The organism is Chryseobacterium herbae (genome assembly GCF_025154075.1).
GTDB lineage: Bacteria > Bacteroidota > Bacteroidia > Flavobacteriales > Weeksellaceae > Chryseobacterium > Chryseobacterium herbae.
The window spans coordinates 229,387-342,932 of sequence record NZ_JAOAMU010000006.1 but is presented as its reverse complement, the minus strand read 5'-3'; the positions used below and the strand labels follow the sequence as shown (position 1 = coordinate 342,932).

Below are 113,546 nucleotides of genomic sequence, written 5' to 3'. Positions count from 1 at the left end.
CCATACCCCGAACGAAGAAAATTTGGAGGAAGAATATAACGCTTTGAAAGAAGAATTATTTAAGAAAGGATGGAAAGGAAAAATTTTGAAACTGGCCGAATCCACCGGGATAAAAGACAAAGGTGATTTCAACAGGTTTAATAATTGGATGCTGACCAAAAGCGTGTTTAAGAAGCATTTAAATGCACATTCCATTGAAGAATTGAAATATGTTCATAAACAGTTGCAGGGAGTTAAGTATAATAACGCTCAAAGTGCAAAAAAGCCAATGAATAAAGCGTGGTGGAAAAAAGGTGATGAACTTGTGAATTTAAATTAAATCATATGGAAACTAAAGCCCTTTTAAAAAGCTTTATAAGTACTGTAATTTCCGCTTTCGGGGTTTCGATGGATGATATACGGTCTAAATGCAGAAAAGCGGAATTATGCGATATAAGAATGATTTTGATTTATGAAATGAGACAAGGCGGTTATACCTACGCTCGTATTGGTGAAGTACTCCACCGGGATTATTCAACTATCATGTGGAATTTCAACAATTATGAAGCACGCTTTCTGTATGATGAAAACTTCAAGAAAAAAGTTTTAGTAGTAAAAAAATTAAAAGACAATGAGATGAATATACTTCTGAATTTAGATAATAGCAAATTGTTAGTTTTAAACAATAGCATGTTGGCCTTAGACACTATAAACCTACAAAGCCAACCAAGACAGCTAAAAAGCAGTATTTCGATATGCACAGAGCTTAGAACAGAGCTATTACAGAGAGCAATCAAAAGAAGGCAGAAAGATAAGGCCTTTACTCTGAAAATGAGTTACTATAAAGCAGATGCCCTTTGGCAATTTCTGACAGAATACGAAATCTATTTTCCTGATGATTTCGGAAGCTACGAAAAAAACGCTGTTTTAATAATGAAGAATGAACTACACAAGCAATTATTATGAGAACATTTATAGCAAAGAATCAAAAAACGGGGCTTAAAATGACATTTAAATATGATTTAAACGGTGTTTTAAAAATATTGGAGTTTGATGGTGACTGGAATGTTGAGCGGATAGAAAAGGTAAAAACAATTTTCCCTGCCAGTACTGAAAAAATGTTGTTTGAAATCGAAAATCAAAAACTAACCAGCCCTTGGATATTTGCCGAACTCACGGACATTTCTTTTGAGGCGTTTTATAAACGTTATCCAAGAAAAGTAGGAAGAAAGGAAGAAACACAGAAGGCCTTTGAAAAATTAGGTGAAGTGGATAAAATGGAAGCGATTCTTTATATCGAAGGATTGATCAAACTTAAAAGTGACGGAACAGCATTCCCATACCCTGCAACATACTTAAATAAAAAGCACTGGAAATAATGGAAAAAAAATTAGTAGTTGGGTTAGCTGGTTTCAGCTCTTTACAAGAAAAGGAAAATAATGTTTTAGATCAGCGAAAACAATTGACGTATGAAGACCTGCTTCAATTACACGAATTTGTTAGAACTATTCCTGAGCCAATCAAAGAAGCGAGAGAAGAATTCGAAAGACTGGCAACTGCAATGACAGCTTTAAGTGCAGGCAGACATAAAGTTATTATTAATGAAATACATTCGGTTAATCCCAACGAACGACATTTTAAAAATAAAAGGAAATGGTAAAAATAAACTGCCACTGGTACACCAGCGAAGAAATAAAGGAAGCCCTTGAAAAAAAAGGATATTCTGTTGTTACTTTAGAGATAAGTACAGAGAAACGAGATTTCCCATTATACGAGACGTACGCTCTTAAGAATGGTGAAGAGGCCACTGTTTTAAATACTGCCAAAAGCATTGCTTTAAAAGAGTTTAATAAAAAGCCTCCATTAATATAATGGTTACGGATACCCGTAGCCTTTTTTTATTTACAAACCATAAATTTGACAATTAAACACACAACATGAACGAATACAGATATACCGCGAACAACACAGACATCAATCGGATAAAATATGCACTTAAAACGTGTGTTATGGGTGAAGGACTTTCTTTTTTATTTGATATTATAGTCATAAGAAAAGATGAAAACTACTCTACAATTGTTTTTAAAAACAAAAGTGAAAAACCTATTAATCCAATGGAATTTTTTAGTTTTGGTATTATCATAGGGCGAGACTATCAGGATATGAACAAAGAAAGGTCAAAGAGAAAAATAAATATAGAACTTACTTTTGAAAATGATAAATTTCCTACTACCAAAGACACAAAGGAACTTGAATACAGCCTGCTTTCTACTCTTAAAGATGCTTTAAATGAAGATAGGCTAATTGTACAGGATGTGAAAATAAAAAGTCATTTGGAAATAGATTTTGAAACTATTATTATCACTTAAAATTATATCATGAAAAAAATATTATTATTCATCTTGCTTTCAGTTTTTACATTTGGTCAGGAAATTTCACCTTACCATCCAGCAAAACAAGATAACGCTTGGCGAGGTTATGAGCCTACACAATTAACTTTTTATGATGCAATGTTTGTTGCCGGAGCTTTGCAAAACTTTGTAACAGATCGTATGGCAATGGTGGTGACTGGATCAGACGCTTCAACATATCATTTTCAAGACAAGTTTTCCACCGGTAAATTAAATATTGCTTTAAAGCAGGAAAAGATCAAATCAAATGTTGCGGTTCCGGAGATTGTAATCAGTATTAAAATTTCAGGTGACAAAGACAAAGTATATACATTCTTCGTTGAATATTGGGGAACAACAATTGATTGGGGTGCTAAAAAAGCAGATGTTGAAAGAACACACATGCAAGATGTCATAAGACTTCATTTTAATGGAGGGAAACCTTATATTACCATAACAAATGGTACTTACAAAAGCACTTCTGACTTTGAAAACTTTTTCAATACTTTACTGGAAAAGCCATAAGGATAAACGCCAGCTTGTATAATAAAAATCTGTTCTGTATTTTTGTGCTATGTCTAAGCCGAATAACAGATTTTTGGAACGAAATATAGCTGTAAGAAGCTTTTTTTCACAATTGGAAAGTAAAAATCCCAATTGGAGAATTGAAGCACTCGAAAGGGAGACAGCAGACAGGTTTTTCATAAGCGAGCGAACGGTGCGGGCTATTGTAAAACAGGAAGGAATATATTTAGAATTAAAAAGCGTTTAAATCACATTTAAACGCTTTTTTTTTGCATATTAAAAATATTTGTATATTTGCATTGTCAGGCTTGCGAGTCGGGCAACCCTTGAGGGATAAATTTTTAAAGAAGTTTATCCCTCATTGTATTTTTAGGGGTATTTAAAAAGATCACCATCATTGAAGAAATAAATTTCATCAGATGAATAGTTTTCTTTATTCTTTTCATTTAAAATTGCCTCTGCCCTTTTTGTCATAATTTCTTTATTCATTTTTTTATCAAGTTGGGAATCTGAAATTACAGCAACTGCACTTTGCTTTGATGCTTGATTTGCGTTTCCTGTGATGTTTTTTATTGCTTTTGGACGCTTAACGTCCATATAAACACCATCAACTTTTAAATCAGGATTAGAGCTTTTATGGTCTAATTTAGACAATATTTTTTTTCTTGCATTGGGTTCTGAAATATGGATTTCAGGTAATATTTCAACTTTTTTACCCTGCTTTGCAAAAGCGTTAGATACATTAAGAATGTCATTATAATCTTCTGCATTTGTATTTACTAAAAGATGTTTTTGCACTGAACCACCACCCTTAAATTCTTTTACGATCTCAAACTGCTTATCTACAGGAAGTTCATATATCTTTTGTTTGGCAAACTGCTGTAAGGAACTGTCTGAATTATGAGCAAGTAATTTTAGTGATTTTATTGACGTTCGGTCCTTTTCCAAATTAGTAAAATCAACGCTGTAAGCTTCGGAAGTAAATACTTTTCCTGTTTTAAGAGGATTGTTTTTAAACTCTTCTTTTACGATGTCATCTGCAGGCAAACCTTCTGTCGGCTCTTCGTCAGTTTGTTCCAGATCACATCTGCACCCCCAATCCAGTGGTGGCATGTGTGTGTTCCAAAAGGCATCATTAACAGGTTTGATAATTCCGTCAAATGCTTTATGTTCCGGACGTACCCTGGCATCATTTATAGTAACAAATTTTAAGTTGGGATATAAGTCTGTGTTTTTTTGAAAATCTGCAAATTTATTAGCCATATTCACTGTGGCAATAGTTTGATTAAATTCAGTTTCTAACCAACGATTATTATATTCACTATCCAATAAATAGGCATCCAATTCAAAGTCTTTCCAAGATTGTAAATGGCCATTTTTAAACAAAAGGCTTTTTAGGTTTCTGTTAAAAGATTCTTCCTTAAAAGCAGAAAATTCTGCAAGATTTGTTTTTAATTTTTGGACCAGCTCTTTATCTGAAAATTCAAAATTATCCGGTACGGCTTTATCTACACCGGATGAAAGCTTTTTGAAATATTGATTCCAAAGGCTGGTTCTGAGTTCTTCTGAAACATTTCTTTCCTCAAAAGCTTCCCGGATGTATTTTTTAATAAGCCCGCTTAAAGTAAAATCAGCAACCAGTTTTTTTGGTTCATGATCACAACATTTTGAGCGGTAGAATAATCTAAGCGGGCCTATTCCTTTCCCGGATCTTCATTTTTGATGATTGCTGGTAATTGGTTTCCACTTGGCATGGTTTCAATTTCAACACCATATACTTGTTCTATGTAGTCTTTTTTAAGAATATAACCGGAACCTAAAAGAACACCGTCAATTTTAATTTGTTCACCTGCATCTTTTGTTTGTTCAATAATGATTCTCGCATTTTCGGGTATGTTGTAGCCAATATTTCTCATTGCCGGAACTAACACATCATTAAGCCAACTCAGCATCTTTTTTTCATCTGCCTGAACTAATGCCAATAAAGTGTTTTCGTGTACATTTCCCTGCGCTTTTGATGCTCCGTTGTCCGTTGTCATGGTTTGGTGTACAACCAGTTTTGACATTTCAGCATCTAAAGCTTTGATCTTTTGAAAAAATACATTGAAGGCATCACCTTTTGTGTTTTCTTTTATCTCAATTTCTGTTCCTGTTGGAAATACTCCATAAGCAGCAGATCCCATTTCCTGCAACCATCCAGCAACCTCATTTTTAACAGCATCACTTTGTGAAGCTACTTTTGCAATCCTGATAGGAATTCCAAATAATTCCTCAAATTCATCCCATGAACCCCATGAGTGACGTTTTAGACAAGTATATGGAAATGCTTTTTCCAATATGCCAATATGGTCATATAGTTGTGTGTGCAAGAGGATATCTTCAAATTTTGTGATGTCCAGCCCCATACTGGTGAAATCATTAATTATCTGCTTTTTTTCCGGCACATATAAGCCATATGGAATAGGCTCAATATTTAATATCTCACCTTTGTGAAAGTCATTAATAAATAAACAGATTCCACCCCTATAGGTTGAAGTATGAGCTTCTTCAATAGCCTTTTCAAACCACTGTTTATTTCTTATAAAGTTTGTTAATTTATCATCCCTTTTATCATCAATGGCAAAAACATAGGTTTTTAGAGTTGATCTTAAAGTCCTGTTTCCGGTGACAGCTGTCAAGTGTCCGTCCATCATAGCATCGTCATACACTTCCTGCAAATAAAAATTGCTAGGATTATCAATACTATACCTGCGATTTCTTGCAGCCTGCCAGTCATTTAATTCCTTACGCCAAATCTTTTTTTGTCGTCGTAGAACATCCACCATTGTTTTGGTGACTGATTCAATATTATTAGGTGTTACTTTTGAAAGTTTTACTTCTTTATTAAAAGCGTTACCGCCAATGGTGGCGGTTGATGTTTGATGAAATTTCATAATTGTATTTTTTAGCCCCTCATTATTCGGTCCATTTCTCTTGTTACTTTGTCTTGGATTTTTCTGTCAAGATATTGGGACTTTCCAAAAAATTGACGCTTTGGTAGGTTTCCAGATCCTTCATTATGATCACTGGCATAATCCTTATAAGTATAAAAAACTACTCTTTGCCTTGATCTTCTAGCTCTGAAAGAATTTATTAATTTGTTTCCACCAGTTCTGTGACCTACCAAGATTGCCCGGCCTTGTTCTCTTTGTCCAAACTTTGTGAGTTCGCCACGTGATCCCACTCTGTTGGTCCTATATCTTGTTTTATCTCTTCCACGTGTATCATCTTTTTTTCTATCCTGCCACTTTGTAAAACTTGTATCTGTATAGCCCTGTTTTCTAAAGTTCATTTTTATGAAATTCAGACCTTCAACTTCTATGATCCGGGGGAGCTTCTCAGGGAGTGCCTGGCTTGCTCTGTCGAGTATTCTTTGTAAATCTCCTAAATCAGACATTACCAATGATTTTTATATGATTTTTTACTACCCAATTTTAAAAAAGGTATTTCATCAGGTATTCCATCCCCGTCAAGATCTTCTTTTTTCCTTGGGAGATTTGCTTTCCATTCTCCTGAAGCAATTTTTTCAAGCCAGTTCATTGCTTCTTGGTAGTCAGCATCAGCATCAGCCGGAACTGGTTTTTTTCTTCTTTTTGGCAAATCATGGGAAATGATTGCTTTTAGATACTTAACTACTGTTCTATTTCTATCATCTCCAGTTTTAGAAAATACTTCGTTCATGTCATAATAACTGCCAAGGTATGTTTCCATAAGGCTGATATCCTCTTTAATGATTTCGCCAACTATATCATCATCTTTGTTAGTAATGAGGTCAATTATTTCTATAGTGGTTATTGTTTTAAGTTCTTCTTTTGTAAGGAAAGCCATCAGATTGATATTTTTTTAGATTGATACTTTGGAGCAAGTGTTCTGTAGATTTTAGTTTTGAAACTTTGACGGTAGCTCATGATTGCTTCCATTGTTGCTTCTTCTGTTTCGTCATCAGTTTGCTGTAATGGTTTAAACTGTTCACCACATAGAAATTGAAGTTTTTCCGCAATCGCGTCGAGCAAATCAATTTCCATTAAGCCTTCTTCCGGATCACTTGTGTTATTGTGCTGAGACATCCATCCGTCTTTACAGTATAAGATCACATCCAGTGTACAAGTTCCTTCTTGATTCTGCTCAGTCATTGTTTCATAAGTGATTTTGTGAATACGGATTAAAACAGCGGTCCAGTAAGACGGAAAACCATCTTCAGTTTCTCTGAACTGGTCCCGGAATAGGTCTATATATTCAAGTTGCTGGATTTCTTTAAGCTTGTTTTTTATTACAATGAAGAGTTCCTTTCGTGGTGTCATAATCTGCGTTTTTTATTTTTGCCTATAACGGGTCTTGTATTGCTGTCTTCCTTTTGGGAGTAACCAAATAACAAGCGCCCTTTTCTGACACATTGTTCAAGAACGTCTAATACATCATCAGGACTGGTAGTACCTTTTTCAAATGCTGTAATGTGTTCAAAGGTATTATCCATATCAATCGTGCCCTTTAATCTTTCATCAAATGTTATTAAACCTTTCATAAAAGTTCCTGTTAATGTTGCATCAATCTTATCATGTTTGTCCCCTGATGCATGATCACATATCGGAATGTCTGCTGCGTTGTTATCTTCACAGGCAATTAACCATTCAGGCTCATATACAATTTTTTGTGAAGCTGTGGCATCATAATAGGAAATTATGGACATGCCTAAGCTGTTGTATCTTTTTTGCCACTCATAATGCTTATCCATAGCATCAGACCGTTCACATTGTCTGTTAAATAATTCTAAAACATGTGCCCTTCCATTTGCCATTGATATTATTCCACCTGCTTTAAAATTTCCATTTTTGGTGTATGATAAATCCCAAAACTCAATTAACCCCGAAAAAATTTTATTTGGATTTGTTGATTTATATTTTATCCATTCAGCCTTAATTCTTTTTCCTTTTTCAATAGGATTGTTGTAGTCCTCACGTTGAGAGGTGTGATAGTCAGTCTTTGACTTGATATCTTTAATGTCTTTTTTAGTGTAGCGTTGATGCCAGGAAGGGTTGTCTTTTTCATCTGCAATATTCACTATATGTTCATCAAAATGTTTTGATTTTTTATAAGCTTCTTTTATCCCATCAAGAATTCCTTTTTTTACTATGTAATTGTTTGGTACAATCATACGTCCTCTTCTAAGATGAAACGCTTTTCCTAAGTCACCAGTGATTTTTTCTACATTTTCTTGTACTAAGATTTGATTTTTTGCTTGTTTTCTATCTTCACAGTCGTCTATTGATGCAAAATCAATTCTGTTTGCTCCTAATCTTAAACCCCTAAAAGGTTGGTTTAATCCAAGTGCTTTGAAAATTCTCCCATCATTTGTTTGAAATTCACCATCAGCCCAATTTCCATAATTCATCTGAATTCCAAAATCTTTAATGTATCTCTCATTAAATTGCAAGTGAGTTTGTAAGTCAGATAATAATAAGTTTGAAAAATCTTGATTTCTGCCAATAAGTAACCCGAAAAATATCTCATTGTTTTCTTTTAAATGACAGATATTTCCAACATTTGTATGAATAGATTTTGCCGAACCACGAAACCATTTTCTCATTTGAATTATAAAAGGATCATCAAACACTTTTTCATAAGAGCTTTGATGAAAATCAGCACATGGAGCATCTGCCAGTGACAGTGATACACCTACACCAAAATAATAATCAAAAAATTTGGTATAATTCTCCGGCTTCAATAGGTCATTAATTCTTTTCTCTTGGTCCTCTGTTGTTTCTTTAACAATAGAATTATAAGTAAGTTCCTTAATGATCTTTGATTTGAGCCTGAATTTATCTAGGGCTGTTTTGTAATCTGTTGCTGTCATTAAATTAAGGTTTCAATGTAATTCTCCTGTAGAGTTCGTATTTTCTTAAGAAGCAAAAGGTTGTCTTCACGCTTTTTCCCACTTGATTTTGCCGTTATGTCAGTGAACCAATCTATGAGAGCATCAAAGGATTCCATTGAATAAACAGCCTTCTTTTTTATATCATCCATTTTATCCCATGCAGATGCAAGCTTAGAAATGTCATCAGGTTTGTAAGGCATCTGTTTTCCTGACTTTATAGAAGCAATATTTGATCTGATCATTGCTTTTATTTCATTAGGTGAAATGTTATGAAGTTGCTTTTCATCATCCCAATTATGTCTTTTTTTCCAGTCAGTAAGAGTTTTAACACCCACCTTGATGGTTTCCATTTCTGAAATGGACTGCAAAGTGTACCCACGAATATATAAGCCTAAAGCGTCTTTCATTTTCTTATCACGTTCTGCATTTCGCATCCGGCCTTGTTGCTTCACCTCTTCTGTGTCGGTGGTTTCAATTTTTTTAACTCTTTTATTCATGATTGCTTGTATTTACCGTCAATTACCAGTTTGTCATTATCTGCGAAATAGATGTTGTTAATAGTCATTCCATCATATTCGAGCATTTTTTTAGCTTCAATCATAACCGGGATAAAGCTGTCTTCATTCAAAATCTGTTCGATTCCAACACCTATTTCAGGTGTTTTTTTAAATTCTCCTTTGAAGGCCTGTAAAATGTGTTTTTGATGCTGATTGTCACTTTCTCCAATCACAAAATCACCATTGCTGATTTGTAAGTCATCGTTAAATAAAAAGTCTTTCATGAAGGCAAATTTCATCTATATAATACATGCACGAAATTCTATAATCAACCATTGCCAAAACGTCGGCAATCATTGCCAAAATACTGGCAACCATTGTTCTGTAACTTTTTTTTAGATCGTAAAGCCCCCAATTTTGCCTTGTTGATTTACAAAAACAATGGCAGAATATAAATTCATAGTAAATACGGAAAATGTAAACTCTTACGGGTATAGGATTCTCACAGAAGGCATTGACACAGATCAGTACGAAAGAAACCCGGTTGTATTGTTTATGCATGATCGTGGAGATTATAAACCGTCCGGCGACGAGGTAATTGGAAAAGCGAGACTAGCAAAAGAAAATGATATTCTTTTAGCTTACATAACCTTTGATTCTGAGAACGAATTTGCTTCCAAAATAGAAAAAAAGGTCGCTGGCGGTTTTATAAATATGTGTTCAATGTGGGCTGATCCAATCACCACAACATTAGATCCAAAACTTGCGCTTCCGGGACAGCAGTACGAAACTGTAACAAAATGTAAACTGATAGAAATTTCTATTGTTGACATTGGCGGGAATGATGATGCTTTACGCCTTTCCGGTGGGAAATCTAAACATAAACTACAATTATTAAATCAAAATACAATGTCAGAATTAAAAGTGATTGCGCTTGCATTAGGTAAAGACGCAAACAGCACAGAAAGCACAATTCTATCGGCAGTTACTGAAATGAAGCTGTCTTTGGAAACCGAAAAAGGTAAAACCGAGGAATGGAAAAATAAATATATCCAGCTACAAAAAGCGGAAGCGACAGCTTTAGTTGATAAAGCCGTAAAGCTTGGATTGTTCCCGGAAGACTTGAAAGATGGTCAGATTTCTTTATTTGAAACTGATTTTGATAACCAGCATCAGAAATTAAGCAAACTGATAGAAAATAAAGAAACCGAACACGAAAAGAACGGCAAAAAAGAGGTTGTGGAAGGAGTGATCCAGTTAAACAAGAAAACAAGCTCTGAAAATTCTGCTGATGAATCATTTGACTACCTACAAAAACATGATCCTGCCAAGCTTGCTTTGATCAGGGAAAATGAACCTGAACAGTACCGAAAATTAAGTTTGGCTTACTCAAACGGTGTGAGACACAAAACGAACTAAAAAATTTAATCTAAATAAAATTATGAAAAGAAGACTTTCATTAACAGCATTAGCCATCAACTTTATTTTAGCTTTTGCATTCTCATTTGTAGCGTCTCCGATGCTTGGTGTTAACCCTTTTTTGCTGACCGCTGGTATTGTCATTACACATGCCGTTGTCACTTATTTCAAGCCAATGCAAGTAGGAATTTTACAAGAGGGTTTGCAAAAAGAAGTTTGGATTGCAGATATTAAAGAGAATCCAATACCGGATATGAGCTTTATTAATCAGTCCGTCGATATGTCAGCATTTGTGGAAAATGACGCTCTAAATCTTGCTGAAGCGGGTGTTGAGCCGGATGTCCATGAAGATTATTTTGCAACCAATAGCGGTGAATTACCGATTCAGGCAATTGATGACATTCCTCACAGAGTTTTGTTAAAGGATTATTCAACTAATCAAACAAGACACTCAAAATTAGCTGACATGGAACTGGCATACAATAAAAGAGCATCTGTAATTAACAGACACCGTAATGCTATTGCCAAGAATATGGCACAAAGAACAGCCCACGGCTGGGGCGCTTCGACAAATGATGCATTTAATAAAATTTTAAATCTTGGACCAACAGATTCTGTAATTGATGGTCTGATTGATATGCAAAGGTTTTTCCGTGATTTGGACCTTGACATGAGTAAAATGAATATCGTTTTAAACTCTGATCATGGTTCAAGAATAGAAAAAGAGAATAAAAAACTGTACAAAGAAATCACCGCTGAAAAGGGTGCTGAATTGTACGATTTCAAAATTTTCTTCTATTCTAAAACCCCATTCTATACAGATGCCGGAGTTAAGAAGCCTTGGGGCTCTACTATCGCGGGTACTGACAAAAAATCTTCTATCATTTGGAATTCAGATGAGGTGTTCAGATGCTTTGGTTCTACAGATATGTTTGCAACTCTTGGTCATTCAGGTTGGCAAGCTGATTTGATTTCTTTTGCTCAGAGAGCTTTAACCGGGAAGATTCGCGCAAACAATCCAAAGTACCTGGGAACTATTCTTTAACCATTAATTTTTTTTAAAATGTCTACAATAAATAAAAATGCATTAGATTTTTTCAAGACAAACCCCAATGTAAATGAGGTTTTCGCTACTACAGACGGATATGTTTTTGTAAAAAAACTTGATGCGACAAATCACGCAAAAACTTTAAATCCGGATAGTCCAGAGGTTGAACCTATCAAAAATGAAGAACAGCCAGTGGAGGACAAAAAAGAAGGTACTGTAAAACTTAGCGTGGCAGAGCTTAAAGCTTTAAAAGATAAAGCTACACAGGAATATACCGAATTATTTGGTTCTGCTCCTGACAGTAAGCTTTCAGGTGCTAAAATTCAGGAATTGAATGACGCTAAAAAGACTGAATTAGCAAATGAAAATCCCGACGATGAGGAAAATTAATTACATAGCCGTGCATTGCACTGCAACACCTCAGACGACATCTATTGATTCAATAAGAAATTACTGGAAAACAAATCTGAAATGGAAAATGCCCGGCTATCATTTTATAATAAAACCTGACGGAGAGATTGTCCAGCTTTTGGATATTAGCAAAGTTTCAAATGGTGTTTTTGGCCATAATCACGAGATTATCAATATTTCCTACATAGGTGGTGTTGACAAAAACAACAAAGCCATTGATAACAGGACTGATTCACAAAAAGCAACAATGCTGACAAAGCTTAAAGAGCTTAAAAAGCAATTCCCGAATGCAATTATTCAAGGACACCGGGATTTCAAAGGTGTTAAGAAAGATTGCCCGTCTTTCAACGCCAAAAAAGAGTATGAAAATATTTAAAACCTTGCTTCTCGTCTCTAGTGTTTTTCTTGTTTTGGAATCCTGCCGAACAGTTCGGCAGGTTTCACAAACAAAGGAGACTTTAAGCGAAAGCAGCACCATAAAGAAAACGTCTTACAAAGACACAGTTTTTTACACAGAAAAAGCAACCGCAACTCTCAGAATTCCAATCAAAGATTTTGACTTTCCGGACACTCGTTTAAACAGTGTTTCAACAACGTTGAAATCTAATTTAAAGCCTATTATTTACGAGAAAAAGACGGGTAATGCTACAGTCAAGGTTGTACATGACAGCTTATATTTTTATGCTACTGCTGAATGTGACAGCCTCGCTTTAAAGGCTAAAATCCGGCAAGAGTTTGAAAGTTATTATAAAAATATTGCTACAGCCGAAAGTAAAGAAGAAAAGGAAAAGCAAAAAGCTAATTATTGGATGTGGGGATCACTGATTGTAATTGCTTTTATCGCTGGTTTTATAACCTCAAAAATCTATTAAAAATGTTACCTAATATTAAATTTAACATCTCAACAACTGGTTTAGGTAGATTACCTGCTGATATCCAAAAAATCCCAGGGCTGGTTATTACCGGAAAGAGTGTTGTCAATAAAGTTACAATTGGCAAATCCTATCAGCTGTTTTCGTTGGATGAAGCCGAAAGTCTTGGAATTGATGAAACGCAAAATCCTTTTGCCTACAAACATATCAAACACTTTTATGATTATTCCGGTGAGCGTGCCGAATTATGGATCATGCTGGTATCTGATGCCACAACTATGGCGCAGATGGTCGATAAAACAGGCGTTATTGCAACAAAATTAATTCAGGATGCAGGCGGTAAAATCAGAGTGCTTGGAGTGATCAGGGAATCAGCCGGAACTGAAACATCAGCAAACGGACTTGATGCAGATGTTGACACAACCGTGATTGCTTCACAGGCTTTAGCAGATTATTTTGCAGAAAAGTATTATCCATTCAGGGTAATTATTTCGGGGAACAATTTTTCCGGATCTGCAACTGAACTTAAAGATTATTCAACTGCTAACTATAACCGTGTTTCTGTTTTTCTTGCCAATACAGACGGAAGCAAAGAAGCTTCAATTGGTTTAGCCTTAGCAAGGCTGGCGCTTATTCCAGTACAAAGAAATATTGGAAGAGTGAAGGACGGACCTGTAGAAGAGGTTCAAGCTTTCTTTACCAATGGGGTCAAAGTTGAAAGTAGCTCCACCGCTTGGGAAACTATGCACAGTAAAGGCTTCATTATTTTAAGAAATTATGTTGGCCGTGTAGGATTTTTCTTTTCAGATGATCCAACGCTGACAAAGGTGGAAGATGACTTTAAGTCATTAGCTAATGGTTTTGTCATGGACAAAGCGATTCTAATTGCTTATAACACTTTAGTCAATGAGTTACTTGATGAGGTTCCGGTTACTAAGACAGGAACAATACACCCGGCAATTATTAAAAATTGGCAGGCAAATGTGGAAAGTCAATTAACAGGGCTCATGGTTTCCACAGGAGAATTAAACGGATGTCAGGTTTTTATTGATGAAAATCAAAACATCCTTACAACCGGGATTCTTAATATAAGAATTGCATTACAACCTGTAGGATATGCAAAGTATATCATTGTTAACATAGGTTTCACAACAAATATTGAATAAAATGGCAGAAAACACAAAATTTGACAGTGCCCAGTATTCATGGGCTGATGTTTCAGTTTCGATGGGAGGCCGAATTGTCACAGGACTTACCAGTGTTTCATACACAGTAAAACAGGCCAAAAGTGTTTTAAAAGGCAGAGGCAACAAAGGACATAAAATCTTACGTGGTGATAAGGAATTTGAAGGATCAATCAAAATATGGCAATCTGAACTGCAAGCAATGATAAAATCTGCACCGGGTAAAGATGTTTTAAGCCTCAATTTTGATCTGGTTGTTGCTTATACTCCAGCTGATGGAGGACAGAACACCACAGACATATTGGTTAGCTGTGAATTTACTGAGTATAAAAAGGAAATGAATCAAGGCGATACCAATATGGAAATTGAATGTCCTATCATCTTTTTAGACCTTAAAGAGGATCAATAAATTTTTACATATCAATTTTTTTTTAAAACCCACTCTGATTGGGTGGGTTTTTTCTAACAATTAAAAACAACAAAACAATGTCAGTTACACAAGAGCAAATTAACGAATGGAAGGAAAAACATGGTGGAGTTTACGCCCTTCCGGTTGAAGATAAAACAGGATATCTACGTGAACCAAACATGAACGATTATAAAAGAGCTTTTTCTGCCATGCAAAAAAATGGTGATATTGCTTTTGGTGAAGAACTTTTGTCTGCACTTTGGCTGGGCGGTGATGAAGCCATAAAAACGCAGGATGAATACTTTTTAACTGCTAAGAAGGTTCTGATCGACTTTTTCAATTATCCTGATGCTATCATCAACAATATAGCAAAAGGAAAAACTGAAATCCTTATTGGGGATGAAAGATGTGTGATCCGTGTTATTACACGTGAAGATCTGAAACTTTCAGAAAAAAGAAACCCTACCGGTAAACCTTTTGTAACTCAAGAAGCACTGTTTAATATGGTTTGCGAGGATAAAACAGAAGGGTTTGAGGATGTGAAAAGAGCCGAAATAAGATTTCCTCTATATCAGGCAATCGAAAGCCTGCAAAACAAGAAAATTGGTCAGCTAAAAAAGCTTTAAACGGGGCAATTGTTGACAAAACAATTACCTCGGCCAAAGATCTTGCTGATGATTTGGTACTTCTCCAAGATTCTTATGTCCTTCAAACTGCAATAAGAATATACAACGCTTTACTAACCTATTACATGCATATTCCTGAACCGGGCGTGCTGTCTGATGAAGATTGGGCAGAAAAGCTACAGGATTTACACTTTATACGTCAGAAGGAAAAAGAAGCTTCTGAATCCAGCTAATGAATGTTTATCAATACATAGTACGAATTAATAATCACGCCAGTTCTGCACTGCAAAGTATTGCAAGTAGTGCCGGGGTGGCAAATAACCGGATTCGTAGTGTGATATCATCCATGCAGAACATGAATCAGCAATCAAATGCTGTGACAGGTTCGCTGGGTAAACTTAAAACTATGCTTGCAGGTGCTTTTGCATTTGCAAGTATTATGAGTTTTACCAATAAGGTGATTGAAGCCCGGCAGGAATATGAAAAATTTGACGCTGTACTTACTAACACTTTTCAGAACAAAGCCATAGGTCAAGGCGCAATGGCCTTACTAACTGAATTTGCACAGAAAACCCCTTACCAGCTTAATGAGCTGACAGGCGGTTTCATTAAACTGGTAAACCGTGGTGTCTATCCTACCTATCAGGAACTAACAAAACTCGGTGACTTAGCTTCTTCACAAGGGAAATCATTTGACCAGTTGGTTGAAGGTATTTTGGATGCTCAAAGTGGTGAATTTGAAAGAATGAAAGAATTTGGTATTAAAGCCCAAAAGGAGGGTGATAAAGTCAAACTTTCCTTCAAAGGAATTACCAAAGAAGTAAAAAACAATGAGACTGCAATCCGGGATGCTATCCTTGAATTTGGAGGTATGAAAGGTGTGGCTGGATCAATGGAGGTAGTTGCTGAAACATTGGGCGGTAAAATTTCAAATCTTGAAGACCAGTTTTGGGGATTCTTGGTTGCTGTTGGTAGTTTCGGTGGCGGGATCTTTGGGCAGGTGCTGGGAGGAATGGCAGACGGCTTGGAATTCCTTCAACAATATCTTCCACAAATTGCCCATTGGTTTGATATCGTGTGGCAGAATTTACAACCTGTAGCATTAGCCTTATGGGATCTGATAAAAGCAATTATTGGTATAAAAGGATCAGGGGACGCGCTCCAAACATTTAGCAACGTTATGATCAGTGTTTTACTTGTGATAAATTGGTTTAAAGAAGGAATGCTTTGGCTGATAAGTATTATAAAGCCTTTTGCTCCATTAATCCGTGATGCTGCAATTGCCTGGGGAATTTTCAATCTAGTAATGGCAATGACACCAGTTGGATGGATTGTAGTCGGAATTGTCACATTAATAACCCTGATTGGAATACTGATAAAATACAGTGATGGTTGGTCTGAAAGCTGGATGAATATGAAAATACTCTTTGAAGCTATATGGAACCAAATAAAAGGCACACTCAATATAGGTGTGGAAGCATTTAAGTTCGGTTTTAATCTGATTTTCCTTTACGCTAAAGATTCTGCCCAAAATATTGTTGGGGTGTTCTCAAAAGTTGGGGACGCAATAAAACTGGCTATGCAAGGAGATTTTTCAGGTGCATTTTCTAAGATCACGGAAAAAGTCAAAACAGAGGCAGAAGGTGAAATTGCAAAGCTAAATAGTGACTTTGCCAAAAAGCTAGCAGATCACGGAAAACAAACAAGAGAAAATTTAAAAGCTGGTCAAAATGCTGCTAAAGGTATCGGGATTACGTTTGACACAGATGGCATCCAAAAAGACTTTAGCAAGCTTAAAGATTCTTTCAAAGGTTTACAGGGGGAAAAGCAAGGTAATAAAAACGATTATCTAAATGCCATCCCCGGATTGAAAGGCGGGGCAAAAAAGGAGGACGGCAAAGATGAAAAAGATAAAAAGAAGAAGAAAGCAGGAGACGGCATCACCGGGGGTGGTTCCCGCTTAACCAACATCACCATCAACATAAATAAGTTGCAAGATCAGACCGTCATTAATGTCAGCAAAACAGAGCAAGGATTAAGCGGTTTAGGTGATCAGGTTCAGGAAATCTTATTAAGAGCTGTTAACAGCGCAAACCAAATGCAAACAAACTAATGAGCTATACTTTTGATTTAAAAGAATTGGTTGCCAGGGCACACTTTGACTATATCGGTCCTGTTTTTCCAAACTGGTGGGCAAAGAATAAACAAAAACACACTTTACCCTCTTTAAATGGTTCTGTTTCCGGTGTTTCATTGGGACAAAAATATTTCCTAACACTTAAGGTGATGGACAAAGAAGGAAACGAATATACATTTCCGAATGAACCACTAATTTCTGTAAGCTTGGCGAAAACGATTGTTGAAACAGCAACTGTGGGTAAAGAAAGGAAAGGAACTGTAAAAGAATATATCTGTACGGAAGATTATCAAATTTCTATAAAAGGAGTCTGTATGATCCCTGACAATTTGGACGAATATCCGACAGAGCAAGTCCGGGAACTACACAGTATGTTTGAAATAAATGATTCTCTTGAAGTTTATGCCAATCCTTTCCTTGAACTTTTTGGAATTAGAAACATTGTAATGAAAGACATCCAGTTTGATGAAATGGCAGGTGAACAGGGATTGCAAAAGTACTCAATTACGGCTGTATCTGATCAGGATTTTTACGCTGATTTGAAAGAAAAAGAGAAGACAAATAAACTCTTAAACACATTAGGCTAATGTACATTTTATCTGCAAAAATTGAGATAGGCAACTATATTTTCAATTCAATAAACGAAGTCGAAATTACAAAGACAGTCGAAGAACTGGTTGACACAGCAATTATTAAAATGCCATTGCGGTTTAAAGTACGGGACAATAATGAACAAAAATTTACGGAAGAGGTAATAAAAGTTGGTGATCCTGTTAAAATTACATTGGCATACGAGGGAAAATATGAGGGAGTTGAATTTGAAGGCTATGTGGCCCGTGTAAAAACTAAAATTCCTTTAGAAATTCATTGTGAAGACGCTATGTGGATTTTACGCAGAAAAAACATCACTAAAGCTTTCGGAAAAACAACCATGAAAGAAATATTGGAAGAGGTTGTAAAAGACACTCCAATAAAACTGTCAAAGAGAATCCCAAGCGTTGCACTGGAGAAGTACATAATAAAAGATGCAAACGGGACACAGGTATTACAGGGATTGAAGGAAAATTTGGCAATGACAGTTTTTCTGGAAGATGACGGAAGCTTGTATTGTGGTCTTCAACAGGCAACTAATATCGGGCAAATAGTGATCTACGATCTCAATTATAATTTGGTAGAAAATAACTTAGAATTTAAAACTTCTGAGGACAAAAGAATAAAGGTAAAATACACCTACATAGATAATAAAAATCAGCGTAAAAGCTACGAGTTTGGAGATAAAGACGGAGAATTGAGAACCTATCACACCTCTGTAGTTTCTGACGAAAAAAAACTTGAAGAGATGGCAAAAGCTGAAATCAAAAAACTAAAGTATGATGGTTTTGAAGGCGATGTAACCAGTTTTTTAATTCCATATGTTACGCGAGGGATGGCAGCAGAAATCCGGGATATTGAACATAAAAACCGCGAAGGAAATTATTTTATTAAATCAGTCATCACGACTTTTGGAACCAATGGAGCCAGAAGGAAGGCAACATTAAGTAACAAACTATGACGAAGGATTTACAAACTGCTTTTGCAAAGCTGGGAAAAAGGAGTGTTGACACTTTTCCGGCAGAAGTGGTTTCCGTGGATAAAGTAAACGGTGTTTGCAAAGTTTCAGACGGTCAACTGGAATATGATGAGGTTCAATTATCAGCGACGGTTGAAGAAAATGGAAAAAGGTTTTACCTGTTTCCTAAAATTGGAAGTTATGTTTTAGTCTCTCCAATTAATGAAGATCTGCACAGACTATACGTTGAATTTTTCAGTGAAATCGAAGATTTTGATTTGAAAATTGGTGTTACAGAATTGCAGATAGATAGTGAAGGTTTTCTTCTTAAGAAAGAAAACGAAACATTGAAAGAATTAATGTCAGACCTGATCAAAGCCTGTAAAAATTTAAAGTTTCAAACTAATACAGGTGTCACAATTAAGTTATTGAATTTACAGGACTTTATTATTGTAGAAAACAGATTTAATCAATTTTTAAAATAAGTTTAAATGCCAATTACAGAAGCACAAGCCAAGGCAAAATTAAAATTAAAACTGAAAACAGTTCGTGACAATGTAACTGATCCGGATGAAGCACTGGATGGTTTGGTTGACGCTCTTTATGAGATTGTCAAAATGTTACAAACGGATGCGACTGTTATCGGTGTTTGTCCTTCAGGAGGAGGTCCACTAACGCTAGGAAAAATCACATAATGAAAAATAAGGTATTGCACAATCAAACACTTTTAGATATTTCTATACAAAATACAGGAAGTGTCCAAAACTGTTTTCAAATAGCTTTAGCAAATGGCATTTCGGTGACTGATGCGTTAACAACCGGATCTAACTTGGAAGGCGCAAAAATAGCTGTTGTTGATGAGGATATCCAATTTTATTTCAAGGCAAAAAAAATACAACCTGCTACAGGCATAACAGAAAATTTGATTGAAATAAAACCTTTAGGAGGAGTAAATTATTGGGCTATAGAAGAAACTTTTGAAATACAATAAAATGAGATCTGTAGAAGAAATTTATAATAGTTTGGTAGAAAGAAAAGGAACTTACACAGCTTTGGATGAGCTTACTTCCACTTCTAAAACGGCAATATGGGTCAATCTACTTTGGGTATTTGCTTTTGTGACTTGGATTCATGAGAATATTTTTGAGGAACACAAAAAGGAACTATCTAAGATGATTGACGAAGAAAAATCACATACATCAAGATGGTACAGGAAAAAAGCAATGGCTTTTCAATATGGTTTCTCATTGATGACGGATTCAGACCAATTTAACAATATTGGGATGGAAGATAAAGTTGAAAGCTCAAAAATAATTAAGTATTGTGCTGTAACTGAATCTTTAATAGAAAGCCGTCTAATTATCAAAATTGCAACTGAAACGGATGGAGTTTTACAACCCATTACGAATGAGCAGAAGGCATCATTTGAATACTATATTTCAGAAGTGAGGGATGCCGGAGTACAGACGACAGTTGTTAATTATTTACCAGATAAGCTACAGCTATTTATTAAAATAAAACGTGATCCGAATGTTATCGACTCAAATGGTGTTTCAATTTTGTACGGAAACGAGCCAGTTAAAGATGCCTTATTAAAATTTAGGAAAGAACTTCCATTTAATGGTGAACTGATCCTAAACAAACTGGTGGACAAATTACAGGAAATTGATGGAGTAATAAATCCTCATCTTATAAATGCGAAAACCTCATGGATAGATCCTGTTATTGGAGATTATGGAGTTTTTGAAAATGTAGAAATTTCAAAAATTCCAATCAGTGGGTATTTTACAATAGATTTTGAAAATAGTGAGTTTACATATGTGGTATAAATTAGACGCTCAACGATTGATATTACAAGCTTGGCCTTCAATATTAAGGACACCTGTTATTAGTTCATTTTTATCACTTGTCTCAGATGAAATTTCAGACCTAAACAATATGTTTACTGTCAATAGATCATCGAACATCACAAAAATAAAACATAACTCACAGACTTGTTTTCTGCGAAAGATTTTGAATGATACATTTGATTACCAACGTAGAATAAAGATTGTAGAAGGTATTTTAAAAAAACCGAAATATATCTATACTGACGGGGAACAGCGACCTAAATGGTTAGGAGAAATGATTATTTATTCCAAAGAGGAGACGGAAGGAAATGGTGTTGATTTTACGGTTGTAGTTCCGGGGGAACTTAAAAATTATCAGATTGAACTGAAAGCATTAATAGACTTTTACAAATTAGCGGGGAAACGCTACAAAATTGTTATAGATGAAAACATTTAATTTTAACCAAACGGGAGGTTTTAAGCTTATTACAGAGGTCCTTTCAGGACTTCAGGACGCATATTCCATATTTTCAGGTGTTGCTAAAATGGCCGGCGAAAAAGCGATCGTTTCGGGTTGTGAAGATCTTGGCGTTACTGTTGGAGACGGTCTTGTCGTCATCGGTGGTGAAACCCTAGAGTTTAAAGGAGGTGTAAAGCAAAACACTGTCATTATAAAAGAGGAAAATACAGGTGCCACGTTTGAAGATGGCAGCATAAAGCCTTTTGAAAAATATCGCTATGCAACGTTTGGTTACTCTGGAACTGCTTTTAATTGGGCAGATTTTAAAAGGGTCACACCTCTTAATGCTCTAGAAGATCGAATTACAGCTTTGGAAAAAATGACTGCTCCAATTCGATCCGGAGGCGGTCGAATGTTGTGGTGTAAACCTGCAAACTTAATCCCTCCAGGTTGGGTTGCTGATGATGGATGGGAAAAATTAGCACCTGTTGGTTTAGATCCATTAAATCCTGCATTTGATGAAGTAGGAAAAATAGGGGGAGAGGAAAAACACACTTTGACTATCGGTGAATTACCTCAGCATAGATTTAAGCTTTTCGGGTATGGAGGAATTAATTCTCCGCGATTGATTGACAACCCGAACGGTGTTGCGTCTGTTGTAGGAGATTCCCCAATAGATAATGAAGACTGGAATTATTCAATTACTTCCGCTTCAGGGGATGCAGGCATAGGAAATACAAACGAATTAGGGGCTGGCATGCCACATAACAACATGTCGCCTTACAGAATTGTAATTTACATTAAGTACGTAGGATAATGGCAAAAATATCAAAATTAAATCTAAGACAATTATTTGCTAGGGGGTTAAAACCAGCCCAAGAAGCTTTTTATAATTTTTTTGACAGCTTCTGGCATAAAGATGAGCTGATTGAAATTGCATCGGTAAAAAATTTGCAGTCCGAACTTTCAAACAAATTAGATACAGGTGCAAAGGATACATTAATTGCTGCTTTTGATCAAGCCGTGGAGAATATGACCGAACTCGCCCAAAGTGCCTATAAAGGAATTGCGGAAGCTTCCACAACACCTCCGGCAATAGGTGTATTCTGGTACCGTGTAGAAGATGGAAATTCTACGACTTTTACACACTTTCTGAACTCTTCAGGCGTGGCAATTCAGACGGTTGCCACAGACTTTAAGGATGTAAATGATAATTATTATGATGTCAGCTTGGAGATTAATGACAATATAGCAAAGAAGGTTAAAAAACTACGGCCAGCAGTTGGGTTTTCGGAAAATGAGTTTAATAGCCTGGCTGAAGATTTGGGGGAAATTAAAGTTTCGTTAATTTCTAAAAACTTGGCTGATGTAAATTTACCCAGTTCTGTGGCTTCAGGCATTGGAACATCAATATTTACAATGCAATTAAACTCACCACAAAAAATAAGGTTATTAAGAATTAAAGTTGCTACTACTGGTCTAGGAAAATTCACATGCCGCAGAGGTACTTCCACATTAACAATAAAATCCGATGTGCCTTTAAATGCAGGATGGAATAATGTAACTGTTGATTTTGAAGCATTAAGTTCTGATTATATCGGCTACTCCACACTAAATTCAACATCCGATCTTACATATACAGACGCCGGAAATGGTACCTACTACACAGTAAATGGATCTAATCAAATTGTAGAGCATCCGGGGAATATTGGATTAGAAGTGTTTAACGGTATCTATGATGGAAATAAATTTAAAGATATTATAGGAATAAAGCCTGTAGGAACAAATGATTTTAATCGACTAAAGCGTTTATCAAAACCTGTCTTACAGGAAAGTGACCATGGTGTTGTATCAGTTTTTAATTTACCCGCTACAGAAGATTTGATGAGTAATAATAAAATTAATGTGAATGGTTCTGTTTCTGGTAATTTTTCAATTAATGAAGGATATAATTTCTCATTAGGTTTTATTGTAAGGTTCCCCAATAAATACACTTCAAATAAGAATATATCAATCATTAATTGTGGATCATTTGCACTTACGATCTATGCTGGGACATCCGGGATAGGGGTTTTTAAAGATGGTGAATCAAATGGTATTGCTTATGACTATGGTAATAAAGATGTGTATTTTGTAGTGAAGGGTAACGCTTATTTTATTGCTATTTGGGTAGATGGAAGGGAAATTGGATTTTTTAATAAAGGCAAGAAGGTTTCGAGTATTAATTGTAATTTTCCTGTACCTGATAATCAAGTGTTAAAAAATATTACACTATGGGATAGAGAAATATCTAAAGAAAGGTTAACAGATTGGATGGCTTCTTTAAATCCCTTTAAATTGTCTTCACCTCAAGATAAATTTTTTCCGGCACAAGGTATACAGATGAGTAATCACCTACTTGAAGGAAATACTAAATTTTTCATTCCCGGAGAACAAACAGTTGTTAAATTCAAAGGAAAATATTTCATGTACTTCACAGCAGCAAATGGGACCCCAGATGTATTTATTGAAGCAGGTATCGCTGTTGCTATATCAGGGCGGCCTGATGGAGGCTTTATGATGCACTCTAACTATGTTGTTATTGGCGGTCTGGAACATGCAGAACATAATACAGCAGGAGTCCCCAGTGCGATGGCTGCCTGGGCTGGCGTTGTTAATGATTATGTATACGTATTCGCTGCTATGGATTACAATTCTCCAAGTGAGGGCGGGAAAATTTTTAAATCTTCCGATGGCGTTAACTTTACATTTGTAAGAAATATTACAACGGAGGAAGGAGATATTCCTTATTTGGCGAATGTAGGAATGTGTACTACTAAAGTTGATGGATTTTATTACGGAATAATTGAAGGAAAGCTATCAGGTAGTGCTCCATGGAGTTTATTTTTAGTCAAGTCAGAAAATTTTGAAGGCCCTTATACAGTTGTACAGAACCTTCCAAGTTTAAACATATTCGGTTCAAGTGGCGGACCTGATCTGATGAGATCAGTCAATGATGACAGATGGATCTGTGTTTATCATGCATGTCATAATACATCAGGGACCGCTTTTGCTCCGACTGATATTTTCTATGCTGAATGTAAAGATCTAGAACCAATAAACTGGATTAAAAAAGGACGTGTTTTGGCTATCAATGATGAGCTGGAGTATTATAACGCATTCAACTGCGATCAGGTTGCAACTCCTGGCATTATTGAAGAAAATGGTGTCACATATATGAACTATGTGTTGGCTCAAAATAGTCCAACGTTGCACTGCCAGATTAGGTCTGTGAAATTTAATGGAACCAAAGAAGAGTTATTTGGTTTGGTTCCGGATTAATATATAATTGATTATAAAATGACTACTAATATAATTTCCTTATTTAAAGGCATTATCCTTCTAATATTATCATATATAGGAATAATTATCACTTATTCGGAGGGGCTTAATATTCACATTCGTGAAGGCTCACCCGGTTGGTTTTTAATCATAATTTTATGCTTTATTCTTACATTGAAAGGAATACATCAAATATACACTTTCATCCGTAGAAAACTGCGTTGCTTTCATTTAAACCTATTAAGACAAAAACGAAAAAACCAACGATATGCAGCAAAACAAAATAATCGTAGAAATTGATGGCCTCTTTGACTGGCCATATAGCGCACATGATTGGATTATTATTGTTTTAGCACTTGCAGGGTATATTTACCGAATGTATCTCTGGCATAAAACGCCTGATGTAAAGAGCCCGGAGGTTAAAGATTGGATTGGTATGGCTGTTCTGGTGATGATCTGCACAATCGGCCTTTATGAGCTTGCAATTTACAAACAGTGGCCAATGAAAATTTTCTTTCTACCGTTTGCTGTAGCAATTGTACTTTCAAAAGATCTTACAGATTGGATGTTTCTGAGTAAAGAAGGCAAAAAGTTTGTAATTAATGCGTTCAAAGAAATGATATCTGGCATCATCGAAAAATTTGGATACATAAAAAAATAATTTCAAAGCCGATTTTATTACATTTGTACATGCATTTTTCCCACATCAATAGTTTACGTGGTATAGCTATTTTAATGGTTGTACTGGTTCATACTTCACAATTATTTACATTTAATACAAGAGTAGAAGAAGTAATATTTGACTATGGAAAAATGGGTGTGCAATTGTTTTTTATAGCATCGGCATATACATTGTGTCTCTCAGAAGATAGTCGCAAAAAGGAGGGACAACATTTAATAAAGTTCTATATCCGTCGGTTTTTCAGGATATTTCCTATATACTATTTGGGGATTATTCTATATTTTATCCTGAATTATTACTCTGGAACCTATGGTGCATATACATTTAAGAATGTACTATCAAATTTGTTTTTCATTCATGGGCTTATTCCATCAGCTAATAACAGCATTGTGCCCGGTGGGTGGTCGATTGGAACAGAAATGCTGTTTTATTTAATTTTTCCTTTCTTATTCCGGTTTTTAAAGTCCGGAAATTCATTTATTAAAGGGGCGATAATAATTTTTGTTGCTGAATTAGTGATCTTTTATTTCCAAAGGAAACCAAGTTTTAATTATGAATTTTTTTATTTCAATATACTGAATCAAATCTCTGTCTTTGTGATTGGGATCTTTTTCTTTTTGCATAAAAAGTACTTAACAAATGAAAGGAACGCTATTATCATTTTTGTTATTTTTACTGCTATTGCGCTTTTTGTTTCCGGAAATCAAGATCTTTTTAAAATTAAAGGCTACAGGTATGCATTTCGAATCTTACCAATTATTTCAGCAATTTCATTTTGCAGCCTTTTTGTTATTGCAGAAAGTTTTAATATTGTAAATAATATAGTTTTCCAGAAAATTGGAATAAATTCTTATTCAATCTACATAATTCATTTTGTATTGCCATTTTTCATACTTCCCAAGATGGAAGGTTATGTCAATTTTATAATGGCTTACGTGATTATTGTTACGTCATCTTACGTGATCTCAAAGCTTCTGAATACGTATGTAGAAAAACCTTTTATTAGTTTAGGTAATAGAATTATTAAGAGTATCAAAGATTAACTGTTTAAAGAGCTTTTAAACACTGTTTAAATTAAATAAGTTTTACTTTTTTTGGGCATTTGGTTTTAAATCTTTGGGCATTTGATTTTCGCGATTATACATGGTCTTTTTATGAAAATAAATTTTCCCCCGGAATTTTAATTTCTTACTGATTCCTTGAATTATTGCTTATTTCTTTTAAAAAATAAAATGAAATTAGATCACCAATTATGCATTCTGCTTCTTTAAAAATCAATTGCTGGAAAAATTCATCCATGCCCTATTTGCTCTTTCTAAATTGTATTTTTATCAAAAAATGTTATTTATTTTTTGTATATTTACGGAAATGTCTATTAATACTTTATAAAATAAGTTGTAAACATTCATAATTTTTAAATAATATAAAATGAATAATGTTTACCCAAACGATAGCAATGGCCATAGTATCGGTAATATTCCGGTGAAATCTGTCAATATTGCGTACCTGATCCTGGTACATCGTTTACCCGATCAATTCAAAAGACTTTTCGAAGCCATCTACGATCCTTCCAATTTTTATCTTATTCATATCGATAAAAAAGCCCATCAGGAAATTGGTGAAGAGGTAGGTGTCTTTTTGCAGAAATATCCGAATGTGCATATTCTTAAGAGTAAAAATGTCGTTTGGGGAGGTTACAGCATGGTGCAGGCTGAACTGGATGGAATGAAATATCTTCTGGAGATGAAGATGAAATGGGACTACTTCATCAATTTAAGTGGTCAGGATTATCCTTTAAAATCACAGGAAATCATTAAAGACTTTCTTTCAAAGAACAATGGGAAGAGCTACATAAAAATTGCTGATCAGGAAAAAAGCAGACCTGAAACCATGAACAGGATCGAAAACTACTTTGAAGAATCTGAAGATAAGATTTCCGAGAAAACGCATGCAAGAGGTTTTATGAAAGATGTCATTCCTTATATAGGCGGACAGTGGATGATCCTTACCAGAAATTGCTGTGAATTTATCTGCAACAGTACCGAAGTGAAAAAGTTTGAAGATTATTATCTGAATACCTTAATTGCGGATGAGTCTTTCTTCCAGACGGTTTTAATGAATACTTCTTTCGACGGTATTCTGGTAGATGACGACAAAAGAGCCATCATCTGGATTCCTGATGGTGATATTAAATTACGTCCAAAAACATTCACGGAAACGGATCTGGATTTTCTGCAAACCGGAAACCATCTTTTTGCACGGAAATTTGATGACAATGTGGATAATCAAATTATTGATTCGATTAAAATTCAATACGACGAACCTTTTAAAACATTAATAAAAATAAATGATATAAAAGATATCAGCAAAAATTTCAACCATTTAAACTAAAATTCTTCATTAGAAACGCTTCATAGGTCAATCAACACCGTTTGGTTTTTACTCTGAAGCGGTAGCCACTTCCGAAAGGTCAGTATTCCTGTACATATAATCTACAGGGGTACTTTCTTCTTTGGACGAATTGTTTCCGGGTACTTCCATCCCTTTTATGAATCCATCTTTTATACTTGTAAAATTAATCAGGGTTTCAGAAAGATCACCGCCTCTTGAAAAGGAATATTGATACTCGAGAACTCCCCCATTGTTGATGAAAACTGCATAATAAGCATCCCAGTTATTTCCGCCTTCACGCCCCTCTATAGAAAAAGGCATCATGGCATCATCTAAATGATCATCATTTAAATCTCCGATAAGAATAGGCCGCTCCAGATCAAAAATAGATCCGTCCAGCTTATTTTTATAATTGAAATCCAATTCTTTGCTGAAGACATCTGTTCTAATGGCTTTATTAAAAGCGACCAATACGGCATCAGCATCAATAATAGACTCCTTCTTATCTATTACAGGAGTCTCCTTCTCTTTTTTTTCGGCGATATGATGGGTATGAACGGTATCGTTGATCTTCTTATTTTTTAGAGTTGTCTTTTCATTAGGGCTGCAGCTTATGCCTATTGTAGCAAGCAGTAATGGAAAATATATTTTATTTAAATACATCAGTTAAAAGTTTAGTATTTGTATCAATTCTTCAATTATTTTTTCTCATCTTCCCGGTCCAGTTCTTCCTGAATTTCAATTAAAGCTTTGGCTTGGGGAGATTTTAAACTTCCATTTTTTTCTCCCTCATCCCAGGTTTTAAAGGCTTTTTCTTTCAGACCTAATGTATAATAATAACTGCCTAATACCGTATATCCCTCAGGTTCTCCAAGTTCTATAATTCTTTGGGACAGCAAAATTAATTCAGGATGGGGTTTCAGTTTCTTCGAAGCAATTTTTCCGGGATCAGTCAGAAGATCCGGCGTATATTCCATCATCTTCAATCCAAAAAGATTCATACAGGCCTTAGCTAAACCTTTTCCACAAAGGTTTTCATTAATATCATTGATTTTACCGGAAACCAAAGCATCTAAGTTAAGGCCGGATTTGGATGATGTTTTTGTCTGATCATAATATTCGGCTAAAAGTTCAGCCTTTTTTTTAGCCTTAATCGAATCGTAGAATTTTCCTATCTCCGGTGCATCTTTTTGATGAGTCCAGCTTCCTTTTTCTACCCAATTTGAAAGACCGATGAGTTTATCATTTTTAATTTTGAAAATAAAAATACTTTTATCCGGGTAAACAATCAGGCTGTCATTTCTGGTAAAATAGTCACCATAATTCATGTCCGCTATTAAAACTTTTCCATTTCCTTCGAAGCTAAAGCCATCATAAAGGGTTTCAGCATTATCGGATTTGTAATAGCCATGAAAAGAATTGTCTGCTTCCTGTGCTGACAAGATGCAACCTGATACCATCAATAATAATCGAAATAATTTGTTTTTCATCATGTATGAAATTCTTTTGAGTGCAGAATCTTTTTTCCTTTTGTTTCTGCAAAACTATTAAATAAGAACGAATAGCTACTTGATAAATGTCAAGACTTTTATTTATTAACATGAGAACGATTAAAATGCAGAAGTGTTGAAAATATAGAGTAAAACGTATGATAAATTTATGTAGATTCGTTTGCTATATACAGCTTAGAGAGTGTGATGGGTTTATTGAGAAGCTCTGTTAATCAATACTAAAATAATTGAAAAGTAAAAAATATTTCCAATGAGCTTAGATTTTACCAGACTTTTTATGATGGTTTCTTTATTATTAAGTGTAATATTCTTTTTTGTGAGTTTGACAGGATTTACAAACCCCCAGATGTTTAAAAGAAAAACTTCCCTGAAAATTCCGAACAGGTTCCTTCTATTATTCATTTTTCTGATTATTTCAATAGGTTTTCTTCTGGCGGCAGTGGGGCTTTTTGCAACCCTTCTCCATAAACGTCCTTAATAAAATCCCTTTTATCTGGGCCATCTTGTTTTATAAAACTGGGTGACTAAAGTGGCTCAGAGTCTTCCTAATTTTGTGCTCAGAAAAACAAGATTTATGGAAGATTCATTGAAGATCCCGCAGTTACTTTTAAGATATGCATTAGGGATTACGTTCTTAACACCTGTTGCAGACCGCCTGGGAATACTGGGAGCTCCCGGAACCGGAAATATTGAATGGGGAAACTGGAATAACTTTATAGATTATACCACGACCTTAATGCCAATATTTGAAAGACCCATGGTCAATGTCATGGGAAGTATCGCGACAGTCGCTGAATTATTGGTAGGTATTTGCCTTATCATAGGGTTTAAAACCAAATATGCTGCAATCGGCGCCTCACTGATCACCCTTACCTTTATTGTATTTATGACCCTTTCGGTAGGAATTCAAAAACCAATCAATTACGGTGTATTTACAGCTTCAGCTGCAGGTTTCCTGCTCTCCTTTATTCCTTCTTATAAATGGAGCATCGACAATTTTTTAAATAATAAGACAAAGTAATTATTTCTCAAAACAAACACATCATACAATGACAACAAGAATTAAAATGGATCAGGCAGAACCCAATGGTTATAAAGCGATCCTCAGCCTTGAAAGATTCATAGAAAGCACACCGCTTACCAGAATACACAAAGACCTGATCAAGATCAGAGCATCACAAATCAATGGCTGTGCATTCTGTATTGATATGCACACGAAGGAAGCCCGAAAAGCCGGTGAAACAGAACAGCGGATCTACGCACTGAATGCATGGAGAGACACTCCTTTTTTCACAGAAGAAGAACGCGCTGTTTTAGCCCTCACAGAAGAAGTAACGCTGATCAGCAATCATGTCAAGGATGAAACCTATGCCGCTGCAGAAAGGCTGTTGGGAGAAACCTATTTAGCCCAGGTTATTATGGCTATCATCACGATCAACGCATGGAACAGAATCGGGATTACGACGATGTTGGTTCCCGCACAGGATCAATAACAAGGTTATCAGAGCTGGAAGCTGGAAGAGGGAGGCTGGAAGTTACTATTGGACATCATTTTTAATAGTTATTATAAAATTTAATGAAGTAATAATAAAACTACATTACAGTCCTGTTTTTGATCTTTAAGAACTTCCCTCCTCCAGCCTCAGGCTTCCTTCCTGTTTTTTCAGGACCCCCTCTTGATTGTTATTTAATTTTGTTATAGATTTAATGAAACGCATGTACATTAAAATACACAATCCGGAATGCTGCCTTACAAATCACTAATACAATTGAACAGAGACTCGAGTGTTGCGCTGTATGTTCAGCTCTGTAACAGTTTTATCACTCTCATCACGAATGGAACGCTTCAGCCGTCGGATGTGCTTCCCAGTACCCGTTTGCTGTCAGAATTGACGGGCCTTAACCGCAATACCATAAAGCTTGCCTATGAAGAACTGATCAGTCAGGGCTGGGCTGAGTCTGTAGAAAGAAAAGGCATCTTTGTTTTGTCTAAACTTCCAACTTTTTCCGAAAAGAAAAAAACAGATTCTGAGCAAAAAATAAATATGCTTGAAGAAGCATTTTCATGGACCAATCCCTTTACAGAAATACAAATCGATGAAAACTACCAGCAGTCTGTCCTTGCTATTGATGACGGTTTTCCGGATGTCCGCTTAACGCCGGTTGATCTTCTGATGAGAGAATACCGCAGCATTTCAAAAAAATTCTACGGAAAAAATTTTCTTAAGTATGGATTTCCAAAAGGTTCAGAAAACCTCCGTTCAGCACTGTCCCGTTATTTATCCAATACCCGCGGACTGGCTGTAAATCCGGAAAATCTGCTTATTACAAAAGGAAGTCAGATGGGGATCTATCTTGCTGCACAGCTTTTACTCACCCAATCCGACAATATTGCGGTAGGCGTCTCCAATTACCGTTCTGCCGATGAAATATTCAGATATGTTGGAGCTCATCTGTTGCGTATTCCGGTAGATGAACATGGAATGGATATTGATTTTTTGGAGGATACGTTAAAGAAACAGTCCATCAAAGCAGTGTATATCATCCCGCACCATCATTTTCCTACTACGGTAACCATGAGTATGGAGCGCAGATTAAAGCTGTTAAATCTCGCTAAGGAATACCGTTTTGCCATTATTGAAGACGATTATGACTTTGATTTCCATTACAATGCTAAGCCCTATATTCCTCTTGCCAGTATTGATCATAACCGGAATGTGATTTATATAGGATCCATTACCAAGACCTTTGCTCCTGCTTTACGCATAGGATTCATGATTGCCCAGCCTGAATTTGTGCGGGCATCAGCTTCGTTACGTCAGCTGATAGATAAGCAGGGAGATTCACTTCTGGAGGAAGCTTTCTCTTCTCTGTTTGACAATGGAGAAATGGAAAGACATTTTAGAAAATCCCTGAAAATATATAAAAATCGCAGAGACCTGTTTTGTGAAATCCTCCAAAGCAATTTCAGTGACGTGATTGATTTTAAAATTCCCGAAGGCGGAATGGCAGTCTGGTCAGTTTTTGATCAATCAATAAGCCTCCCAAAACTTTCTTTAGATGCAGAAAAAAAAGGACTTAAGATTGCGGACGGATCTTTTTACAATAACGAAGTTTTTGTCCCGAATGGTCTCAGGCTGGGTTTTGCTTCACTCAATGAAACGGAGATCATGAAATCACTTGAAATATTAAGAACAGTAATTTAACAGTTCCTTTTTGTCGGATTGAAATATTTTTTATTTGCTAACTTTGTCGTTTCTAAATAATTATTTAACCGTAAATAAAAGACTATGTCTATAACCAATGAACAGGAATTGGCAGGAATGCAAAAAGCGAGTGAAGCCGTTGCCCATACTTTAAAAGAGATGATTCAGTATGCTAAACCCGGCATGACCACGAAAGATCTTGATGAATATGGAGCAAAGATCCTCTCCGACTTTGGGGCGAAATCTGCGCCGCATCTGACGTATGGATTTCCCGGCTGGACCTGTATCAGTGTAGACAATGAGTTCTGTCACGGTATTCCTACTGATAAAAGAGTTTTGAAGGAAGGAGATCTCATCAACATAGACGTTTCAGCCGAACTCGACGGATACTGGTCTGATAATGGCGGTTCTTTTGTGATCGGAAAAGACATTCATCAGCATCAGAAACTCGTGAATGCTTCCAAAGAAATTTTACAGAAAGCCATCAGCAATATAAAAGGCGGTGTCAAAATAGCAGACATCGGATTTCTCATGGAAACCGAAGCTAAAAAAAGAGGTTTTAAAGTCATCAGAAACCTTGCCGGACATGGCATCGGAAGAAGCCTGCATGAGCAGCCGGATGAGCTCATGAATTACAGAAACCGTTATGATTCCAGAAGGTTTAAAAAAAATTCTGTAGTCGCTATTGAAACATTTATTTCCACATCCTCCAATATTGCCGTAGAACTGAATGACGGATGGACGATGGTAGGCAACAAAGGCGGCTATATGGCACAGCACGAACATACCATTGTAGTAATCGATGGAAAACCCATCATTTTAACTGAAATGAATGAGATATTGAATTAGAGATTGGAAGTTCTTATTGAATCTTTTATTAATTCACTTCTTTTTTACTATAAAACAAAAGCATCTGTAAAATTTACAGATGCTTTTTTATGCTTGGATAATTCAGTCTATTTGCTTTCTAATTCAACAGTGTATTCCTTTGGAGAATACTTAGTCAGAGAACCTGTTGCAGCATCAATTCCTACACCGATGGCTCCTCCAAGGAGAATATTCAGCAAGGTTACTGCATTAAAGTTTTTCACCAGCTTCACCTCCTTTGTATTGTATCCTTCTTTTTCAAAGGTAACGGTCTGTTTGCTCAGTGACCTTGAGATATCAGCAGTACACGGTGTAGTACATTTTTCCACACCCTTATGGAAGACTTTGGCCCCTTCAGGCGATGATGTAAATGATATTGAATCTTTAGTTCCCGTAAAAATACTTGCGCATGAAGTTGTTGAAAGGATAACACCAAAAGACAATACAGTCAATAATTTTTTTCTCATAGATTTTAACGTTAAATGACGGTGAACAGGCACTCTTTTGCTCTATTTTACCGCGGCGCGAACTTACAAAAAATAGTATTACAGAAAAAGAGAATTGATAAATGGCTTAATTTTAGATTATAAATAACTAATTATCATTGTCAATATTCATCAAAATTATGGATTTATGGAAAAATTTAAAAAAATAATTTTGAAAATTCTAAAATGGACAGGAATTTCAATAGCAGCTATCTTATTTTTAATGTTTATCATTCCCATATTCTTTCCGGGAACGATTTCTCAGCAGGTAAAAATATTTGCGAATCAACACCTTGCAGGAAAACTCGACTATAAAAAACGCATCTTACGTTCTTCCGGCACTTCCCTTCTCTTACGGTTTCTGTGGACAACCTGGTTTTACAGGGTTCAAAACCTTTTCAGAACGATACTTTACTGATAACAGCGAAAAGAAAAAGAAGCCCAGGAAGAATGGGCTAAAAATGTGGAAAAGCAGATCAACAAAGATCTTAAGGAAAAATAAAAAGAAAGACTGTCGTTCGTGGCAGTCTTTTCTATTGGAACTTCTGTCTCGGCAGCCCGATCTCGTGCGCCTGTGGATAAGGCTTTCTAGAGGTCATACTCACATCTTCTTTGATCTGCCTGTGGATATCATACTGTTTATCTTTATCGTACGCATACCTCGGATCAGGGATCATCTGCATTTTTGCCATCTTATGAATGGTGACGGTCGGAAAATGATAATCCACTTCCACGGTTCCCAGCAGCAGATAGCATCCGCCACCCTGAAACGGATATTCATTCAGGCTGTCCGGAAAATGAGCGGTGTCAAAATAATCTCCGTTCACATCTATCCAGGTTCCGAAATACATGGTTCCCTTTTTGGTCGGGACATGCTTTCTGGAGATCAGATAGGCCAGCATTTTCACCTGTTTCTTATGGTATATGATAAGATCTTTTACAAAAACGGACCCTCTGTATCGGGTTTTCAGCAGGTCAAACGGACTGCATGATACCGGAAATCCTATGATCTCGATTTCATCAAAAGCATCCTCAAAATGTTCCCGTTTCAGCTGTGGCAGCTTGTATTCCTGAACAGGTTCCTCAATCAGCATCAGTCCTCTGTTTTCAGGCTTAAAATTGATCAGCAGCAATCGGGCTTCCACCAAAAGTTCATTCTTCGGCTTTCCTGTAAAACGGAATGCTCCGATAAAAATAAGGGTCTGTATGGTTTCAATACCCAGGGGAATGCGGCGGATAAAATCCTCCAACGATTTATAGTGTCCGTTTTTCTCCCTTTCTTCAGCAATTCCGTGGGCTAATCTGGTTTCAAGGCCCTGCAAAAGCATAAAACCAAGGTAAATGTCCTTTCCTCTCAATACGGTCTGAAACCCACTGGTATTAACGCAGGGAGTCTGAACAGCTGCCCCGGACATTCTGGCCTCATGAATATATACCTCAGTCCGGTAGAATCCCCCTTGATTATTAATAACCGAAACCATGAATTCCAGCGGATAATAAACTTTCAGATAAAGGCTCTGATAGCTTTCCACGGCATATGAAGCTGAGTGGGCCTTACAGAAAGAATAACCTGCAAATGACTCGATCTGCCGGTAAACTTCAGCAGATAGCTCTTCCGGATGTCCCAGGCCCCTGCAGGAATTGAAAAAGTTGGTTCTTACTTCCTGAAGTTTAGACAGCGAACGTCCTTTTCCGCTCATAGCACGCCGTAAAATATCTCCATCAGCCAGTGACAGCCCGCCAAAATACTGTGCAATTTTGATCACATCTTCCTGATACACCATAATACCGTAAGTCTCTCCCAAATGTTCTTTAAAAATATCATGGAAATACTCAAACCTGTCCGGATGATTATGCCGGAAAATATATTCACGCATCATTCCGCTTTGCGCTACTCCGGGCCTGATGATGGATGACGCGGCGACCAGTGTTCTGTAATCGCCGCATTTTAATCGCCTTAAAAGTCCGCGCATTGCAGGAGATTCGATATAAAAACAGCCTATCGTTTTTCCCTGAGCCAGATGTTCATTGGAAACAGGTTCATCTTTAGAAATGCTTGTATCCCGGATATCCACGGTAATACCTCTGGTTTCCTTGATTAATTTTACGGTATCATTAATGGTCCCGAGGCCTCTCTGGGAAAGAATATCGAATTTTTCCAGTCCTATATCTTCCGCGGTATACATATCAAATTGTACAATAGGAAATCCTTTCGGGGGCATTTCCAGTGCTGTAAAGTGAGTGATCGGCTCTTCAGAGACCAGAATCCCGCAGGAATGCATACTTCTCTGATTCGGAAATTTTTCCAGCAGTTTACCATATTTGGCAACCATATCCACTACCTTATTCCGGTCATGGGTTTCCACAGATTGTGTGGCAAGGCTGTCCAGCTCTTCCTTAGGCAGTCCAAAAGCTTTTCCCACTTCCCGGAATATCGATCTGTATTTGAATTCTACATTGGTTCCACAGAAAGCCACATGCTCTTTGCCATAACGGTCAAAGATGTATTGAATCATTGTATCTCTTTCCTGCCAGCTCCAGTCGACATCAAAATCAGGAGGTCTGAGGCGGTTAAGATTCAGAAAACGTTCAAAATAAAGATCCAGTTCCAGCGGACAGATATCCGTAATTCCCAGGCAGTAGCTTACCATACTGTTGGCCCCGCTTCCCCGTCCTACATGCATAAATCCCATCCTGTTGCTGTATCGCACAATATCCCAAGTGATCAGAAAGTAAGAACAGAAATTAAGTTCATCAATCACTTTCAGCTCCTTCTCTACCCTTTTATTGGCTTCCTCATGATCCAGGCCATATCGTTTTTTCAGTCCTAAATAAGCAAGTCTGCTCAGAAATTTCAGATCGCTTTCTTTAGATTTTGTAAAATGCAGTTTATTTCTGACCTTTTTAAAATCAAATTCAAAACTGCAGCTGCTGAAAATGTTTTTTGTATTCCGAATGATCTCTGGATATCTCTGAAATGCGTCAAGAATATTTTGTTCAGCTCTCAAATATTCAGATTTTCTACATATATCGGTTTCTTCAAGCTTGCTGAGCAGGGTATTGTTATCGATAGCTCTGAGAATTCGGTGAAGATGATATTCCTGTTTGGTGCTGAAGGTGACAGGCTGAAGAACAACCATTTTGGGGATCATTTTCTGAAGTTCAGGCCGGATAAGAAGCGTAAGTTCCTCTTCCCGGATGCCAATAAACTCATGGTCTTTCAGTATTTCCGGTATATTTTCCAACGGATAAATCACGAATACATTCTCGAATTCCGGAGCTGTTTCAGACAACTCCTTACCGTCACAATGATGCTCTGTGATCATTTTGTTCACCTCTCCTATGCCACTGAATTCTTTTGCCACAGCAATATAAAGAAGTCTGCCTTCTTTCCTGATCTCAACACCGGCAACAGGCTGGATCCCCTGATCCTCGCATTCTTTTTTAAACTCATAAATACCGGTAACCGTATTGATATCCGTAAGCACGAGTTTCCTGATCCCCAGTGCGTGGGCCTGGGTCACCAGTTCTTTCACGGATAAAGTTCCGTAACGGAGGCTGTGATAGGAATGACAGTTGAGAAACATAATCTGAGTTTTATTGATTTTTATTTTCCGAAATCGAACCCGGAAGCCCTGCCTACCGCATCGGATCCAAAGCGGTTTTTGAGATCATCCATGGCCTGATAAAGACTCATCTGTTCTTCGGTATCTTCAAAAAGATTCATCTGATGGCTGCCATGAACCAGCCCGGTAAAACGTAATCCTACCAGACGGAGCCTCATTCTTCTGGTATATGCTTTATTAAACAGATCCAAAGCAACCCGTGATAAAGTGTGATCTGCAGAAGTATATGCCACTCTGGACTGTTTGGTTTCCGTATCAAAATTAGCATAGCGGATCTTCACGGCCACGGTAGATGTCAGCCATTTTTCTTTTCTCAGTTGATAGGCCAGCTGCTCAGCCATTCCGGAGATCAGCCGCCTGAGTTCCGGAATATCCATAGTATCTGAACTGAAGGTCCTTTCTGTAGATATTGATTTTCTTTCAGAATAAGGAATCACGGGATTTTCATCGATTCCGTTCGCTTTTTTCCACAGTTCACTCCCGTTTTGTCCAATCATCTGCTGAAGAACTAATACCGGCATTTCAGATAAGGTCTGGATGGTACGGATTCCTACCCGAGAAAGCAGCTGAAAGGTTTTATCTCCTACCATCGGGATTTTTTTTATGGACAGAGGATCCAGAAAAGGTTTGACTTCCTGAAGTTTGATTTCCATTTTTCCGGGTTTGGCTTCCCCTGTTCCGATTTTAGAGACTGTTTTATTCGTAGACAGGGCAAAACTTATCGGAAGTCCTGTTTCTTTTTTTATAGCAAAAGCAATTTCCTCAGTCCACTTATAGCATCCGAAAAATTTATCCATTCCGGAGAGGTCCAGATAAAACTCATCGATACTTGCTTTTTCCATTAAAGGTACCTTCTGCTGAATAATATCGGTGACCGTATGTGAAAGTCTGGAGTACATTTCATGGTCTCCACGAACGACTTTTGCATCCGGACAAAGTCTGAGTGCCATCCTGATTGGCATGGCAGAACGCACTCCGAAATGACGTGCTTCATAGGAACATGAGGCCACAACGCCCCTGTCTCCACCTCCGATGATCAGGGGGATTCCGTTAAATTTAGAATTGATAAGACGCTCACAGGATACAAAGAATGTATCCAGGTCCATATGTACAATCGCACGTTCCATGATACAAAATTAGATATGTTTTGAATCAAACTTTGCATTTTAAATGATATATTTTGTATCAATATTTATTTTTTGAGGGATCATAGGGGTTTCCTTCCTTTGAAAAAGAGGATCAGATAAGTTCCAAAGAAATCTGCGAAATCTGTCAGAAATCAATTAATGAAAAATCAAAAAATCACATTAAAATGATGGGATGAATGATCCTAAGATTTTTGTGATGGAATTATTCTAAAAATACATTTCCGGAAGTATTTAATTTTCAGGATTAACCGTGGAATAGCTGAGTTTATTTGATGAATAGGGGAATGTTTTGAATCAAAATTTGTACTTTTGTTGATATATTTTGTATCAATGTCAATTTTTTCAAATAATATTCGTTTTCTGAGAGGCAAGAGAAGCCTTTCCCAACAGGCTGTAGCCACTGAACTGGTGATTTCACGCGTACGCTATTCCAAATATGAGAACGGAGTATCTGAACCACCTATCGAGCTGCTTGTCAAGATGTCCAAATATTTTCACGTCAGCATCGATCTGCTGGTCTCTGTAGATATCCGCAAATACCCGATGGAAGAAATGCTGAAACTTCCGGACAACAGAATTGTCCTGCCGGTAGCTGTAGATCATCTTGGCAATGATACCATTGAGATCATTCCGCAGAAAGCATCCATGGGATACCTTGAAGGGTACAGCGACATCGGCTATATCGAAAGCCTGCAGAGAATTGCCCTTCCCTTCCTTACGAACGGCAAATATAGGGCTTTTCCGGCAGATGGAGACTCTATGCCGCCATTCAGAAACGGGTCGTATATCGTAGGAAAATATGTAGAAGGAATCAGTGAGCTGAAACCGGGGAAAACGTATGTCTTTATCACGTTAAATGATGGAATTACCTACAAACGTTTTAAAGAAACAAAAGGAAATACAGTTTGTGTAAGTGCTGATAATTCGTTTTATGAGCCGTATGACATTCCGTTTAACGAGATTGTAGAAATCTGGCAATATGCTTCAGGAATTTTCCCGGAAGACTTTGAACCGGGGGATTACGAAAGCTATAATTTTAAAGAAATGTTCCGTGAACTGAAACAGGATATTAAAGATCTGGACCGTAAGGTTTCAGGGCGTAGAAAGTCTTCATAACTCTAATATACAGCATGTCATGGATCAGCTGAGTTTATTTGATTCAGAAGAATTTTTCCGGTTTCCGAAAGAGCTGCTGGAATATACAGAACATTTTTTGCCGGACAATGAAGCTTCTCAGCTTGAGGAGCTTCTGATTCGTACTGCTCCCTGGAAACAGAGAACCCAGAAAATGTATGATAAAATGGTTCTTACGCCGCGACTGACAGCCTGGTACGGAGACGAAAGCAAAACCTACAAACTGGGTGGAAATGATTTTAATGTTAATCCCTGGTTGCCTGAACTCCTTTCTTTAAAACAGAAAATAGAAAAATCATCGGGATATAAGTTTAATTCTGTGTTGCTGAATCTATACCGTGACGGGAATGATTCGGTTGCCTGGCATCGGGATAAAGACAGTGAACTGGGAAAACGCCCGGTCATTGCTTCCGTGAGTCTCGGACAGGTCAGGAATTTTGATTTTCGGAAAGCAGATGACCACCGGAATAAATACAGTTTACCGCTTCAGCACGGTTCTCTACTGATTATGAAAGGAGATCTTCAGCTGAATTGGGAACACCGCATTGCAAAGTCTGTACAGCCTATGAAACCGCGGATCAATCTTACGTTCAGGCTTGTTCATGAAATATCGTGATTCACCTGATCCTGAAATTATTTTATTTTTCCAACTGAATCCATACCGGTGCATGATCACTGCTTTTCGTCCATCCCCGGACATGACGGTCTACCCCACCCGACTTTAAGCTTGAACGCAGATAAGGACTCAGCAGGATATGATCCAGTCTTATCCCTGCATTTCGGTCGTAGGCTTTGTAAAGATAATCCCAGAAGGTGTAAATCATTTCATCGGGATAGAGCGTACGGATAGAATCCAGCCAGCCTTTATTCTTCAGTTCCCGGAAAGCCTTTCTGACTTCTGTTCTGTATAATGCGTCATTTTCCCAGTGTTCAGGCTTGTGGACGTCTATCGGTTCCGGAATAATGTTGAAATCACCGATGAGTATGGCGGGAAGTTTCATTTTGATCAATTCATTGGTCCGTTTTTTTAAACGTTTGAGCCAGTCTAATTTATAGTCAAATTTTGGACCCGGATAAGGGTTTCCATTGGGAAGATACATGCAGCATATCACTATCTGATCAATAATAGCTTCAATATAACGGCTCTGCAGATCTTCCGGATCTCCGGGCAAAGTATCCTGAACTTCGGTCATTTCGAGGTCTTTTGTAAGTATGGCTACTCCATTCCAGCTTTTCTGCCCCTTCCATAAAGCCTGGTATCCCGCAGCATTGATCTCCTGAAGAGGAAAACGTTCCTGGGGTGCTTTTAATTCCTGAAGACAGACAATATCCGGACTGGCTTCTTTCAGCCACTGCAGGAGTACCGGAAGACGGGCATTGATCCCGTTCACATTATAGGTTGCTATTTTCATATTTGAGGTGATTAAAAGACTGATGATTCCTTTCAAACGGCAATAATTATTCCATCCCCTTGAGAAACAGCAAGGTATTTTTTAAGGAACTTATTCTTCGTTCAGCGAAGGGCCAGACCCATGTTGGCATAGTTTATTCATTAGCTTAAAAAATAAAACATTATCCCATGTTAAGTAAAAATTTCACAAAAACAGAATTCGTATTGAATAATGACAATCAATATCAGCTGGAATACAGCATTGAAGAAATCGGTCAGGGATCAAATTTAACCGTTGAAAGAAAAAAAGAAAATGGAGAATTCGAAACCATACAGGCCATGATCACCAGACTGAATGACCAGATTTTTATAAAATGGAGCGAACCATTTGACGGCAGACTTATTTTTGAAAATTAAAAAATATCTTATGAAATACAGCGAAGCCTTAACCTATAAAAAAGAAGCTTTGAAAAAGGCAGATGAATCTGTACTGAAAAGCTATCACATTATTATTGTCCCTGCTGATACAGAAGAAAGTGCGCAATACATTGAAGCTTTTTCTAAAAATCCCGATGATTTTAATGACAACAGCTGCAAAAAATACTGCTCAAATGACGAGTACGAGGTCGTTAGCTTCAGTAAGGAGGACGAAAGCTAATAGTCTACGCATTCATATTTTAAAAATTATATAATTTACCTGTCGTTCAAAACAACAGTACACCGGATACCACATCAATACCCGGAAATAAAGGGTGGTCTTATAATTGTACACATTAAGTATTAATCACTAAATTATAATTATTATGGCAACTAAAACAACAGCAAAAAAGACGACGTCGAAAACTGTGGCGAAAAAAGCAGGGAAAACTCCGGCTAAAAAAGATGCTGCCAAACAGCTGAAAGATTTGTTTGAGGATTCACTGAAAGATATTTACTGGGCAGAAAAAGCTCTTGTAAAAGCGCTTCCGAAAATGCATAAAAATGCTACAGATAAAAAACTGAAAACGGCTATTGAAAAACATTTTAATGAAACTCAGATTCATGTAAAAAGACTGGAAGAGTGTTTTACTGCCCTTGGAAAAAAAGCTCAGGCTAAAAAATGTGATGCCATGCAGGGACTATTAGATGAAGGAAAAAGCATTATGGAGGAAACCGAACCGGGAGCTGTAAGAGATGCGGGTATCATTGCTGCGGCTCAGAAGGTAGAACATTACGAAATTGCCACCTACGGATCACTGGCTGCTTATGCCAAAGTCCTGAAAGAAAAAGATTGTCTTAATAATCTTTTAGCTACCCTTTCCGAAGAGAAAAAATGTGATGCATTGCTGACAAAAATAGCAGATACTGCTATTAACAGTAAAGCAAAATAACATCATCATTTTATACATATAAAAGAGGTCTGGAAACGGGCCTCTTTTTTTACACTTTTTATCCTATCTATCGGTTATTCTAGTACATAAATAAAATTTCATCAGCAAGTGAAAAAATATTATATTTACCCGTCTATGTACAGCGGAATCCGAAAAGCTCATGAGTAGGAAATTAATAACAAATAATTATGAAACATTTAAAAAAAATTTCAAGAGAAGATTTAAAATCTGTTAATGGTGGAAAAAGACCGGCAGTAGGTATCGGTAACTGTGGTAATGCATGCTCTTCCGGTGATGGTTTTTGTGAACAATTTGGGCTTTCTTGTTATATCCATGTTATCGAAAGCGGTGATAATGGTCAAATAACAAGTACTTGCTGGAAATGCTCATAAGTAGGCAATAAATAAATCAAGTCAAATCTTTTTGCAATACGAAAGATTTGACTTTTTACATTATAAACGATCGGAAATTATTTCTTTTAATTAATTTTTTATAGCAATGCGGTTATTATTTACTTTTTGGGCGGTTCTGCAGATGAACTTTATATGTTGTCAGAATATGACTTTTTTATATGAAGTATCCTATAAATCCAGTCCCAATGAATCTATTTCAAAAACGGAGAATTATTATTTGGACCTATTTGGTTCAGAATCCGTTTTCCGATCAGAGAATGACAGACAAACAGATTCTATAGTTTACAATAATGGACGCGCTTTTGCCAATTATATTGACTTCAATCAGCTGTATTGCAGGAAAAATATAAATACAAAGAAGGTCTACAAAACGGTAACAACTCCTCTTTACAATGATGTTTTTGATATCCTGGCAGAAGATATTAATTGGAAAGTATTACCAGAAACAATGATGATTGCAGATATGAACTGTCAGAAAGCAGTATTGGAATATGGCGGTAGAAATTGGGAAGCATGGTTTACGGTCAGGATACCTATTCAGGAAGGACCTTATGTATTTTATGGACTCCCTGGATTAATTGTGAAAATTTCTGATGAGAAAAAAAATTATAGTTTCAGCCTTGTTGAATCTCATAAATCTGAACAAAGCAATCTTTTTAGAATAAGAAAAGGAAAATTGATAGACTGGGCTATGTTCGAAAAGATACAGCGAAATTTTTATTCAGAGCCATTCGCTGAGCTGAAAGCGAGAAATACGAAAATGATTGTAACTGATGACAAAGGCAATAAACTGGACAGAAATTATGATGATATGTCAGAGAAAATGAGAATAACCCTGCGGGCGAGAAATAACCCTGTGGAGCTAAACCATAAAATTGATTATAAATAAAAAACAGGTTAAGTTCACTTTTTATTGATTCAAACTATCTATTTCCCTATTGATTTTAATCCAGTTGATGCTGTCTGCGATCTGGAGTTCATGGTCAAATTGCTTTTTCCAGTTTTTGCCCAATTTTTTCTCAAGGCTTTTAAAATACATCGTATTGGAACTGTCGTATTGTTTCTGTAATTGGGTAATACTGTCGGTGACTTCACATCCGGTTTCTATCCGTTCATAACATAAATTCCATTTTTTCACCAGACTGTCGATGCCATCATAGGCTCCTTCCGGAGGAAGTTCGCCGACCCGGATATCTTTCCAGCAAAGAGGTTCTGTTTTTTGTGTAGCTTTTTTTGCACCATCCGGAGTACAGGAAGTGATAGCAAAAGTTATTGTTAATAATACCGCAGGAATACATTTCAAAAAATTAACCCGGGTTTTCAATCTTTTTCTATAGTTGCTTGTTGTTGAAATATTGAATTTTTCCATAACAGAAATTTAGATCATTATACATTATTGATCAGTTTATAAAATCGAGCAGGCGTTTTTTTGTAATAACCTGATTCCCCTGGAAAAACACTTCATCATCCAATCGTGCCAGTGATGCTGTAGATTGTGCGGAAAGCCACGAAACAAATAAATCCCGCGTTTCAAAAATTCTCGGAGGATCAAAATCCCCGTCATATACTTCTCCGTATATAAACTTCTGATCTTCATTCACTTTCATACCCATTCCGCAATAATCCCGGTGACCGTAGGCCAGAATCTCCCCGATCTGTAGTTTATCAGCGACAAGATTGGCGAGCCTGTCTCCAAAAGGACTGGTGTCCGGTTCCGGTGTGTCTGAAAAATGATAATTGCCCATAAGTTCAAATTATTTTTAAATATCAATAAGGTATCTAAGATAAATCATTCGGGCTTGAAATTGATAATTTTAGCTAAAAGTTTTTGTGCCATTCTATTTTTAAATGATCTGCAAAAACCTGAGCCCTCTGTAGGACATTAAATACTTTGATAATAGGTTTCAGATGTTTATTTTTGTTTAAGTTTAAAACTATGGATTTGAAGCTGCCTCTTTCCTATTACCTGAATCAGGATGTTATTTTTCTGGCCAAAGATCTTTTGGGAAAAGTACTTTTTACGGAAATAAATGGTGACATTACCGCAGGTGTCATTATAGAAACTGAAGCCTATTTCGGTGTAGTAGATAAAGCTTCTCATGCTTATGGAGGTCGCCGAACGCAACGTACTGAGACATTATACAGTCAAGGTGGTGTTTCTTATGTCTATCTGTGTTACGGAATTCATCATCTCTTTAATATTGTAACTTCTGTTGAAGGTGAACCTCATGCTGTCCTAGTACGTGCTGTAGAGCCTTTAATCGGTCACGACATCATGGAGCTCAGAAGAAATATGCCGGCTGATAAAGCTGCTATTTCGTCCGGTCCCGGTTCAGCGGCTAAGGCTTTGGGTATCGACCGTTCTTTTAACAAAAAAGATCTGACTGAAAACGAAATTTGGATTGAAGATCACGGAATCAGGTATGCTCCCGAAGACATTATTGCAGGGCCGCGCATTGGAGTTGCTTATGCCCAGGAAGATGCATTACTGCCATGGCGGTTTTATGTCAAAGGAAATAAATACGTAAGCAAACCCAAATCTTAACTCCTTCCTTACACAAAACCCATATTTTAGATGTTCAACGCGTATCCCGTAACTTCCGCTCTCCTAAAATAACCGAAATTCAGATTACACAATCTACACCTGCGCGGCTTTCAACATCAGATAATGCAAATCCGTATTTTTGATAAACGCCGGCAAAAGCTCTCTTCCCGGCCCATACACCGCAACTTCAACATAATCTCCCGAATGATCCATACTGATCCAGCCGATAGAATTATGTTTCTTCTGAATATCTGAATAGGCCTTGAATGGCAGTTTTTTATAATTGTAAAGTCCCGCTTCCTGCTTTTCCAGCCCTGAATAAAAGCTCAGCAAATGTTTGGCTTCATCATCGGTAAGACTTATTGTATTGGTTTCGTAGATCCAGTCTTTCATTTTCTGAAGATTAAAATCCGGATGAATGGCATTCAGAATATATTCATTGGTGTATTGATAATTCGAAATGCTGTTAAAATTTTTCGTTGCATCAGCACCATAAATAGTTCCCGGATTGGCATTTCCATGGTCTGTAGTGATAATGACCAGGGTATTTCCATCTTTCTCTGCGAAGTCAATGGCTGTTTTTACGGCTTCGTCAAAAGCAAGCTGATCATGAATCAAAGCGGCAATATCATTGGCATGAGCGGCCCAGTCTACTTTTCCGCCTTCAATTTGTAGAACGAAACCGTCCTTATGATCTTTCATCTGATCGATGGCTGTCTGCGCCATTTCAGCCAGAGAAGGTGTAACCTGCAGTTCGGAAATATGAGCTCTGTCGATGGAATAGGGCAAAGCTCCGGAATTGAAGACCCCTAAAATCTTCTTCCCTTTTTCTGTGTTTTTAAGATCCGTTTTGTTTTTCAGAACCTGATATCCTTTCTGTTTGTACAGAGCATACACATCTTTTTTGTCTTCTCTTTTTAAAGAATTAAAAAATTCATCACCGCCACCCATCATCACGTCAAAACCTATTTCTGCATACATTTCCGCAATTTCACTTTCTGCATTTCTGCTGTCTGAATTCACACAAAAACCTGCCGGAGTTGCATGCGTAATCGTTACCGTTGTTACGCAGCCTGTCTTTTTTCCTGCCTTTTTGAATTTTTGCCAGATGGGAACATATTTTTCACCGTTGACTCCCACATTCAAGACACCATTTTTCACCCTAAACCCTCCTCCGAAAGAAGAGCTTGCCGCTGCCGAATCCGTAACGATAGAACTGGCTGAAGCTGTATCCATAAGCGCCCGTGAAACTTTATTTTCATGATACAGATTCATCCAGTTTCCGTTTTTACCCAAAATATTCTGAGAATACAGATTGGCCATGGCTAACGTTCCTGAACTCATCCCGTCACTGACCATAAAAATAATATTCTTTGCCTTTTTGTTAGCACCCGGAATATCTTTCCCATTGTTGGCAAAGAAATCAATCGGATTTAAAGTGAGCAGGCCTGACAGTAATGCTGAGCCTTTTAAAAATTTACGTCTGTTCATGATCATGCAATTTCGTAGAGTAAGTTAGGGAGTAATTTCATTTATTGAAATATTGTTGCGTTAATTATTTGTGAATTTTAAAATGAGGGCTGGAAGAGGGAGGATGGAAGTTACTGTTGGGCAATAATTTTGAATAATTTCCGGTAATTATAACGCTTCAATAACTTCCTGCCGTTCACAATCAGTGTTTATGGTTTTTAAAATTGATGATATGTCCTATAATTAATCCTGCTGCCCCTGCATAAATCAAAGGAATATGAACTTCAAAGATAAAATCTGCTAAAACGGAAACGGAGATCAGGAAAATGGAAGCCCAGAACAACAGCTTCAGCCACCGGTTGGTCATGGGTTTGGTTACTCTGTAAACCACTATAGAACCAATAACAAGGAAAGCCAGATCAATATAAGGATTGTGCGATATTCCCAGGGGAATGATCATTAACAAAGGAAAAGCAATACAATGAATAAGACACAGAACTGCCGCAGAAATTCCAACTGCATCAAGAATTTTCGATTTCATAAAATAAAGGGATTTAAATTTCTTATTGTAATTCTATGGCAAAAGTAGAGATAAAAACTAAATAACGCAACTTTGTTGCAATTAATAATCAAAACAAATTAGCCTTATTTGGTTGAAACACTGCTTTAATCTAACCCTTAGTCTTGTTTGAACCCAATAAAAATGCTAATTTTATTTTCACAAAAGAAAACACCCAATATGCCCACCGAAGCTTCCCATAAGCTGATTCCGATGACGGATTTTGTTATCGAGTATTACTCCAACGAAGGATACGCCGATCTTCAGACCTTGAGCCTGATGAAAAACTATGCCCAATTTCTTAGAAAACCTTTAACTCTTGGCATGTTTGTTCCCATAGATGCACAAGGAAACGCACTAAAAGAACCGAAAAATTATACCGCTTGGAAATCTCTTGCACATAATGACGGAAAAAGAAATAATGCCCCCGGATTTGAAGAGAATATCCAATACCAGAAAGCAGAGCAAAACTGCATGTTTGATGGCTTTATCGTAGCCTACAACGGATATTCTGTGGTGAGGATTGAAGCTTCCTATAATCAAAGTATTGAACTGTCTTTCAATAAAAGCGATCTGATATCACCTGCTTTTCCCGATGTGGAATCACTTACTGTCTTTGATGCTATTTTGCTGACGGCTAAAGCTTTAAAAACGATCGGGATTAAAAAATAAAAATCTTACTCCTTTTCCTTCAGTATTTTTTCCAGCTCTGTAATAAAGGCAGCTTGTGCTATATTGATCCTTTTTTGCGCTTCTTCCGACTCGAACCATTCCCATTGATCTACTTCAGTAATTTCGATCATTGTAGAGGATCTTGGAGGCCATTCTATTTCTACGGTATTGCTATAAAGTCCGGAGGTTTCAATATCTCTTTCCAAGGCCCAGGCATAAACTGTTTTTCCTCCTCGCTGCTTAACAGGCTGTAATGGGATAAACTCCCCTTCCACTGCCTGACCGGTTTCTTCCTGAAACTCGATAAGCGCACGTTCGAGTGGATCTTCACCAAGTGAGATCTCCCCTTTTGGAACAGACCAGGCGCCTTCATCTTTATGCTTCCAAAAAGGCCCTCCCGGATGCACCAGAAAATAATATAAATGAGTCTGATCTCTTTTAAAAAGCAAAATACCAGCACTTGTTTTCATTGTTTTAAGATACACTATTTTAAAAGACTTATCAATGATCAGACCGTTTTTCATTGTTACAGAATGGGAAGACAACCGCTATGCTCTGGATCAAAAGAACTAATTTGAAAAAAAGGCAGATATTCATTTCTGTCCCTTTAAGTTTTTTAATTAACCAACCATAATAAGCTGCTCATTACTGTTTTAATGATTTATTAAAAAAGAAAATCATCTGTTTAATTTTAATCAATAAAATATTATAAGTACCACATTTTAATCTTTTCATCTATAAAGGCATAGAATGTGTATTAAATTAAGCAAATAACATTAAAAATTTAAAGTCATGAGAAATGTATTATGGTTAGTCGCTGTCATTTGTATTGTCGTTTGGCTTCTTGGAATGTTAAATATCGTGCCGGGAATCAGTACCGGATATTTAGTTCACGTTTTATTGGTTATTGCCATTATTGTCGTTCTTTACAATATTATTTCGGGTAAAAAACCACTTTAATCTATTATTTTAATCCTTAAAAATAGCAGTAAAGAGCTGGAAATAGCTTTTAGCCGGAACATTTGGAAACTGGAAATTATATCATTACGTTTTATAAACTCATAGATTCCCACTTGCTTCTGGTAATTTCAAAAATGAAATTAATCTGGGGACTTTCTCCAAAATAGGCTATTTCCTGCTCTGCTGTTTTCTCCCCGCCAATGCGGCCTACCGCTATCTGAGAGCGTATATTATGGGCGCCTACATGGAACCCCACCTTTGAGACAAATTGTAAAATATAATTCATCATCAATGATTTTACAGAAGGATTGATCCCTGTTCCCCAATACTCTCTTGTGAAAAAAGTATAGCCGATGAATATAATTCCTTCCTCTTCATTATAATCATAAAAACGGGTACTTCCGATGATATGGCTGGTCTCTTTATCAATAATTTTAAAAGCACCTTTACTTACCATAGCTCCTTCAAAGAACTTGTTGAATTCTTCTTTCTTCCAGCGATTTTTCTGCGGATGCTGCTCCCATATTTTGGGATCTGAAGCTAAGGAATACAATACTTCGAAATCTTCTTGTTCCAACGGCAAAAGACGTACTTTTTCATTCTCTAAAATAGGTTGAATATTAAAATTGATCATAACTAATGTTGTTTAACTTATACAAAATTAAACCTGCATTGGATATCCAAAATAAGCCATTATGAATAAAACAGGTAGACCAATTTTATTTTACAAGACTTCCTTCAAAATAGCCACGCTTTTTTCCAGTTCTTCAAGAGAAGGTGATGCAAACCCCAATCTTAAGGCATTTTCATCAAACTGAGGATAGCGGTGAGCTTTTCCGTCCGAAACATATAAGCCTTTTGCCAGAGCTTTTTTTGCTAACTTTTCAAGATCAATAGACCTGTCGAATTTTGTCCAGACAGACATTCCTCCGGCAGGTGCTGTAAATTCCACAACATCTTTCAGTTTATCGCTTAATTGTTGACAGAAAAAATTTCTTCTTTCTTCATAGACTACTAAAGTTTTTCTGAGGTATCGCTGTATCGTTCCGTCATTCAAAATTTCGCCCATTGCATTATCAAGAATGTGATCTCCCTGGCGGTCCAGCAGAAGGCGTATTTTAGAAAGATATTCAATCACATTTTCAGAAGCTACGAGATAACCCATTCTGAAAGCAGGAGAAAGGGTTTTGCTGAATGAGCCACAGTAAATCACCATTCCATTTTCATCTGCACTTGCTAATGGAAGCAATGGGCGGTGACTGTAATGAAAATCAAAATCGTAATCATCCTCAAATATGATGAATTCATATTCCTTAGCCAATCTCAATAACTCAAGTCTTCTGTCGATCCGGAGCGGAACCGTCGTTGGAAAATGATGATGTGGTGTTACATAAACCATTCTCACCCGTTGTTTTTCGCATACTTTTTTCAGCTCATCTACGACGAGGCCATCTTCATCTACAGGAATCATAATGTGATTGGCTTTGGCGTGGGCGAAATTTGCTTCAGCCCTTGCCCATCCCGGATAACCGGAAACAATAATGTCTCCAGGTTCTATAAGTCCATTACAGACGGTGTTTAGGCCCATTAATGTACCCCGGACAGAAAGAATATTTTGTAAAGTGGTTTTCAGCCCTCTGGTTTCATTCAGATATTTTGAAATGGCTTCTCTGTAATAAACGGAACCATCCGGATAGCTGTAGCTCCCAAATTTGTCATACAACCCGCTTCTGGTCAGTTGATTTCTGTAAGCTCGGTATAATTCATGAAGCGGAGCCAGTTTAGGATCGGGAAATCCATCGTCCAGATGAAGTTTTGCCGTGACCGGAGAGAAAGATACAAGATAATCTTTTGAATCAATCTTAAATCCTGCCTGTTTTTGTGAAATAAACTGATGTGAGTCCTGAAGGGATTCGGGTTTGTATTCAGGAAGATAGGAGGAAATAAATGTTCCCTTTCCGACAAAGCTTTCCAGCCAGCCCTGGGTTTGTAATTCTTCATACGCTTTGGAAACGGTAATCCTGTTAATCGTTAATATGTCAGCCAGTTGTCTTGAACTCGGCAGCTTCTGTCCGGTCTGAATTTTTCCGGTTTTGATCAGAGAAAGAATACGATCTGCGAGCTGCAGGTAAACAGGATTTTCTAAACTGCGGTTCAGTTCAAAATCATTCAGAATCTGCTTAAATATTGGACTATCCATTTTGTAATTATTGAATAATAAATATAAACCAATATTGCTGGAATATTTTCGTGAATCCATAAAAATCAAACAAAAAGTATAAACACATATTCTTTCCTGAATAGAAAAGAGCGGTACAATGACCGCTCTGTGATGATATAAATTTTATAAGATATCAGGGTATTACTAATAAAGGCGACCTAGGAAACTGTAGCGTTAAGAAAATGAATTCTATGAACGTTAAAAAAACTCTTATGTCTGAGTGCGGGACAAAAATAGATTCTTAACATAGATTGTTGCCGCACGAGTTTTAGAGTTTTTAGTGAACAGGTTTCATTTTTAGCGAAAGTTTCCAGTCTTGAACTTTTGGTTCATTTTGCTTCAAGGCAAAAGAACATATTTATTTTTTCTGATTAAAAAAAATTCTAATAAACTCCTCCAGCTCCTTCCCATGAAGATTTTTAGCAATAATTTTCCCTTCGCCATCAATAATAACATTAAAAGGAAGCTCCTCAATAGTATATGCTTTAGCTACCGGGCTTTTCCAGAATTTCAAATCACTCACCTGAATCCAGTTGATCCCGAAACGGTCTATGGCTTTTTGCCAGCTCTCTTTATTTTTATCTAAAGAAACACCCAATATTTCAAATTGCTGCCCTTTAACCTGATCTAAGAAAGTATTGTATAAAGTTTTCAGTTCCGGCTGCTCACCAACACACGGAGCACACCAGGTAGCCCAGAAATCGATAAGAACTGCTTTTCCCTTTAATGATGAAAGAGAAAACGAACTGCCATCTGGTTTTGATAAGGTAATTTCAGGAGCCTGCTGGCCAATCTCTATTTTAGCCTGCTGTGCAGCGGTATATCCTGTAAGAATGAGGACAGAAAACAAAGTAAGAAAACCTTTCATATTAATCATTTGTAGGATAATCTTTGTCCAACCAGTCTACTTTGATGTTTTTTGGTAGGTTTAAAAGTTTGGCATTTTTGAATCCCAATTCCTGTAGTAATTTAAATGCAGGACGGATGTTTGGGCATTTCACAAAAGGACAGCATCCGCAGTAAATCACTACTTCTTTTCCCTTAGGAATGTTTTTAAGATAATTTCTTAATTTTTCGAGATTTTCAGGTTCATGAGTTGGGCCAATATCTACAGATCCTTTGATAATAGCTTCCGGGCCTACAGAGATGATCACGACATCTTTTGTTTTGTTTTCTGTGATTCTTGCGGCTAAAAGTGCCGGATCCATCAGTTGGCTTTCATTCCACGGATCCTGTTTCTGCTGTGCGGAAAACTGGCTGAACATGGAACAGACCATGAATGCCATGATAAACAAATATTTCATTCTTCTATTTTTAACAAAGATATGAAATTAGCCGGCAGCTCTATGACAAGCATAACTATGTTTGATCTGTTTTAATCGATCTGAGCGTAAAAATTTTATATATTTATTGTAGGATATATCATGAAAGAACAAACAAAACCCAATCGATACCATGGAAGAAAAATTCCAGCCTGATGTTATTATTATAGGAACCGGATTAGCAGGGCTTACTGCTGCTATGGAAATTACCAATGTCGGAAAAAAAGTACTTCTTCTGGATCAGGAAACGGAACAGAACATCGGTGGACAGGCATTCTGGTCATTCGGAGGACTGTTTCTGATCAATTCACCCCAACAGCGCAGGGTGGGAATTAAAGATTCTTATGAACTGGCACTTCAGGACTGGAAAGGCACTGCCGGTTTTGACCGTGAAGAAGATTATTGGCCCCGAAAATGGGCAGAAGCTTATTTGAAATTCGCAGCCAATGAGAAGTACGCTTATATTTCTAAACTGGGGATCAAGCTTATGTTTATGGTAGGCTGGGCAGAACGTGGTGACGGATCAGCAACCGGCCATGGCAATTCTGTACCCCGGTTTCATGTCAGTTGGGGAACCGGAACAGGCGTTATAAAACCATTCGTAGATAAAGCTTACGAGGCTAAAGAAAAAGGTCTTTTACAAATGAAATTCAGACACAGAGTGACTGAACTGATCATGGAAGATAATAAAATTAAAGGCCTTAAAGGTGATATCCTTGAAAATGATGACAAAGAAAGAGGCGTTGCGACCAACAGAAATGTGATCGCTCCATTTGAATACTATGCTCCTCACGTCATTGTTGCATCCGGAGGAATAGGTGCCAATCATGAGCTGGTAAGGAAAAACTGGCCGGAAAGATTAGGAAAAGCTCCTGAAAATATGGTTTGTGGTGTTCCTGCATATGTGGATGGCAAAATGATCGGGATTACAGAAAATTCCGGAGCGCATATTATCAATCCCGACAGAATGTGGCATTATACGGAAGGCATACAGAACTGGAACCCGATATGGCCCAAACACGGCATAAGAATATTGCCCGGCCCGTCTTCATTATGGTTTGATGCTAAAGGAAACCGTCTCCCTGCCCCTTTTCTGCCCGGATTTGATACGTTGGGAACATTAAAACATATACAGGATACAGGGTTTTCATATTCCTGGTTTATTCTGACACAAAAGATCATCAAGAAAGAATTTGCCCTTTCCGGATCAGAGCAGAACCCGGATATTACGAATAAAGATTACGGACTTTTCCTAAAAAGGATCTTTGGAAAAAAAGCACCCGGACCCGTGGAAGCCTTTAAGGAACACGGAAAAGATTTTATTGTCTCCAATGACCTGAAAGATCTTGTAGAAAGGATGAACGAGCTGTCCGGTGAGCATCTTTTAAACTATGAAAAAATTAAAGAACAGATCGAAGCCAGAGACCGTGAACTGGATAATAAGTATTCGAAAGACACTCAGGTTAATTATATCAGAAATACAAGAAATTATTTAGGTGATAAATTAGGCCGTGTAGCCGCTCCACATAAAATATTAGCCCCTGAAAACGGCCCACTCATCGCTGTTCGCCTCAATATTCTGACCCGGAAAACACTGGGCGGAATTAAGACGAATTTAAACGGACAGGTCTTAAGGGAAGACGATAGTGCTATTGAAGGGCTTTATGCAGCAGGAGAAGCGGCAGGCTTTGGCGGTGGCGGAATGCATGGTTACAGAGCACTGGAAGGAACATTTCTGGGCGGATGTATCTTCTCGGGGATGACAGCCGGGAAATATATTGCAGGACTGTAAAGAATGTCAATTGTGAATAGTGAATAGTGAATTTTGCTTTGCAAGTGAAGGGTGAATGATAGATTTAAGAAATAAGAGCCAAGAAACAAGATTTAAGATACCAATACAATGAGCAGATATTTTGATCATAAAGTGATATGGGTTACGGGAGCTTCATCGGGAATTGGAGAAGCGCTGGTGAATGAACTGGCTGCCAAAAGCAGTGCGAAAATTATTCTTTCTTCAAGAAATAAGGAGCAATTGCATGCCGTTGCGAAAAAGGCCGGATTGGATGCTTCCCGTTTTGCTGTACTGCCATTGGATCTGGAAGACTATAAAAAGATGCCGGATCTCGTGGCAGAAGCCATAGAAAAATTTGGAAAAATTGATATCCTGATCAATAATGCAGGACTGTCACAGCGATCTCTTGCTATGGAAACGGATATTGAAGTAGACAAACGTCTCATGGATGTTGATTTTTTAGGCACTGTAGCCCTTACCAAAGCGGTTCTTCCCTATATGATAAGGGATGGTGGTGGTCAGATTGCTGTCGTGACCAGTCTTATGGGCATTTTTGGAGCTCCGATGAGAAGCAGCTATGCCGCCGCAAAACATGCCCTTCACGGCTTTTTTGATGCGTTGCGTGCGGAATTATACACAAAGAAAATTCTGGTGACACTGATCTGCCCCGGTTTTATACAGACCAATATTTCTATTAACGCAGTCACTGGTGACGGCTCTCTGCAGGGAACAATGGATGATGCTACAGGAAAAGGAATGCCTGCTGATGTTTTTGCGAAAAAAATGCTTGCTGCGATAGAAAAAAAGAAAAATCAGGCTGCTATTGGAGGTCAGGAAGTGATGGGAACTTATCTGAAGAGATTTTTTCCTGCTCTGCTTGCCAGGATTGTGCGTAAGGCTAAAGTGGTTTGATCCGAGTTTTTATTTTTAAGTTTGAAATAAAAAAATTCCCTCAAATTAATCAAGAGAATTTAAGAAAATAAATTGTTGAAAATTAAAAATCATTATACAGGGCAAATGCCTGGAATGAAGTAGCCGGAAGACTTCCCCCCTGAATGCATTGATTGGCTGCGGTAAAATCAAAACATGTTCCCAAAACCTCAATACTGTGTGTTCCTGCAGCCAGTAAGGTTATGTAACTGCCTGTGTTATAAAAAATCCCGGTTAAATTAGTTCCTGTAGCGATACTGTTAGTGTAGGCATTAGAGGAGCGCACAACGTTTGTTCCATTGACACTTAAGTGGGTTCTCAGTAATTTCATTCTACCATCTGAAGCACCTGCAGCTAATGTGATAGGCACTGAGTAGGTGATTAAGATAAAGGCAGGCTTTGTTAAAGTTATAGATTGATTGCTGATACTTACCGGTACAACAGTTCCACTTCCTCCAGCGTTTACAGAAGGTAAAATAGTAAGGTTAAATAATTGAACCATCTGCTGATTAAGCGTATTTTTTTTAACATAATCAACGTTCCCGTTATTATCTGCAATTAAAACATTAGTATACCCAGTATTCGCTGATTGATCGGTTTGTGTTCTGACTCTTAAAGTTCCATTAAGGTCTAAAGTCCTTGAAGGAGCCGTGGTATTAATCCCAACTTGGCCCTTGATAAATGTAAGTGCCCCAAAAAGTAAAGTGAAGTAAATTGTTTTCATATGTGATTTTTTTTGATTTGTATAGTAATATTACAATTTTTCACGCAGTTTCGATCTATCTTAAAAATTAAATTATATGCATTAAATAGTTAATACAGGTGATTAATTTTGTTCGTATTCAATATTATATATAAGATAATTAAGTGAAGGAAAATGATTGACCCTTATTGCAAGGGCAGTCTATGAAAATAAAAAGACGGAAAAGCAATCAAAAAATGCTCTGTCCGTCTAGGGTAATTGTAAGATTGTACCAAGAAATGTAGATTATAAACAAGATGTAAACATCGTGCAGGATTTTATAATTAAAACCAAAACGAATCAGGAATATTCTTTTAAACAGATAGGTTAAATCGCTGTCTTACAGATTTTTTAACCTATCCATTAAATTAATTAGTTGAGCAATTGAAATTCAAAAGCCTTGATAATTACAGTTCAACAACTGTCAAAACATTGTACCCTCCCGTATTCAAAAGAGGCCGCTTATCCGGATCCCAGGATACATTGATCCATACGAAAGGTCTTAGTTTATCGCCCGCATTCAGATATAAACTTGCGGTACTTGCCGATCCTACAATCACAGCATTGGGAGCATTTCCTGTATCCTGTGGGTAACCGTTGTTGGTTTTAATCCTCTGTATAACGGCATTTGAAGGATTTCTTACTTCCCAGATCGCTTCGGTTTGGTTTTGTCCGAAACTGGTGTTCACCTGGCTTGGTGCAAGAGCGAAAGTAAAAGTCACAAAATAAACTCCTGCTCTCGGAGCGATAAATTCTCCAGTAGAAGGATTAAAATTCGTTCTTGGTTGCCCTGAATCCGAATCCAGCTTTTCCGTCCATGACGTAAGGTAAGCAGAAGATCTTCCGGCAATTCCATCTGTATAATCACCTATCGGCCAGAGGCCGGTTTCAAAAACGGTGGAATTATTATTTGTTTTCTCTGCCATCACCACGATTCTCGGTTTTCCGTATGGAAGAATAGGAACCCAAACCGTTCCGTCAGAATACTCTATATATCCCTGCACACCGATGGCTGGGTTCGGATTGTAACGTACAGCGCCGGCGCCGGCTTCAGCAGCGGTTTGATTGGTCATTCCTATGGCCATAGAACCATTAACTCCATTTCTAAGATCAATAGCCGTTTTGGGAGCAGCTACTCCTGCTCCTATTTTTCCGGTTTTGTCAATAACTACTTTTTCAGTCGCATTGATCTCAATAGCATTGGCTGAGCTTGGATTATTAATACCGATACCTATCTGTGCTGATACTGCATTGGAAAGGACTACAAGGCCCACGAACAGCATCATTTTTTTATTTAATTTCATCATCCTTTGTTTATAGTTCGTAAATGCTGATACTGTTATTGGTACCACTGTTGGCTGTGTTTATACTTCTGTTGCCTCCGAAATTGTGAAACACTTTAAATTGAATCGTATTGCCTGTTGACAAATTAAAAATAGCGGTACAGTTACCACCTACAATATTGCTGACTGTAGAAACATCCCAGGCCGGATAGGAGTTGACGCTTCTGTAGGTCTGGATATTATTCGTGGCCGTATTGCTTTCAATAATGGTCTCTATCCTCGAGTTTTGTCCAATATTGGCATCAGCCAGTGTAACATTAAAAGAAACGATATAAAATCCATTTCTCGGTGCCGTAAAAGTTCCTGAGCTGGCCGTGAAATTAGACTGGGCATCGGTAAGTACAGACCATCCATCCACTTGTGTTATCGCGTTATTTGTAAAAGTAAGGGCGCTGCTTTTATTGGCCAGCACCAATGCTTTTGGGGGTAATGTCATGGGAAGATTATGCCAGGCCACACCGTCGGAGTACTGGATAATATTTCCTGTATTGTATCGTATAGCTCCACCACCGGCAACGGCAGCAGTCTGTGTACTGGTCCCCAATCCGATGATGCCTTTCTGATCCGCAGAGCGGACATCTACTTTTGTTTTGGGATTTAACAGTCCCACGCCCAACTTGCCTTCGGACGTCACCACCACATCATTTAATATCTGAGTTGCCGAAGGGGGTACGCTACTATTGTCTTTAGCTGCATCTACATGAAAGGTCTGCATGGGGTCTTTCGTGAATACCCCGGTTTGTGCCTGTATAAAGAAGGGAAGAAAAAAGATCAATACTTTATGGAAAGTCTTCATTTTCATTTTTGTGTTTTTTAGTGTTCAATAATTGTCAGATTGTTAAAGCCGGCATCCGGATTAGACCAGTCCGCATTTACCCTTAAAGCTCTCGCTGCTGATCCTGTAATATTTTGATTAAGCTGTGGGCGTACCGTCTGATTGGCCGTTAAGCTTACCGTAATCGCAGCAGAACCGCCGACCTGGGCATCTTCATTGGCACGGGCAAATGCCTTGTAGGAACGTGCAAGAATAGAACTTGTAGTGGGGCTGTAAAACTGACTTGTCACTTCAGAAGAATTGGCCACCGAGCCGGAAACAAAATTATACGTCATCAGAAATGTATAAACTCCTGCTCTTGGTGCAGTGAAAATTCCTGTGAGAGGATCAAAACTGTTGGACAGATCTCTCACTTCGTCCCATCCGGTAATATTGACATCGGAATTGTAGGCTACTGAGAACGCGCTTGTCATTCTGGCAACGACTACAGCTTTGGTAGGTAGGATCAATGTGGTTTCCCACACACTTCCGTCAGAGACCTGAATTTTGGACTGGGTCGGTTCATATCTTACGGCACCGGCACCGGCAGCATTGGCTGTCATGGTCGTGGAGCCCAGTCCTACTGCATTCTGCAGGCCTGCAGATCTCATATCAAGTTTTACAACAGGATTGGAAACACCCGCTCCTATAAAGCCTGTGTTGGTAATGATAAGGTCGTTGCTGATCTGTGCGGGAGTCGCTGAAGCTGTATTGTCTTTTGCACCGTCTATGTGCAGATTTCCCAGCGGGTAACTGGTATTAATTCCTATCTGTGCGCTCATAAGACATGACGTCACCAGAGCCAGTGATAGCAGATTTTTTTTCATTGTGTTGTGTTTTTTAATGGTTCTTATTTTAATGAAATCTAAATTATTTTTAGATAATTCATTAATTGTTGAATTCCAGACTGCAAAGTAAAGTATTCTTTTTGAAATTATTTTTAAAATTGAAAACTAATATTATAGCATGAATACAAAATTTGACAAATTATTTCATAACTGGAAATATCAGATGTGATATTTTCAGAAAAAACCACACTGAAAAAGAATTTTAATCTTCTGTTTTTAAATCTTTTACAGGAATTTCTTCTTCCATTTTGCAATGGTATTTCTGCTCAGTTTAAAATGCTCACTCAGTTGGGAATTGTTCCAACTGTGTTTCTTCTGATAATCCAGTATTTCAAGGATCGACTGTTGATCGAAAGAGCGGTGTTTCTGATTAAAAGTAAAAGTGCTCTTATCTTCTCTGTTCTCAAGAATACTGTTACACTCTATTACATCGAGTACGGAGAAATTCTTTTTGGAAAGTACCATTTTAAAGGCCTCTTTTTTCTCAGGGTACCTTTCATTGATCAGATCTGTGTAAATCTTTTTGTAATCTGGGATATTTTTCATCGTGTGTGGTCTATTTTGAGTTTTTATTTTTCTATCAGATTGTATTTATGGAGCCATTTGTAGAGGGTACTTTTTGGAATTTTATATTCAGTGATCACTTTTGATTTGGTCATCTCCCCTTTTCTGATCTTGTCCAGTATAAATTCTATGATTTCCTTATTATAAAGACTTTTGCGGAAAGCAGGAAGTGAAGCCGGTAATTTCTTTTTCTGTACATAATCCATGGAAGATTGGGGAGAATAAAGAATCAGATGCTGGGAATAAAGCCTGAAGAAGTCGTATTCCAGCAGTTTGGCCCATCGCAGAAGCAATTCCGTATCCACAGATGAAGACTGGTACATGTTTAGGACTTCATTTTCGGACGTGTTTAAAAATTTACAGATACGCTTCATTTCAATGTCGTTTTCAGCAACTCTGTCTTTGATCATTGATCCAATATTGAGATTTTTCAGATCCATATTTTTTTTACTATTTGTGTTTAAATATCTTAGGATTAAATTTTTATTCTTTAAGTTGAATAAAATGAAGGCTGAATAAAGGAAAAGCAATAGGACAAAATCCCTAATTGAGGAGATTAGAAATCCTGACCGTATTATTGCTTTTCATAATTGTGTTTTAGAATGTTCAGCCTGATTTTGGGAACAAGGTTAAAAGTTTATCCCGTGCATTACTGTTGAATAGCGATGCATTGGTTACTTTCGAACCGGTGTCAAACATTTTGAAACCTCACGAAGGAGGAAATACTTTTCATCATTTGTGTTTTTATTTATACTAATTTCTTTTTGTTTAAACAGAAAAGCAATAGTTTTTCATCATTTGTGTCTTGTTTAAACTAATGCCTTTCCGTTTAAAAGAGTAGCAATATTAAGTCTTTGAACAGGTATCAAAAAGAATAAGATGACATGATTTCTGAAATAAGTGGACTTTTCAGGAAGTTTTCAGTACGTACGCTTTCCGACTGGAAATTTGAATTTAAATAATTTACAATCAATGTGTTAATAATTTTAATGAATACTGTTAATTCGGAAAATATTACACGTATATTAGGTTATAATAATTAATATTGTACTTAATTTGCTCCTTCAAAAAGCACATAATGAAAAACACCATTTTACTTCTCTTCTGTTTGGTCTCCGGATTCTTTCAGGCTCAATTCAATTCTGAATTTCCTACAAACGCCCAAGTTGACATAGAAATTACCCGCGCTGAAGAGTTGTCTAAAAGTAATCCTGCCCAATCCATAGAACTGGCGAACGAGATCTATGGTATTTCCAAAAAAACAGGCTATAAAAAAGGAATGCTGGAAACCATCACCATCCTTATGGCCCGGTATTTTGATGCAGGAAATCACAAAAAAGTAATCGATCTGAGTACAGAAGCAGAAAAACAGGCGCTGGAAGCAAAAGATGATGCAAAACTGGCCAATATTTACCGGTTAAAGGCTTCCTCCTACACAGAATTAGGGTTTAATAATGAAAGCATCGCAGAATTTAGAAACGCATTGGAAATAGCAGAAAAAGTATTGTCCGAAGACAAAAAGAATTATTTAAAATCTCTAATCTATACCGGAATTGGATTGCATGCGGCGCATGTGAATGCCCCGCTGGATTCAGTGATTTATTATCAGAAAAAAGCTTTGGAAAGTGCTGTTCATATAGAAAACACTAAGGATTTTATGGCCAGGAAATATCATCTCCTGGCCTTGTCTAATATGAATCTGGGAATGACCAGTGTGGCTTCCAACCGGATAAAAGATGCTGAAAATTATTTTGGAAAAGCTTTAGAAATAGCTCAGAATAAAACATATCCCGTCTCTAAAAACCTCGAAGTCACCATCCTGAACGAATATGCCTGGTTATATCATGATCAGAAAAAATACAGTCAGGCTGTTTATTATGCAAAAAAGGCCGAGCAGCTGGAGAAAGCCATAAAGATTCCTTATATCCGCAGAGATATTTATGAAGTGTATTTCAAATCCTATGTGGAACTGGGAGAAAAAGAGGCTTCAAAAAAATATATGAACCTGTATACCAAGCTTAATGACAGCCTCGTTAACGAAGAAAAAAAAACGATCAATACACCTGTCAAAAAGATCATGGATGAACAGGGGAAAACCCATTCCGGGAATATTCAGAAAATCCTAATGCTCAGCTTTGGATGCATTATAATTCTGCTCGTGGGTGGATTGCTTTTATGGAAGAGAAATCAGAAAAATCTGCATGACAGATACGCTGCCGTTATTCAAAACCTGAAAAATGTTCATCAACAAGCTCCTTTGGAAAATATACCGCAGGAAATACCTTCAGAGAAAAGCATTAATATCACTGATGAAACTGTTAAAATGATTCTGGCTAAGCTTGAAAAGTTTGAAAAATCTCAAAAATTCATTAAAAAAGATCTGAGTCTCACGTCTTTGGCCAATGATCTGAATACCAATACCAGATACCTTTCTGAAATCATTAAGCTGTATAAAGAAAACAATTATAACAATTACATCAATGGTCTCCGGATCAATTATATCACCAATAAACTGTATGAAAACCCAATTTACAGAGAATACAAAATCAGCTATCTGGCAGAAGCCTGTGGGTTTTCATCAAGGGAAGTTTTTGCGGTGATCTTTAAGAAAGAAACCGGAGTAAGTCCCTCCTATTTCATTAATAACCTGAGAAAAGACAGTCTGGAATCGGCATCTTAATGTCTTGTGATTTTAACTGATTCAAAACTTGTTAAAAATTAAGAAGAAAAAATTAAAATTCAGTAATAATCTGTTTAATAGTTAATTAAATAGTTGAATCACTGTTTTAAGCCTGTTTTATCCAAATTTTTTATAAAGATATTTCATAAATTTACAGAACCATTACGGTTTTAAAATTGGTTCCCAGGTGAAAATTCACAATAAAAAAAAGTATTTAAGCTTTCTAAAATTTAAACGAGACTTTCAGAAGTACGGACTGGAAAAGGCGCGCAGCTATGAGCTTATCTTGCATTGGCTGAATAACAGACTTAGCAGGAATCAGTTTCTGGTGCTTTCGGGAATCCTTGTGGGCTGTACTGCAGGTTTGGCCGGAGTGATCCTGAAAACGCTTGTTCATACCATTCACAATTTTATTACTCACATCCATTTTGAATATCAGATCCTGTTTTATATTGTCTTTCCTTTTTTGGGAATTATATTGACAACCGCGATCGTGATTACTCTATTTAAAGGTCAGGATAGAAAAGGAATTGGTGCTATTTTGTATGAAATTGCTCAAAATTCAAGTATTGTGGCTTCTGTAAAAATGTATTCACAGGTCATTCAGAGTGCGGTGACCGTTGGGCTCGGAGGTTCTGCGGGATTAGAGAGTCCTATTGCAGTTACGGGCGCGGCTATCGGTTCCAATTATGCACAAACTTACCGACTCAGTTATAAAGAAAGGACACTTTTATTGGCAGCGGGCGCTACGGCTGGAATTGCTTCAGCATTCAATGCTCCTATTGCGGGAATAATGTTTGCTTTTGAAATTCTTCTGACGGGTGTGGTTTTTACAGACTTTATTCCGCTGGTTGTGGCGGCGGTTTGTGGAAGTCTTTTATCGCGGGTTTTGCTTCAGGAAGATATCCTTTTTAGATTTTATGCGAGAGAGGCTTTTAATTATAAAAATGTTCCTTATTACCTTATTCTAGGAATTGTAACCGGACTGTATGCACGTTATTTTGTGGTAATTTCTCAGAAAGTCGAGCATTTTATCAAAGGTCTAAAGCTTTCGAGGATGAGAAAGGCGATGTTTGGAGGTTTGGTGCTGTCGCTGTTGTGTGTTCTTTTTCCACCATTATTCGGGGAAGGATATGAAACGGTAAAAGCATTTACCAACGGAAGTACCCACTCTATTATCAGAAACAGTTTTTTCAGATATTTTGAGATCGGCGACTGGACCATTATTATATTTTTGGTGCTGGTGTGTCTTTTGAAGGCTTTTGCAACATCTTTTACGATTTTCAGCGGAGGAAACGGAGGAAACTTTGCTCCGTCACTTTTTGCGGGCGGTACCGTGGGATATTTATTTGCATTGGTTTGTCAGCACATCGGGTTTACGGAAGTTCCTGTAACGAATCTTGTTCTGGTAGGAATGGCCGGAGCCATGAGCGGCGTATTGTATGCTCCTCTCACAGCCATATTCCTGATCGCCGAATCCAGTTTCGGGTATGATCTTTTTATTCCGTTAATGATTGTTTCTATTATTTCTTACCTTATCGCCAAATGGTTCTCCCCTATTTCTCCGGAATTAAAATCTCTGGCCGACCAGGGGAAAATTTTCACCAACAAGCATGATAAAAACCTTCTTTTTGCTTTAAGAACGGAAGATTTTATCGATAAATATTCAGAGACGATCAATGAAAATGCTTCAGTTAATGATTTATTTGAATTGGTGAAAAACGGAAACAAAAATATTTTCGCAGCCACGGATGAAGCTGGAAAACTGAAAGGAATTCTTACTTTGGATGATATCAGGCCGTATCTATTTAACAAAGAAATAGACAATTTGCAAACCGTAGCTCAGATTATGAAAGCTCCACCGGCAGTCATTTACCGTGAAAACCAGCCTTTGGAAATCCTTCAGATTTTTGATGATACGGCTGTATGGAATCTTCCCGTAACCAGTGAAAATAATGATTTTATCGGATTTATCTCAAAATCTTCTATCCTGATGAGCTACAGACAGCTTTTAAAAGAATATTCTGATTGATTTTTTAACCACAAAAAGATCATTAAAAATAGCAAAAGCGGCCTCAAAAAGGCCGCTTTTTATTATCAATTACATTGTAAAAATTAAGGACATGGTGTCTGAGTATACCCATTACCACTACTGTTGGGCTTTACATTAATCTTTTTAAAGTTACCATTGGCATCCATTTTTGTTAAAGCAATCCCCGTATTGTATTTATCCAGAACATAAGCCATTCCTGTTTCTCTGTTTGAAATATCTGCATAATCTGCAAACATATCTCCGGAAAAATTAGGGGCATTACCAGGAATTTGAAACGGTGGAACATTGGCAACGAATGACGCAAATAAATTAGAATTTGTAATGACCAGTGCGTATACAGTACCGTTTGGAGTGACTACATACCTTGTATTAAAACTTGGGTGGCTGTTGTAATATTGGATCATACTGTAGACATCTCCTGCAGAGGGTGGTGTATTTCCTGGATGATTATGGATATCAGCTTCAGGATAATTGTAAGGATTACTAACACTTCCGTTGCTGGCATTTAATTCCTGAACTCCGGTTGCCTTGAGCTCGCCGTTCGGAGTATCTCGTCCCATACCTACTCCGTTTTCTTTTCCGTTTTGGTTGAAATTGTTAAGAATTCCCTGCTTGGCGTCATTAAATTTCTGTGTTTTAGAATTATCCGTAGCTTTTTGTGAACCTGCCTGAGCCTTTGTACACGGATCATTCGGATTATTGGTAGGCGGAATGATAACGATGGGAGGAATTGGCGGACCTGTCGGGGGCTGTGGATTGGTTGGCGGATTTGGGACTGTGATCACGACCTCTTCAATGGAACCATGGCATTTTTTACCACAGGAATCCATATCTCCATCGCCTGAAAATTTCGAGGAAATATCTGAAATAATTTTTCCATCAACCACCTGGATCTGGTATCTCATAGAGCCTTCCAATGCGATATAGGTAACATTTCCCGTCATCTTTTTCATGATCTCGTGAGCTCCGAGTCTGTGATCCTCGGCAGAAAAATTTCCTGTGGCTTCAAATTTCCACAAATGCCCGGAAACCTTGTCGCCATCAATCCTGAAAGTAAGTTCCTCAATCAGTTTTTCACTTTCATTTTTTACCGGAACTGAGATCAGAATAACATTGTTCTCATGTTTGAAAGTTCTGGCATTTTCCCATTCGATCTGCTTTCCCGAAATAACAGCCATATCCTTTACATAGTTTTTTCTGATGTAAGAGAGTGGATTTTCCTGAAGCTGTACAGTTTCAGTTTCCCCCTCCATGGCATCATGAACACACCCTTGCAGTGAGAATAAGGCCAGCATGCTTCCCAACAGGATAAGCGGCAGCAGTTTTTTCTTCATAGTTTTTAGTATTTAAAGGGCGCAAATATATTAATAAATCCAATTAATGAGAAATAAAAAATAATTAATTTTTCCAGATTTAACAGTGCATTCATGCAATATTCATAGATGCAGTCAGTTTTATTTTTGTCATGATATCTCCACAAATAAAAGATCCGCTCAGTACCTACCGAACGGATCTTTTTATGGAGTTAAAATAAAGTTCCTGAGTTGAAGCTAGTTACTCGCCTGATGAAGCAGTTCAATATCTTCCTGATCAAGAATAAGTTTCGGTGCCTTGAATAAAGTATCAAGCTGAGATGCGCTCGTGGCACTTACAATCGGTGCTGTAATCAATGGATTAGCCAAAAGCCATGCTAAAGCAGTGGTTCCTTGCGTCGTCTGATGCTTTTCACTCACCTGATCCAAAGCTTTTAATACTTCAAGACCTTTATCATTAAGATATTTTCTCACGCCTTCACCTCGCTGGCTTTTTCCCAGATCAGCTTCTGTACGGTATTTTCCGGTAAGGAAACCTGCAGCCAACGACCAATAAGGAAATACGCTTAAATCAAATTCTTCCACCAGCGGAGCATAATTCTTTTCAAAACCTTCTCTTTCCATTAAATTATAATGAGGCTGCAATGCCACATATCTAGGAAGATTATTTTTTTCTGCCGCTTCAAATGATGCTTTCAGACGCTCGGGAGAAAGATTGGATGCTGCAATATAACGTACTTTTCCAGCTTTAATGATTTCATCGTACGCCGAAAGTGTTTCTTCCACAGGCGTCGTATGATCATCAAAATGCGTGTAATAAAGATCAATATGATCGGTCCGAAGTCTCTGTAACGATTCATCTACTGATTTCAGAATATGTTTTTTGCTGATATCAAAACCATGTTCTTTAGTCTCTGATCCCACTTTTGTAGCCAATACAATATCCTGACGGTTACCACGGCTTTTCATCCACTTTCCGATGATTTCCTCAGACTGGCCTCCTTTTCCGTTCACCCACCATGAATAGGTGTCAGCAGTGTCTATAAAGTTGAATCCGGCCTCTGTGAATTGATCCAATATATCAAAAGACTGTTTCTCATCAAGCGTCCATCCGAAAACATTTCCTCCAAAATTAACAGGTGCTACTGAGAGATCAGTGTTTTTTATGTTTCTTTTTTCCATAAAAATGAATTGTAATTAAAAATTTAAGAAGGATCTAAGGTAAGGAATATCAGAGAGGATTTCAGATTCAAAATAAACATACCGTTTATAGTTAGTATAAATGGAAAAGCTGATTATTTCTACTTTTTTATCGCTAATAAAGAGGTTTTACAGCATCAAAATCAGCCAAAAAAAACAGCTTCCACGATGAAAGCTGTTTGATCTATCAATTAAAAAAAATACTGTTACTTTTCAACCTGAGGAACCTCAATGGCTGTCAGCATCAGTTTGTATTCCTGCAGCTGCAGGTCTATGGTTTTCAACCCGCTTTTAAAGAAAGTTGATGTATGAAACAGTTGATGGTAATATTCAATACCTTCCAGCACATTTTTCTGGAACGCATTCCATTTTTTGGTTTGGGAATGGGTAATTTGTGCTGAAGAATTCGAGATTTCTTTTCTAAGATAATCAACGTACATTTTCAGTTCATTGATGAACATATTCGGGCGCTGGTTATCCGGAAGAATGTTGGTGTTTCCATAAATATGCTGCACCATTTCTGAAAGCGAAACTTCCTTATCAAAGAAAGCAAGATTAGGTCCCGGACATATCACTACGCCTTGTTTCTCTCCTTTAATTTCCAGATCCTGTTCCATGTAGGCAGCATTCACCAAACCTACACACAGACAGGCTTTATCTGTGATTTCGGTTTTCATTTTGTTAAACTCTTCAGTTGTTAATTCGCAATCAGACTCAAGTTCTTTTAACTTGATATCCTGATACTTTTTAGAAGCAGTACATGTTCCCTGAGGTGAAAATTCTTTGCTTAATGCCAGTAGTTTTTTCGGACACGAGCTTCCGTATTTTCCGGCGGCTTCCTTTTTTTCTTTCAGCAGCTCATTGGAGGTTCCTTTAACCGTATTGAAAGGAACGCCCAGAGGTGAAATATTACTCAGATAAAAGTCCTCTTCTTTTGATTTTACAAGCAGGTTTCTGGTTTCAGTATCTACAGAAGTGGCTTCAGGAACCAATAAAAACGGTGATCCCCATCCTACGCTGTCTACCTGATAATTTTCAAGCAGGAACTCATGTTCTTCGGAAGTTCCCACCCCGCCCTGAACGGTAATTTTCATTTCCAGCGGCTTAGAAACGGTATGTTTTTCTTTCTGTTCCAATGCAGCGGTCATTAATGAATGGGCAGACTGGATCAGATCATTCTTTTTCTGCTTGAATTCTTCCATGATAGGTCCCAGCAGCATCCCTTCCGTAGCAAATGCATGACCTCCGCAGTTCAGTCCGGATTCTATTCTGTATTCTGAGATCCACAGACCTTTTTTAGCCAGAAAATTTCCTTGAATCATCGCTGAGCGGAAATCGCTTACCTTAAGAATGATCTTCTTTTTCAAAACCCCATTCTGATCAGGAAAGAAATCATCAAACTCTTCAATATAACTGTACAGACGCGGATTCATCCCTGCAGAAAGCACCATGGAAGAAGATAATTTACTTTGAGCAAAACCACGAAGTGAAGCATGCGCATCATTGAACATGACAGGAAGCTGCTCGTCTTTTTTATAGTTGTCTTTGTCAACTTTCGTCATGATATTGACATCGATACTTCCCGGTTTTAAATTGGATTCAATGAAATTTTTAATGCTTGATCCTAAATTGTCCTTTTGGCTGACCAAATTCTGAAGCCCGCTTTTCAGATCTGAAGTATTGGGCAGTATGGCCATGAAATTCTTTAATGCTTCCCTGTTTTTAGTGATCTCCTGTTTGAAAGATTCAAATTTTTCATTCACGATATCATCTACCATATCCAGATAAGCTGTGATTCTTTTCGCCCTGTAATCTTCTGTTTTTGTTGAAATTCCTAAATAATCCAGATTGAATTTCCTGTTATAAAAGCCTTTCATTTTTTCCAGGATCTCATCATCGATAATGGAAATAACGGAAGAAATTCCATATTGGGCTACACGGATCGGGCTGTCTATGGTATACGCCAGACCCATCACCGGAATATGGAAATTGTGTAACGGTTTATGTGTCATTTTATGTTGATAAAAGTTCTTTCTTTAAGAATGGATTAAACCCTCGGACTCCCTCATTTCTATTGAACTGAGCACCTTAATCCGGGCTTTATTTACCTAAATTTATCATTTTAATATTAGCTATGCATTAAATAACACTTATAATATCCGAAATATGTTAAATATCATTATTTTTTAGCTTCTATTTTTCTCTGTCAGAATTTTTTCATGTATATTTTTCTGATTTCAAAAGCGGGATTACCCTGTATATAGTTTGAAATTTGCAAACTGATTTCAGAATTTCCTACCATATAAACAATTGTATTTTCAGTACTCGCAGGGAATTTTTTCTTTATAATTTGCCCAATTTTTTCCGGTTTTAATGGATTAATGACATGCGATATTAAAGGAAAACTGTGATCAAGATCGGGAAACACCTCTTCGTTTCGTTCAGCATAAATGAGACTGTCCACTTTTTTACTTACGGCTAAAGCTCTGTTGATTTCATACAAATAAGCCAGTGCTTTAACATCTCCGATCAGGAAATAATGACTTCCCGAATCATCCAAAGTAAGTTCATCAGAAAGTTTCCTGAAAAATATACTGTCGCCTTCCTGAACAGTTTCTATCCATGCTACAGCCTGATCCATCGGATCTGTATGGATCGCAAAATCAGCGGTATGAAAAACCGGTTCGTAATTCCAGAACGCATACTCACGGATTTCGCTGTCCGGATTGTAATGAGGATCAGAAAGGAAAATTTCTGCCGTATATCCTGCTGCATATTGAATCTGTGAGAAATCCCTGCTCTGAATCCTGATGTGAAAAGTATTTTCAGCAATTTTATTTTTTGAAAGGATGATGGCTGAAAAAAAATCAGAAGATTGGGTCTGGCTATTCATAAGATGCTAGAAATTAGAGGTTAGAAGTTAGACGGAGAAAGTGACAGGATTACAAAATCAGAGTTTTGATTTTAATCTGCTTAATGTTTCCTGGGAAATATTGAGGTAAGAAGCCACCATTTTGTTGGAAAGCCTGCGTACAATAATCGGGTTTTCATCCAGTAATTGTCGGTACTTTTCAAGGGCGTCCTGTACCAGAAAAGACATGAGTCTGCGCGTATTGTTGACATAAGCTCCTTCAAGGTAGATTCTGTAAAATTTTTCCCACTGCGGAATCTGTTCCAGCAGATGATAAAAGCTGCCGTGGGTGATATAATATATTTCTGAATCTTCCACAGCCTGAATAAATTCATCTGACGGTTCCGAGGTGATAAAACTGACCAAAGCAGTTGCAAACTGATTTTCAAAAGCAAAGTACCGGGTAGAGTCCTGCCCTTCCTCATTGATAAAGAAGATTCGGAGACAGCCTTTCACCACAAAAAATGTTCTCTGGCTGGATTGTCCGTTGGCGAGCAGCAGCTCATTCTTTTTCAGTTTCATAGGTTTGAAATGCGAAAGAATAATGTCCAGCTCTTCATCCGTTACCGATATTTTGCTTTTGATATATGAAGCTAATAGTTCTTCCATTGATGTAAAATCAGTCGTCAGCAAATGTAGCAATAAATGCTCAATCTCTCTGATTCTGCCTGTCTCTGGATGTTTCGTCTTCCGATTGACCTGCTCTCCAATAAGAAACGGCATGGATTCCGTGTGAATCCCAGTTTAATTCTGTTTTGAAATAATTGCGGATTTCTTTTGCTGTTGTATATTCGGTAGCGGCATAAACATATTCTTTCAGTATTCCTTTTGGAAAGACAAAACTTTTGACAAGATCTGCCAGTCGGCTTCCCTGTTCCGGATGTGGGTTATAAAGCCATTCCACGGATATATCTGCAGCTGAACATAACATCATTTCGTCTTCTTTTCCAAATACCTCTAAAAACACTTTTGCCGTAACAAAAGAAGGCAGCTGTTCTACAATCGCGGTGACAACGGGTAACGCTGTAGCATCGCCTACGAGTAAATAAAAATCTGCATCCGGAACCAATGGCCGTGTGCTTTCCTTCATGCTTATTTCAAGCGGATCACCTGGCTTTGCATTCACTGCCCATGCCGATGCCGGACTGCTTTCCCCATGAGCAACAAAATCAATGGTCAGTTCACGGTTTTCCAGATCGATCTTACGGTTGGTATAGGTCCTGGTTATTATTATCGGTTCCGAACTTTGATCTTCTGTATGAACAGGAATAAATATTTTGTTATTGGATCCGGATTGAACATTGGTTAACCATTCAATTTGATCTTCATTAATTTTAAATACAACCCGGATAAGATGCGGCGTAAGGTATTTTTTATCTTTAACGGTAAATACAGAGCGTATTTTTCGCGTTGTTGTTAGACTTGTTGTCATTGTTTTAAAGAATTATTTTTTGTTGAATAACAGAATAATCATAGAAAGAACACAGCTAATGGCTCCGAAAAGATACACCGCCTGATAATTAAACCATCCCGCAGCAAGGCCTGCAGCCGGACCAGCCAACCCCAACGAAAGATCTACAAAAGCGACATAGGCTCCTAAAGCCGTTCCTCTCATCTGTGGTTTTACTTTCTGAATGGCCAGTACGCCAAGGGCTGGGAAAATAAGGGAAAAACCTACTCCCGTCAGTCCGCATCCGATAATGGCCACTGCTTTTGAGGCCGAATTCCAGATCATAATCTGTCCGGCTGCTTCAATGATCAGCGAGATAAAAGCGACTTTGAAACCTCCAAATTTGTCCGGAAAAGAGGCAAAGAAGATTCTGGTCAAAACATAACATGCCCCGAAAGTCATAAAAGCCAGCGATGCATCGCCCCAGTTTTTCTCCATAAAGAAAAGCCCGACAAAAGAAGCAATACATCCGAATGCGATAGAGGAAAATGCAAGGCTTAATCCTTGTCCTGCTACTGTTTTGATCACCTTGTAAAAAGGAGTTCTGATGTGGTCTTTATCCACCGGAATTGCCGGAAGCTTTGCTGTAGAAATCCAGCTAATAAGCGGCAACAGCATGATGAGCATAAATGCAGGAAGGTTTCCAAAGCCTTTACTCAGCCAAATGCTTAACGGAGCTCCGATGGCAATCCCCGCATACATGGCGATACCATTCCAGGTCATTACTTTTCCTGATTTTTCGTGGCCTACAAGCCCTATTCCCCAGGTTAAAGCTCCCGTAACCAGAAAACTTTCACCTACTCCATGAATAATTCGCGCTAACAGCAGAAAAACAAGAGCAAGTAAGGGCGTTGACTGGCAGGATACCGCAAGAATATAGGCCACTCCGGCAATGACAGATAATATAATTCCTGATATTTTGCTTTTTTTAGCCCCTTTCGTATCTGTTATTTTTCCGGAATAAGCCCGGGTTACAAGGGTGGCCAGCGACTGGAGTCCAATCACCAGTCCGATGATAAGGCTGTTAAATCCTAAATTGTTCTGGACAAATTTAGGAAGCACCCCTAAGGCAATTCCTATCGTCAGGTATATGGCAAAAACCGACAGGATAATAGGCATGGTTGCCTGATAGAAATTAATAGTCTGTCCCTTTGCTAATGTTGCACTCATAATTTTTGTTTAAATATTCGGTGCAAATGTCATGGTACGACAGAAAAAAAACTTTGACTTAGGTCAAAAAAGGAAAAAAAGGAACTCCTTTATTTAAAATCCAGAAAACCGTCAGAAAGTTTTTTCCACTGAATCTTGGAAATGCCTACCATTCCCCCAGCGGCTACCATAAGATTTCTAACAATATCGATAAATCCTGCGTTGAAATTGGGAGTCTCATTCCGTCCGTAGACTGCTGCCTTTAAGTGAGTGGGTGTTCTGGAAATCATAAACGTGGATGTGGCTTTAGAACTGTAAAAATGGGCAATATGATTGCTTTGTGAATGCTTTGGATCTCTGGATGGCGTACATGTGATCATAATACTTTCCGAGATATTATCCTCCTGAAAACAGATATCAGTTATTTCTACCCAATCATAGCCTTTCGCCTCCTGTTCTCCCGGACCGGGAATATCAATTCTCATGAAATCTCCCATCTGAGGAGTTCTTACCACTCCATTTCCTCCGGAATCATAAAGTCTAAAGTTTGCAAACCCTTCTCCACAGTAGCTTTTCCATTTATCTACAGCAAAAAATTTTTCTTTCAACAGGTCAAACTTTACCGGAAGAAGTACCGGCTCAAACTGTTTTTCGCTTTCTGTATCGTGAAATCCACCGGATATCTGTTGGGGAACTCTTGGAATCTGCTTTGGTTTCATGAGATGGAATTTCTACTAAGGTATACAAAACTGGAGGATTTCTTTATGAGCAGAATCACATCATCAGATTGGTGCAGATAAACACGTTTATTTAATAATGGAAATATAAAAACCTCTCAAGTGAGAGGCCAATGTTAAAACGTAATGTATTAAGATATATGGAATTTTATAATGCAAGCCAAAAATATAAAGAATGGGTGATGCATTTTATGATTGGAGTCATGTTGCGATAATTTCATTGTGAATTTGTTAAAGTTTGCTTATTCTATGCGCTTTTTGTAAACTAATATTTATTTTTGGGTGAAAATTTAAAAACAACAGACCTGATATTGACCTGAATAATTCAATCTCACAGTCTGTATGTCCAATATGCCTATGATAATCGATGAAGAACTTTTATTGTCCTCAGGAGCCGAACTGGTCCGTTATGTGGTGAACGATGTTATTTTTAAAGAAGGTGATGTACCGAAGTATTATTTCCAGATCAAAACCGGAACTGTAAAGATCAATAATTACCATGAAGACGGGCGGGAAGTCATTCACAGCATCCCTTTTGACGGGCATTGCCTTGTAGAGAGCTCTCTGTTCATTGATAAAGCCTACCCTGTTAATGCCATGGCGATGACCGCCTGCGAGATTATCAGACTGGACAAAGTTAAATTTTTAGCGCTTATGGGCAGCTCGCCTGATCTTCTTGCAAAATTGTATAGCTATACAGCGGAAAGGATGTATTTCAGACATGTAATGCTGAATAATATTTCGGCACCCGATCCGGGAACCAAAGTAAAACGGGTGATGGAATGCCTGAAATCTTATAATCAGTACACCGACAAATATTCCTATCAGTTTCCGTTTACACGCCAGCAACTGGCTTCCCTTACCGGTTTATGTGTAGAAACTGTTATCCGGGTCGTTAAAAAAATGGAAAGAGAAGAAATGGTTAAAATAGAAAACGGTAAAATATTTTACTGATCAGAATTTTTTTTCAACTGACTCGGGCCCATTCCGAATTTCTTTTTGAAAGCTGTAGAAAAGTGGCGTGGATTTTTTCAGCAGTACCCAATTGACTGATTTCAGAATTTACATGAGTATTCTGCCTGCTCTGCCTTTTGTTTTCATGGCGATGGTTTGGTTTCCTTCTGTAGATTATGCAAAACCGGCTACGGTGATCAGTATCTTAAGACAGGTTATTTTCTATATTCCCGCACTCTTAATTATTCCTATGATTTACGGAATAAGTGGCATATATACCGCGAGTGCTGTCATTGACTGGATTATTTTTGGACTGGTCATCTATGCAGTAGGAAAGAATTGCAAAAAACTGAAAGAAAGAGCTCATTAAAAGCATAGGCTATTTTTAACTAGAATTCATAATTTTTTAACATTTATGCTAATATGATGTTTTTCATAATGTAAATTTTGTTTATATTTGAGCTTCGAAATAATTTTTTTTCATCATTTGTGTTTTTTTAAGGTCTCCTGATTTAGGAGACCTTTTTCATTATATGCATGCGTAATTGTTTATATGATGTGTATGTGGAAATTAAAAATGATGAATATGCAGGTTAGGTGTAAATACGGAATGATGAATTTGGTACTTTATACGCTGACATATATCCCTTTAAAGTGACAACTTTGTAATGTTAAACAACTTAAAACATTACACCATGTCAAAATTCAAAATCAACATCGTTGCTGGTCCGCTTTGGAGCAATGACGAAGCACAAAAAATCGGAGGTCGTATTGCTGCGGCCCATTTAGGAAAATTCACTGGACAATGGAGCACTATTGTCGAAGGTCAGATGAGCGTTATCGAAGTTGAATACGATACAGAACCATCTGGAAGCACGGAATATAAATTGAATGTCCTTGCCGGACCTATCTGGAGCAATGAAGATGCAAAGGAAGTATGTCCTGCAATATGCGCTTCTTACGGAGGTACATGGACAGGAGCCTGGTCAACAGTTGTTGAAGGTAAAATGAGCGTTTGCGAATGCTTATTTAAATTTTAGGAACTATTTAAATTCATAATAGATTAATCTCCGGGGCAGCCTGGAGATTTTTTTGTTTTTATGACCAATTATTGAGTTGTTTTGATAAAATCAGTCGGTTTAGACTGCATCACAGACTGGAAACTTCTGGTAAAAGCCTGCACACTCTTGTACCCTACCCGATACGCCGTTTCCGATATGGTAAGATCACCGGAGCTCAGCAGTTCCAGACTTTTAATGATCCTCAATATCTGTTGGTATTTGCTCAGAGTCATTCCTGTTTCTTTCTTAAAAATACGTTCCAGCGTTCGTAAGGAAAGCAGGGAAAGTTCACTCAGATCTTCTATTCTGATATCTTCCTGATAATGATGGTGCAGGTATTCAATAGGCTTAGACAGACGTTTATCTTCAGGGAGACTGATGTACAGCTTCAGGGAATGTTCCACAAAACGGGGAAGCTCATTGAAAAGTGCCTTTAAGAAAAACATCTCATCCGGATCTTTTAAGGTGTTTTTTGACCATCTTTCCGAATACTTTATCATTTCCTTTAAGACGGGAGGAACAGAAAATACATTGATTTCGTGATGAAAGGAAATATCCGGATCTACATCAGCAAACATGATCATCAGCTTAATTTTCTCAGAATGTGTATTGGTTTTATGGATAGAACCGGGAGGAATCCACGCTGCATGGTTTTGCGGAAGCAGATAGATTTTTCCTTCTATGGTAATATATTGAAATCCGCTTTCTACATAGACCAGCTGGCCTTTTTCATGAGAATGAAGGATATCATCATGGCTCCAGTTGTCTTCAAACCATACAAAATAAGGTTTATCCAGTTCATCAATCGCAATAGTATCGTGAGGATTCATGTCGTTTCGGGTTAAAACTTTGGCAAAATTAAACAAAACAACTGAATTAATTTTGCATTAAATATATATTGTATGATGAAAAATGAAACAAGAAAGAGTGCTTCCTACATTCTGATGCTGATCAATGTACTGGTTGTCATCCTCGTCTCCAGCAATCTGCGATCTCCTATTATTTCCGTATCTCCGGTACTGTCCGATATCCGGAATGCTTTGAAACTGGATAGTTTTCAGGTCAGCCTGCTTACTTCTATCCCACTGTTTATGTTTGCGACCTGTTCCGTATTGGTCAGCAGATTTTCGCATAAATTCAGCATCAGCAGATTCCTGATGTATTCTCTGATTATTTTGAGTTTCGGACTATTTCTACGAATTACAGGATCTCTTTGGATGCTTTTCGCAGGATCTGTGTTTATAGGACTTGGAATTTGTATCGGAAATGTGGTGACACCGGGGTATATTAAAAATAATTTCCCAAAACAGATCGGATTGATGACAGGAATTTTTGCAGTATCTATGAATCTTACCGCAGCTTTGGCATCAGGTTTCAGTGTAAGAATTGGTGAATGGACGGGATTCGGATGGCGTGGTTCGCTGGGGATTTGGTTGGTGATTGCCGCTTTGGGGTTGTTGGTTCTGATTCTGGAGTTGATATTCAATAAAAAAAATCCGGGTCAGTCAAAAGCGGCCTTGAAGATTTCTGATTTCAATATGTTTAAATCTTCCCAAGCATGGAATATCAGCATCTTTATGGGGCTGCAGTCGTTGTTTTATTACTGTATGATGGCCTGGCTACCGTCATTTTTGACCGATTACAATATGCAGGGCGAAAGTACCGGGTGGGTATTGTTTGTCATTCAAATCACCATGATTCCTGTTACTTTCTGTGCCCCGATCATTGCAGGGAAAATGAAAGATCAACGGATTTTGATCGTCCTTATCTGTGTTTTAATGTTCGGCAGCACGATGATGTTTGTCTGGCTACAGTCTCAATGGATTTACGCGAATGCTATTATTATTGGTCTTTCCAATGGTTTGTCTTTCAGCTTATCCATTCTTTTCTTTTCAACAAGAACAAAAAACAGCGCCAATGCAGTAAAAATATCCGGAATGGCACAGTCTGTAGGGTATCTGATCGCCGCATTCGGTCCTCCGGTCTTTGGAAAACTTCATGATTGGGATACTTCATGGAAAAGCTCTTTCTATTTTTTAAGTTTCGCCGTTATCCTGATGTTTTACTTTGGAATGAAAGCAGCAAGGAATAGATGTGTGGAGGATTAGTGCAAGATATTAGATTTCAGATTTCAGATTTCAGACGCGAGACAAGAGATGTCAGATTAAGGTGAAGAAATAAGGAAAACTATTAAATCTGAGCACTATCACTCATTACTCATGTATTGACCTACGTCACTCTTCTTTTATTGCTTGCTTCCACCCATTCATCTTTTTGACATTTTGAGCAGTTTCCTGCATTTCCTTCTGTTTTAAATTCTGTATGTCCACAGAATATACAGGAATAACGGCTTTCTTTAGGGATTATTTTTAGTGGATTTTCTAATGAATCAGGCATAATCGGAAGCCCATATTTCACTGCCTGATCTTCATGAAAAAATAGGCTGATCTCTCCGGAGCTTTCTACAATAGCTATTTCAATCTGTCCGAGTTGTGAAACACCTTTTAGTCTGAGCTCAGCAAAGAACTCATCGCTGCCGAGATTTTCCTTTTTAAAATTATCTATAGCAAATTCTCCATCACGAATCAGGCAGGCCGAAGCACCTTCCACCAGCTTTTCAAAACGTTTGCTCTTGGCAATGAAAAAAGTAATAATCGTATATAAAAGAATAATAACAACAAAAACCAGGATTGAAGAGACAATTCCCACATCTTTGTTGAACATAGGATCACCAGCCGCAGAACCTAAACCGATAATAACGACCAGTTCGAAAATAGAAAGCTGCTTCACGCCTCTTTTACCCAAAACCCTTAAGCCAATGATAATAGCCAGAAACATAATGGCAGTCCGGAGAATGATTTCCAGAAGGAAAGACCATTCTTCATGTCCCATCAATAATTCTTTCCAGTTAAGTTCTAAGAGAAATAAAGCCAGCATAGATATTAATTTAGAAAGAGCATCCAAAAAATGAGCCATAGCCTGTTTGGAAAGGTGGCTTCGAGTGCCTCAGCCGCCTCTTACTTGTTCATCCATTCCTCAGCAAGGATTGCATAAATCACATCATCTACCCAAAGACCATTGATGTAAAGGCTTTTAATAAAATGCCCTTCCTTTCTGAAACCTATGCGTTCCATCAACTGCAATGAACTTGCATTATCAGGATCAATGGAGGTGGTGATTCTGTGCTTTTTAAGATCTTTAAACATCAGATCAGTCAAGCCTTTAAGCGCTTCTGAAGCATATCCTTTATGATGGTATTTCTTGCTTAGTGTGATTCCAAATTCCACCTGATCACCGTCGATAAAATGTACGCCGACATCACCGATGATTTCTTTCGTTTCCTTATCTGTAATCAGCAACTGATACCATGTTTCCGGCTGATTGAATTCCTTAAAATTTCTGGTTATAAATGCTTCCACTTCTTCTAATGTTTTCGGAATCCAGCTTTGAAATTTATTCGTTTCCGCATCAGAACGGTATCCGAAAATAGCTTCCTTATCATCCATATGAAGATCTCGGAGAAGGAGTCTTTCTGTTTCAAGAGTCATTGTATCAAAATTTTAATAGGCTAAATTATGTAAAATGCCCAGAGTTTCAAAGAAAAGTGCTTTCGGAACGGCTAAAACAAATGGAGGAAAATTATATGATTCAACGGATTGAAGTCTACAATTTTCCTCCTGAAGTTTATTATAAGTTGACAGATAAAGCCCGGAAATTAGACCCTATTCTTGATCAGCTGCATCAATGGGGCAATGATCTGGATTCTTAAAGGCATCCAGCACCTCTAGTATATTTTGATAAATAAAATTCAGTTCTTCTGATGTAATGCAATACGGCGGAACCAAATACATAACATTTCCGAGCGGACGCATAATGATCCCGCGTTCCAGAAATTCATCATAGAGAACCTTTCCAATCTGATTAAAATAAGAAGTATTTTGGTCTGTTTTATACTCAAAAGCCAGAATAGTTCCGGTCTGACGTACATTTTCAACATTTGAGTGCTTTGAAAGAATTTTAGAAAAATCTGAATGCTGTCTGCTGATACGGTCAATGGCGGCTAATGTTTCCTCCTGTAATAGAAGTTCCATGCTGGCCAACGCTGCTGTACATGCTAGAGGATTGGCCGTAAAAGAATGTCCGTGAAACAGGGTTTTGTACTTGTCATCAGATAAAAACGCATTGAAGATATCCTGAGAACAGGTGGTAATTCCCATAGGCATTGTTCCACCGGTAAGGCCTTTTGAAAAGCACATAATATCCGGCATTTCTGTCAGATGATTAGCTGCAAAAAGTTTCCCGGTTCTTCCGAAACCTGTAAATACTTCGTCCTGAATCATCAGAATTTCTTCAGCTCTGCAGAACTTCATCAGTTCATCCAAATGTTTAGCTTCGTACATCAACATACCTGCAGCACCTTGTACCAGAGGTTCGTAAATAAAACAGGCCGTTTCTTCTGCAAGTTCACGGATCTGAATTTTTAAGCTTTCCAGGTTTTCAGCGTTGGGTGTATCAATAAATACGACTTCAAACAACATGCTTCCGAAAGGTTTTGTCCAGACACTTCTTCCGCTCACAGACATGGCCCCGAACGTATCACCGTGATAAGCATTTTTAAAAGCCAGGATTTTAGTCTTTTCTTTCCCTGAATTATAGGCATATTGAATGCACATTTTCAGTGCCGCTTCCACCGCCGTTGAGCCATTATCCGAATAAAAAACCTTTTTCTGATTCTCGGGAAGCAGTTTTAGCAAGTTTTCTGACAACTGAACAGCCGGTTCATGCGTAAAACCTGCAAAAATAACCTGCTCCAGCGTATTCAGCTGCTGAAAAACACGTTCTGCAATATAAGGATGGGCATGGCCGTGCAATGTCACCCACCATGACGAAACCGCATCGATATACTTTTTCCCATCCTCATCATATAAATAAACACCCTTCCCTTTTACAATGGGCACTGCATCACCAGCCGTTTTCATCTGCGTGTAAGGATGCCAGTTGACGGCTTTATCCCTTTCGGCAAGTTGGGTTTGTATTAATGTTTTCATTTTTTTTGAATTAGAAGTTAGAAATTAGAGGCTGGAAGTTAGTAGAGATGATAGTTCTATAAACCAACCCGTACCCCGCATCCCGAACCTCGTTAACAACAATTAGTCTCCTTCATTTTCATCGGTTTCAGACCCAGCTTTTCCAGCATCTGCATATCTTCGGAAACGCCCGGATTTGGTGTTACCAGTAAGGTTTCTCTTTCTCCCGTAAAGATAGAATTAGCTCCGGCCATAAAGCACCACGCCTGTTCTGTTTCGTTCATTTCGATACGTCCTGCGCTTAATCTGACCATTGAGGATGGCATAACAATCCTTGCGGTAGCGATCATTCTCACCATTTCCCAAGCGTCTACTTTTTCGTTGTCTTCAAGGGGCGTTCCTGCAACTCGGGCTAAAGCGTTAATGGGAACTGATTCCGGATGCTTTGGCATGGTTGCTAAAGTTAAAAGCATCGAAATTCTATCCCTATGCGTTTCTCCAAGACCTATAATTCCTCCTGAACATACCGTTATTCCGGCATTTCTTACGTTATTGATTGTATTGATTCTGTTATCGAAGGTTCTTGTTGAAATGATTTCTTCGTAATACTGCTCAGAAGTATCCAGATTGTGGTTGTAAGCATATAAACCTGCTTCCTGAAGACGAATAGCCTGCTCTTCGGTAAGCATTCCCAAAGTACAGCACACTTCAAGTCCCAGCTCATTCACTCCTTTTACCATATCGATTACCCGGTCAAAATCACGGTTGTTTCGGACTTCACGCCAGGCGGCAGCCATACAGAAACGGGATGAACCGCTGTCTTTTGCTTTTTGAGCGTGGGCAATAACGGTTTCCGTAGGTAGCAATGCCTGCACTTTAATATTGGTGTGATAACGGGCAGCCTGACCACAGTACGAGCAGTCTTCAGGACATCCTCCTGTTTTGATGGATAATAAGGTGGAGATCTGTACTTCTGACGGATCATGCCATTCACGGTGAATGGTGGATGCCTTATAAATCAGTTCCAGCAAAGGCTGGTGATAAATTTCTTCTATTTCTTCTTTTGTCCAGTTGTTTCTTACGGTTGTTTTTTTGTCCATTATCATAATTTTGTTTTTGTTAATTGTTCTGCAGCATTTTGAATACTGTCTTTTGTGGTTTGGTCAATTTCAGGAATACGGATGATCCTTGTTTCTTTTTTAATAAAGTTTCTAATCACTCTTTCGGTATCCGGAGGAAAAACTCCGTTGAGGATGAGATATTCCAGTTTAAGTTTTTTCTGTTCTAATGCCATGATGGAAAGCAAAGTATGATTAATACATCCTAAATAATTCCTCACTACCAATGCCACCGGAAGATTCAGTTTTTCAATGAGATCAATCATGAAAATATCGTCTGTAAGGGGTACCATCAATCCTCCGGCCCCTTCTACAATAAGGCTGTTCTGTGTTTCAGGCAGATGAAACTGATAAAGATCGATATGTACATTTTCTTCCCGTGCCGATTGATGCGGTGATGCAGCCAGCTTAAAACGGTAGGTTTCCAGATGACAGACCGTATTTTCTGTCCATGAAGCTATTTTATGGCTGTCCGTGTAGTCGAGATCTCCGGATTGCACAGGTTTCCAGTAATCAGCTTTAAAATATTGCGTTAAAACGGCAGAGCAGATTGTTTTTCCTACTTCGGTGCCAATGCCGGTGATAAATAGTTGGGTCATTCGGATGTGTGTTTCGAGGTGCGAGATACGTGATTCGGGTCTTAAGTTTGGTTTAAATGAATGCTTTGATGATTCCGGTGAGTTTTTCAATTTCTTTTTCGGTATTGAAGCTATGGAGGCATATTCTGAGTCTTTCGGTTCCTATTTTTACCGTTGGACTGTAGACGGCGTAGGTTAAGAAATCATTGTCAGATAATGTTTTCTGTAAGCTTCTTAATTGCTGATTGTCTGGAACTAATACAGCCTGTATCGGGCTCATTTCTGAAGAAGGTGTGTCTATATTTTGATTTCTAAAAATTTCTATGTTTTTGTGAAGCTTTTTTGACAGTTCCGGTTTTTGTTTTAAAAATTCATAGCCAGTTTTAATAGCCATCCATAAAAAATCCTGTGCCGCTGTCGTATAGATGAAAGGAGACGCAAAATTCACTAAATAGGACTTTACGGTTTCATCACAAAGGATAGCCGCTCCATGGGCTCCTAAAGCTTTTCCATAGGTTATTACGGTGACAAAAACATCATTTTGCAACTGGTATTTCTCAATCAAACCAAATCCGAAAACTCCGAAAGCATGGGCTTCGTCTATAATCAGTGCAGCATTATACCTTTTTGCTAAAGATGAAATTTCCTGAAGAGGCGCAAGGTCTCCATCCATGGAATAAAGACTTTCTATAGCGATATAACAAGGTCCGGTCTGCTTTTTCAGGATACTTTCCAAATCTTCCGGATCATTGTGACGGAATTTTAATTTCCTGGCATGAGACATCCTGCACGCATCATGAACCGAACGATGAATCTGTTCATCAACAATAATCGTGTCGTGACGGTCCGGCAGCGTTGAAAATAAAGCAAGATTCGCATTGTAGCCGGAAGAAAAAAGCAACGCTGCAGGATATTTATGCTGTTCAGCAATGTACCTTTCCGTTTCATCAGTTGTATTGCTGTTTCCGCTGATCAGTCTTGAACCGGAGCTTCCTGAAAGAAGTTTAGGCTTTTCCTGAACTTTCTGAAGCAGTTGTTCCTGAAGTTCTTCATTTCCTGCCAAGCCAAGGTAATCGTTGGAATAAAAGTCTACACCAGCTGATTTGGGTTTTAAAGTTCTTAATATGCCCGCTTCTTTTCTTTTGTCAAGCACTTCCTCAAATTTTTTAAGCATAATCTAACTGTGAAACTTCCTCTGCAATGGCATTAATCCATTGATCATGCAGTTCTTTTTCTATCGTCAGAATATTTTCTGCATGCTGATTCCAATCTGGAGAAAATTCATTTAACTGATTAATCATTTCTTCAAGATGTCCTTCCTCTTCCAGAATAATAGATTTCACCATAATTTTCGAAGATTCTTTGGTCAGAATATCCTGATAAACCGGATACAATTCATCTGCACGGACTTCAATTGCATACGTCACAAAAAGATAAGCTGCATATTTCAATTCTTCTTTATTCAGGTTAAATACCGTCTGAAGGTATCTACAGGCTTTTACATCCAGCGAATGAAGATACTGTCGGGTAGCGACCGGAGCCAGAAGTTCGTTTGCTTCATAGGTTTTACACAATTCGGGATCTATCTTTAAAATCTGTTTTTTTAGATAATAAGCGTGACGATGCTCTTCAGCAGCGTGTTTCAGCTGGATCAGCGTGACAGAAACCGGATGCTCACACTTAGAGATCTTTCTGGCACCGGCATTTTCCATGAACGAAAGCGTATTCAGCCATTTGGCGTGAGTTCCGCCGTCCTGGACGATTTTTTCTAGCAGTTGATGAAATTCCATAAATTTATTGTTTCGGGTTACGTGATTCGAGGTTTGAGTTCGGGTTTTATAATTTAGTCTTCTATATTAACTCGAATTATTATTTTGTAACCCGCAACTCGTAACTTCTTATTTTATTTTGAACCAAAATTAGTATATTGCCGGACCATTAAAAGGTGCCAGTTTTAATATTATGGATAGTCCGGTTAAAATTCCTTATGAAAGTTTTATAGAAATTGACAGAAATTCAGAGACTTCCATCTATATGCAGATTGCCAATCAATTGATCAATGCAATTCAGAGAGATTTTCTTCCGTATGGCACCAAGCTCCCGGGAACCAGGGCCTTCAGTGATGTTCTGGAAATCCACAGGAATACCGCAGTTGCTGTTTATGATGAATTATCAGCGCAGGGTTGGGTTGAAAGCCTTCCCAATAAAGGAACTTTTATCATTGGGGAAAACCAGGAAAAACCTGTAAAGGTTAAAGATTTTGAAAAAGATAACCTTCAGAATTATCCTGAGACAACGGGTTTTTCATTTAAAACTTCGAATATTTTAGATAATCCATTTGAACATTCAGACTGCGAATATGTTTTTAATGACGGAGTTCCGGATATCAGACTGACTCAGATCGGACAGCATTCCAGATTTTACAGTTCTATTCTTAGAAGAAAATCCAACCAGAAAATGTTGGGGCATTACAATCACGATGGCAGTGAATTTTTTAAAGAACATTTATCCCATTACCTTAATCTGTCCCGAGGGTTACCTATTTCCAAGAACAATCTTCTCATTACCAGAAGCACAGAAATGAGTATTTATATTGTTTCTGAAATTTTACTTTCCGCAGGAGATACTGTATTGGTAGGCGCTTTGAGTTATTTTTCCGTCAATATGATTTTCCAGAAAGCAGGTGTCAATATTGTATCTCTGCCGATTGATGAAGAAGGAATTATCGTAGAAAATGTCCGGGAAGCCTGTAAAAAACAGAAGATCAGGATGCTCTATCTCACCCCGCATCACCACTATCCTACTACCGTTGCTTTAAGTGTACAACGAAGACTTGAGTTGCTGGATCTTGCCCACGAGTACGGTTTTATCATTCTCGAAGATGATTACGATTATGAATTTCATTATGACAAAAGTCCCATTCTTCCGTTAGCAAGTGCGGATACGAAAGGAATGGTTATTTATATCGGATCTTTTGGAAAATCGCTGGCTCCGGGATTTCGAACCGGTTTTATTGTCGCTCCGGAAAATCTGATGGTTGAAATGAGGAAATATCTCGGAATCATAGACCGTCAGGGTGATATTTTAATGGAAAGAGCTTTGGGTGAAATGATTGAGGAGGGAGAAATACACCGGTATCTGAAAAAATCTTTAAAAGTTTATCAGGAGAGACGGAATCACTTTGCAGAACTTCTTAAGGAAAATCTGGACGAATTTATACAGTTTCAAAAGCCTTCGGGAGGTCTTGCTTTCTGGCTGGAATGGAAAGTTCCCGTCAATCTGATGCAACTGAGCCGGAACTGTGCACAGAATAATCTGTTTATTCCTAAAACATTGCTTTATCAGACAAAAGATCTTACGGCGATGAGACTGGGTTTTGGAAATCTTAACTTTGAAGAAATGGAGAAGAGTATTGACATTCTTTCTGATCATGCGAAAAAGCTGCTATAACATAAACTGTAACCTTTTGTGCATTTAGAAATTCTATTCAATATTACCAACAATCGTATACACTTCGACTTCGCTCAGTGTGACATTACTAATAATAAGCCGCTTTTGGAATGGTGTCAGTCTGAGCGGAGTCGAAGACTTTTTTAATATTCAGTTATTTATAATTCTGATACTCAGTGCACAAAAGGTAAATTTTAATGAATCCCTACAGATTGTAAGAACAATACAGATGATTATGTTTTATGAATTTGTAAAATTTGCTGTCCGAAAGCCCATAGTAATAAACCACAAAAGGCACAAAAGCTTTCTTAAAACACTTAAGTTTATTTAAAGTAAAAGCTTAACGTAAAATAGTACACTTAAGTTTTTATGAAACTCTGTGATTTTCTTTAGTATAAGTGGAAGATCTGCCTTATCTTTTTAATCTGCGAGAAAGAAAAATTTTAAACCATTAAGGATTATTAAGCTTTTAAGAATATTATGTTTGAGCTTTGCTTTAAGGCGTAGAGCTTAAAAAAATCATTTGATTTTTTTCTTAACTCACCTTACTATCTTCATTGATCTTAATGTTTTAAAAAGCTCAGAATGAGAATCGGCGGCCATATTAGTATTCAGCGGAAATTGATTTTAAACAACAGTGTAAAATTAACCACGGATGACACGGATTTACACAGATAATTGCGTTTTATGAAGCCGTATGTAAACAAAAAACATCAGTGACAAAAGTTTTCTTGAAACACTTAAGTTTATTTAAAGTTTAAAAGCTTATCATAAAAAAGTACACTTCATTTTTTGTGTAAATCTCTGATTTTCTTTACCATAACAGAAAGATCCGCCTGATCTTTTTAATCTGCGAGAGATAATATTTTAAACCATTGAAATTAATCACGGATGACACGGATTTACGCAGATGTTTGCGTTGTATGAATCTGTGAAATGTAGAGAGATTTTGGGAATAAAAAAGTGTAACAGCTACGTTACACTTATCTAAATTTTTGTTTTTTTTTTAATTTGTGAGGACCCCTATCTTCACTTTCTTTTTCTTTGGTTTCTTCTTTTTTCTGTTGATATAGATAATGAATCCAGTGATGGGAAGTGAAGCAGCAATCATGCCAGCAAAAAGGTATAAAATCCGGCCGGTCATTCCAAAGATGCTTCCTGTATGAAGGTCATAATTTCTTTCTCTTAGCGCAGTTCCATAACCGATATTTTTGTCTTTGTAAGATTGATGTTTTAGGATTTTCCCTGAGTATTGATCAAAACTAAACTGCTCATTCTGGTATTGCTTATCACCGTAGGTTACCTCAGCATAATACGTTCCTTCTTCTGTTTTTGGAAAGCTGATAAGTGCGGATTTTTTATCAACCAGGCTCTGTTCTACCCTGTTTCCGACCATATTCAAGATGTTTTTCTTGTCTGAATATTCTTCGGAAGGAATTGTGCTTTTAGCCTTCTGTTCGGTTTTCGTCTTTCCGTTCAGTGTTTTTTTAACCCATTGATCTACGTCTTCAAAGTTCCATATCAAGGCAGCGTAAGAAATAAGACATAAAGGAATAACGGCATAAAATCCTAAAACATTGTGCATGTCGTAATTAAGCCTTTTCCATTTGGCTGATGTCTTGATCATAAACATCCCTTTCAATGCCTTCTTATTCATTTTGCGTGGAAACCAGATGACCAGTCCTGAAAAAAGCATAACAGCCAGTATCAGTGTAGAATAACCGGTAATGGTTTTCCCAATCTTTTCACCCAATAAAAGTCTGCGGTGAAGATCCATCACGATCTCAAAAAAATCATTTTTTGCATTTTCTACCTCAAGAACCTGTCCAGTGTAAGGATCTACATACACTCTGTAATAATGAATATAAGAACCCCAATAGGTCAAAGCCTCTTTGTTCATTTTCAAAGACCGGAAAGCATAGCTTCTGGATGGATCTGAGGATATTTCTACCCTGCTTACCTTTAAACTGTCCGGAAGTGCCTGCTCAGCTTTTAGCTTAAGATCAGAAAATTGCAGTTTTTCTTTTTTTATGTTTTTGACGAAATATTTTTCAGGGTGTATGGCATGTTTCAGTTCTTTTTCAAAAGCGAGAATACATCCTGTCACCGCCATTATAACAACTATAAGCCCGGACGTTAGTCCGAGCCATAGATGTAATTGATATGCTGTCTTTCTGAGTATAGAATTCATATTAAAACTTAAGAGTAACCTCCGCAACAAAGTTACGAGGCATTTGGGCTACTACAACACCCTGCCCAGCGAAATACTGTGCATTTCCTAAATTATTCATTTTAAATCCTAGCCTGTATCTTTCTTTTTCAAGAGATACGGAAGCATTCACTAAAGTATAGGCCGGGAATATAAACTGTCCGGTAGCCACGTTGTCAACACTAATCTGTTCACCAACGCGGTTCACACCAAAACCTAACCCGAGACCTGAAAGTCCTTTGATTGGCAATATGTAGCTCACCCATGAATTGAATACATTAGCAGGACCTGAAGAAGACGGGCGACGGCCATCTACAGCAGCAGCAGCTTTTACAAACTTACTGTCGTTATAAGAATATCCTGCCATAATGTTCAGACCTTGAATAGGGTTAAGGATGGTTTCAATTTCGATCCCTTTACTTCTCTGTTCTCCGTCCTGAATCGTTACATTATAGGGTTTTCCGTCGCGATTCACAATATCTGCTCTTAACATATTGTCAACCAAAATATCGTAATATCCTACTGTGAAATTCACTCTGTTTCTCCAAAGATTTCCTTTGAATCCTACTTCCCACTGATTAGACCTCTGCGGTTTGAAATCTCCACTGTAGTCTGCAAGTGGCTGCGCAACCGGAACCACATTACTGAAGCCATTCATATAGTTGGCATATGCTGACAAATGATCTTTTAAGATCTGATAGGATAAACCAAATTTTGGAGATAACGCATTCTGATTGAAGGTTCCGGTATTCACATTAGTGTTTAGGTCAAGCTGACCCTTACTTTCATAATGATCAAAACGTAAACTAAGTAACGCAACCAAACGGTCTGTAATATAGATCGCATCAGAAATATAAGCTCCATATATGTTGCTTGATGCTGTATTTCTTACGAAGGGATTTTTATTCGCTTTGATTGCAAGCTCAGTAGCCTCTTGGATTCTTTTAAGCGCCAGGTCTTTGGATATGGCTCCATATGTCCCTGTCACCGCTCCTCCTACTGGAGCTGTAAGGTTCGTACCATCAATCTTGTCAAATGCAACAATTGGAGAAAGGTTATTATTCAAAGACTGGTTTAAATAATCTAACCCGATAAGAAGTTTATTTTTGATTTTCCCAATTTTAAATTCCCCGTTAAAGTTCTGCTGAAAACTGGTAGAGGCTCCCTCGCCATTCTGCCACTGTACATTACGTTCCAATATAGCATCATTATCATTTCCTCTGATAAACTGATACTGGTACAATCCCTCCGTTTTCCTATAGTTTCTTGAGATTAAAGTCTGTGAACTCCACTGATCTGAAATTTTGTAATTAACCTCAGCTTTTACATTGATGGAAGGTGCTTTTAAGCTCATATCGTTATTGGAATAAGACTTTTTCCAGTCAAATCCAAGTTCATCAGGCGTCGTAGCGAAAAATTTTCTTGTTCTGGGCAAAAAGATAATCGGTGTATTCGTTCCTTCATAGGTGTAAATCTGAGCTCCCAAATTAAACTTTAACCGGTCATCCACCTGGTAGCTGAATGTTGGAGCTACAAACATAGATCTTCTGAACTCTGAATCTCTGAATCCGTTCTGGTACTGATACGCGGCATTCAAACGGAATAAAGTCTTCCTTGAATCCGTAATCGGACCGTAAACATCAGCCGTCACACGGTTCAGGTTATAACTTCCCAAAAGATAAGAAGCTTCTCCGCCGAAATAATCTTTAGGTTTTTTCGTCACCACATTAATCAATCCACCAAAGGAATTAACCGCACCACCGTAAAGTGTTCCGGAAGGTCCTTTGATTACGTCGATACGCTCAATATCCGCAGGATCAATTTCTGAATTGGTGGTCGCAGGAACACCATCTACCATAGAAACTCTGGTAGGAAAACCTCTTAAATTGTAGTAGAAACTTCCGTCTCCCGCTCTACCTGCACTTCCCTGCATTTTCACAATACCCGGAACGTTTTTTAAAGCGTCTGACATATCATACACCAACTGCTCTTTCAGGATCTGCTGGTTGATACTTGTATACATTTGAGGATTTTCAATGTTTCTCAAAGGCATTTTAGAGATTGAAGTACTGTCTCTGTCCAGAAATTTATTTCTGCTGAACGCATATACCGTAATTCCTTCAATGACATTATTTTCTGTCTCAGGATAAATCACCGGAATTTCAAAGACATCTTTTTCAATACGGATCTGCTCACGCATCAATTCAATGTCATTTAAAACCACCTGAAGCGTATATTCTCCTGGCGGCACATTATCAAAATAGTATTCTCCTAAACTGTTGGTCTTAGCCTGATACGGCGTGTTGACTAATCTTAAAAGCGCATTCTTCACGGGCACTTTTTCAGACAACATGATCTTTCCGTTAACGCGTTCGTTCTGCTGAGCAGAAACAAAAAGAGGAAGACCGACAAGGAATAAAAGTAATATAGGGGTTTTAAATATTTTCATGCTGTAAGTTTTGTAACAGTGGGTAGTTTATTTTGCCGTTTTGTGATAATGGAAATGATTCTATGTGTTCGGTGTGTACATACTGCGGATTGATGCGTAGTTTATTCTTAATGGTTTCCTTAATGATCTCGGGATCAATCTCGGCATTGTTATACAGAACAATGATTTTTTTGTCATTGCCGTTCAGACAGACTACCGTATTTCCTTCCAGTTCATTCTTAAGGATAAACTCTACCTCATCCAGATTGAGACGGATTCCGAAAAGTTTCATGATGCGTTTGATTCTTCCTGTGATGTAATACAATCCGTTCTCGCCTCTTCTGCCTGTATCTCCTGTATGAAGAAGCTTAGGCTGTTCGTAAGTAGAAAGATCTTCAAGCTTGTTGGCATATCCACCGCTGATACTTGAATGCAAAAAGAGCAATTCATCCGTTTCAGAATCGATCTGGAGGCTTCCTCCGTGTACAGGAGTTCCGATAGAGGTTTCTTCTTCAAGAAGTCCGTCTGTCGTAAGATAAGCCATTCTTCCGCCTGCTTCAGTTTGTCCGTACTGGGCAAAGAACTGTTTATCGAACTCAAGGCAGTAATTGAAGAGGGTTTTTCTCAATTCAGCATTAATCACCCCTCCCGTATGGGTCATGTATCTCAGACTGGTGCTGTCTTTTCTGAAGAATCCGATTCTGTTCAGGTTTTCATACAGATACGGAACGCCTCCCAGCGTGCTGTACCCATACTCTTCCATTTCATCCCAGAATGCTTTCTGCATGATGTCTTTGTCCGTACAGACTATTCTTCCCGCACGCATACAGTTGGTGGTAAAAATAGAAAAACCGTACACGAAATTAATCGGTACGTTGAGCGGAACTACATCAGATTCCAGGATAGGCATGTATTGAAGGATGCTCACGGCGTTCTGATAAAGATTTTCATCTGAAAGCTTCACCAGCTTCGGAACTCCGGTGGTTCCGGAAGTACTCAACAGGATCTTGATATCAGGATGAATGGTCACTTCCGGCTGGTAATCTTCCTTAGCAAAGATTTTTACCGTTTCCGAAAACTCCTTTAACGAATATCCCTGAACCTCATCTCTTGAGGGATCAAAGATATATTTGGGACGGTATTCTGCTTCCAGACGTTCTTTAAATTCCGGATGCAGTTTCTGTCCTAAAACAGCAATGGCATGCGCGGTTCCATAGAAATTGAGAAGCACTTCAATGCTGGGTACCTGATTGTCATTGTACAAAAAGATCAATCCTTTTTCTACAGGATTGAGACCTAAAGACCGGTACAGGGTTCCAACCGGCGTGGAAGCACCGGTGGAAGCATCTGTAAACAACAAGTTCTTGTTGGCAATTACATTTTCTAAAATTTTCATATACTTAGTTTTCTACGAGTACATCGTATTTTTTCATTTTTTCGCGGATCTTTCCGACGGTTCCCATTTCAAGGATGTCGTTAAAGTCAAACTTGACACGGTAGAACTGCTCCAAAGCTTCTACAATAAGCAGATGCGACATAGAGTCCCACTCAGGAATTTCCTGATACGTAAGGTTTTCGTCTACCAATTCTTTTTTCACAGCGATTGCTGATGCGATAATTTCATAAAATTCGTCTGTTGTGTGCATTTTAAATTTTTATAGTTTTCCATTTACCATTTTTGAATATCATGAGGAACAGTACAGCCAGTACGATTTCCGAGGAAACAATAGCCGTAAATATTCCTTTCAGTTCCCATTGAAGCCTTACCCCAAGGAGGTAAGCCAAAGGAAGCTGAATCACATAGAACATGATCATATACAGCAGCGTTACCTGCATAATATTACCGGCCGCATTAAGCGCACGGCTGATCACCATTGTAAAACCGAGTAAGAGATAAGCCATAGACACCACATGGATGTACTGTACGGCGTATCTGGCTACCTCGGCTTCCTTGGTGAAGAACGTCACGACATATTCCGCAGCGAACTGCCAGAATATAGCTACGGCTATCAGATAGGTCATATTAATTCCTCCGGCTCTCCATACCGTTTTCTCTGCGCGGTCCGGATTTCCGGCTCCTAAATTCTGTCCTGTAAGAACGCCTGCAGCATTTCCTATTCCCCAGGCAGGCATCGTCGCAACAGAAGCAATTCTCTGCGCGATAATATATCCAGCAAGAGCAGTTGTCCCGAAGGTGGCGATGATTTTAACCATAATCAGCCAGCTTGAAGCAGGAATAATATACTGAACAAGCCCGCCAAAAGTAATTTTCAGTATTTTCTTAATTAAAGGCAGATCAAGATGAAATTTCACGAGGATATTCACACTGGTTTTGCGTGTAAGAAGAATAAAGAATTGATATAAAACCGCCAGTAACCGGGATAATATGGTAGCATAAGCCAGTCCCATTAATCCGTAAGCGGGAATAAAACCAAGTCCGAAAACAAGAATTACGGCAAAGACCATACTGGAGATATGACAAAGCCAAAGCGACTTCATCGCCAGATCCGCATCACCTGCTCCTCTGAAAAGACCATTGATAGACAGACGCAAAATCACCAGACCGATACTCAGAAAGACCAGTTTGGAAAAAGGGAGTCCGTTATCTACAATCCCTGTATTGAATCCAAGGAAACTGATGATCTCACCCGCAAAAAGGAATGACAGACCACCAATCAGTAATGCAAAAGCAGCAGCCAGCAGTATGATATAATGTGCTGTCCGGCTCATACCTTCCTGGTCTTTTTCTCCGGCTCTCCTGGCCGTCAGTGTTGCAGCAGCGATACCCAAACCAATGGCAATCGCATTGGCAAAATTGATATAGTTATCTGCAATTCCCACGAGTCCAAGGACCTTATCTCCTAATCTTGCAATAATTAAAAGATTGATACTGACAAAAACAGATTCCATCACGAGCTCCATCACCATCGGAATGGCAAGACTGAAGATAGAACGGTTGATACTCCCTGAGGTAAGTTCTACTTTTTTTCCCGCTAAAGCTCCGTACGCAAATACAGATCCTTCTTTTACAAGATGCAGAAACTTTCTCATACCGTCGCTACAGAGTTTTTATTCGCAATCTGATACAAAGGATTCGGCAGTGCACCGTCTTTTTTTGGAATAGCAAATGCTTTATTTTCACTGTAGCCGTTGTTTTTCAAACGAAGACTGTTGATGTAGAACCTTTTGAAGGTAGGAACATACAGGTCATATTTTTCATAACGCTCATTCAGATGAGGATTATGGTTTTTGTAGTTTTCTATACAGTCGTGAACAAGCGTCCAGAAGGTCTCTTCCTCAAAGTTGGAATGGGTATGCAGAACATTGGATAAATATCTGAAGAATGCATCAAAAACACCCAAAAGAATAGACAACGGAACATTTTCCTTGTTGGAAGACTGGATCAGTCCGTCTGCCAGATGATCAGGAAGTTTTTCCCTTGCTTCTGTAGTCAGGACAATATCATCCACAAAATCTTTGATCACAATTCTCTGTGGCACTCCGTTTTTCAATACGACCATAATGTTTTCTCCATGAGGCGTTACACAAAGAGAATGAGTGTAATAAATGTGAAGCAATGGCGTAAGATAAGCATCCAGATAATCCGTGATCCACTGTTGGATACTGATTCCTGCCTGTTCTGCAAAAGCCTGTACCAATGGAACTCCATTCTGATCTACAAAAAGCAGGGAAGCCATTGTAAACATTTCTTCGTCTTCCTGTAAATAATTGGACGCACTCTCGCGCCATAAAGCCCCAAGAAATTCATTATACTGATAAGGAACACCGGCAATTGCGCTGTACTGAGGGTGCAAATAAGCAATAGAAGCTTCTTCGCCTAAAAATATGGTTCCTTTTGTTTCAAGATAAGTATCGCCTTTGATCAACCCTTTTACCCAGTCTGTAATGGAAGGCGCAATTTTCATCTGCTTAGGCGACAGTCCTCTGATATTTCCTGTGCTTAAAATAGAAACAGCAGTTTTCAAGTATCTTTTTTCAGGATGATCTGTATTGAATAAAGTCCTGATGCTCTGTTGTGGACTGTAGATATCATTTCCTTCTCCTAAGAGTATTAGAATATCAGATGCGATATCACCTGCAAAGTGAATTTTCAGCTTATGTTCCCACTGCCACGGATGCACGGGAATTAAATTATAATCATCAGGAGATTTTCCGGAATCAATCAACCTTTGTTGAAAAGCCTGATACAATTCGTCTCCAATTTCAGAACGGTAAAATCCTTCCTGATCTATAGGGTCCAGCGACTGGAACGCTGACCTGTCCTTATGAGCAGCCAGCCACAACACTTTTAAATCCTCTCCCGCTTCCGGAGCAAACGTTTCAAGATCGGTAGGAGAAAATCCTAACCTGCTTTTATTTACGATCACCCAAGGATGGCCCGTCATCTGATGCTCTACCGTTTGATAGTTACTTGAGGCCAATTCTTTTGAAGACATAACGCCTCTAGATAAGATCAGTGCATCACAATATAACGTATGCAGCAATTCCTCGGTATATCTTGCTAACGTATTAGCATCTAAATCGAATACGGTCTGCATTTCAAGGAAGAATTGGGGAATATTCAGCGCTGAGGTGGGTACTCCATCCTCTATTTTCACGATACTTTCCGTATCAATATGCCAGTAGTCCATCATTCTTTCCTGTCCGCGGAAAACGTATTCTATAGTTTCGATCCCCGTTTCCAGTTTGAAGACCGTAAATCCGGCTTCATCCTCAGTAACAGCAACAGGTTTTAACCGTTCTTCATGCATTAACTCCGCAATCGTCTTGGCCATAAGGTCTCTGTTGGCCTGTAGCCAGATTTCCTGGCTGATTGTATTATTTTTTAAGTGGGTGTTCATTGTTCTGTTATATTTTGACAGTTGATACAGCAGCATGTTTCTCTACATCAAAATCCTGGAAAGCAATTTTCTTTTCGATTTTGTAATGTTCTCTTCCCAAAATGTCATTGATGATATAGGAATTACGGTAGGCCGCCATTCCAAGATCCGTAGAAATATAGCTATGGGTATGTACCTCTGCATGAAGCACATAGATTTCGCCGCCGTTATGGTCTATGGAATAATTTCTGTTGACCGCAAATAATCCTGTGGAATCTCTTTTAATTCTGGACTGAATATTTTTTAAGAAAGCAGGTTCATGATAACGGTATCCCGTTCCTACCACCAGATAATCAGCTTCCTGTTCGTAAGGAATCTCCTGCTCTAATTGGGTGAACTCAAGGGTTAAATTACCCGGATTGCTGTTGTCTACTCTATCCAACTGACTATTTGGTATGATCGTAAGGTTTGGATCAGCATTATCAATATTCAGGTCGTAGATGAAATCATAGATCTGGTTGATGAGGTCGTAATTGATTCCTTTAAACTGAGCCTGCTGCTTGCTTAATATTGATTTTCTGGCTGCTTCATCCCGGCTGTAGAAATAATCTACATAATCAGGAGAAGTTAATTCCAGCGTCAGTTTTGAGTATTCCATCGGGAAGAAACGGTCTGGACGTGAATACCAGCCCAATTGGGTATTTTCATCACGGCTTTGCAATAAATCATAGAAAACCTCAGCAGCACTTTGTCCTGAACCGATCACGGCAATTTTTTTACCCTGAGCTAAAAGTTCTTCCTTACGGTACAGATAAGAGCTTGTATGAAGAATTCGGGAATCATCTTTCGGAATAAACGAAGGAATGTGAGGCTGTGTCCCTGTTCCGAGAATCAGTCTTTCTGTTCTGAAAACTTCTGTTTCTTTAGTTTTGGTGTGAATGGTTGTGATTAAATACAGTCCGTCTTCATACACGATATCAACCACCTGCGTTGAAAAACGGCACTGTGGAAGCTGGCTCACCACCCATTGGCAGTAACGGTTATATTCTTTGCGCGGAATGAAAAAATCTTCCCTGATAAAGAATTTGTATAGTCTGTTCGTTTCTTTCAGATAGTTCAGAAGGCTTAAAGGATTCGTAGGATCTGCCATGGATACACAGTCGCACAGAAAAGGCGTCTGTAATGTTACATGGTCGATCATTAATCCCGGATGCCAGTCGAAACCATCTCTTTGGTCAAGGAAAAGGGTTCTTAATTCAGAAATCGGATTGGATAAAGCGGCAAGTCCCAAATTAAAAGGACCAATACCTATTCCGATCACGTTATATATAGTGTCGTTATTCATGTTCAGTGGTTTTTACGGTGAATTCTACATCTTTGTTTTGCGGGAATTTTTCCCAATACCATTCTCTATAGCAGAAATTAAGGTTGGCTTTTTTATGAGGCATTTCAATGACTTTATCTACTTTGAATCCGACATGCGCCTTGTTCATCATAGAAGCCAGAGAATCTACCGAGCCTTCCCCTACCATTTTTCCAACCTCAGGCTGGGCAAATACATAATCTACCATAGACTGTGTGGAAGGAGAAACGTATTTCTTCTTCGGATCTGTAGGAGCAATAAATTGGTGGGTTCCGTAATCGGTAGGCAGTACATCATAGTAATCGCCTACAATATCTCTGCATGGCCAGTATACCTCAATATTACATGTAGGTTCGCCATTGCTCATGACGATGTAGCTGTGTGCTTCATCACCTGGTAACATTAAACGGTAATAGGTTTCCAGCTCGTCAATCGGCCAGTTCATTTGCCAGATTTTGATTGCGTGTTCACGATTAAACCACTCATGAAGCATTTCCAGATCTTCATCCAGATCAACAGGTCTCATGGTAACCGTGACATCATCTTTCTGGAAATAGCGCTTAAAGAAAGCTTTCTTTCCTTTAGGCTGAATCAGTTGATCTGAGAAATAATGATAATGAAGAAGATTCGGAACTTTAGCGTAAGAAATCGCTGCTGCACTGGTGATTCCATCGATTTCATTAGCAACCGCCTTAAAATTGGTTTTTGTTCCCCAATGACGGTTTTCAAGTGCATAACGCGTAAAATCTGAAGGCATTTCCTGATGAATCTGCTCAAACTGGTTATGCAGAATATTAATCAGTGTTCTTTCTTTCACCCATCCCGTTTTTCCTAATGACGCCACCAATGCTGAAAGATTACTCACCAGAACATGGTAAGAGATAATATCTAAAAGACGTTCATCCCTGATGAAAAGATCTTCAATCTCAGGATACGTTTTGGAAAGCTCCGCATACTGTTCTCTTGCACTTTCTCTTAGCAAATATCCCTGTGCATCTCTTACAAAAAGAGTCTTTGGCAGCAACTGATCATCCAGTTGGATTAAAAGATTCTGTTGGTGTGCTTCAGGAGCCATGCCGTATTGGCTGTATAAATGGTTTAAAGGAGCAATCAGCAGGTGAATATATTTTGCAAACCAAATGGTAACCGATTCTTCCGGACTTGTTCCCATTTTCTCAGAAACATCTGTAAAGAATTTCTGGATAAAATTCTGCCCGTCTGCAGGCTCATCCTGGCACAGTCTTGCTAAAAGAAGTATCTTATCTTCCGGCTGGAATGGATTTTCGCGGACCAAAAGATTAAGGCTTTCAATATTTTTATCCTGATGATAAACACCTAATGTTACAGGTTCCAAAAGCAGTTTGAACTGATTGAAATCCTTTTCAAATGCTGCGCCTGCATGTTTTCTCCATAAAGCTGATGCATAGCCTCTTTTTAAATCTTTCTCCGTGTTGATCCTTATCGATCCTGTTAAAAGAACATTTAAAGAAAACTTAGGCATCCACGGAATATGAGGACTGTACATACTTCTGATGGAAGAGGTTGAATAAAATTCTTCCCCAAAAGTCCCGATATGGATTAAAGTACGGTCTTTGATCATTTCCGCCCCTTCTTCGATGGACAAAAGATAAGTCGCTTCCCATGGATGACAAGGAACCGTATAGAAATCAGAAAGTTTTTCGCCTTCGTTAAGATATTTCTGTTCAAGATCTTCCGGGAATGAAACCATACTCTTCAGAAATTCGCTGTAAGGCTGTTCTAAAACCGACTGCTCCTGAACACAGCTTTTGTGCACCAGAAAATACTCCAGCTGAATCCCTTTATTGAATTCCGGACCGTACAGAAGCTGTTCTTCTCTGGAGAATCCCATTCTCGCTTTTGTGAAAGGATGAAGATTGTGTCCTACAGGAAGCTGTTGTTCAGATTCCAGGAAAGAATATGTCAAAGCATCTTGATCCTGTAAACCTTCTTCCATGATCATTTCCAGATTTCTTAAGCTGCTGTGAATTCTTTTCGTAAATAATTCAAGGCCTTTTTCGCTGAACTGCTCAGAAAGTTCGCGGTATACCAATTCAGTAAGCTGATCAACATCCGGTTCAAAAACCTTCTGGCTTTTATGATCAACCACCCATAAATACGATCCATAATTGTGGAAAGCACTTTCGGAACGGTAAGAAACCGGAGCGAATAAAAAGATCTCGCTTTTCTTTAATTCAAATCTGATATGCAATGGATATGTACTGTTTTCCAGCACCTGAGCCGTAAGCATGTCATATTTCGGAACTCCCTGATAAAACTTTCCGTTTCCAAGCTCACGAAGCATTCCGTTGAGCAGGATTCTGATCGTAATTTCCTGTGCTTTTTCCGTAAGCTTAGTTTGCTGTATCAAAGTCTTCTCCATGCGATTTGATTGTATTTAAAATTTGGTGAACATCTTCTGTTGTGGTGATCGGGTTCAGGAAAGTAAATTTCAGGTAGAAATTTCCATCTACTTTGGTACTTGCCACCAGAATTTCCCCGCTGTAGAAAAGCTTCATTTTGATATGCTGGTTCAAAGCATTCAGGTCTTCAATATCAGGTCTGATATAACGGAAAACCAGAACGCTCAGGTCCGTGTCGGAAAGCAGTTCGAAGTGAGGATTTTCAGTGATCATAGACGCTACATCTTTGGTAAGGTCTATCACTGTGTCTGTATATTCTGAGAGCTGTTCTTTGCCCATCATTCTTAAAGTAAACCACAGTTTCAGTGCATCGAATCTACGCGTACTCTGGATAATGGATTTGTTGATCTGTGCAGGAATTTCCTCTTCATCCATTTCTGCAGGATTCAGGTAGTCTGCGTGGTGTTTCAGGATTCTTAATTCCCTTTTGTTTTTAACGATGAATGCACTGCTGCTGATGGGCTGGAAGAAAGATTTATGATAATCTATCGTCACCGAATCCGCTCTTTCGATACCGTTTAGAAGGTAACGGTACTTTTCGCTTAATAATAAAGCACATCCGTAAGCCGCATCTACGTGCATCCAGATGTTGTATTGCTCAGCAACATTGGCGATATCTTCCAGTGGATCTACGTTTCCGAAGTCTGTAGTTCCGGCCGTAGCTACAATTCCGATAGGAATATTTCCCATCTGCTCTTCTCTTTTAATATATTTCTTCAGTAAAGCGATGTCCATGCAGAATCTTTCGTCTGTAGGAACTTTCACGATACTTTTTTCGCCCAATCCCATGATTGACGCATTCTTTAAGTTGCTGAAGTGAGATTTATCTGAAACAAAAATTCTAAATCTGCTTGCTTCCTGTGGAAGACCATCCAGTTTAATATTATGGTTATATCTCTTCTGGGAAAAGCAGTCACGCATCATCACAAGCCCCATCAGATTGCTCTGTGATCCACCTGCTGTGAAAACGCCGTCGCTTGTTTCTGCATTGTATCCTAACTGCTCTGCGGTCCAGTCGATCAGTTTTCTTTCCATGAAGGTTCCTCCTGCACTCTGGTCATAAGTATCCTGTGAAGAATTGATGGCACTTACAAGGATTTCTCCTGCCAATGCAGGAATAACGATAGGACAGTTAAGGTGTGCCACATATTGTGGAAGGTGAAAAGCAGTCGCATGCTTTACATATATAGTATCTACCTCTTCAAGTAGCTCCTGGTATGAAGATAGTTTTTGATTAAGGTCTATCTGCTGTACCATGCCTTTCATTTCTTTGGCTTCTATTCCGCTGAAGGGTTTGTCATTTCTGTGAAGAAAAGTTCCTACAAGATCTAAAGTTTCTTCGACAGCGGAACGATAATGATCATAGTTGTCAGTATGAAAAATATTTCCAAAATTCCCCGAAATGTGAGGTAAGGAGGCACCCAGGATCTCTCCGGCGGGCATTTGATTGTTGTTCATATGGTATTTGTAAGGTGATTTTTTAAATCAATAAGTTGTATGAAGTCTGTATAGTATATAGGTGTATATACTTGATTGTCAAGTTTTTATTTTTTGCATTTCTTCAAGTTTTTTTTTGATGATTGATAAATTATTCCTAAATTTGAACCGTCTATTGTTATTTAGAATAATTAAAAACAAATATAAAAATTATATTAACACACCAAATATTTTTTTAATGAATTCGCTAGAAATTTTAGATAATGACAGTATTACTGCGGTAAAACTGCTTCCGAGAGTCATTGAGATCACCTCTCAGGAAAGAAGAATGATACAAGATGCGGCGGTGCATCTTCAGAGAAAGTATGGCAACTATGAAAATAGAGACTTCATTACCCACGTTCATCAACTGGCCTCTTATTTTTTGCCGGAAAGAATTCTACATATAGCCGCTGATTTTGCCAGCGACTTCTCAATACATCAATATGGAGCTCTGGTATTCAGAGGGTTAATGGACATAGATCAGGAAAATATCGGAAATACACCACCGAACTGGCAGTCAGCAGACTACTCTAAATTCAATATCTATGGTTTTGCGTGTGCCTTGATTCACGGAGCACTTCCATCCAAACCTGTACAATACTATTCTCAGCGTAAAGGCGGAGGATTAATGCATGCCATCATCCCGGACGAAAAAATGAGAGAAACACAGACAGGATCGGGATCTGCAACAGACCTTTATGTACATACGGAAGATGCCTTCCTGAAACACCAGGCAGACTTTTTAAGCTTTATGTATATCCGTAATGAAGAGCAGGTACCTTCTACTCTATACTCTATCCGTTCTCACGGAGCTATCGGCGAAAATTTCAGACCTCTTTTCGAGCGCATGTATAAAATACCGAAAGATGCCAATTTAGAGACCGGTATGGAGGAAGAAGAGAAACTGGATGCCGTGTTGTACGGTAATTATGAACTGCCTTTTATGAGGTTTGATGCTGCAGAACAGCTATTCAACCCAAGCATTAAGCAGACTGATGATGCCCACAGCCATCTGACAGAATTCTGGGAAGAGGCAAGAGATCTGATTTATTCAGGTTTCACGCCACAGGCCGGAGATGTCATATTGGTGAATAACCATTTATGTGCCCATGGAAGATCCGCTTTCCGTGCCGGAGTAAGAAATATCGACGGCGTGGAGCACAAATGTCAAAGGAGAATTATGCTACGTATGATGAGCAAAGTGAGCCTGATGGAAATGAGAGCCCACACGCTTACAGAAGACCCGTTCTTTGTTATTGAAGAACATTTGGGTAAAAACTTTGAAAATATTTAAAATGTTTTATTAGATATTTATTTGATAATAATTATGATGGATCCTTTTAAGCCTTGTGCTTAAGAGGATTTTTTTTAACCTGGAAAAAATATGTAAACCATTAAGAGCATTTAAGTTTTTAAGATGATTAAGGTGATTAAGGTGATTAAGGTGATTAAGGTGAACTTCGCTTTTTTTAATATGTGGCTTAAAAAAATCATTTGATTTTTCTTAATTATTCTTATCGTCTTAATCGTTTAAAGATTTAAGTCCTGTTAACCATGTCAAGGTTTTTAACCTTGACATGGTTAGGGAGATGTTGATTTTAGCTTTAAATGAAGCCTTATAAATAGCTATTACAATTATAGATACGTTAATTATTGTAAAGTAAAATTTATGGCTTAAAAAACCGATCAAATAAGGTCAGCTGCTCAGATAAAGATCTGCTCCAGTATTTAGGATCATGGATTCCTAAGGACTCCATATAAAGATGTGGAATCTTTTGGTCGGTTAGTTTTTTATGAAAATTTCTGTTCATGGCGATCATCTGAGTATCTTCCGTACCACAGTCGAAGATGTACTGCTGATCTGCTGAAGCCATTGCTTTAACTTTATTGTCTGTAAGAAATTTAGGATTTAACGAGATTACAGGACCCGCCATTTTATCTACCTGATACTTCGTGTACCCTTCTCCAAATGAAGCCAGATCCAGAGCTCCACAAGAGCTTCCAACGATGCCAAATGTCTTATTGTATGTCGTACCAATGTTCACAGCACCATAACCTCCCATGCTCCAGCCCAGGATACCGCGAAATTTTCTATCGTTTTTCACAGGATAGTTTTTATTGACAAAATCTACAAGCTCCTGCCCGATAAAAGTCTGATACTGTGAATCCTTAACCAACGGACTGTCTACATACCATGAATTGTAATTTCCGTCCGGCAACACATAGATCATCTTATATTCCTGCGCTTTCTGAACCAGATCCGGAATATCCTGCTTGATTGTTCTGTCGGGATTTCCGCTATACCCGTGAAGAATATAAACCGACGGATAGGTTGTTCCCTGCTGCACATCCGGCGTGATGATAATGGTTTTAATGTTCTTATTCATTTTGGCACTGAACACTTCTTTATGGATGATTTTCTGTGCGTAAAGCTGTGCAGATACCGTAAGTACACAGACAATACTTATTAAGTTTTTCATAGGATATAATTTAATTTTGTTGCTAACTTGGGAATCTGATAGGATTACATCCTATCTTAGGCTAAATCGCCACGTTGTGGCTGGCTACCATACAATTGTTCTTGATTACGTTACAAATATGCGGCCGATAAAATAAAAAAGCCTCAACATATGTTGAAGCTTTTGTCAGTTTATTTCTTTTTTTATGCGGCTCAACTGAGTGGGTGTAATGCCCAGGTAAGAGGCGATGTGATGCTGTTTAAGACGGTCATGCAGATGTTTATTCTGCAATAACTGTAAATAGCGCCGTTTGGCTGTTTCATGTTTTAAAGAAATCTCCAGCGGCTCTTTTTTTACCACCCAGTTTTTTTCCAGATAATGAATTTGAAATAATGCCAGATCATGATATCGGTTGATCAGCTCTCTGAAAGCCTTTGCAGGATATTTGATCACCGAGCAATCTTCAAGCGCAACAATATTAAACTCACTGGGTTCATCCTTGATCACAGCCGCAGTAGAAGCCACAAAACTTTTTTCTTCAAAGAAAATTTTATACACAGAATCTCCCTGCTCATCCACCGTATAATACCCTACCAGCCCCGATTTTATAAAGTAATAATATCTGGCCGCAGCTCCGGACTCCTGAAGAAGATCGTTTTTACGAAATTTTTCTTCTGTACAGATATTCATCAATGCCTCAACCGTTTCTGCTGATAATGGGTAATATGTATTGACTTCTTCTAAAAGTTCTTTCAAAGCTGATTGTTATTAATCTAAAATTTTCTTCATCATCAGATCCGTCTGATCATCATCTCCCAATGTGAAAGTATGACTTCCGAATTCCTCAAAACCATTTTTTCTGTAAAAATTCAGGGCTCTCAGATTCTTTTCCCAAACCCCAAGCCAAAGATAATCTTTGCCAAGACTTTGAGCGCTTTCTAAAGCTTGATCATACAGTAATTGCCCTACTTTCTGCCCATGATGGCTTTTTTTGACGTAAATACGCTCTATTTCCAGAGAAGTATCATCGTTCTTCAGTTCAGTTTGTGCGGCTCCGGAATTCAATTTAAGATAACCGACAGGATTATCCTCTTCCCATGCGATAAAGAAATGAGAATCGGGATTATTGAGTTCCGACTTTACTTTTTCCGTATTGAAACTTTCTTCCAGATAGGTTTTCATCGCCTCTTCAGAATTACTTTCTGCAAAGGTTTCAGAGAAAGTCTGTCTGCCGAGATTCTGTATGGTTTCCAAATCTTCAAGTGAAGCCGTATTAATGATTATAGATGCCATTTTTCTTTTTTGTTAAAATAATAATTTTTTAAACGCTTCAGAAGCCAGGTGGACCTGAACCGCCCAGTCGTCTGCGGCATCGCTTCCTGCATCATCGGAGATATATTTCAGGCACAGGAAAGGAATGTTCTCTTTTTTGGCGATCAAAGCAAGCGGATAGGCTTCCATATCTACAATATTATAATCCGTTTCGGAATGATTCATCTCAAAACTGTCTCCGCTGCCACAAATTCCTTCTTCCAGGCCGTTCATCTGAAGACCGTATTCCAAAACAGGTGGAATTCCGGATAAAGGGGTTTCATAAAGACTGAAGCCGAGACCTCTCACATCCATATCGCGCTGAATAAATTTTGTACAGCAAACTACTTCGCCTTTCCCAAAGTTTTTGCTTCCTGCAGAGCCCAGATTAACAATCAGTTTGGGTTTTCTGAAATGAATTTCTCTGGTCAGTTCAATCGCTGCATTTACTTTTCCTATTCCTGTTACCAGCTTATTTTTTCCTTCAAAAGCCTTTCCTGCTTCCGAATCCAAAGCAAAGACAAACAAGGTTTCAGAAACCGGATAATGAGCTTCGGTATTTATTTTTATCATTGAACATTAATATTTAAACAAAAATAAGCATTGAACAGCTAAAATGGGAATCCTTTTCTGTTTTTTTATCATCTGTACTGAACAAAAAAACACCCCGATCTGAGGTGTTCTATATTGAATGTCGATTGATTATAATTTTAATTCTTAATAAATTTAGAACTGAAATCTCCGATTTTATAGATATAAACTCCTTTCGTTAAGGTTTCAACATCAACGGTAATTTTGCTGTCATTAGAACTGAACGTTTTATTGATGACAAGTTTTCCTGCAGTATCATAAACCTGAACTTTATTGGCTCCGTTTCCGGGATTCATAATATTTAGAACTTTATTGGCCGGATTGGGAAATGCTGCTAATTTATTTTGTAACTGAATCTCCTTTGATGTCAATGTAGAAGTTGACAATGCATAAACATCAAACTGATTGGTAGATCCATTCACCCAATTATGAACAATTAATTTGTTTGTATTATTGACGTTGTCGTGATAAATTTCAAAATTTTCAGCAGATTGTTTAACTGATGGATTGGGGTGGAAATCCTTAATTAAATTACCGTCTTCATTGATTAACAGAAGTTTGTAAGTTATATTCCCTGTCGCCGTATCCTGAAAATAGGTTTCAACCATAAATTCATATTTGTCATCCGTGTTGAAAACATGCTTGGACATAAAGAAAGAGTTCGCTCCAAAATATCCTGAATAAAACAACCCATGATTAGCAGGCATAGGAACATTTACAGTTTTTTGTAAGGTATAATTTGAATTGTAAATTTTAATCTTGTTATCGGAGGTTTTTGATACATACAGAGTAGAATTGTCTTTATTATAGACAAAAACATCTTCATTATCAGCAAAAGAATGCTGAAGGTTGATTTGACCAAATACACAGCTTGTAGCTATTACAGCTAGCGATAATAGAATTTTTTTCATGGTTAGAATTGTTTTTTTAGTATTTAAAACTCCACAAAATTAATCTTTCTCCACCAATTCCACGAATGTCACGGCCTTTCAACATTGACATTCGGGAATATTTGTGGTTAAAAAATTAGAACAGTCAGGAAACTGGAAGAAGAAGGTTGAAAGTTACTTTTAACCATAATTATTTACTATTCAACTAAAATTAATAAACAGTCTAAAATCTGATAAATTAAAGATATTATGATCAACCCTCAAACTTCCTCACATTATTAAATAGTGCATCCATCAGTATCACAAGATGTACCGCCTTCTTTGGAAAGATCCTTAAACGGGCTTACCGTTTCTTTGTAAGCCTGTTGAAGCGCATCTGCAAAAACTTCAGCAGGTTGTGCGCCGGATACGGCATATTTCCCATTCAAAACAAAAAAAGGAACGCTGGAAATACTATTGTTTTTAGCCTCCTGAATATCCTGGTTAATTTCAGAATCGAACTCATTGGACGTCAAAGCCTGTCTCGCCTCATCTTTATCAATCCCTAAATTCTCAGCAAGAGCAACAAGTTCTTTTATATCCCCAACATTTTTTCCGTCGGTAAAATGGGCTATAAAAAGAGCTTCCTCCATTTCATTGGCCTTACCGTATTTTTTAGCAAGATGAAGCAGCTTGTGCGCTGTGAATGTATTGATGATCAAAGCTTTTTCAAAATTAAAATCAATTCCAACATTTTTCCCCATCTGGGCAACCTGACCAATCATCTGGGATGCCTGCTCTGCCGGAAAACCCTTTTTTTCTTTAAAATATTCAACGGTATTCTGAGGCTTTGAGGCATCTAAACCCGGGTCCAACTGGAAACTCTTCCACTCTAGTTCGATTTCGTCTTTAAACGGCAGTTTTTCAAGAGCGTGCTCAAAATTATGCTTTCCGATATAGCAGAACGGACACATGACATCCGACCATATTTCTATTTTCATTTTTTTCGTTTTAATTCTTGATGAAATTATTAATCCATCAAAATTACTGCATTTTATCAATGTAACAAAATTTGTTACAATATATTACGAACAGGGAATAATGACCTTCTCTTTTTCAGCTCTTTTCTCCAGAATACTTCTCAGGATGATCATGAGAAAAGCTAAAATCCCAAACACAAGACCTATCCATGGATTGTATGAAGCTCCTTTAGCAACGATCATCCATCCACCCAGGGTCGTTCCCAGAGTCACGCCCAGGTTTCCAAAAGAAGTGGCTAAACTGTTGGCAAATTCAAGAGAATCCGGGACGGAGGAAATCATATACGTGGAAGCATTCTGAAAGCTCGGAGAATACAGAAAGCCCCAAACCGCAATACTGATGATATTGGCAGGCAGACTGTCTCCTGAGAAATACAGTAGGAACGGCATAATGACAGTCCCGGAAAGGAACAGAGCGGTCGTTTTCGGGACATTCCAGCTCAGCATTTTTCCTGCGATCCAGTTTGAAAATACGCCAATAATCCCGAACAGGAAAAGCATATAGCTTACCATAGTTCCGTCCATCCCTTTTGCTTTATTCAGATAGTCGGCAAAATAACTGTAGGTAGAAAACCAGGCAGTGATCATGAAAAAATTCATGGCTGTACTGATGATAAACGTGGGTTTAGTTAAAATGGTGAGCTGGCTTTTGTAAGATTTTTTCTCCTGTACCGGCATTGGAGGAAGTACAAAATAGATCACGGTTAAAGCTATTGTACTCACAATCCCTTGCACGATGAATGAAGATTCCCATATCCATACACTGGCCAACCACGTCGCAAAAGGAACTGTAGTCACCATGGCCAGAGCCACCCCGATAAAGACAATGCCCATCAGCTTATTCGCCTGTTTTTGATCCGCACCGGAGACTGCGACTGACAGCGCTGTTGCGATATAGACCGGCTGTAAAAATGCGGGAAGTATCCTCACCAGCATCAGAAGCCAAAACGGTGGCGACATCGCGGAAATCACAGCGGTAAAAAGGAAGATAGCAATCGCTGTCAACATTACTTTCTTACGGTCAAATCCGGACATCAGCAAGGTCATAAAAGGCCCTGTTAATGCAATAATCAACGCAAAAGCACTGAGCAGCCAACCGGCTTTGTCAATTCCAATCTGATAATGTTCTGCAATCTGCGGCAGGATTCCTATCACTCCGAATTCTGTAGTAATGACCGCAATGAATCCCAAACATCCGATGTAGGCGTACTTTTTCATGCTTCTTTTTCTACAGCTATTTCAAGGTGTTGATGGGCAAAAGCTGCCATTTCATTTGCTGCCTGCTCCGCTTCATTCAATACTTCCCCCATATGCATAAAACCATGAACCATATCTTTGTAAAAGCTGGTATTCACGGAAACTCCTGCCTCTTTCATATGTTGGGCAAGTGCTTCTCCTTCATCCCTTAAAGCATCATGTTCAGCAATAAAAACCAATGTAGATGGTGTATTTTTGAAATCTTTTATCAATATAGGAACTGCCAACGGATCCGGATTGTTTTCACCTTCAGGATAATACCAGTTCCAGGCCTGAATACCGCCTTCTTTGTTTAAAACCGGTCCTGTTTCATAGATTTTCCATGAGTTTGTATTAAGTTGATTATCAGCTGCCGGATAGATCAGTATCTGAAACTTCAGAAGTTCTCCAACCTGTGTGGAAACACTTGCTGCAAGGGCTCCACCGGCACTGTCACCAATAATTCCAATCTGATCTTTATCAATCCCTAAGGCTTCTGCATGGTCAACAACCCATTTTACGGTATCAATGCAGTCATTTAATCCCGCAGGAAAAGGATGTTCAGGAGCTAAACGATAATCTACGAATATCACTGCTGATCCTGTTTTATTGGCCAATTTCCGTACTATAGCATCGTGGGTTTCAAAACCTCCGGCAATAAACCATCCACCGTGTATGTAGACAATAGCTGATGATTTCTGAGTAGTTTTTCCTTTCGGGCGGCAGATACGGATCGGGATCTGGTAGCTTTCCATCGGAATATTCAGCTCTTCGATCATCGTAACGGATTCTTTTTTTCTGTCAAGCTGAAGCGACATCGTTTCAAGGTATTTTCGGGTATCATCTAATGGATCCTGTGCATTGAATGACTGTATTTTTTCTAAATGACTGATGATTTGGGTGATGGGTGATGTAAATTCCATTTTTTTAAATTTTCCTGTTAATACTATTTTCAAAGGAACCTGAGCGCTATTGTTCCCGAACTGATGTTTATTTTCAGTTTCTGAGGACAAAATTAAATTTCAAACCTTACATTTGCACTGTATACAGCGAATTGTATGGTACTAACAAATTTGTAAGCTATGGGGAAAATAAAGGAAAATTCGACGAATAACATCAATAAAAAGTACATACAGGAATGTGATCTGTCTTATGCTGTCTGTAAAATTGGTGGAAGATGGAAGCTTCTGATTTTAAACAGATTAAAAGACGGAAAACTACGTTTTAGTGAAGTCCGGGACAGGATCTGCGGAATCACTGAACGGATGCTTACCTTACAGTTGAGAGAACTTGAAAAAGAAGGGTTGGTCAAACGGACCGTACATGCCGAAGTTCCGCCCAGAGTAGACTATGAACTTACGAATATAGCACGAGAGCTGATCCCGATCTGGGAAGAGCTCGAAAAATGGGGAAATAAGCACAAAGACTTAGTTCAAAGCAGTGAAATTGAGGCTAAGATTTAGGTTGAGATGCATTGACTTTGTTGCAAAACAAGACATGAGCGATGATCGCAAACAGTCCGAAAGACGCTCCTACAAAGCAGACCCCAGACCATTGAGCATATTGCCAGGCCATTGAAGCCAGCCATGTTCCGAGTGATCCGCCAATGAAATAGGAAACCATATAAACGGTGTTCAATCTATTTACAGCATTGGATTTAATTAAAAAATAATTGGTCTGGTTCATGATGTGACTCGACTGTACCCCAAGATCGACCAGGATAACGCCAACGATCAATCCCCAATACGTTTCACCCGCAAAATAAGTGAAAGCCCAGCTTCCCACCACAATAAAAAGTGAATACAATATAATCCTGTTGATATCCAGGTATTTCTGAAGTTTTCCTACTTTTGCGGCCGCCAAAGCGCCCACAGCTCCAGCCAGTCCGAAACTTCCCACTACAGAAGATCCCGCATTGAAAGGTGGCTTTTCCATATGAAAGACCAATGTCGTGAATAAAGCACACATAGATCCGAACGCCATCGCCCCACGGAATGAAGCCAGCTGTAAAATAGGCTGTGTTTTAGCCAGATGAGCAACGGATTTCATTAATTCTTTATAAGTTCCTTTGAAATTAGGCTGCATTTCAGGTAACATTTTGTACACCGCAATCCAAACCAAAATCATCAGCCCTGCCGCAATGCCGAACATCGCTCTCCAGCCCCATACATCTCCGACAATTCCACCAATAAACCGGGATAGAAGAATTCCTAGCAACAATCCAGACATTACGACTCCGATATTGGAAGATTTCTCTTTGTCAGAGGATAGTTCAGCAGCGATTGGTATAAATAATTGTGGAATCACGGAAGTGGCCCCAATCAACAGGCTGGCTGCATACAACATCCATAGTTGAGTAGCGAATGTCATCCACAATAATGATCCAAAAACTAAAAACAAATCGATCAAAATAAGTTTTTTACGGAAAAATTTATCTCCTAAAGGCACGAGAAGTAAAAGGCCCAATGCATATCCTATCTGGGTGAGTACAGAAATCCGGCTTGCTGCACTTTCGGAAACATGTAGATCGTCGGAAATAAGGGCCAGTAAAGGCTGGTTATAATAGTTGTTGGCTACCACAAGTCCTGAAATAATGGCCATTAGCCAAATCACGGTACGGGAAATGCGGGGGGATGAGCTTGCCTGCATGATACGAATAGAATTTATTTTAAAATTACTTGAAGAAAAAAGTATTTTAGCTGGTTAATGTCCATCTGTTATATAGCCAGAAAATACTTGAATAGTATAAAACCCCTGATGTAGTATTTATGATTTTTTGTTCTTTTGCCTTGAAGCAAAATGAACCAAAAGTTCAAGACTAGAAACTTCCACTAAAAATGAAATCTGTTCTCTAAAAACTCTAAACTCGTGCGGCAGCACTCTATGTTTAGAATCAAAATTTGTCCCGCACTCAGACAGGAGAGTTTTTTTAACGTTCACAGAATTCATTTTTTTTACGTTACAGTTTCTTAGGTCAATTTTGACACCTTTTGAACTATTGATTAAGTATAATTAGAAATAAAATAGGTAATATCGGTACTAAATACTATATCGTTCTTAAGATCGTCAAAGATAATCAAATTAAAAAAAGAGACCGTTTGGAAACGACCTCTTTCAATCAACTATGGCATTTAATCTTAAAATAATTTACAGGCAGGAAAAGAGGGAGATTGTTTTTTCGTTTGCAATAGCTTTAAAGAAAGTCAGCTATCTATTTTGTGTATATCTGTAACGGAAAAATAACTGTTAATATTTTGTCACAGTATTTTTTTGTTCTGTTTATTTGAACCGAATGATTCTAAATACCTTTATATAAAGGATTTTTGATGGAAATTCATTTTTTTTTAGCACATTTGTACTAATACACATTTCACACTAGTTCCATGGATTCCAAACAACAGCTTTTACAGCAGTCAATCGCGGCCAAAGATATTTTCCTGCCGCATATTTCAGCTGATCCGGTTATTTTCGGATTTGAGCATAATGAACTTAAAGTTCTTCTTTTAAAAACCAATTACAGACAAAAATGGCTGCTTCCGGGTGGTTACGTAAAAAAAGATGAAGATCTGGATGACGCAGTCAAAAGAATTTTGAAAGAAAGATCCGGAGTAACGGATGTTTATCTCGAGGAATTCGGGGTATTTGGAAAGAAAAACAGAAGTGAATTTCATTTTGAGGATTTTGATGATACGCTTTTCCAGAAACAGCGCTTTGTTACCGTGGGATATTACGCATTGTACAGTCCTTCAAGATTTCACCTGATTCCCGATGAGTTCAGCGAGACCTGCGAATGGGTATTTATCAGTCAATTACCGGAGATCGAGTTTGGAATGGATCATTATGAGATCATTCAGAAAGCTTTATTTACCCTGAGACAGAAAATATCTACAAAACCTATCGGTAGGAACCTTCTTCCTGAAAAATTTACACTTCCGGAATTGCAGAAATTATATGAAGCCGTTTTAGGAAAAGAGCTGAATCGCGGAAATTTTTACAGGAAAATAAAGAATCTGGGTATTCTTAAAAAGCTTGAAGAACAAAGACGCGGCGGTGCTCACAAAGCGCCTGACCTCTACTCTTTTGACGAAGAAAATTACGTCAAAGCTATGGAAAACGGACTCAACAGCTGGTAACTTCATTGTTTTTTCCGATGTGTTCTATTGAGAAAAAGGTTTTCAGGTTTTAGAAATAATAGGGAAATTTGCAGAATGAAAATTATTCCGCTTAAAGAAGGCAATTTCTCGGCCAGCAAAACAAAAGATTTTACGCTTTTAACAGATGAAAACTTTGATACCATAAAAGGAATCAGAATGTCTGTGCAGCCTTTTCTGGTCATTACGGATCACGATTATATCCTTCTTGATGCCGGTATCGGATGGAAAAGTACTGCCGGAAAAACCGTTATTTCCGAATTACTGGAAAAAGAAAATATCAAGCCGGAACAAATTAGCAAACTTCTACTTTCGCATCTTCATAAAGACCATATCGATGGCAGTATACAAAAGACTGACAATGGTTTTGTCCCAACGTTTCCAAATGCCAAAATTTATATCCAGAAGCGCGAACTGGCTTTTGCCCTGGAAAATAGAGGCAATCCTTCTTTTGATTTTGATATTCTGGAAAAGCTGATCACCCTGCCGAATATCGTCTGGATGAATGAAGATCAGGGAGAAATCAGTGATGAGATTTCTTTTGAAGTGGTGGGCGGTCACACCCCTTTTATGCAGGCATTCTGGATCCGGGAAAATGGTGAAACCGTTTTTTATGGGGCTGATGACCTTCCTCAGGAATCTTACCTGAAATACCATCTGGCGTATAAAAGTGATTTCGACGGGAGAAAAGCAATGGAACTAAGGATGGAGTGGCAGAAAAAAGCCGCCGAAGCGCAATGGAAAATACTGCTTTATCACGATCTGGATAAAGCAGTAATCCAAATATAATCTGACGCAAAAATAGGTTTAAAGATCATTAAACCACTTGTAAATATCCAGATCGGAAGGAATACTGAGCTTCTTCCGAATTCTGTTTTTTCTGTTCTGAATGGCTTTTGGGGTCACAAAAGTATAGGTCGCAATTTCCTTGGTGGTAAAGTTGAGTTTTAGGTAAATGCAGAAAATCAGTTCAGAATTTTTGAGATTGGGATGTACTTTCGTGATCTTATCAAAAAAATCAGGATATACTAATCTGAATTTATTCAGCAGGCGTGGAGAATTTTCTTTCGCCAATGCCATGATATCGTCCTGTACTAAAATTTTTTGGTTCAAATCTTCTAAATTGGATTGCGGTTTTTCGTTTTTCATAATATTTTTCTCATCTCTACTTATTTCTGATGCCTTTAAACGGGCAGCATCAGTACAAATTCTTCATCTCCGGCTATTTTATAACAGCTATTTTTTATATGGTGGCTTCACTTTGTATGCTTCAATTCCATTATTTTTTAATCAATACATATTTACAGTTTCGACATTTATTCTTAAAAATTCTCTAACTGAAGTTCATCTTTTCAATTATTTTTAAAACAAACAAAGAAATAAAAAATGATTAAAATTTTACAGAATTAAAATACCACATACATACCACGCCATGCCTATAAACAGTGTATTTTGTTCTATTTTAAACCGGGTTTTGAAATTGAACTGCTCATTTATTTATTTTAAACAAATTTAGACGATTGTAAACCTTGTTTTTATGATCCTAATCAATATTTCAAGGATTTCATTGTATGCGTGCAATAAGATTTAACGGGATTTTCAAACGGGACTTACGGTTTTATTCTGTGGTATGTATATGGTACGCAGTTTTGAAGAAACGCATTGAAATTGAACTTTCTTTACATTATTGAAATCAGAGACTTTTTTGTTTACCGCATAATGAAAGACATTAATGGTTAAACAGCTGTTTACCGTTTCAATTAAAAACCTATCACACCATGATCGCTGAAGATGTATTAATTTCATATGGAGCTGAAACCAAAGCGTATAAATCGGAGGAAATTATTTTCCGGGAAGGCGAATTTGCTACATTTT

At 38.0% G+C, this 113,546-nt stretch carries 124 protein-coding genes and 1 pseudogene (2 of these 125 only partly in view); 60 read left to right on the top strand and 65 right to left on the bottom strand.

Translation table 11 applies throughout. The annotated features are described in order from the left end of the window. The 7 genes from N0B48_RS18930 to N0B48_RS18900 all read left to right on the top strand — a co-directional run. Positions 1-319: the 3' portion of a hypothetical protein gene (locus N0B48_RS18930; protein ID WP_259840524.1), read on the top strand. Its footprint begins 143 nt before the window's first position; only the last 319 of its 462 coding nucleotides appear in the window; its start codon lies beyond the left edge, outside the window; the stop codon is at positions 317-319. A 5-nt stretch (positions 320-324) separates the two neighbouring features. After that, positions 325-945 carry a helix-turn-helix domain-containing protein gene (locus N0B48_RS18925; RefSeq protein WP_259840523.1) on the top strand — a complete coding sequence of 207 codons (621 nt, stop codon included), beginning with the start codon at positions 325-327 and terminating at the stop codon, positions 943-945. After that, a complete protein-coding gene (locus N0B48_RS18920; RefSeq protein ID WP_259840522.1) occupies positions 942-1,358 on the top strand; it encodes an LvrA C-terminal domain-related protein in 417 nt (138 codons plus the stop codon). The genes N0B48_RS18925 and N0B48_RS18920 overlap by 4 nt, the downstream gene beginning before the upstream one ends. Further along, positions 1,358-1,639, top strand: a complete 282-nt coding sequence (locus N0B48_RS18915; protein ID WP_259840521.1) for a hypothetical protein — start codon at positions 1,358-1,360, stop codon at positions 1,637-1,639. Before N0B48_RS18920 ends, N0B48_RS18915 begins: the two co-directional genes overlap by 1 nt. Then, positions 1,633-1,851, top strand: coding sequence for a YkuS family protein (locus N0B48_RS18910; protein ID WP_259840520.1), 219 nt, complete (start codon positions 1,633-1,635; stop codon positions 1,849-1,851). Before N0B48_RS18915 ends, N0B48_RS18910 begins: the two co-directional genes overlap by 7 nt. A gap of 137 nt (positions 1,852-1,988) precedes the next feature. After that, positions 1,989-2,348: a hypothetical protein gene (locus tag N0B48_RS18905; protein WP_259840519.1), complete on the top strand. Its 360-nt coding sequence runs from the start codon at positions 1,989-1,991 to the stop codon at positions 2,346-2,348. 9 nt (positions 2,349-2,357) lie between these two features. After that, entirely contained in the window at positions 2,358-2,894 is a 537-nt protein-coding gene (locus tag N0B48_RS18900) for a hypothetical protein (RefSeq protein WP_259840518.1), read from the top strand. 369 nt (positions 2,895-3,263) lie between these two features. Here N0B48_RS18900 and N0B48_RS18895 read toward each other — a convergent pair whose 3' ends face one another. From N0B48_RS18895 to N0B48_RS18860, 8 genes are all read right to left on the bottom strand, one after another. Further along, positions 3,264-4,280: a phage minor head protein gene (locus N0B48_RS18895; RefSeq protein ID WP_259840517.1), complete on the bottom strand. Its 1,017-nt coding sequence runs from the start codon at positions 4,278-4,280 to the stop codon at positions 3,264-3,266. 308 nt (positions 4,281-4,588) lie between these two features. Next, complete coding sequence (locus N0B48_RS18890) at positions 4,589-5,827, bottom strand: phage portal protein family protein (protein WP_259840516.1); 1,239 nt, start codon at positions 5,825-5,827, stop codon at positions 4,589-4,591. Positions 5,828-5,838: 11 nt separating this feature from the next. Continuing rightward, entirely contained in the window at positions 5,839-6,330 is a 492-nt protein-coding gene (locus tag N0B48_RS18885) for a phage morphogenesis protein (RefSeq protein WP_259840515.1), read from the bottom strand. Beyond that, positions 6,330-6,761, bottom strand: a complete 432-nt coding sequence (locus N0B48_RS18880) for a phage protein Gp36 family protein (RefSeq protein WP_259840514.1) — start codon at positions 6,759-6,761, stop codon at positions 6,330-6,332. Before N0B48_RS18880 ends, N0B48_RS18885 begins: the two co-directional genes overlap by 1 nt. After that, positions 6,761-7,234 (bottom strand): hypothetical protein, encoded by a 474-nt coding sequence (locus N0B48_RS18875; protein WP_259840513.1) that lies wholly within the window; start codon positions 7,232-7,234, stop codon positions 6,761-6,763. Before N0B48_RS18875 ends, N0B48_RS18880 begins: the two co-directional genes overlap by 1 nt. Next, positions 7,231-8,784, bottom strand: a complete 1,554-nt coding sequence (locus tag N0B48_RS18870; RefSeq protein WP_259840512.1) for a hypothetical protein — start codon at positions 8,782-8,784, stop codon at positions 7,231-7,233. The genes N0B48_RS18875 and N0B48_RS18870 overlap by 4 nt, the downstream gene beginning before the upstream one ends. Then, positions 8,784-9,302 carry a terminase gpP N-terminus-related DNA-binding protein gene (locus tag N0B48_RS18865; protein ID WP_259840511.1) on the bottom strand — a complete coding sequence of 173 codons (519 nt, stop codon included), beginning with the start codon at positions 9,300-9,302 and terminating at the stop codon, positions 8,784-8,786. Before N0B48_RS18865 ends, N0B48_RS18870 begins: the two co-directional genes overlap by 1 nt. Further along, positions 9,299-9,586 (bottom strand): oxidase, encoded by a 288-nt coding sequence (locus N0B48_RS18860; RefSeq protein ID WP_259840510.1) that lies wholly within the window; start codon positions 9,584-9,586, stop codon positions 9,299-9,301. Before N0B48_RS18860 ends, N0B48_RS18865 begins: the two co-directional genes overlap by 4 nt. Positions 9,587-9,743: 157 nt before the next feature. On the opposite strand from N0B48_RS18860, the gene N0B48_RS18855 reads away from it, so the two are divergent. From N0B48_RS18855 to N0B48_RS18750, 22 genes are all read left to right on the top strand, one after another. Further along, the gene (locus N0B48_RS18855) at positions 9,744-10,721 is read left to right on the top strand and encodes a hypothetical protein (protein ID WP_259840509.1); all 978 of its coding nucleotides are present in this window, start codon (positions 9,744-9,746) and stop codon (positions 10,719-10,721) included. A gap of 22 nt (positions 10,722-10,743) precedes the next feature. Beyond that, complete coding sequence (locus tag N0B48_RS18850; RefSeq protein WP_259840508.1) at positions 10,744-11,766, top strand: hypothetical protein; 1,023 nt, start codon at positions 10,744-10,746, stop codon at positions 11,764-11,766. A gap of 18 nt (positions 11,767-11,784) precedes the next feature. After that, entirely contained in the window at positions 11,785-12,159 is a 375-nt protein-coding gene (locus N0B48_RS18845) for a hypothetical protein (RefSeq protein ID WP_259840507.1), read from the top strand. Then, the gene (locus N0B48_RS18840; protein ID WP_259840506.1) at positions 12,146-12,556 is read left to right on the top strand and encodes an N-acetylmuramoyl-L-alanine amidase; all 411 of its coding nucleotides are present in this window, start codon (positions 12,146-12,148) and stop codon (positions 12,554-12,556) included. The genes N0B48_RS18845 and N0B48_RS18840 overlap by 14 nt, the downstream gene beginning before the upstream one ends. Then, on the top strand, positions 12,543-13,052 hold the full coding sequence (locus N0B48_RS18835) for a hypothetical protein (protein ID WP_259840505.1): 510 nt from the start codon (positions 12,543-12,545) through the stop codon (positions 13,050-13,052). The genes N0B48_RS18840 and N0B48_RS18835 overlap by 14 nt, the downstream gene beginning before the upstream one ends. A 2-nt stretch (positions 13,053-13,054) precedes the next feature. Next, a complete protein-coding gene (locus N0B48_RS18830) occupies positions 13,055-14,218 on the top strand; it encodes a DUF2586 family protein (RefSeq protein WP_259840504.1) in 1,164 nt (387 codons plus the stop codon). Between the two features lies 1 nt (position 14,219). Then, positions 14,220-14,645, top strand: a complete 426-nt coding sequence (locus N0B48_RS18825) for a hypothetical protein (RefSeq protein WP_259840503.1) — start codon at positions 14,220-14,222, stop codon at positions 14,643-14,645. A 38-nt stretch (positions 14,646-14,683) separates the two neighbouring features. Next, entirely contained in the window at positions 14,684-15,271 is a 588-nt protein-coding gene (locus N0B48_RS18820; RefSeq protein WP_259840502.1) for a hypothetical protein, read from the top strand. Between the two features lie 53 nt (positions 15,272-15,324). Then, positions 15,325-15,504 carry a hypothetical protein gene (locus N0B48_RS18815; RefSeq protein WP_259840501.1) on the top strand — a complete coding sequence of 60 codons (180 nt, stop codon included), beginning with the start codon at positions 15,325-15,327 and terminating at the stop codon, positions 15,502-15,504. After that, a complete protein-coding gene (locus tag N0B48_RS18810; protein WP_259840500.1) occupies positions 15,504-17,384 on the top strand; it encodes a tape measure protein in 1,881 nt (626 codons plus the stop codon). The genes N0B48_RS18815 and N0B48_RS18810 overlap by 1 nt, the downstream gene beginning before the upstream one ends. Continuing rightward, positions 17,384-17,995 (top strand): DUF6046 domain-containing protein, encoded by a 612-nt coding sequence (locus N0B48_RS18805; RefSeq protein ID WP_259840499.1) that lies wholly within the window; start codon positions 17,384-17,386, stop codon positions 17,993-17,995. Before N0B48_RS18810 ends, N0B48_RS18805 begins: the two co-directional genes overlap by 1 nt. Beyond that, positions 17,995-18,960, top strand: a complete 966-nt coding sequence (locus N0B48_RS18800; protein ID WP_259840498.1) for a late control protein — start codon at positions 17,995-17,997, stop codon at positions 18,958-18,960. The genes N0B48_RS18805 and N0B48_RS18800 overlap by 1 nt, the downstream gene beginning before the upstream one ends. Beyond that, positions 18,957-19,442: a hypothetical protein gene (locus N0B48_RS18795; RefSeq protein WP_259840497.1), complete on the top strand. Its 486-nt coding sequence runs from the start codon at positions 18,957-18,959 to the stop codon at positions 19,440-19,442. The genes N0B48_RS18800 and N0B48_RS18795 overlap by 4 nt, the downstream gene beginning before the upstream one ends. Before the next feature lie 6 nt (positions 19,443-19,448). Then, positions 19,449-19,652, top strand: a complete 204-nt coding sequence (locus N0B48_RS18790) for a hypothetical protein (RefSeq protein WP_259840496.1) — start codon at positions 19,449-19,451, stop codon at positions 19,650-19,652. Then, on the top strand, positions 19,652-19,948 hold the full coding sequence (locus N0B48_RS18785; RefSeq protein WP_259840495.1) for a hypothetical protein: 297 nt from the start codon (positions 19,652-19,654) through the stop codon (positions 19,946-19,948). The genes N0B48_RS18790 and N0B48_RS18785 overlap by 1 nt, the downstream gene beginning before the upstream one ends. Before the next feature lies 1 nt (position 19,949). Beyond that, a complete protein-coding gene (locus tag N0B48_RS18780; protein WP_259840494.1) occupies positions 19,950-20,786 on the top strand; it encodes a nucleotidyltransferase in 837 nt (278 codons plus the stop codon). Beyond that, entirely contained in the window at positions 20,776-21,243 is a 468-nt protein-coding gene (locus N0B48_RS18775; RefSeq protein WP_259840493.1) for a hypothetical protein, read from the top strand. Before N0B48_RS18780 ends, N0B48_RS18775 begins: the two co-directional genes overlap by 11 nt. Beyond that, positions 21,230-22,063: a hypothetical protein gene (locus tag N0B48_RS18770; RefSeq protein WP_259840492.1), complete on the top strand. Its 834-nt coding sequence runs from the start codon at positions 21,230-21,232 to the stop codon at positions 22,061-22,063. The genes N0B48_RS18775 and N0B48_RS18770 overlap by 14 nt, the downstream gene beginning before the upstream one ends. Beyond that, a complete protein-coding gene (locus N0B48_RS18765) occupies positions 22,063-24,567 on the top strand; it encodes a glycoside hydrolase family protein (protein WP_259840491.1) in 2,505 nt (834 codons plus the stop codon). The genes N0B48_RS18770 and N0B48_RS18765 overlap by 1 nt, the downstream gene beginning before the upstream one ends. A 268-nt stretch (positions 24,568-24,835) precedes the next feature. Continuing rightward, on the top strand, positions 24,836-25,228 hold the full coding sequence (locus N0B48_RS18760; protein ID WP_259840490.1) for a hypothetical protein: 393 nt from the start codon (positions 24,836-24,838) through the stop codon (positions 25,226-25,228). A 29-nt stretch (positions 25,229-25,257) separates the two neighbouring features. Further along, complete coding sequence (locus tag N0B48_RS18755; RefSeq protein WP_259840489.1) at positions 25,258-26,292, top strand: acyltransferase family protein; 1,035 nt, start codon at positions 25,258-25,260, stop codon at positions 26,290-26,292. Between the two features lie 385 nt (positions 26,293-26,677). After that, on the top strand, positions 26,678-27,640 hold the full coding sequence (locus tag N0B48_RS18750; RefSeq protein WP_259840488.1) for a beta-1,6-N-acetylglucosaminyltransferase: 963 nt from the start codon (positions 26,678-26,680) through the stop codon (positions 27,638-27,640). 48 nt (positions 27,641-27,688) lie between these two features. Here N0B48_RS18750 and N0B48_RS18745 read toward each other — a convergent pair whose 3' ends face one another. After that, positions 27,689-28,303 (bottom strand): hypothetical protein, encoded by a 615-nt coding sequence (locus N0B48_RS18745; protein ID WP_259840487.1) that lies wholly within the window; start codon positions 28,301-28,303, stop codon positions 27,689-27,691. Positions 28,304-28,338: 35 nt separating this feature from the next. Then, positions 28,339-29,133, bottom strand: a complete 795-nt coding sequence (locus tag N0B48_RS18740; protein WP_259840486.1) for a hypothetical protein — start codon at positions 29,131-29,133, stop codon at positions 28,339-28,341. A gap of 268 nt (positions 29,134-29,401) precedes the next feature. On the opposite strand from N0B48_RS18740, the gene N0B48_RS18735 reads away from it, so the two are divergent. The 5 genes from N0B48_RS18735 (at position 29,402) to map (ending at position 33,206) form a co-directional block, all read left to right on the top strand. Further along, entirely contained in the window at positions 29,402-29,629 is a 228-nt protein-coding gene (locus tag N0B48_RS18735) for a hypothetical protein (protein ID WP_259840485.1), read from the top strand. A 96-nt stretch (positions 29,630-29,725) separates the two neighbouring features. After that, complete coding sequence (locus N0B48_RS18730; protein WP_259840484.1) at positions 29,726-30,172, top strand: DoxX family protein; 447 nt, start codon at positions 29,726-29,728, stop codon at positions 30,170-30,172. A gap of 28 nt (positions 30,173-30,200) precedes the next feature. Continuing rightward, positions 30,201-30,644 (top strand): carboxymuconolactone decarboxylase family protein, encoded by a 444-nt coding sequence (locus tag N0B48_RS18725; protein ID WP_259840483.1) that lies wholly within the window; start codon positions 30,201-30,203, stop codon positions 30,642-30,644. Between the two features lie 249 nt (positions 30,645-30,893). After that, on the top strand, positions 30,894-32,357 hold the full coding sequence (gene pdxR / locus N0B48_RS18720; protein WP_259840482.1) for a MocR-like pyridoxine biosynthesis transcription factor PdxR: 1,464 nt from the start codon (positions 30,894-30,896) through the stop codon (positions 32,355-32,357). Between the two features lie 84 nt (positions 32,358-32,441). Continuing rightward, entirely contained in the window at positions 32,442-33,206 is a 765-nt protein-coding gene (map, locus tag N0B48_RS18715) for a type I methionyl aminopeptidase (protein WP_259840481.1), read from the top strand. 107 nt (positions 33,207-33,313) lie between these two features. On the opposite strand, the gene N0B48_RS18710 is transcribed toward map, so the two are convergent. Continuing rightward, complete coding sequence (locus N0B48_RS18710) at positions 33,314-33,691, bottom strand: PEGA domain-containing protein (RefSeq protein WP_259840480.1); 378 nt, start codon at positions 33,689-33,691, stop codon at positions 33,314-33,316. A 166-nt stretch (positions 33,692-33,857) separates the two neighbouring features. On the opposite strand from N0B48_RS18710, the gene N0B48_RS18705 reads away from it, so the two are divergent. Continuing rightward, a complete protein-coding gene (locus N0B48_RS18705; protein ID WP_259840479.1) occupies positions 33,858-34,127 on the top strand; it encodes a hypothetical protein in 270 nt (89 codons plus the stop codon). A gap of 115 nt (positions 34,128-34,242) precedes the next feature. Here the strand turns inward: N0B48_RS18705 and N0B48_RS18700 are convergent, their stop codons facing one another. Both N0B48_RS18700 and dinB read right to left on the bottom strand, forming a co-directional pair. Next, positions 34,243-37,296, bottom strand: a complete 3,054-nt coding sequence (locus N0B48_RS18700) for a DNA polymerase III subunit alpha (RefSeq protein WP_259840478.1) — start codon at positions 37,294-37,296, stop codon at positions 34,243-34,245. Between the two features lie 20 nt (positions 37,297-37,316). Further along, positions 37,317-38,462 (bottom strand): DNA polymerase IV, encoded by a 1,146-nt coding sequence (dinB, locus tag N0B48_RS18695; RefSeq protein ID WP_259840477.1) that lies wholly within the window; start codon positions 38,460-38,462, stop codon positions 37,317-37,319. Between the two features lie 351 nt (positions 38,463-38,813). Between dinB and N0B48_RS18690 the strand changes: the two genes are divergently transcribed. Together N0B48_RS18690 and N0B48_RS18685 are read left to right on the top strand one after the other, a co-directional pair. Further along, on the top strand, positions 38,814-39,599 hold the full coding sequence (locus N0B48_RS18690) for an XRE family transcriptional regulator (RefSeq protein ID WP_259840476.1): 786 nt from the start codon (positions 38,814-38,816) through the stop codon (positions 39,597-39,599). 19 nt (positions 39,600-39,618) lie between these two features. Further along, positions 39,619-40,233, top strand: coding sequence for an alpha-ketoglutarate-dependent dioxygenase AlkB family protein (locus tag N0B48_RS18685; protein WP_259840475.1), 615 nt, complete (start codon positions 39,619-39,621; stop codon positions 40,231-40,233). A gap of 22 nt (positions 40,234-40,255) precedes the next feature. Here N0B48_RS18685 and xth read toward each other — a convergent pair whose 3' ends face one another. Beyond that, a complete protein-coding gene (gene xth / locus N0B48_RS18680) occupies positions 40,256-41,029 on the bottom strand; it encodes an exodeoxyribonuclease III (protein WP_259840474.1) in 774 nt (257 codons plus the stop codon). Between the two features lie 167 nt (positions 41,030-41,196). Between xth and N0B48_RS18675 the strand changes: the two genes are divergently transcribed. The 5 genes from N0B48_RS18675 (at position 41,197) to N0B48_RS18655 (ending at position 43,679) form a co-directional block, all read left to right on the top strand. Beyond that, positions 41,197-41,424 carry a glutathione synthase gene (locus N0B48_RS18675; RefSeq protein WP_259840473.1) on the top strand — a complete coding sequence of 76 codons (228 nt, stop codon included), beginning with the start codon at positions 41,197-41,199 and terminating at the stop codon, positions 41,422-41,424. 10 nt (positions 41,425-41,434) lie between these two features. Continuing rightward, positions 41,435-41,665 carry a hypothetical protein gene (locus N0B48_RS18670; protein WP_259840472.1) on the top strand — a complete coding sequence of 77 codons (231 nt, stop codon included), beginning with the start codon at positions 41,435-41,437 and terminating at the stop codon, positions 41,663-41,665. 145 nt (positions 41,666-41,810) lie between these two features. Further along, on the top strand, positions 41,811-42,377 hold the full coding sequence (locus tag N0B48_RS18665) for a YciE/YciF ferroxidase family protein (RefSeq protein WP_259840471.1): 567 nt from the start codon (positions 41,811-41,813) through the stop codon (positions 42,375-42,377). A 188-nt stretch (positions 42,378-42,565) separates the two neighbouring features. Continuing rightward, positions 42,566-42,769, top strand: coding sequence for a bacteriocin-like protein (locus N0B48_RS18660; RefSeq protein WP_259840470.1), 204 nt, complete (start codon positions 42,566-42,568; stop codon positions 42,767-42,769). 106 nt (positions 42,770-42,875) lie between these two features. Then, complete coding sequence (locus tag N0B48_RS18655; protein WP_259840469.1) at positions 42,876-43,679, top strand: GLPGLI family protein; 804 nt, start codon at positions 42,876-42,878, stop codon at positions 43,677-43,679. 21 nt (positions 43,680-43,700) lie between these two features. Here the strand turns inward: N0B48_RS18655 and N0B48_RS18650 are convergent, their stop codons facing one another. Both N0B48_RS18650 and N0B48_RS18645 read right to left on the bottom strand, forming a co-directional pair. Next, entirely contained in the window at positions 43,701-44,159 is a 459-nt protein-coding gene (locus tag N0B48_RS18650) for a hypothetical protein (RefSeq protein WP_259840468.1), read from the bottom strand. 31 nt (positions 44,160-44,190) lie between these two features. Further along, on the bottom strand, positions 44,191-44,535 hold the full coding sequence (locus N0B48_RS18645) for a hypothetical protein (protein ID WP_259840467.1): 345 nt from the start codon (positions 44,533-44,535) through the stop codon (positions 44,191-44,193). Between the two features lie 191 nt (positions 44,536-44,726). Here N0B48_RS18645 and N0B48_RS18640 point away from each other — a divergent pair, with 191 nt between their 5' ends. Continuing rightward, positions 44,727-45,335, top strand: a complete 609-nt coding sequence (locus N0B48_RS18640) for a DNA-3-methyladenine glycosylase (protein ID WP_349644559.1) — start codon at positions 44,727-44,729, stop codon at positions 45,333-45,335. A gap of 93 nt (positions 45,336-45,428) precedes the next feature. On the opposite strand, the gene N0B48_RS18635 is transcribed toward N0B48_RS18640, so the two are convergent. Beyond that, entirely contained in the window at positions 45,429-46,826 is a 1,398-nt protein-coding gene (locus N0B48_RS18635; protein ID WP_259840466.1) for an alkaline phosphatase, read from the bottom strand. A gap of 181 nt (positions 46,827-47,007) precedes the next feature. Beyond that, positions 47,008-47,346 carry a MerC domain-containing protein gene (locus N0B48_RS18630; RefSeq protein WP_259840465.1) on the bottom strand — a complete coding sequence of 113 codons (339 nt, stop codon included), beginning with the start codon at positions 47,344-47,346 and terminating at the stop codon, positions 47,008-47,010. A gap of 162 nt (positions 47,347-47,508) precedes the next feature. On the opposite strand from N0B48_RS18630, the gene N0B48_RS18625 reads away from it, so the two are divergent. Then, positions 47,509-48,036: a hypothetical protein gene (locus N0B48_RS18625; RefSeq protein WP_259840464.1), complete on the top strand. Its 528-nt coding sequence runs from the start codon at positions 47,509-47,511 to the stop codon at positions 48,034-48,036. Between the two features lie 5 nt (positions 48,037-48,041). Here N0B48_RS18625 and N0B48_RS18620 read toward each other — a convergent pair whose 3' ends face one another. Continuing rightward, a complete protein-coding gene (locus N0B48_RS18620; protein WP_259840463.1) occupies positions 48,042-48,506 on the bottom strand; it encodes an NUDIX hydrolase in 465 nt (154 codons plus the stop codon). A gap of 322 nt (positions 48,507-48,828) precedes the next feature. Between N0B48_RS18620 and N0B48_RS18615 the strand changes: the two genes are divergently transcribed. Further along, on the top strand, positions 48,829-48,996 hold the full coding sequence (locus N0B48_RS18615; protein WP_259840462.1) for a lmo0937 family membrane protein: 168 nt from the start codon (positions 48,829-48,831) through the stop codon (positions 48,994-48,996). A gap of 91 nt (positions 48,997-49,087) precedes the next feature. Here N0B48_RS18615 and N0B48_RS18610 read toward each other — a convergent pair whose 3' ends face one another. The 4 genes from N0B48_RS18610 to N0B48_RS18595 all read right to left on the bottom strand — a co-directional run bounded on the left by N0B48_RS18610 (position 49,088) and on the right by N0B48_RS18595 (position 52,521). Continuing rightward, positions 49,088-49,630, bottom strand: coding sequence for a GNAT family N-acetyltransferase (locus N0B48_RS18610; protein ID WP_283950722.1), 543 nt, complete (start codon positions 49,628-49,630; stop codon positions 49,088-49,090). A 90-nt stretch (positions 49,631-49,720) separates the two neighbouring features. Next, complete coding sequence (locus tag N0B48_RS18605) at positions 49,721-51,196, bottom strand: aminotransferase-like domain-containing protein (protein WP_259840461.1); 1,476 nt, start codon at positions 51,194-51,196, stop codon at positions 49,721-49,723. A 379-nt stretch (positions 51,197-51,575) separates the two neighbouring features. Then, the gene (locus tag N0B48_RS18600) at positions 51,576-52,085 is read right to left on the bottom strand and encodes a TlpA family protein disulfide reductase (protein ID WP_259840460.1); all 510 of its coding nucleotides are present in this window, start codon (positions 52,083-52,085) and stop codon (positions 51,576-51,578) included. 1 nt (position 52,086) lies between these two features. Beyond that, a complete protein-coding gene (locus N0B48_RS18595; RefSeq protein ID WP_259840459.1) occupies positions 52,087-52,521 on the bottom strand; it encodes a rhodanese-like domain-containing protein in 435 nt (144 codons plus the stop codon). A 151-nt stretch (positions 52,522-52,672) separates the two neighbouring features. Here N0B48_RS18595 and N0B48_RS18590 point away from each other — a divergent pair, with 151 nt between their 5' ends. Together N0B48_RS18590 and N0B48_RS18585 are read left to right on the top strand one after the other, a co-directional pair. Further along, positions 52,673-54,331, top strand: a complete 1,659-nt coding sequence (locus N0B48_RS18590; RefSeq protein ID WP_259840458.1) for an FAD-binding dehydrogenase — start codon at positions 52,673-52,675, stop codon at positions 54,329-54,331. A 108-nt stretch (positions 54,332-54,439) separates the two neighbouring features. Then, positions 54,440-55,243: an SDR family oxidoreductase gene (locus N0B48_RS18585; protein ID WP_259840457.1), complete on the top strand. Its 804-nt coding sequence runs from the start codon at positions 54,440-54,442 to the stop codon at positions 55,241-55,243. 82 nt (positions 55,244-55,325) lie between these two features. Here the strand turns inward: N0B48_RS18585 and N0B48_RS18580 are convergent, their stop codons facing one another. The 6 genes from N0B48_RS18580 to N0B48_RS18555 form a co-directional block, all read right to left on the bottom strand. Next, positions 55,326-55,985, bottom strand: coding sequence for a hypothetical protein (locus N0B48_RS18580; protein ID WP_259840456.1), 660 nt, complete (start codon positions 55,983-55,985; stop codon positions 55,326-55,328). Positions 55,986-56,410: 425 nt separating this feature from the next. Beyond that, entirely contained in the window at positions 56,411-57,307 is an 897-nt protein-coding gene (locus tag N0B48_RS18575) for a hypothetical protein (RefSeq protein ID WP_259840455.1), read from the bottom strand. 10 nt (positions 57,308-57,317) lie between these two features. Beyond that, positions 57,318-58,148, bottom strand: coding sequence for a complement C1q domain-containing protein (locus N0B48_RS18570; protein ID WP_259840454.1), 831 nt, complete (start codon positions 58,146-58,148; stop codon positions 57,318-57,320). An 11-nt stretch (positions 58,149-58,159) separates the two neighbouring features. Next, positions 58,160-58,987 (bottom strand): complement C1q domain-containing protein, encoded by an 828-nt coding sequence (locus N0B48_RS18565; protein WP_259840453.1) that lies wholly within the window; start codon positions 58,985-58,987, stop codon positions 58,160-58,162. 246 nt (positions 58,988-59,233) lie between these two features. After that, positions 59,234-59,554 (bottom strand): helix-turn-helix domain-containing protein, encoded by a 321-nt coding sequence (locus N0B48_RS18560; protein ID WP_259840452.1) that lies wholly within the window; start codon positions 59,552-59,554, stop codon positions 59,234-59,236. Between the two features lie 23 nt (positions 59,555-59,577). Beyond that, entirely contained in the window at positions 59,578-60,012 is a 435-nt protein-coding gene (locus N0B48_RS18555) for a helix-turn-helix domain-containing protein (RefSeq protein WP_259840451.1), read from the bottom strand. Between the two features lie 638 nt (positions 60,013-60,650). Here N0B48_RS18555 and N0B48_RS18550 point away from each other — a divergent pair. Further along, entirely contained in the window at positions 60,651-62,252 is a 1,602-nt protein-coding gene (locus N0B48_RS18550; protein ID WP_259840450.1) for an AraC family transcriptional regulator, read from the top strand. 187 nt (positions 62,253-62,439) lie between these two features. Next, positions 62,440-64,284: a chloride channel protein gene (locus tag N0B48_RS18545; protein WP_259840449.1), complete on the top strand. Its 1,845-nt coding sequence runs from the start codon at positions 62,440-62,442 to the stop codon at positions 64,282-64,284. Between the two features lie 83 nt (positions 64,285-64,367). Here the strand turns inward: N0B48_RS18545 and N0B48_RS18540 are convergent, their stop codons facing one another. From N0B48_RS18540 to N0B48_RS18505, 8 genes are all read right to left on the bottom strand, one after another. Then, a complete protein-coding gene (locus tag N0B48_RS18540) occupies positions 64,368-65,639 on the bottom strand; it encodes a hypothetical protein (RefSeq protein WP_259840448.1) in 1,272 nt (423 codons plus the stop codon). A gap of 216 nt (positions 65,640-65,855) precedes the next feature. Continuing rightward, on the bottom strand, positions 65,856-66,800 hold the full coding sequence (locus N0B48_RS18535) for an aldo/keto reductase (protein WP_259840447.1): 945 nt from the start codon (positions 66,798-66,800) through the stop codon (positions 65,856-65,858). Positions 66,801-67,024: 224 nt separating this feature from the next. After that, positions 67,025-68,830: a hypothetical protein gene (locus N0B48_RS18530; protein ID WP_259840446.1), complete on the bottom strand. Its 1,806-nt coding sequence runs from the start codon at positions 68,828-68,830 to the stop codon at positions 67,025-67,027. 194 nt (positions 68,831-69,024) lie between these two features. Next, entirely contained in the window at positions 69,025-69,711 is a 687-nt protein-coding gene (locus tag N0B48_RS18525; RefSeq protein ID WP_259840445.1) for a hypothetical protein, read from the bottom strand. A gap of 57 nt (positions 69,712-69,768) precedes the next feature. Beyond that, complete coding sequence (locus tag N0B48_RS18520; RefSeq protein ID WP_259840444.1) at positions 69,769-70,338, bottom strand: Crp/Fnr family transcriptional regulator; 570 nt, start codon at positions 70,336-70,338, stop codon at positions 69,769-69,771. Between the two features lie 40 nt (positions 70,339-70,378). Beyond that, entirely contained in the window at positions 70,379-71,161 is a 783-nt protein-coding gene (locus tag N0B48_RS18515; RefSeq protein ID WP_259840443.1) for a siderophore-interacting protein, read from the bottom strand. A 12-nt stretch (positions 71,162-71,173) separates the two neighbouring features. Further along, on the bottom strand, positions 71,174-72,349 hold the full coding sequence (locus N0B48_RS18510) for an MFS transporter (RefSeq protein ID WP_259840442.1): 1,176 nt from the start codon (positions 72,347-72,349) through the stop codon (positions 71,174-71,176). Positions 72,350-72,438: 89 nt separating this feature from the next. Further along, positions 72,439-73,047 carry a hypothetical protein gene (locus N0B48_RS18505; RefSeq protein ID WP_259840441.1) on the bottom strand — a complete coding sequence of 203 codons (609 nt, stop codon included), beginning with the start codon at positions 73,045-73,047 and terminating at the stop codon, positions 72,439-72,441. A 369-nt stretch (positions 73,048-73,416) separates the two neighbouring features. Between N0B48_RS18505 and N0B48_RS18500 the strand changes: the two genes are divergently transcribed. Then, positions 73,417-74,019, top strand: coding sequence for a Crp/Fnr family transcriptional regulator (locus tag N0B48_RS18500; RefSeq protein WP_259840440.1), 603 nt, complete (start codon positions 73,417-73,419; stop codon positions 74,017-74,019). Here the strand turns inward: N0B48_RS18500 and N0B48_RS18495 are convergent. Then, positions 74,013-74,069, bottom strand: a pseudogene (locus tag N0B48_RS18495) (hypothetical protein); the annotation flags it as partial. The gene N0B48_RS18500 and the pseudogene N0B48_RS18495 sit on opposite strands and share 7 nt — an antisense overlap. 17 nt (positions 74,070-74,086) lie before the next feature. Here N0B48_RS18495 and N0B48_RS18490 point away from each other — a divergent pair. Beyond that, positions 74,087-74,389 (top strand): hypothetical protein, encoded by a 303-nt coding sequence (locus N0B48_RS18490; protein ID WP_259840439.1) that lies wholly within the window; start codon positions 74,087-74,089, stop codon positions 74,387-74,389. Positions 74,390-74,714: 325 nt separating this feature from the next. Continuing rightward, on the top strand, positions 74,715-75,059 hold the full coding sequence (locus tag N0B48_RS18485) for a mannan-binding lectin (RefSeq protein ID WP_259840438.1): 345 nt from the start codon (positions 74,715-74,717) through the stop codon (positions 75,057-75,059). Between the two features lie 68 nt (positions 75,060-75,127). On the opposite strand, the gene N0B48_RS18480 is transcribed toward N0B48_RS18485, so the two are convergent. Continuing rightward, positions 75,128-75,910 (bottom strand): AraC family transcriptional regulator, encoded by a 783-nt coding sequence (locus N0B48_RS18480; protein WP_259840437.1) that lies wholly within the window; start codon positions 75,908-75,910, stop codon positions 75,128-75,130. A 72-nt stretch (positions 75,911-75,982) separates the two neighbouring features. On the opposite strand from N0B48_RS18480, the gene N0B48_RS18475 reads away from it, so the two are divergent. Then, positions 75,983-77,188: a CynX/NimT family MFS transporter gene (locus N0B48_RS18475; protein ID WP_259840436.1), complete on the top strand. Its 1,206-nt coding sequence runs from the start codon at positions 75,983-75,985 to the stop codon at positions 77,186-77,188. Positions 77,189-77,309: 121 nt separating this feature from the next. Here N0B48_RS18475 and N0B48_RS18470 read toward each other — a convergent pair whose 3' ends face one another. Continuing rightward, a complete protein-coding gene (locus tag N0B48_RS18470) occupies positions 77,310-78,017 on the bottom strand; it encodes a DUF421 domain-containing protein (RefSeq protein WP_259840435.1) in 708 nt (235 codons plus the stop codon). 80 nt (positions 78,018-78,097) lie between these two features. Continuing rightward, positions 78,098-78,628 (bottom strand): GNAT family N-acetyltransferase, encoded by a 531-nt coding sequence (locus N0B48_RS18465; protein ID WP_259840434.1) that lies wholly within the window; start codon positions 78,626-78,628, stop codon positions 78,098-78,100. A gap of 80 nt (positions 78,629-78,708) precedes the next feature. Between N0B48_RS18465 and N0B48_RS18460 the strand changes: the two genes are divergently transcribed. Beyond that, complete coding sequence (locus N0B48_RS18460) at positions 78,709-78,849, top strand: winged helix-turn-helix transcriptional regulator (RefSeq protein ID WP_259840433.1); 141 nt, start codon at positions 78,709-78,711, stop codon at positions 78,847-78,849. Here N0B48_RS18460 and bioA read toward each other — a convergent pair. From bioA to N0B48_RS18435, 5 genes are all read right to left on the bottom strand, one after another. Beyond that, a complete protein-coding gene (bioA, locus tag N0B48_RS18455; protein ID WP_259840432.1) occupies positions 78,803-80,128 on the bottom strand; it encodes an adenosylmethionine--8-amino-7-oxononanoate transaminase in 1,326 nt (441 codons plus the stop codon). The two genes, N0B48_RS18460 and bioA, sit on opposite strands and share 47 nt — an antisense overlap. Positions 80,129-80,220: 92 nt before the next feature. Further along, the gene (gene bioB, locus N0B48_RS18450) at positions 80,221-81,207 is read right to left on the bottom strand and encodes a biotin synthase BioB (RefSeq protein ID WP_259840431.1); all 987 of its coding nucleotides are present in this window, start codon (positions 81,205-81,207) and stop codon (positions 80,221-80,223) included. 2 nt (positions 81,208-81,209) lie between these two features. Beyond that, on the bottom strand, positions 81,210-81,824 hold the full coding sequence (gene bioD / locus N0B48_RS18445; RefSeq protein WP_259840430.1) for a dethiobiotin synthase: 615 nt from the start codon (positions 81,822-81,824) through the stop codon (positions 81,210-81,212). A 52-nt stretch (positions 81,825-81,876) separates the two neighbouring features. Next, a complete protein-coding gene (locus tag N0B48_RS18440; RefSeq protein ID WP_259840429.1) occupies positions 81,877-82,977 on the bottom strand; it encodes an aminotransferase class I/II-fold pyridoxal phosphate-dependent enzyme in 1,101 nt (366 codons plus the stop codon). Continuing rightward, positions 82,970-83,593, bottom strand: coding sequence for a hypothetical protein (locus tag N0B48_RS18435; RefSeq protein ID WP_259840428.1), 624 nt, complete (start codon positions 83,591-83,593; stop codon positions 82,970-82,972). The genes N0B48_RS18440 and N0B48_RS18435 overlap by 8 nt, the downstream gene beginning before the upstream one ends. A 172-nt stretch (positions 83,594-83,765) precedes the next feature. Between N0B48_RS18435 and N0B48_RS18430 the strand changes: the two genes are divergently transcribed. Beyond that, positions 83,766-85,253: an aminotransferase-like domain-containing protein gene (locus N0B48_RS18430; RefSeq protein WP_259840427.1), complete on the top strand. Its 1,488-nt coding sequence runs from the start codon at positions 83,766-83,768 to the stop codon at positions 85,251-85,253. 1,006 nt (positions 85,254-86,259) lie between these two features. Here N0B48_RS18430 and N0B48_RS18425 read toward each other — a convergent pair. The 9 genes from N0B48_RS18425 to N0B48_RS18385 are packed head-to-tail and all read right to left on the bottom strand — an operon-like array spanning position 86,260 to position 99,993. Further along, entirely contained in the window at positions 86,260-87,444 is a 1,185-nt protein-coding gene (locus N0B48_RS18425; RefSeq protein ID WP_259840426.1) for a PepSY-associated TM helix domain-containing protein, read from the bottom strand. A 1-nt stretch (position 87,445) separates the two neighbouring features. Next, complete coding sequence (locus tag N0B48_RS18420) at positions 87,446-89,911, bottom strand: TonB-dependent receptor (RefSeq protein WP_259840425.1); 2,466 nt, start codon at positions 89,909-89,911, stop codon at positions 87,446-87,448. Next, on the bottom strand, positions 89,898-91,286 hold the full coding sequence (locus N0B48_RS18415) for an AMP-binding protein (RefSeq protein WP_259840424.1): 1,389 nt from the start codon (positions 91,284-91,286) through the stop codon (positions 89,898-89,900). Before N0B48_RS18415 ends, N0B48_RS18420 begins: the two co-directional genes overlap by 14 nt. A 4-nt stretch (positions 91,287-91,290) precedes the next feature. After that, positions 91,291-91,536, bottom strand: coding sequence for an acyl carrier protein (locus N0B48_RS18410; protein WP_062646915.1), 246 nt, complete (start codon positions 91,534-91,536; stop codon positions 91,291-91,293). Between the two features lies 1 nt (position 91,537). Next, positions 91,538-92,941, bottom strand: a complete 1,404-nt coding sequence (locus tag N0B48_RS18405; protein WP_259840423.1) for an MATE family efflux transporter — start codon at positions 92,939-92,941, stop codon at positions 91,538-91,540. Beyond that, the gene (locus N0B48_RS18400) at positions 92,938-94,752 is read right to left on the bottom strand and encodes an IucA/IucC family protein (RefSeq protein WP_259840422.1); all 1,815 of its coding nucleotides are present in this window, start codon (positions 94,750-94,752) and stop codon (positions 92,938-92,940) included. The genes N0B48_RS18405 and N0B48_RS18400 overlap by 4 nt, the downstream gene beginning before the upstream one ends. A 7-nt stretch (positions 94,753-94,759) precedes the next feature. Next, positions 94,760-96,076 (bottom strand): lysine N(6)-hydroxylase/L-ornithine N(5)-oxygenase family protein, encoded by a 1,317-nt coding sequence (locus N0B48_RS18395; RefSeq protein WP_259840421.1) that lies wholly within the window; start codon positions 96,074-96,076, stop codon positions 94,760-94,762. After that, positions 96,069-98,495 carry a GNAT family N-acetyltransferase gene (locus N0B48_RS18390; protein ID WP_259840420.1) on the bottom strand — a complete coding sequence of 809 codons (2,427 nt, stop codon included), beginning with the start codon at positions 98,493-98,495 and terminating at the stop codon, positions 96,069-96,071. Before N0B48_RS18390 ends, N0B48_RS18395 begins: the two co-directional genes overlap by 8 nt. After that, positions 98,467-99,993 (bottom strand): pyridoxal phosphate-dependent decarboxylase family protein, encoded by a 1,527-nt coding sequence (locus tag N0B48_RS18385; protein WP_259840419.1) that lies wholly within the window; start codon positions 99,991-99,993, stop codon positions 98,467-98,469. Before N0B48_RS18385 ends, N0B48_RS18390 begins: the two co-directional genes overlap by 29 nt. Before the next feature lie 217 nt (positions 99,994-100,210). On the opposite strand from N0B48_RS18385, the gene N0B48_RS18380 reads away from it, so the two are divergent. Next, positions 100,211-101,308, top strand: coding sequence for a Fe(II)-2OG oxygenase family protein (locus N0B48_RS18380; protein ID WP_259840418.1), 1,098 nt, complete (start codon positions 100,211-100,213; stop codon positions 101,306-101,308). 373 nt (positions 101,309-101,681) lie between these two features. On the opposite strand, the gene N0B48_RS18375 is transcribed toward N0B48_RS18380, so the two are convergent. From N0B48_RS18375 to N0B48_RS18340, 8 genes are all read right to left on the bottom strand, one after another. Continuing rightward, positions 101,682-102,494, bottom strand: coding sequence for an alpha/beta hydrolase (locus tag N0B48_RS18375; RefSeq protein WP_259840417.1), 813 nt, complete (start codon positions 102,492-102,494; stop codon positions 101,682-101,684). Positions 102,495-102,659: 165 nt separating this feature from the next. After that, complete coding sequence (locus N0B48_RS18370) at positions 102,660-103,229, bottom strand: Crp/Fnr family transcriptional regulator (protein ID WP_259840416.1); 570 nt, start codon at positions 103,227-103,229, stop codon at positions 102,660-102,662. Positions 103,230-103,241: 12 nt separating this feature from the next. Continuing rightward, the gene (locus N0B48_RS18365; RefSeq protein ID WP_259840415.1) at positions 103,242-103,766 is read right to left on the bottom strand and encodes a GNAT family N-acetyltransferase; all 525 of its coding nucleotides are present in this window, start codon (positions 103,764-103,766) and stop codon (positions 103,242-103,244) included. A gap of 12 nt (positions 103,767-103,778) precedes the next feature. After that, a complete protein-coding gene (locus N0B48_RS18360) occupies positions 103,779-104,357 on the bottom strand; it encodes a 5'-methylthioadenosine/S-adenosylhomocysteine nucleosidase family protein (RefSeq protein ID WP_259840414.1) in 579 nt (192 codons plus the stop codon). Between the two features lie 137 nt (positions 104,358-104,494). Further along, the gene (locus N0B48_RS18355) at positions 104,495-105,286 is read right to left on the bottom strand and encodes a T9SS type A sorting domain-containing protein (RefSeq protein WP_259840413.1); all 792 of its coding nucleotides are present in this window, start codon (positions 105,284-105,286) and stop codon (positions 104,495-104,497) included. A gap of 257 nt (positions 105,287-105,543) precedes the next feature. After that, positions 105,544-106,245 carry a DsbA family oxidoreductase gene (locus tag N0B48_RS18350; protein ID WP_259840412.1) on the bottom strand — a complete coding sequence of 234 codons (702 nt, stop codon included), beginning with the start codon at positions 106,243-106,245 and terminating at the stop codon, positions 105,544-105,546. Between the two features lie 84 nt (positions 106,246-106,329). Continuing rightward, positions 106,330-107,502 carry an MFS transporter gene (locus N0B48_RS18345; protein WP_259840411.1) on the bottom strand — a complete coding sequence of 391 codons (1,173 nt, stop codon included), beginning with the start codon at positions 107,500-107,502 and terminating at the stop codon, positions 106,330-106,332. Beyond that, the gene (locus tag N0B48_RS18340; protein WP_259840410.1) at positions 107,499-108,443 is read right to left on the bottom strand and encodes an alpha/beta hydrolase; all 945 of its coding nucleotides are present in this window, start codon (positions 108,441-108,443) and stop codon (positions 107,499-107,501) included. The genes N0B48_RS18345 and N0B48_RS18340 overlap by 4 nt, the downstream gene beginning before the upstream one ends. Positions 108,444-108,602: 159 nt before the next feature. Here N0B48_RS18340 and N0B48_RS18335 point away from each other — a divergent pair, with 159 nt between their 5' ends. After that, complete coding sequence (locus tag N0B48_RS18335) at positions 108,603-108,983, top strand: winged helix-turn-helix transcriptional regulator (protein WP_259840409.1); 381 nt, start codon at positions 108,603-108,605, stop codon at positions 108,981-108,983. Here the strand turns inward: N0B48_RS18335 and N0B48_RS18330 are convergent. After that, entirely contained in the window at positions 108,973-110,169 is a 1,197-nt protein-coding gene (locus tag N0B48_RS18330; RefSeq protein ID WP_259840408.1) for an MFS transporter, read from the bottom strand. The genes N0B48_RS18335 and N0B48_RS18330 overlap by 11 nt on opposite strands. Positions 110,170-110,903: 734 nt before the next feature. On the opposite strand from N0B48_RS18330, the gene N0B48_RS18325 reads away from it, so the two are divergent. Then, on the top strand, positions 110,904-111,653 hold the full coding sequence (locus N0B48_RS18325) for an NUDIX hydrolase (RefSeq protein WP_259840407.1): 750 nt from the start codon (positions 110,904-110,906) through the stop codon (positions 111,651-111,653). A 75-nt stretch (positions 111,654-111,728) separates the two neighbouring features. Next, entirely contained in the window at positions 111,729-112,460 is a 732-nt protein-coding gene (locus tag N0B48_RS18320) for an MBL fold metallo-hydrolase (RefSeq protein ID WP_259840406.1), read from the top strand. 18 nt (positions 112,461-112,478) lie between these two features. Here N0B48_RS18320 and N0B48_RS18315 read toward each other — a convergent pair whose 3' ends face one another. After that, a complete protein-coding gene (locus tag N0B48_RS18315) occupies positions 112,479-112,820 on the bottom strand; it encodes a helix-turn-helix transcriptional regulator (protein ID WP_259840405.1) in 342 nt (113 codons plus the stop codon). 629 nt (positions 112,821-113,449) lie between these two features. On the opposite strand from N0B48_RS18315, the gene N0B48_RS18310 reads away from it, so the two are divergent. Then, positions 113,450-113,546 carry the start of a Crp/Fnr family transcriptional regulator gene (locus N0B48_RS18310; protein ID WP_259840404.1) on the top strand. It continues 497 nt past the right edge of the window, so only the first 97 of its 594 coding nucleotides appear in the window; it begins with the start codon at positions 113,450-113,452; the stop codon falls past the right edge of the window.

What these genes read in the sequence shown, in the direction of transcription:
- N0B48_RS18460 (WP_259840433.1), top strand. Translation starts at nt 78,709, where the DNA reads ATGGAGGAAAATTATATGATTCAACGGATTGAAGTCTACAATTTTCCT.
- dinB (WP_259840477.1), bottom strand. Translation starts at nt 38,462, where the DNA reads ATGGAACGTGCGATTGTACATATGGACCTGGATACATTCTTTGTATCC.
- N0B48_RS18525 (WP_259840445.1), bottom strand. Translation starts at nt 69,711, where the DNA reads ATGAATAGCCAGACCCAATCTTCTGATTTTTTTTCAGCCATCATCCTT.
- map (WP_259840481.1), top strand. Translation starts at nt 32,442, where the DNA reads ATGTCTATAACCAATGAACAGGAATTGGCAGGAATGCAAAAAGCGAGT.
- N0B48_RS18385 (WP_259840419.1), bottom strand. Translation starts at nt 99,993, where the DNA reads ATGAACAACAATCAAATGCCCGCCGGAGAGATCCTGGGTGCCTCCTTA.
- N0B48_RS18325 (WP_259840407.1), top strand. Translation starts at nt 110,904, where the DNA reads ATGGATTCCAAACAACAGCTTTTACAGCAGTCAATCGCGGCCAAAGAT.
- N0B48_RS18645 (WP_259840467.1), bottom strand. Translation starts at nt 44,535, where the DNA reads ATGGGCAATTATCATTTTTCAGACACACCGGAACCGGACACCAGTCCT.
- N0B48_RS18690 (WP_259840476.1), top strand. Translation starts at nt 38,814, where the DNA reads ATGTCAATTTTTTCAAATAATATTCGTTTTCTGAGAGGCAAGAGAAGC.
- N0B48_RS18435 (WP_259840428.1), bottom strand. Translation starts at nt 83,593, where the DNA reads ATGGAATTTCATCAACTGCTAGAAAAAATCGTCCAGGACGGCGGAACT.
- N0B48_RS18505 (WP_259840441.1), bottom strand. Translation starts at nt 73,047, where the DNA reads ATGAAACCAAAGCAGATTCCAAGAGTTCCCCAACAGATATCCGGTGGA.
- N0B48_RS18700 (WP_259840478.1), bottom strand. Translation starts at nt 37,296, where the DNA reads ATGTTTCTCAACTGTCATTCCTATCACAGCCTCCGTTACGGAACTTTA.
- N0B48_RS18785 (WP_259840495.1), top strand. Translation starts at nt 19,652, where the DNA reads ATGAAAAATAAGGTATTGCACAATCAAACACTTTTAGATATTTCTATA.
- N0B48_RS18470 (WP_259840435.1), bottom strand. Translation starts at nt 78,017, where the DNA reads ATGCTGGCTTTATTTCTCTTAGAACTTAACTGGAAAGAATTATTGATG.
- N0B48_RS18745 (WP_259840487.1), bottom strand. Translation starts at nt 28,303, where the DNA reads ATGTATTTAAATAAAATATATTTTCCATTACTGCTTGCTACAATAGGC.
- N0B48_RS18845 (WP_259840507.1), top strand. Translation starts at nt 11,785, where the DNA reads ATGTCTACAATAAATAAAAATGCATTAGATTTTTTCAAGACAAACCCC.
- N0B48_RS18405 (WP_259840423.1), bottom strand. Translation starts at nt 92,941, where the DNA reads ATGAGAAAGTTTCTGCATCTTGTAAAAGAAGGATCTGTATTTGCGTAC.
- N0B48_RS18620 (WP_259840463.1), bottom strand. Translation starts at nt 48,506, where the DNA reads ATGAAAACAAGTGCTGGTATTTTGCTTTTTAAAAGAGATCAGACTCAT.
- N0B48_RS18560 (WP_259840452.1), bottom strand. Translation starts at nt 59,554, where the DNA reads ATGAAAAATATCCCAGATTACAAAAAGATTTACACAGATCTGATCAAT.
- N0B48_RS18395 (WP_259840421.1), bottom strand. Translation starts at nt 96,076, where the DNA reads ATGAATAACGACACTATATATAACGTGATCGGAATAGGTATTGGTCCT.
- N0B48_RS18625 (WP_259840464.1), top strand. Translation starts at nt 47,509, where the DNA reads ATGCTAATTTTATTTTCACAAAAGAAAACACCCAATATGCCCACCGAA.
- N0B48_RS18870 (WP_259840512.1), bottom strand. Translation starts at nt 8,784, where the DNA reads ATGACAGCAACAGATTACAAAACAGCCCTAGATAAATTCAGGCTCAAA.
- N0B48_RS18855 (WP_259840509.1), top strand. Translation starts at nt 9,744, where the DNA reads ATGGCAGAATATAAATTCATAGTAAATACGGAAAATGTAAACTCTTAC.
- N0B48_RS18880 (WP_259840514.1), bottom strand. Translation starts at nt 6,761, where the DNA reads ATGGCTTTCCTTACAAAAGAAGAACTTAAAACAATAACCACTATAGAA.
- N0B48_RS18865 (WP_259840511.1), bottom strand. Translation starts at nt 9,302, where the DNA reads ATGAATAAAAGAGTTAAAAAAATTGAAACCACCGACACAGAAGAGGTG.
- N0B48_RS18770 (WP_259840492.1), top strand. Translation starts at nt 21,230, where the DNA reads ATGAAAACATTTAATTTTAACCAAACGGGAGGTTTTAAGCTTATTACA.
- N0B48_RS18875 (WP_259840513.1), bottom strand. Translation starts at nt 7,234, where the DNA reads ATGACACCACGAAAGGAACTCTTCATTGTAATAAAAAACAAGCTTAAA.
- N0B48_RS18345 (WP_259840411.1), bottom strand. Translation starts at nt 107,502, where the DNA reads ATGAAAAAGTACGCCTACATCGGATGTTTGGGATTCATTGCGGTCATT.
- N0B48_RS18515 (WP_259840443.1), bottom strand. Translation starts at nt 71,161, where the DNA reads ATGACAACAAGTCTAACAACAACGCGAAAAATACGCTCTGTATTTACC.
- N0B48_RS18795 (WP_259840497.1), top strand. Translation starts at nt 18,957, where the DNA reads ATGACGAAGGATTTACAAACTGCTTTTGCAAAGCTGGGAAAAAGGAGT.
- N0B48_RS18570 (WP_259840454.1), bottom strand. Translation starts at nt 58,148, where the DNA reads ATGAAAATGAAGACTTTCCATAAAGTATTGATCTTTTTTCTTCCCTTC.
- N0B48_RS18735 (WP_259840485.1), top strand. Translation starts at nt 29,402, where the DNA reads ATGAGCTTAGATTTTACCAGACTTTTTATGATGGTTTCTTTATTATTA.
- N0B48_RS18710 (WP_259840480.1), bottom strand. Translation starts at nt 33,691, where the DNA reads ATGAGAAAAAAATTATTGACTGTATTGTCTTTTGGTGTTATCCTTTCA.
- pdxR (WP_259840482.1), top strand. Translation starts at nt 30,894, where the DNA reads ATGCTGCCTTACAAATCACTAATACAATTGAACAGAGACTCGAGTGTT.
- N0B48_RS18590 (WP_259840458.1), top strand. Translation starts at nt 52,673, where the DNA reads ATGGAAGAAAAATTCCAGCCTGATGTTATTATTATAGGAACCGGATTA.
- N0B48_RS18925 (WP_259840523.1), top strand. Translation starts at nt 325, where the DNA reads ATGGAAACTAAAGCCCTTTTAAAAAGCTTTATAAGTACTGTAATTTCC.
- N0B48_RS18860 (WP_259840510.1), bottom strand. Translation starts at nt 9,586, where the DNA reads ATGAAAGACTTTTTATTTAACGATGACTTACAAATCAGCAATGGTGAT.
- N0B48_RS18850 (WP_259840508.1), top strand. Translation starts at nt 10,744, where the DNA reads ATGAAAAGAAGACTTTCATTAACAGCATTAGCCATCAACTTTATTTTA.
- N0B48_RS18580 (WP_259840456.1), bottom strand. Translation starts at nt 55,985, where the DNA reads ATGAAAACAATTTACTTCACTTTACTTTTTGGGGCACTTACATTTATC.
- N0B48_RS18400 (WP_259840422.1), bottom strand. Translation starts at nt 94,752, where the DNA reads ATGAACACCCACTTAAAAAATAATACAATCAGCCAGGAAATCTGGCTA.
- N0B48_RS18575 (WP_259840455.1), bottom strand. Translation starts at nt 57,307, where the DNA reads ATGAAATTAAATAAAAAAATGATGCTGTTCGTGGGCCTTGTAGTCCTT.
- N0B48_RS18565 (WP_259840453.1), bottom strand. Translation starts at nt 58,987, where the DNA reads ATGAAAAAAAATCTGCTATCACTGGCTCTGGTGACGTCATGTCTTATG.
- N0B48_RS18885 (WP_259840515.1), bottom strand. Translation starts at nt 6,330, where the DNA reads ATGTCTGATTTAGGAGATTTACAAAGAATACTCGACAGAGCAAGCCAG.
- N0B48_RS18315 (WP_259840405.1), bottom strand. Translation starts at nt 112,820, where the DNA reads ATGAAAAACGAAAAACCGCAATCCAATTTAGAAGATTTGAACCAAAAA.
- N0B48_RS18540 (WP_259840448.1), bottom strand. Translation starts at nt 65,639, where the DNA reads ATGAAGAAAAAACTGCTGCCGCTTATCCTGTTGGGAAGCATGCTGGCC.
- N0B48_RS18585 (WP_259840457.1), top strand. Translation starts at nt 54,440, where the DNA reads ATGAGCAGATATTTTGATCATAAAGTGATATGGGTTACGGGAGCTTCA.
- N0B48_RS18605 (WP_259840461.1), bottom strand. Translation starts at nt 51,196, where the DNA reads ATGGATAGTCCAATATTTAAGCAGATTCTGAATGATTTTGAACTGAAC.
- N0B48_RS18655 (WP_259840469.1), top strand. Translation starts at nt 42,876, where the DNA reads ATGCGGTTATTATTTACTTTTTGGGCGGTTCTGCAGATGAACTTTATA.
- N0B48_RS18660 (WP_259840470.1), top strand. Translation starts at nt 42,566, where the DNA reads ATGAAACATTTAAAAAAAATTTCAAGAGAAGATTTAAAATCTGTTAAT.
- N0B48_RS18740 (WP_259840486.1), bottom strand. Translation starts at nt 29,133, where the DNA reads ATGATGAAAAACAAATTATTTCGATTATTATTGATGGTATCAGGTTGC.
- bioA (WP_259840432.1), bottom strand. Translation starts at nt 80,128, where the DNA reads ATGAAAACATTAATACAAACCCAACTTGCCGAAAGGGATAAAGCCGTC.
- N0B48_RS18730 (WP_259840484.1), top strand. Translation starts at nt 29,726, where the DNA reads ATGGAAGATTCATTGAAGATCCCGCAGTTACTTTTAAGATATGCATTA.
- N0B48_RS18685 (WP_259840475.1), top strand. Translation starts at nt 39,619, where the DNA reads ATGGATCAGCTGAGTTTATTTGATTCAGAAGAATTTTTCCGGTTTCCG.
- N0B48_RS18755 (WP_259840489.1), top strand. Translation starts at nt 25,258, where the DNA reads ATGCATTTTTCCCACATCAATAGTTTACGTGGTATAGCTATTTTAATG.
- N0B48_RS18840 (WP_259840506.1), top strand. Translation starts at nt 12,146, where the DNA reads ATGAGGAAAATTAATTACATAGCCGTGCATTGCACTGCAACACCTCAG.
- bioD (WP_259840430.1), bottom strand. Translation starts at nt 81,824, where the DNA reads ATGACCCAACTATTTATCACCGGCATTGGCACCGAAGTAGGAAAAACA.
- N0B48_RS18725 (WP_259840483.1), top strand. Translation starts at nt 30,201, where the DNA reads ATGACAACAAGAATTAAAATGGATCAGGCAGAACCCAATGGTTATAAA.
- N0B48_RS18375 (WP_259840417.1), bottom strand. Translation starts at nt 102,494, where the DNA reads ATGAAAAACTTAATAAGTATTGTCTGTGTACTTACGGTATCTGCACAG.
- N0B48_RS18320 (WP_259840406.1), top strand. Translation starts at nt 111,729, where the DNA reads ATGAAAATTATTCCGCTTAAAGAAGGCAATTTCTCGGCCAGCAAAACA.
- N0B48_RS18810 (WP_259840500.1), top strand. Translation starts at nt 15,504, where the DNA reads ATGAATGTTTATCAATACATAGTACGAATTAATAATCACGCCAGTTCT.
- N0B48_RS18555 (WP_259840451.1), bottom strand. Translation starts at nt 60,012, where the DNA reads ATGGATCTGAAAAATCTCAATATTGGATCAATGATCAAAGACAGAGTT.
- N0B48_RS18615 (WP_259840462.1), top strand. Translation starts at nt 48,829, where the DNA reads ATGAGAAATGTATTATGGTTAGTCGCTGTCATTTGTATTGTCGTTTGG.
- N0B48_RS18335 (WP_259840409.1), top strand. Translation starts at nt 108,603, where the DNA reads ATGGGGAAAATAAAGGAAAATTCGACGAATAACATCAATAAAAAGTAC.
- N0B48_RS18800 (WP_259840498.1), top strand. Translation starts at nt 17,995, where the DNA reads ATGTACATTTTATCTGCAAAAATTGAGATAGGCAACTATATTTTCAAT.
- N0B48_RS18360 (WP_259840414.1), bottom strand. Translation starts at nt 104,357, where the DNA reads ATGATAAAAATAAATACCGAAGCTCATTATCCGGTTTCTGAAACCTTG.
- N0B48_RS18805 (WP_259840499.1), top strand. Translation starts at nt 17,384, where the DNA reads ATGAGCTATACTTTTGATTTAAAAGAATTGGTTGCCAGGGCACACTTT.
- N0B48_RS18900 (WP_259840518.1), top strand. Translation starts at nt 2,358, where the DNA reads ATGAAAAAAATATTATTATTCATCTTGCTTTCAGTTTTTACATTTGGT.
- N0B48_RS18790 (WP_259840496.1), top strand. Translation starts at nt 19,449, where the DNA reads ATGCCAATTACAGAAGCACAAGCCAAGGCAAAATTAAAATTAAAACTG.
- N0B48_RS18390 (WP_259840420.1), bottom strand. Translation starts at nt 98,495, where the DNA reads ATGGAGAAGACTTTGATACAGCAAACTAAGCTTACGGAAAAAGCACAG.
- N0B48_RS18420 (WP_259840425.1), bottom strand. Translation starts at nt 89,911, where the DNA reads ATGAAAATATTTAAAACCCCTATATTACTTTTATTCCTTGTCGGTCTT.
- N0B48_RS18910 (WP_259840520.1), top strand. Translation starts at nt 1,633, where the DNA reads ATGGTAAAAATAAACTGCCACTGGTACACCAGCGAAGAAATAAAGGAA.
- N0B48_RS18340 (WP_259840410.1), bottom strand. Translation starts at nt 108,443, where the DNA reads ATGGAATTTACATCACCCATCACCCAAATCATCAGTCATTTAGAAAAA.
- N0B48_RS18610 (WP_283950722.1), bottom strand. Translation starts at nt 49,630, where the DNA reads ATGATCAATTTTAATATTCAACCTATTTTAGAGAATGAAAAAGTACGT.
- N0B48_RS18425 (WP_259840426.1), bottom strand. Translation starts at nt 87,444, where the DNA reads ATGAATTCTATACTCAGAAAGACAGCATATCAATTACATCTATGGCTC.
- N0B48_RS18550 (WP_259840450.1), top strand. Translation starts at nt 60,651, where the DNA reads ATGAAAAACACCATTTTACTTCTCTTCTGTTTGGTCTCCGGATTCTTT.
- N0B48_RS18670 (WP_259840472.1), top strand. Translation starts at nt 41,435, where the DNA reads ATGAAATACAGCGAAGCCTTAACCTATAAAAAAGAAGCTTTGAAAAAG.
- N0B48_RS18510 (WP_259840442.1), bottom strand. Translation starts at nt 72,349, where the DNA reads ATGAGTGCAACATTAGCAAAGGGACAGACTATTAATTTCTATCAGGCA.
- N0B48_RS18830 (WP_259840504.1), top strand. Translation starts at nt 13,055, where the DNA reads ATGTTACCTAATATTAAATTTAACATCTCAACAACTGGTTTAGGTAGA.
- N0B48_RS18595 (WP_259840459.1), bottom strand. Translation starts at nt 52,521, where the DNA reads ATGAAATATTTGTTTATCATGGCATTCATGGTCTGTTCCATGTTCAGC.
- N0B48_RS18665 (WP_259840471.1), top strand. Translation starts at nt 41,811, where the DNA reads ATGGCAACTAAAACAACAGCAAAAAAGACGACGTCGAAAACTGTGGCG.
- N0B48_RS18480 (WP_259840437.1), bottom strand. Translation starts at nt 75,910, where the DNA reads ATGAATCCTCACGATACTATTGCGATTGATGAACTGGATAAACCTTAT.
- N0B48_RS18765 (WP_259840491.1), top strand. Translation starts at nt 22,063, where the DNA reads ATGGCAAAAATATCAAAATTAAATCTAAGACAATTATTTGCTAGGGGG.
- N0B48_RS18365 (WP_259840415.1), bottom strand. Translation starts at nt 103,766, where the DNA reads ATGGCATCTATAATCATTAATACGGCTTCACTTGAAGATTTGGAAACC.
- N0B48_RS18920 (WP_259840522.1), top strand. Translation starts at nt 942, where the DNA reads ATGAGAACATTTATAGCAAAGAATCAAAAAACGGGGCTTAAAATGACA.
- N0B48_RS18380 (WP_259840418.1), top strand. Translation starts at nt 100,211, where the DNA reads ATGAATTCGCTAGAAATTTTAGATAATGACAGTATTACTGCGGTAAAA.
- N0B48_RS18355 (WP_259840413.1), bottom strand. Translation starts at nt 105,286, where the DNA reads ATGAAAAAAATTCTATTATCGCTAGCTGTAATAGCTACAAGCTGTGTA.
- N0B48_RS18675 (WP_259840473.1), top strand. Translation starts at nt 41,197, where the DNA reads ATGTTAAGTAAAAATTTCACAAAAACAGAATTCGTATTGAATAATGAC.
- N0B48_RS18330 (WP_259840408.1), bottom strand. Translation starts at nt 110,169, where the DNA reads ATGCAGGCAAGCTCATCCCCCCGCATTTCCCGTACCGTGATTTGGCTA.
- N0B48_RS18350 (WP_259840412.1), bottom strand. Translation starts at nt 106,245, where the DNA reads ATGAAAATAGAAATATGGTCGGATGTCATGTGTCCGTTCTGCTATATC.
- N0B48_RS18775 (WP_259840493.1), top strand. Translation starts at nt 20,776, where the DNA reads ATGTGGTATAAATTAGACGCTCAACGATTGATATTACAAGCTTGGCCT.
- N0B48_RS18630 (WP_259840465.1), bottom strand. Translation starts at nt 47,346, where the DNA reads ATGAAATCGAAAATTCTTGATGCAGTTGGAATTTCTGCGGCAGTTCTG.
- N0B48_RS18430 (WP_259840427.1), top strand. Translation starts at nt 83,766, where the DNA reads ATGGATAGTCCGGTTAAAATTCCTTATGAAAGTTTTATAGAAATTGAC.
- N0B48_RS18905 (WP_259840519.1), top strand. Translation starts at nt 1,989, where the DNA reads ATGGGTGAAGGACTTTCTTTTTTATTTGATATTATAGTCATAAGAAAA.
- N0B48_RS18535 (WP_259840447.1), bottom strand. Translation starts at nt 66,800, where the DNA reads ATGGAAAAAAGAAACATAAAAAACACTGATCTCTCAGTAGCACCTGTT.
- N0B48_RS18530 (WP_259840446.1), bottom strand. Translation starts at nt 68,830, where the DNA reads ATGACACATAAACCGTTACACAATTTCCATATTCCGGTGATGGGTCTG.
- N0B48_RS18705 (WP_259840479.1), top strand. Translation starts at nt 33,858, where the DNA reads ATGGAAAAATTTAAAAAAATAATTTTGAAAATTCTAAAATGGACAGGA.
- N0B48_RS18465 (WP_259840434.1), bottom strand. Translation starts at nt 78,628, where the DNA reads ATGACTCTTGAAACAGAAAGACTCCTTCTCCGAGATCTTCATATGGAT.
- N0B48_RS18750 (WP_259840488.1), top strand. Translation starts at nt 26,678, where the DNA reads ATGAATAATGTTTACCCAAACGATAGCAATGGCCATAGTATCGGTAAT.
- xth (WP_259840474.1), bottom strand. Translation starts at nt 41,029, where the DNA reads ATGAAAATAGCAACCTATAATGTGAACGGGATCAATGCCCGTCTTCCG.
- N0B48_RS18835 (WP_259840505.1), top strand. Translation starts at nt 12,543, where the DNA reads ATGAAAATATTTAAAACCTTGCTTCTCGTCTCTAGTGTTTTTCTTGTT.
- N0B48_RS18415 (WP_259840424.1), bottom strand. Translation starts at nt 91,286, where the DNA reads ATGAAAATTTTAGAAAATGTAATTGCCAACAAGAACTTGTTGTTTACA.
- N0B48_RS18485 (WP_259840438.1), top strand. Translation starts at nt 74,715, where the DNA reads ATGTCAAAATTCAAAATCAACATCGTTGCTGGTCCGCTTTGGAGCAAT.
- N0B48_RS18890 (WP_259840516.1), bottom strand. Translation starts at nt 5,827, where the DNA reads ATGAAATTTCATCAAACATCAACCGCCACCATTGGCGGTAACGCTTTT.
- N0B48_RS18825 (WP_259840503.1), top strand. Translation starts at nt 14,220, where the DNA reads ATGGCAGAAAACACAAAATTTGACAGTGCCCAGTATTCATGGGCTGAT.
- N0B48_RS18475 (WP_259840436.1), top strand. Translation starts at nt 75,983, where the DNA reads ATGATGAAAAATGAAACAAGAAAGAGTGCTTCCTACATTCTGATGCTG.
- N0B48_RS18500 (WP_259840440.1), top strand. Translation starts at nt 73,417, where the DNA reads ATGCCTATGATAATCGATGAAGAACTTTTATTGTCCTCAGGAGCCGAA.
- N0B48_RS18760 (WP_259840490.1), top strand. Translation starts at nt 24,836, where the DNA reads ATGCAGCAAAACAAAATAATCGTAGAAATTGATGGCCTCTTTGACTGG.
- N0B48_RS18520 (WP_259840444.1), bottom strand. Translation starts at nt 70,338, where the DNA reads ATGGAAGAACTATTAGCTTCATATATCAAAAGCAAAATATCGGTAACG.
- N0B48_RS18780 (WP_259840494.1), top strand. Translation starts at nt 19,950, where the DNA reads ATGAGATCTGTAGAAGAAATTTATAATAGTTTGGTAGAAAGAAAAGGA.
- N0B48_RS18440 (WP_259840429.1), bottom strand. Translation starts at nt 82,977, where the DNA reads ATGCTTAAAAAATTTGAGGAAGTGCTTGACAAAAGAAAAGAAGCGGGC.
- bioB (WP_259840431.1), bottom strand. Translation starts at nt 81,207, where the DNA reads ATGGACAAAAAAACAACCGTAAGAAACAACTGGACAAAAGAAGAAATA.
- N0B48_RS18640 (WP_349644559.1), top strand. Translation starts at nt 44,727, where the DNA reads ATGGATTTGAAGCTGCCTCTTTCCTATTACCTGAATCAGGATGTTATT.
- N0B48_RS18915 (WP_259840521.1), top strand. Translation starts at nt 1,358, where the DNA reads ATGGAAAAAAAATTAGTAGTTGGGTTAGCTGGTTTCAGCTCTTTACAA.
- N0B48_RS18635 (WP_259840466.1), bottom strand. Translation starts at nt 46,826, where the DNA reads ATGAACAGACGTAAATTTTTAAAAGGCTCAGCATTACTGTCAGGCCTG.
- N0B48_RS18650 (WP_259840468.1), bottom strand. Translation starts at nt 44,159, where the DNA reads ATGGAAAAATTCAATATTTCAACAACAAGCAACTATAGAAAAAGATTG.
- N0B48_RS18600 (WP_259840460.1), bottom strand. Translation starts at nt 52,085, where the DNA reads ATGAAAGGTTTTCTTACTTTGTTTTCTGTCCTCATTCTTACAGGATAT.
- N0B48_RS18410 (WP_062646915.1), bottom strand. Translation starts at nt 91,536, where the DNA reads ATGCACACAACAGACGAATTTTATGAAATTATCGCATCAGCAATCGCT.